We start from the raw sequence: 115,343 nt of genomic DNA, 5'->3' as shown, positions 1-115,343 counted from the left end.
AATATATTCTTCAAATTTAACTTGGACAACTTGTCCTAGATTTTTTTCTAAATGTGTTTTCAATGATTTTATAAAATCAACTGAAAACGAACCAAAAACATCAAATCTATTAACTCCGTAATTGATTTGCTCAGTTTTCGATTCGTTTGATTTTTGTGTAATTACTAAATTTGTAAGATTCACATTTTCTATTTTACTAAGAATTTCATAATTTTCAGTTTTTTTGCTCAAAGTAGGGTTCAAAAAACTAAAACCAAGTGGCAACGCAAAAAAACTAGTTGTTAAACTTGAAAGTTTTAAGAAAGTTTTAATATTTTTAATGTTTTTCATATCATACCTCCAGAATTTTTCTAAAAATATCATAAAAATTATAACATAAAAGAATTTTTAATCAAGGGAAATTGTTGTTTGTATTTTGGAAAAGTCACATGCGAGATATTAACAAAATAATTGTCTTTTAACTTCAACATAATTTCTATATAAATAATTTATGTGTAGAGGATTAAACACGGTAGTTTTTTTTGGTTTCGCTTACTTTTGCCCAATGTAATTCCCCTTTGGTTAAAACAAAAAAGTTGTAAAAAAAATTAATATATTCATGTCAAGTTTTTGTCCACCTATATAAAAACCCACTTCTGAAAAATTCAGAAGTGGCAATCATATTTATTTTAATTTGGATATTTTTCTGGGTGAAGTTGTTTCATTTTTTCAATAAATTCTTGCTTAGGTAAGTCTCCATATTTTTTCATTAAATCAACACATTCATTATATTCTTGAATTGCATATTCAAGACCTTCAAAACCAGAAACAAATGTAATACCTTCACGTTTTCAATTTTTATATGTGCTAAAGAATGTCTTAACACTATCTAAAAAAGGTAATGGAAGATCTTTTAAGTTTTGAATATGATCTAGGCGATAATCATCACTATGCACTGCGATTAATTTTGTATCAGTTTCACCATCATCGATCATTTTCATAGCTCCAATAATGCGGGCACTGAGCTTTGTCCCAGGATGAAAGGTTTCACTTGAATATAATAAAACATCAAGTTCATCACCATCTCAATCTAATGCATTTGGGATAAATCCATAATTACATGGATAGACAAAATCTCCTCTGAGAATTCTGTCTACTTCTATTTCGCCAGTTTTACGGTTATATTCATACTTAATTTTTGAATTTTTAGGTATTTCAATTTTAACGTCTATTTTATTCATGTATAAATTATAATAAAAAAATTAGAAAGAATACTTTTCTAATTTTAGATTTTTATTTTACTGTCCAATGACAACTATTTAGGTCCATATATAAATCCCACCGAAAGTGAACTAATTTAATTAAAATATGGTATAAATTATTTATGATATTTAAACATAACATAGATAAGTACAAAAACTTAACAAACTACGAACTAAAAAAGCAGCAATCTCTCATATTAATTGCTGCTAATATTGAAAAATCTTTATCTCAACTTAGTTTAATTACAAACCTTAGTGTATCAACTGTAAAAAGATATAAAAAAATAATAAAAAGTAATCAAGAAATTGACATCAGCCATAAAAATAAAAATCAACAAAGAAGTTGCAAAGTTACAGATTCAGAAATTGAATTAGTGTTTAAAGATTATTTAAAAATATGTGAAGTCATTTTAAATAGCGTTCTAACAAATAACCAACTTTCGTTTAAAAGTTATTATTATTCAGAATATGGTTCTTTTATAAGGCAAAAAATTTCTTACAAAACTCTGGTAAGAAGATTCAACCAATTAGGATTATTTAATATACATACAACCAAAAGAGGAAGAAAAATAGCAAAATTATCAAAGAAGAAAACTTCACAAGAGACAACATTGCTATTAAAAAAATATTATAAACAAATTAAACAAAATGAAAAACAAAGACAAGTTTTGGGTCTAAAGAAAAATTTAGAATTTGGTGAAATTGTTGAAATCGATGCTCAGCTTGAACCATATTTAAAAAATAATAAACCATTCTATCTTTATCATGCAATTGATGTTGCCACTGGAACATTATTAGCAGCATGATTTGAAGAACAAGAAACAACATTAGGATATCAAAGACTGTTAGAAATAGTATTTAAGAAATATGGATTTCCAAAGAAAATTTATACTGATAAAAGAAGAACTTTTTGGGGAAATGAAAACACACAAACAATTTTTGAAAAAGATTTAAATAAAAAAGGAATAGAAGTACTCAGTTCTTCTAATCCTAAACATAAACCACACGTTGAGAGATCTTTTAGAACATCATTAGACCAATACCCATTATTAATTCATGAAAACGGATATAAAGATATTAATGATTTAAAGCAAAATAACGAAGTATTTCAAAATTATTACAACACGAGGAATAAAAAAATAATTTCTAAACATAATGTTTTTCAAAAAGAAGGAAAGAAAAACGGCAATTGAGCCGTTGATTTAGAGATTAATAGAAAAGTTTTAAATGGTGTTGTTAGATACCAAGGTAAGAACCTTGCAGCTTTCGATATGCATGACAAAAGGATTATATTTCCTTATAATTCTGATGTTGTGTTAGTACATTCTTCTGATGATAATTTGTATTTTAAATATAATGGAAAAAAATACTTTGCCAAAGAACCTACTGGAAAATATCTAAGCTTTACAGAAATGTGAGCTCTTGAGAAAGGTTTAGATTATTCTATCCCTGCCGTTGGAAAACTAGCATTTATCCACAAGAAAACAAACTCATTTTTTAAAACTCTTGAATTATATATCTCAAAGTTTAATAGTGTCTCTGTGAATGCACAAGGAAATAACCTTGAAGCCAATAAGATTATGGCTGAGTATTTAGAGATACTTAGAGCATTACACAGAAGCATCAATGATGAAATAAAAATTGATGCATATTAATTTTAATATTTTTTAATAAAAAAGAAAATAATAAAATAGAAAAACATAGACAGGGAAGAAATATTCGGACAAAATCCGAATATTTTTAATATAAAGAAAAAGAGGTAGTTATGAGACATTTAAAGACTAAAGAATGAGTTAAAATTTTTGACTTATACGATAAATACTTGAACCTGGTAATAACCAAAGCAGAATTTGAAAATTTCTGTTTTGACATCAGAAAAGCATACTGAAATAAAGAATCAATGAAAAATATGTTAAAGAAAAGAAAACTGTATAATTTAAATATGAACATAGAATCACAAAGCGGTAAATCACCCAAGAAAGATAAAGGTGTTGGGAGAAAGAAAAAGAAAGTTCTCGATTATACATGAATTAATACTCTTAAAGATGATGAAAAAGATGCAGTTATAAAATACTACTATCGAATTTTTAATGAAAATAATATTGATGCAGATATTAAAAATATTAAAGAAATTGAAAATCTTTCATCAAAATACAAGGCAAAAATTTTTTTAATAGCAAGATCCACATATTATGAGAAATTGAAAGATAACAACAAAGCTAAAGAGATAAATGTCAAACACAAAGAAATAATTTTTAAAAGTTTTGTCGAAAATAAAGAAAGGTATGGACGAAGGAGGCTTGCTAAATATATTTTCCAAGAATATAATATTCAAATAAATCCTAGAACCCTTGGGAATTATATGAAAAAACTTAATTTAAAAACATTTGTTAGACAAAAACGTAAAAACAAAGAATCTAAAAATACTTGTGTTAAAGTGCCTGATTTAGTAAAACGAGATTATAATTCAATCAACAATAATATATATGCAACAGACGTGACCTACATACCAGCACCAAAAGACATTGAGCAAAATCATATTTATTTATCCGCAATTATCGACCATAAAACTAAGTTTGTGACCTATGAATTATCACTTAGAAATGATACCGAACTAATTTTGAATAATATCAGTAATACAAAATTCAAAAAAAATTTTATTTTACATTCTGACCATGGATCTGCTTATTCGTCGGTTGAATATACTAAAAAAATAGAATTGCTAAAAGGTAAAATATCAATGTCAAGAATTGGCAATAGTCTAGACAACCGTGAAATTGAATATTTCTTTTCAATTCTTAAAAGCGAGATTTTTCCAAATTTTGATCAAACCTGTAAAAGGCTTACTTTTATTGAATTATCACAAAAAATCAAAGAATTTATAAACTGATATAATTATAAAAGAATAAGATAAAAAAAACCTTCCCAAAGCATTCCGTTTGGCTTAGCCAAATGGTATGGTTGGGGAAGGTAAAACCGTCCGAAAAAAATTTCCCAGTTTAACACGGCCACGTGTTTTCTGGAAGTTTTGCTTACTTTTTCAAAAGTAAGGCTCCCTTGATTGCAATCAAGGGCGGGGGGTTTAAAAATCTTTTTGCTGCATTTTGAAATTTTGTAGTTAATGTAATGATATAAATAATTATGTTCTGGTTTTTTAAACAGTAAAAACATCAAAAAATATATAAATTTTCCAATTTAATTGCCAAAGAAGAAAAAATTTTTTTGGTTTGTTTTTTCATTATCTTTTTTTTGTAACAAAAACATCATAATATAAATTAAAAAATAAAAAAAGATTAACCCCCAACAGCCTGGGCAAAAAATTAAAAAAGTAGTGCAAAAAGGTAGTTATTCTACAAGAATGTGCATCAATCATTTGAATACAAAAAAAACACAAGTATGCCTACTTGTGTTTTAGAATTTAAATTATAGAAGATATCACAAAAAATATAATAAAAAGTATGAAAAACAACAAAATATTAAGATAATATGCAAGATTATTAATAGGCGGCTTAGAAGCTTTACCTTGATTTCGTGCAATTATTATTTGACGATATTTATTAGCTTCATTTGCATTCATATAACGCATTTTTCTTTCTTCTTTGTATGTTCCTACATTGGTTTTTGCTTGCTTAAATGGCCTGCTCATTGATTTTCAAAAATTCTTAGTAATAATTAAGATAACAAGTAATAAAGAACTAGATACAATTGCAGATACTGAAAGCAAGTTCAAGAAGGATTTAGCATCATAAGTTTTTTTGATGCTAAAATCAATTAAAAGTATTATTAAAAAAATTAAGAATGATAAACCAAATAAGATGTATAAATGTTTTTTGTGTAATTCTTCTTTAATTGAGTTTCAAAGGTTTTTAATCATTATTTGTTTCTTGATTAGTTCATTTTATAAATTGCTCTTTAGTAGCGTAAACAAAATGGTTTTGATCAGTAGTTAGAGCATAATTTATTGGAACATTTGGATATCTTTGAGCTTTTAGATATTCTAATTCAAATTTAACATCAGTAAATTTTTCATTAGCATTAGAAACCTTTGGAATAGCTTTAAATAAGTTAATTGTGTAAGGGTGTAGCGGGTTTTGATAAATTTCTTTTGTATCACCTGATTCAACAATTTTACCAAAGTGCATAATTTGAACACGATCGGCAATATATTCAATCATTGATAAATCGTGAGCTATAAAAACCATTCCAATATTTTTTTCTAAACATAAATCTTTAAGTAAATTAACAATTTGAGCTTGGATTGAGATATCTAATGAAGCAATTGGTTCATCAGCAACAATAACTTTTGGTTCAGAAATTAAGGCTCTTGCAATAACAATTCTTTGGCGCTGTCCTCCTGAAAATTCATGTGGGTAACGATATGCAAATTGCTTTAATAACCCAACATCTTCTAAACTTTTATAAATCGTTATCTTAGTAAATAAAGATTTTAGCTTTCATAAATTAAATGGTTTCAGTATATAAGCCAAGAATTTTTGTAACTTTTTATTTTGAGTTAAAAGTCATAAATCAAATTTAGAAACTCCCAGCAATACATAAGTATTATTTAAATCTTTTGTAAGGTATTTAAGTTCGATATCAAATGATTCAACACCTAATAATTTATCTCGCACATTTGTATCATAAACTTGTAAATCAATTTTAGCTTGTTTTAATTTACGTGTTAATTTTATGATGCTTTCTTGTTTGCTATTTTTTGCTTCTTTAAGTCTTTCTTGGAGTCTTAAAATACGATTAGTTTTATAAAACTCTTTAAATTTCTTATGAACTAACTTAAATAATTCATTATTTTTCTTAGAAACAACATTGAGCTCTTTCCAAGTATTTTCTTCACTGTTAATTTGATCTTTAAGTAAATTAATTCTAGTTTCAAAATCTAAAACATATTTTCTAACTTCTTCATTATGAATTTCTTTAGCTTCTTGATATTCTGTTTTAGCTTTGTCTAATTCTTTTGAATTATCAAGAGGTTTTTTGAAAAATTCTTTAAATTCTAACTTAATAGAATTTAAATATTTATTTAGCTCATTTTTAAAAGAAATTCTGTGTGCATTTTTCCGTTCAGTTGAAAGATTAGTATATTTTGTAAAATCAAATTTATATTCTTGATCAATTATTTTCACTAATTCTTGTTTATATGCTTTTAAAGAACTAAACGAATAAACATCTAAATTTAGTTTTTGTTCAAAGATTGGCAGCGAAATTCGATTAAAAGAACTAATTAACTCTTGGAGCTCATTAAAAGTTAAATATGTTAAAGATGTTTTATTTTTCTTAAATAAACTTTCGGCTTTTTTATTTAATAAATGTAGTTTTAATTTATAAGCGTGAAATTCAATATCATAAGCATTATATGATTCATTTCAATTAAGCCTTGATTCATTTTTTAATTCCGCGATAATATTCTTAACTGAATTACGTGAACTAGAATATTCTTCCCATCAATTTAGTGAATTAGCCTTAATGTTTTGGTATGCTTCTTTACGGCTTAATTTATATTGATAATATTTTTTGGTTTTTTTGCTTAATTTAAGTTGTTCATTATACTTTGCTAAAGCCTCCCAATAAGCAACTTCATCAATATCTATTTGATTTAAAGCAAGCTTGGTTTTTGATTCATTATATAATGAAATTAATGAATCGGTATTTGAATATAAATTATTAATAATTGTGGAATTGTTCTTATTTTTCTCTTCTAAAAATGAAAAATAAGAATTAAATTTATCATCGTATGAACCTTCATCATTTTCAAAATAATTTATATTACTCAAAATATCACTTCATTTATCATTGAAGGGCTTAGTTAATGAATTAGTAATTTTCAAATTTTCTAATCTTAATTTTAGAACAGCTTCTAAAAATGAATAATGGAAGTTTTCTTTAACCTTGCTTCAAGTTTTATCTAAATCTTTAATTTTATTTTTAATGATTTTATTAACCACCAATGGTTCTTTTAAAATTGTAAAAATTGTATGTTGACCATTAAGAGCAGCCATTGGATCTTGAAAGATCATTTGGATGTTTTTGCGCATGAATTTACGTGTTTGAGATGAGATTTTTTTACCTGAAATTAATTTTCCATCTAAACGCACAAACCCATTAAAATCATCATAAAGCCTTAAAAGTGAACGACCAATTGTTGTTTTCCCAGAACCTGATTCACCAATTAAACCAACTATTTCACCCTCTTTAACATCAAAAGAAACATCATCAACAGCTTTGTTAACATGTCCTTTATTAACAAAGAATTTTTTTAAATTAAAAATTTCTAAAATAGGTTTTTTATTATTCATGATCGTTAAATACCCTTCTAAAATTCTTAAGTCTGTTTTCTAATTCTGGAGATAATGTAACTTGTGGAGCTTCTGGATGTAATAACCATGTAGCTGCTGCATGAGTTGGTGATACTTCAAAAAGCGGAGGCTCTTTAACAAAATCAATTTCAAGGGCATAATCATTTCTTGGCGCAAAGGCATCGCCCAAGGGTAAATTATTCATATCCGGAGGGGTTCCTTTGATCGAATATAACCGATCTTCTTTGTTTTCTGGAATTGCAGAAATTAAAGCTCAAGTATAAGGGTGTCTTGGGTCAGTAAAAATATCTTTTTTTGTCCCACGTTCAACAATTTTGCCAGCATACATAACATAAATATAATCACAAAACTTAGCAACTACAGAAATATTATGACTAATTAGAATAATTGAAATATTCATTGTTTCACGAATTTGATCAAATAAAGCTAAAATTGAAGCTTGAACCGTTGGATCTAAAGCTGTTGTTGGTTCATCAGCAATTATTAAAGTAGGTTTCAAAGCAACAACCATAGTAATTACGATTCTTTGCTTCATACCCCCACTAAGGGTATGTGGATACATATCAAAAACTTGCTCTGGTCCTCTGATACCAAATTTATCTAATAAGTCTACTAGGTATTGGCGCTTTTCTTGGTAAGTTTTATTTTTTCAATCATCATTTTTATTTAAAGCATCTAAGAGTTGCTTGCCAACTTTACGAGTTGGATTTAAGGAAGTTAAAGGATCTTGAGGGATATATCCAATTTTATGTCCCCTAATTTTTTGCCAAAAACTATCTCGTTTTGATTTTAACAAATCAATGCCATCAATATTCATTAAATCAGCAGTAATTAATGAATTTTCATTAATATTTAAAAATGATTTTGAAGTAACTGATTTTCCTGACCCTGACTCACCAACAATTCCTACAATTTGACCTTTAGTAATTTCTAGATCAACACCACGGACAATATTTATATATTTATTACGTTTAACCTTAAAACTAACTTTAAGGTTCTTTACAGATAACAAAACATTTTGTGATTCTTGCATATAAATATCCTCCTATTTTGATTTAATAACTTTAGGGTCTAATGCATCATGGACACCTAAAGCAATGAAGTGTAGCGAAACTGAAATTGAAAGTAAGATTAATGATGGAAGTAATAAGGTCCAAATATTTGCGGCAGCTTCAGCAGGGGCTGAAGAAATAATTTTTCCTAAGTTTGCATTATCAGATTTAAAGAAACCTAAGAAGGCAAGTGATGAAATTGAAAGAATAATTGACGGAATTGATGCAACGTAGCTAGTTGCAACTTTACCAACAATTGAAGGTAATGCATGTTTATAAATTAAACGAACTTTTGAAGCACCAACTGATTGAGAGGCAGTAATAAATTCTGAATCCTTAACAGTAATAATAAATAATCTTGTTCTACCAACTGAACCAACTCAACCAACAAAGATTAAAGCAAAACCTAAAGTTAAGTCAGTTGTTCCAAATAAAGTAGCAAATAATAATAACCAAATTAAAGTTGGTGGAGCTGAAAAAATATCAATTAAACGCATGATAATTGTATCAGCGGGCTTTCCAACATGAAACCCTAAGTAGGATCCAATAGCAACTCCAATTAAGGTTTGTAAGGTAGCAACAACTAAAGCAAGTCTAATTGCTCTTCAAGTTCCAATTCAACTTTGAGTTCATATATCAATACCGGTACTTGTAGTTCCTAAATAAGTTCCTAATTTAATGTGTGGATTAGCGGCTAAAATTTCTTGGTAATATTTAGCAGTCTCTTGTGCAGAAATTGTTGGGCTAATGCCAGAATTAATTAAAACAATATGCACCGAGTCAATTTCATACCATTTGTAAAAATCAATATATCTAACTAAATTTCCACTTGCCAGATCTTGAGTAAAGTATTCTGGTTTGTTAAACTGATTTCATAAATACCCGCCATAATAGTCCGCTTTTTGTCAAGCTAAGGCATTTTCAGTAAAGTAATTATCACTAAAAACTAACTTAGAATTTATTTTACCAGCTCAAATTGCAGGTAAAGATTTTACAAATGATGAACCTGTATTAGTGGTTTGACCAGCTTTCTCACCAATTAAATTAAGTCTGGTAGTTTGATCTACCGAAATATCTGCACTATAGTTTGAATAAGTTGTTACGACTATCGAGGTTATAAAGACCACTAAAAAAACAATTAAGAATAAAACTGAAGGCCAACTTTTGAAGAATCTTTTGAAGATTTCCACCATTAATTTTTTTGGCTTACCGGCAACGTTACTAAAGTTATTAGTTTGAGGAGCAAAAGCAAATGGATTAGTAATATTATCCAATTTTAGTTTATATTTTTGGTTAAATTCTTTACTAGTCATTTATTCCTCCATGTAATTGCTTGTGTTTTACAAAATCTTTATTACGTTGCAAAGTGCGCATAAATATTTGCCAATAGCTAAACCCTGATTGAGATGAATATTTAATTCTGGGATCTAAAATAGTATATGAGATGTCAACAACAATCGTAGTCATAACACCTAAAAATGTGAAGAAGACCGTGTTGAACATAATAATGTTAATTTCCCCTTGTGGGAAAGATTGGGCAATAATTTCTGAAGTACCAGGTATATTCCAGTATCTTTCAATAACAATTCCTCCAGTTAATAAACCAATATATGAAGGAATTAAAATTGCTGCTAAAGGAATTGAAATATTTCTTAAGACATATTTGAAGAAAATTTCAGATTGTTTTAATCCTTTTGAACGTGCGATTAATACATAATTTGATGTTAAAACTGTAATGACTTGGTTTCGTGTATAAGTAATATACCCAGATAAAGAACCAAGCACTACAATTAAAATAGGTGGGATTCAAGACACAAAAATTTGGCCATTAGTATAAACTTGCGAGCTTTGTGCTGAATATGGGTTAATAAAGTTAGGCGTAATATTAGCCCTTAATAAAATTGAAATTAAAATTGGGGCAATAATAAATGATGGTAATGCAATAAAAACAAGTGAGAAAACATTAATTCCTGCATCAAATAATGTCCCACGTTTATATCCTGCTATTGTTCCAAGCACAATACCGGTAATTGCACTAATAAAGAAAGCCGGTACTGTAATAATTATTGATAATTTCAAATATTTAAAGAATAATTCTGAAATTGATGAAGTTTGGGTTTGTGGGAAAATATTTTCATTAAATGGCTCACCAAATGGGTTTTGTTTATTTGTGAAAATATCGCTAAGCCAGTATCCAAACCGAGTTAAAGGACTTAAGCGATAGCTCAGTCAAACTTTTTCAAATTCATCAAAACGGTTAGCTCAAGATGCTGGTAAAAAATGGTAGCGAACTGAATCATTAAAAAGTTTTTTTAATAATTCTTTGTTTGAATCACCAGTGGAACTAGATTGTGAAGTTGCTAATGCTTTTTCGACAAATGGGTTAACAGAAAACTGGGCTGTTAACACATAAACGACAAACACAATAATTAGCAAAGTCAAGATCGCAAAGCCAATCCGTTGTAAAATGTATTTTAACATTGATTTTCCTTTCTATCATAAAACACAAAGCAATAAACAAAATTGTTTATTGCTAATTATGTTAGTTATCTTGCGATGCTTGTTTTGGTTCTTCTTGTCTTACTAAATAAGTTGAGAAGTCAGTTTTATTAGGAGTATTTGGATAAATATAGTTAGGGTTAACTAAGACATCACTAACACCATCTGTTGTTGAGTTATAGAATGGGTTAGGTAATAAACCTGCAATATTTGTAAATTCACTAGTAAATTTAATAAGTTCGTCTTTTGAAAATGCGTGATTTAGATCAGTATTTAACCATAATAAGAAGTATGCTGAAAGTTCATGAGCACTAATATATTTGGTTGTATCGTCTTTAGCAATATCTTTTAAGACAACATTAGTCTCAGTTGTTTTTTCTTCGTCAACAAGCTTATGACCTAAAAAGTCACTTAAGAAGTATAAATCTTTGTTATTAAGTTTTGACCATTTTTCAACTGGAATTGAGATATTTAAGGTTTCTTTATTTAAATCTAGATAAGTTTTAAATTTATCAGCAGCTTTAACTAAAGTTGGGTATGCTTGAGCAACTTTTGCACGATATTCTTGATCATAAGCAATTGCAGCAAGAATTGGCATTCCATAAATTCATGATCTAAAGTCATTTGACCCATTAATTAATTCATAATCAGCAGTTCATAAAGCCGGACAGAAAAGTTAACATGTAAATGTTAGCTTTTCTGTTACCATTCGTTGGTACCAACGAAGAATTTTTTTGAAAGGATAAATTATGTCAAGACATTTAAAGAAAGAAGAATTTGCAAAAATATATGAAGAATATCAAAAATCAGGTTTCCCAGGTGCTTTCCAAGCTATTTACCAAATATCACCAGAAACAAAAAACTTACAAAGAAATAGTGTAAAAGTTAGAATTAATAAAATAATTAAGTATTATAATTTAGGTATGGAAGACTTATTACAGACAAAGAAAGGGGAAAGCCGCAAAAAAGGAAGCGGCAAACCTAAGACGAAAAGAGAACCAAATTGAGATATTTTTGATCGTGATGATTTGTTACAAATAGCTAAAAGATATTATGAAATTACCAACGAATTACCTAAAAGTAAGAAAGTTATTGAATCTAAAAGTTTTAGTATAAGTTATGTTAAGCTTGCAGAAGTTTTTGGCATTTCTAGACAAACAATTTCTAAAACTCAAAATATTAAAATTGCACAAAAACTCCCTAAATATAGTGATGTAATCGAAAAATCGTTCGCAGAAACAAAGTCAAGATATGGAAGGTTAAAACTAAGTGTTTACATATCTAAAAAATACAAAATAGATATAAACGAACGTTCATTAGGGAGATATATGAACCTTTTAGGCCTAAAATGTAAGCTTAGACAAAAATCAAAACGAAAAGAAATTAAAAATCTATCTACTCAGATTGATAACTTCGTAAATCGTGATTATAATGATCAAAACAATCGAAATATTTATGCAACTGATGTTTCATATATAAAAGCGCCAAAAGATGTGTTAGAATCACACGTTTATTTGTCTGCAATTTTGTCTCATAAAACTAAACAAATTGTTGGTTTTAAATTATCAAAAAGTAATAATCTAGAACTAGTTTTAGACAATTTAAATTCATTAAAGCAATACAAATACAAAAATTTTATCATTCACTCAGATCATGGCTTTCAATATACACATCATCAATATATTAAAGAAGTTAAAAATCTTGGTGGGATTATTTCGTTATCAAGAGTGGGAAATTCTCTTGATAATCGAGAAATTGAATATTGGTTTGGAATCATTAAAACTGAATTATTAAATGATTTAGATTATTCAAAAATAACATTTAATGAACTTAATGATATGATACAAGAATATGTAATTTGGTACAACAATGACCGAATTCAATCAAACTTAAACTGAAAAACTCCACAGCAATTTGCTATGGAATTATAAATAACTAAAATGTTAAATTTTGCTGTCCATGTTTATCATCCGATATTTTTAAGTGGAGAAGGGGTGTATAAAAAGTAACTATACAATGATTTTTCTATATTTTTGGGATCTAATTTTATAACTGAAACTTCCATTCTTTCAGGGTATAGTGAGTTAAGAACTTTTACTTGGTTAACAAGTGATTGTTCCGCTTTTGCATCATAGTTAGTATATCTATATGAGATAATAAATCTAATTTTGTTATTTCCGCTACCAGTATCACTATCATTTTTGTAGGTTGGATTTTCATTATAGAATTCATCAACTAAGGTTTTGAAACGATCTTTTAGTGTTTGATAAGCAGAAGATTGGTATTTTTGATCAGCTGCTTGACCAACTACATTGTTTTCACTAGGTCTTAATTCAGTTCCTAAGTTGCCTCCTAGATCAATTCTTTGGTTAGTGGTGCGATCAACAACAAAAAGTTCATTCATTTGATCAGCTAGTTTTCTAGGTGTATCTGAATCGTTATTTACAAATGGAGTATCTTGAGCAACACCAGTAAGTCATGCCATACCATCAAGAGGTTGAAGGGCTTCTTTACCAGCATGGTCTCAGTTAATTACAGTTGTAAGAATGTTTCTAAATTCTGCAGCACGTCCTGATGTGGTGTATGTTAAAGTATTTTTTGCTTCACCTCTGTTAATTTCTGCATATGTTGCACCTCAAAGTAATTTAGCAAATGCATCATTAAAGTATTTTTCATTATATTCTTTGAGGTTTTGCCCATAATTAGGAATTACTGCTCAGTAGTAGCTTCCTTTAGTTGATTTTGTGTTTGAACCTTGTGATTTGCTTAGTCCAAAGATTTCTTTATTTTTCTTAATTTTTTGTTGAGTGTTTGCGTCTAAATCAAGAAATGACATTTGTGATGTATTTCCTGAAATAAAAGCGTTATAGTTTTGTGTTTTAAATAAACTTGCATCTACAGGTGTATTTAGATATACATACTGTATTTTTCTCAATCTACCAGGTGTATTTAGATATGCTTGATCTTTATAATGAGTGTTTAATTCTCAGGTTTTAGTTAAGTCAGTAGCATCATATCCTTTGTAGAAGTATCTTCCTGCATATAATGTTACATCATTAGTAAGTCCATATCAATAGATTCCTGAATCTTTTGTTTTACCAGTAGCTTTTGCTAAGTCACTAGCAATTACAGCTTCTCTAGCTTTTTCTTTTTGAATTGGAACAAACTTTCTAAGCGCACCTAAATTTTGGTTCATTTCTTCAATGTATTGACTTGGTGCTGGTGCATAATCATAATTTCCAAATAAAATAGATTTGTAGAATTCCACAAATTGTGCTGTAGCATTTTGATCAGCTTTTTGGAATACTAAGTAATTTTTGTCGCCTTCATTTTTAATAAATGAAGTTTCATCAATAATTTTGTCAAAATCTATGTTATATAATCCATATAAATATTTATTAGTAAAAGTATATTTCTCATCAAATAAACCAGATCCATCTGGCATAATTCCTTTAGCTGTTTCATCTAATGCTTTTGTACCACCATTTGCAAGACGGTATTTAGTATCTGAATGTAAATAAGTTCTTAAAATTCCGTAATAGAAATCTTTGGCAACAATTTTGTATTTTGTTTTGTTACCGCTTGAATCAACTCAGTGTGAACTTTCATCAACCTCAATTTCAAATTTAGATGCTTTTGCTAAATCTTGGAAAAATTTAGGGTTGTTGATTGATTTAGGATCTTTGCTGGTTAATTCGATAAATGATGATGCATAATATTTTCCATCAATTGTTGGAGCTCCTAAAGGATCTGCTTTATCATTGTCATAAACAACTTCTTGACCATCAACATATAGTTTAATTGATTTTGCATATTCTAAGGTTCATTTTAAAGTTGAAGGCTTAGTTACATTAGTTTTTGTTACAGTTGAAAGACCATCAGCACTAAGTTTTTGTTCTTCAACAAATTCAGCTTTTCCTGATCCTTCATGTCTAAATAAAAACCCAGTTGAAGCCATATGAACACCATCACTTATTGAACCTGAATACATAGATTGATCAAACTCACCACGATTTTGCCCATATTTTGAGTTATATTGATTACGATAAATATTTTGTTTTGCGTAATTTCCAAATGTTGAGGTGACTAATACTTCTTCACCACAAGCTACGGTAGCTATTGGTAAGGCAAGTGCACTTACAGTACTTGCGAATAAAAATAATTTTCTTTTTTTCATAATAATTCCTTTTCTTTATTTAATAGTAATGTTTAAAATAATTTTTTACCAATTTTGATTCATTGGTTTACGAGGTCTTCTAAATAATCATATCCCTCGTCATAAAATTGGCTGTTTGTAAGGTCTACACCAACTTTTTTTAATATCTCTAACGGATAATCGTTACCACCAGCACTTAAAAAGTTTTGAATGTAATTTTCAAGAGCCTGAGTGCCATATTTTTTATATTGTTTAAAGAAATAAACTGCAACTAATTGTCCAATTGCATATTTATAGACATAGAAACCATAATAATAATGGGGTACATAAATCGATTGAATGGTTCCTTTAGGTGTATACTTTAAAGAATCATTTAAAGTATATTTTTTAGCATTTTCAAAGTATATTTTACTAATTGAATCATAACTTGAACTACCCCTTCCTTGCTCAATTGCTTTGTATAAATCATATTCGTAGTTAGCTCATAAAACTTGCTTATGCACAGTGCCGCTAAAACCACTAATAAGATTATTTAATAAATAGAAAGTTAATTTATCATTATTTGAGTTTGTAATTAAATAATCAAATAACATTAATTCATTAAAAATAGAAGCAATCTCAGCCAAGAAAATTGGATAACTTGCATTATTAATATCATTATGTTTATCAGAATAATACGAATGCATTGAGTGGCCTAATTCGTGGGCCAAGGTTTCAACACTACGCAACATCCCATCAAAATTCATTAAAATATATTTTTTATCTATACCATATGTAGCACCAATACTATAAGCACCAGAACGCTTAGTAGTTGTGCTCATATAGTCAACTCAATTTTCATTTAGGGCTTTCCATACTTGGTTGTAATATTCAGAGCCAAAAGGTTCAAGAGCTTTTAAAACTAAGTCATTAGCTTCTTTGACTGAATATGACGTTTTAACTTTAACTAGTTCACGGGATCAATCATAATCCTGAAATTCTTCACCAAAACGTTTTTTATAAAACATTTTTAAATTACGAACATACTTTTTCAAAATCTGTTTTTTCTGCGCAACTTTTTGAAATAGAGTTTGCAAAATTTCGTCACTTATTTTGTCTTCATAAGTCAACATATGGACTGTTGAATCATACTTACGTACTTTTGCTTCTGAAACTAGCATATTAAAATGTTGGTACAATATTTCTGAAAAAGAATCCTTATGCTTATAATAAGCATCTCAATATTTTTGATAAGCTTGCTTGCGAACTTCTTTATCGCTTGATTTCAATAATTTATTACGTTTAATTGGGTCAAGTTTAGTTTTTTGACCATTTGGCATCTTTACATAACCATAATCAAGCTCGCTATCACTTAAAATACTAAATATAGAATGTGGGTTAGGTGCACCTAGCGAACTTTGCACTAAGTATTCTTCTACTTTATCATCTAATTTATATTTTTGTGATGCTATTAAATCTTCAATAGCTCGTTTATAACTTTTTAACCTTGGATCATCTTTCCATACTTTCATTTTGTCAATATTTTTAAAGAAACGTGGTAACTCAGATCCAAATTCTTGATTTAGTAAATAAGCTTGATATTCAAAATCTTTTTCTCACTTAATATACTGAGCATTATTTAAATCAGTACTCAAATTATTAGAAATATAGTTATAAATCTTATTAGAAATAATAGTTTGCTCTTGTTCTAATTTAATATCATCTAAATAAGCATCAATTGAATCATATTTTGAATCTTTTATTGCGATCCGTTTTTTTGTTATATTTTGATATTGATTAATTCAATATTCTAAACTTTTACCCTGTAATAAATCTTCTAAATCTCAGCGATATTTTGCTTCAACATCCTTATGATTTTTATATTGTTTAATTTCCACAAAACCTCCATTTAAATCAAAAAATCTTGTAGAGTATAAATCTACAAGACTAATTTAATAATATAAATTAAATAAGGTTTTAAAAACCTAAATTATTATTAATAGAAATGTAAATCTATAGCTCCAAGAGTGATAAACACCCAAGAGTAGAAATCTTTTATGACTTTCTACCAGCATTTAAAATTGCCACCTTAAACGCTTCGGCTTTTATGTCCTTTCAATATTCTATGTATGCCTACTGAAATATTTACTAATCCTAAAAGCTCCTCTATAGTAATCTTCATAACAGATTTCTAAACTTATTAACCTGTTATGAATAACAACTCAACAGATTAATATTAAAACATACAAATGTTATGGAATAACATAGTATAAATAGAGTTAATATTAATCAGTGTAATGAGTCTTTCGTTTTTCATGAGCAAATTATATCATATAAATTTTAAAAACAAGAAAAATATTTTTTGTTTTTTAGAAAAAAAGTCACTTGCGAGATATTAACAAAATAATTGTCTAACAATATATTTTTCTAAATTTTTCATATAATTTTAAAGTCTCCTTTCATTTTTTAAAATTTATTAATACAACTATTTTATTGCAAGGCAGACAAAAACAATGTCACATGCAAAAAACTTGCATGTGACATTTCATTAATAGTTTATTAGTTACCTAAATAATTGAAATTATTCAAACCTTCAAATTTAAATTTTTAATATATAATATAAGTTATGAAAAAAATAAGCAATATTTTTGACCTTAAATCTACTGAAATGAGAATTGCTGAAAAATCATTAAAGAAAATTAATTCACTTGAAGCAATAGTCTCAAAATTTACTGATGAAGAATTAAAATCAAAAACATCCTTTTTTAAGGATTTACTTAAACAAGGTTATACACTAGAAGATATCCGCGAGGATGTTTTTGCAATTGCTCGCGAAGCAACTAAAAGAGTTTTAGGAAAAAGACCTTTTGATGTTCAAATATTAGGAGGATTGCTCCTAGACCTTGGTTCAGTTGCTGAAATGAAAACAGGTGAAGGCAAAACAATTACTTCAATTGCTCCAGTTTACTTAAATGCTTTACTTGGTAAAGGAGCAATTGTTTCAACTGTTAATGAATATTTAACAGAACGGGATGCAATTGAAATGGGTGAAGTATTTAACTTCCTTGGTTTAACGGTTGGAATTAATAAAGCCCAATTAGACCCAAGTTCAAAACGAGCCGCCTATGCTTGTGATATCACTTACTCAGTTCACTCTGAGCTAGGATTTGACTATTTAAGAGACAACATGGTTACTAATAAACACGAAAAAGTACAACGTGGTTTATATTTTTGTTTAATTGATGAAGTTGACTCGATTTTAATAGACGAAGCTAAAACACCATTAATTATTTCTGGAGGAGAAAAAGAAGACATTAGTACATATTTCGCTGCTGATCAATTTGTACGAACTTTATCACACCAAGATTATATTATCGATGAAGAATCTAAAGTTGTTGCCTTAACACACTCTGGAATTCAAAGGGCAAATGAATTTTTCAATACCCCAAATATTTATAATATGGAAAATAGTGAAAAAATTCATTTAATTCAAAATTCATTAAGAGCTCATAAAATTATGCGTATTGACGTTGAATATATTGTAAGAGACGGAAAAATAGAACTAGTTGATGCATTTACAGGAAGAATTATGGATGGTCGGAGCTATTCAGAAGGGTTACAGCAAGCTATCCAGGCTAAAGAACAAATTGAAATTGAACCAGAAACCAAAACTCAAGCCACAATTACCTACCAAAACTTCTTCAGAATGTTTAAAAAACTTTGTGGAATGACCGGTACTGGTAAAACCGAAGAGCAGGAATTCATTGATATTTATAATATACGTGTAAATGTTGTGCCGACAAATAAACCAATTGCTAGAATAGATGAGCCTGATTCTATTTTTTATGATTCAGAAGATAAATGGAATGCTGTGGTTGAAAAAGTTTGAGAATTATATGAGAAGGGTCAACCTGTTTTAGTTGGTACTTCGCAAATTGAAGACTCAGAAGTCTTGCATAAACTTCTTTTAAAACGTGGAATACCTCATACTGTTTTAAATGCTAAACAAAATGCTTCTGAAGCTGAAATTATTGCTAAAGCTGGGGAGGTTAAATCAGTTACAATTGCAACTAATATGGCAGGTAGGGGAACTGATATTAAACCTACTCCAGAAGCAATTGCTCTAGGTGGCTTATATGTTTTAGGTACCGATAAAGCAGAGGCAAGGCGTATTGATAACCAATTAAGAGGTCGTTCAGGACGTCAGGGCGATGTTGGAACGAGTAAATTCTTTGTTTCCTTAGAAGACCAACTTATCAAGCGTTTTGCTTCATATGAACAATTCCAAGAAGCTTATGCAGATAAAAAAGGCAATGAAATATCAAGTAAAACATTAAGATTGCAATTTAATTATGCACAAAAGAAAATTGAAGGTTTTAACTATGATTCTCGGAAATCAGTGCTTAATTACGATGATGTAATTCGCCAACAAAGGGACTTAATTTATGCCCAACGTGATTTAATTTTAACTAGTTCGAATGTTGATTTTATCATTAAAAGAATGTTTGCATCAGCTGCTAAATCAGTTGTTCAAAACGATGAATTTAATACACATCACAATTATGATTATGATGCATTAGTTAGATTTTTAAATGAAAATATTGGTCAACTAGTTTCATTTAACTTTGACATATCGGATATTGTCAAAGTTCATGAAAATGATTTACCAGATTATATTGCCAATATTATTCTTTCACTTTATGAAGCATGAATTAAAAATGCTACTGAAAATGCCGATCCAGAAGAAATTTCACAATTACAAAAACAAAGTATTTTATCTGTTTTAGATAGTAGGTGACAAAGACAAATTAACCGCATGGATAAATTACGTTCAAATGTGAATTTAGTACAATACTCACAAAAAAACCCATATCAAGTTTATACAGAAGAAGGAACAAAACTATTCGAAGCAATGCTTAATGATATTGCATATAAAGTTATGGTTAATATCTTAAAACACCGAATGGGTAAAAAATCATTAATTACTAAAGCAATGCGGCAAGATCCTTTATTCCAAACTATGATCCAGGTTTTTAACTTTAGCGGAGCACAAACCATCGAAGAATTTGAACAAAGCATGATTAATAAATACTATGAATTAAAACAACAAGAGATAAATTCAAAACAACCACAAAACTAAATGTTTAAGACTAAAAAACACCCTTGGGTGTTTTTCTTAATTAAATCACTATAGTATTTGTTTACACTCTTTATAGTATAATTGCATAATAACAAAGGCTGGTTTTGCATACTGTAATTAGTATTAGTAAAATTATAAAAATAATAAATTTTTACTGAAAATATTGAATACAAATAAAGGTTGAAGGGTGATAAGTTTTTATCTACAACTAGATCATAACTTAACTTTTAAAAATACTTGTAACCAAAAATGAGTCAAACTAAGATTAAAAGACAATAAAATACTTTTTATAGATTCAGATGGTATAAATTTATTAAAGTTAATTTAAATAAACAAAGCAAAAATTATGACCAAAGTATATTCAAAACCCAAGATGCATGAGAATATTTTTCTAAAATATTACCATGAGATCTAATAAGCATTAAAACAGAAAGAGGTAGATGAGCATGAAATTCAAAAAAACATTAATTTCTAACATGGATGTAATTCAAGTTGCGAATTTTACAAGTGTTTCTAGTGTCACACAAACCCAACAAACTGATAGCAAATCCGATATTTCTGAACAAGATCAAATTAATTTAACTAATAATATTGTTGCTGTAGTTTCAGATGCAGTAAAAAATACAAGTAATATTAACCAACTAACCCAAACTAAAAACACTAAGCAAAATAAAAAAGTAAAACAAGAATTTCTAACTAAAATCACAAATAAACTAGACATAAGAATAAAAAGTAACCCATTAAAAGAACAAGAAGTTAAATCTCGTTTAAATAGTTATGATTTTCTTAGAAATTATAATGTGCAATTGCGAAACGCTAAAAAAGAAATAGACAATCAAAAACACACTAAGGTGTTGGAAAAAGCACCTGATAGAATTTTAACTCCATATAATACTTATATTAATAATGATCCGGGGACATCAAAGGTGTTAAGTTTACTTTTAGAAAAATACCAGAAAATTTACAAAATTAAAGGCGAATTATATGACCAGTTAGCAAGGGAACAAAAATTTAATACTGAAATTCAAAATCTTATAGTAGTATTTACAGCTGCATCAGTTGTTACAGGATTCTTTGGGTTGTTTATTACTCCACTTGCATTTATTGCTGCAGGTGCTGGTTTAATTGCACTAGGTTTAAGTGTGTATAAAGAATTCCGTAAAACAAAAACAAATTATTAATTGGAAATGTCACATGCAAGTTTTTTTGCATGTGACATTGTTTTTGTCTGCCTTGTAATAAAATAGTTGTATTAATAATTTTTAAAAAATGAAAGGAGACTTTAAAATTATATGAAAAATTTAGAAAAATATATTTGTGTTTTTGACAAATATCGAAAAGAAAATAAATATCAACATTTTAAAATTGAAGAGAATTACAACACTATCTTGAAAATGCAAGGAGCACTTGAGTCGCAACGAAAATTACGATCAGATCAAATCGATCTAGAACAACTTTATAATATTTTACAAGAACTTTCTGAAGGCTTCTCAATCCAAGAAGTAGCTAAGATTTTTAACAGAGACATTCGAAGTATAAAAAGCAAAATTAAAATTATTACAAATCGCAGACCACTTAGTTTAGATAAACAAAATCGCTATGTTTGTCCTAAGTGTTCAAAAAGAGTAATGCGTGTTAAAACTCTTAATTTTACTAAACTATACGAACATTTATTAGGCTATTCATTTGCGAGGCTCTTTTTTGTAAGTGATACAATTAAAGATAAATGAAAGGCCTACAGAAAATATTGGTATAGTGAGCTTAATACATATACTAAAAATAGAAATAAAAAGAATTTGCAGCAAAAAGAAGTTAAGAAATCAGTTACCTATCTTGTAAATTCTTTTAAAAAATTATCCCCTGATGAATTTGCTCCCTCACCTAGTACAATTTATAAAATAATTAAAAAATACCCTTATTTTCTTGATTTTGACCACATTGTTAAAAAATCTGAAGGCAAATATGGCATAAGGAAGAAAAAACAAACCAAACCTAAAACATTAAAATATGCTACGGAAATTTCGAAACGTCCAGCTTATATTAATGATCGCTCTGAACACGGCCATTTTGAATTAGACACCGTTATTGGTAAAATCAATGATACATATTGTATTGTGACGATAATTGAACGGCAAACCAGAATGTCTTATGCTATGCTCTCAAAACGCAACTCCAAAGCTATAAAACAGACTCTTCTAAAACTAATCAAGAAACATAACTTAGACATTAAAACTTTAACAGTTGATAATGGTAGTGAAAATGTCTTATTGCACCAGGTAATTCCAACTGAAAGATTATTTAAATGCCAACCATATAGTTCATGACAAAAAGGTTCAATAGAAAATATGCACCGCTTAATTAGGTATTACATTCCCAAAGGAAAAAGCTTAGATAAATACTCTCAGCAAGAAATTGATTATATGATGAAAAAAATAAATAACTATCGGCAAGTTGTCCGGAAATATAAGATAACTTAAAATTTTTTTAATCCCCCGCCTTTGATTGCAATCAAAGGGGCCTTACTTTTGGCAAAAGTAAGCAAAACCGACGAGAAAACACTGCCGTGTTTTCTGTTTTCTCATACATTTTTTTATCTAAAAATTATGTTAAAATTAAAAGACAATTATTTTGTTAATATCTCGCAAGTGACTTTTCCAAAAAACAAACAAAAACAAATGCAATAAAAAGACAATTAGAATTATTAGATCAAATTGAGGAAATTGATTTAACTAAATTTATTAAAGACGGTGTTAAATGGGGTGTTGATTTTGCTGCTAATCTTTCAGATCTTGCAATACAATCATTAGCAACTGATATATCCATAAAAAATGCTTCTAAATACATTTCAAAAGTGTGGGGAATTTTTAGCGTTGCATATGATGTACATAGTTTTCTAAAAAGTTCTGACGAACTAGATGAAGAAATAAATAAATTGAAAGTTATCAATACTGAAATAGAAAAAATTAGAGAAATAAAGCTACAATATGCTCGGCAATGAGATAATTTTAAAAAACTTAATAAAATAGTAGTTATCTCTGAAACACCACAAACTTTTGCATATAAAAGTGGTGGTACTGGGGGAACAAATATGTTTTTTAAACGTCTTATAGATGGCAAAATATTCAGTCGAAAAGAAATGCTTGCAATGAGCAAATATGAATTAGATAGTTATAATTTAATCAAGGTTAAAAGAACTGTAACTAAAAATAATCAAACATACACGTATGAATATATTCGAAGTAAAAATAGTAATAAATTATTAGAAGATAATTTGGGTTAACATGATCTTTGAAGCAATTATAATAACTTGGTCAATTATCTTTATAATTTGGTTTCTTTTCACCGCCTACAATATCATTTATATTAAAAAAATAAAGACACAACTGCACTTCTTACCTACTTTGTTTTTTATAGCAAAAAAACAAACCCAAGAATATTTCCTAAATAATGGAATAAAATTGGAAGATTTTTATTTTCATGATTTGATTAAAATTTTTAATACACAAAAATTAAAATATAGGAAGCAGCAACTAGTAGCAAGTTATTTTATTATTTGAAATATTAGTATCGGAATTTTAGTTGGGATTTTTTCTGTTATAGTTCCTGTAGCTTATGGTGAATTTAAATTAGACAAACTTGGTCCAGAAATTCACCTAACGCTTTGAGTTATTTGAATGATCTTATTTAGTATTTCAAATTGATTTTTAGTTCTCGTAATAAACAGGGGTTATCTTTTGAGTGTTGCTTTACAGTTTCAATATATATATCAAATATCGTTAGATAATATACAAGAATGAAGTGATAAAAATCAAAAAATAAAAAAAGATGGGACCTATATTTCCTTAAAAGAATTTTCTGATATTTATAAACAAATAAAGAAGCCTAAAAAAATATTAATCAATCGAGGCAATCGAGTTTGATATACATTTAAATTTAATATTGAATATAACAAAAATATTCAAGAATTTTTTGATACACCAGAAAGATACCTTTATTTTATCTCTGTATTACCTTATGATGATATAAAAATAAATTACAAAAAAGTAGAAGATTATTTTACAAGTTGGTTTGACATTAATGAATAAGACACAATTACTTACTTAATAACTCGTGTGTGACTTTTCCAAAAAACACAAATATCAACATTATCTTTTCCCCAATTATACATATAACTTATAGTATAATTAATAATTATAAAAAAGGAGGTATTTTGTATTTAGGAGTATCTAGACTGGGGAGTATATTAAATTTTGCACCCAAAAATACATGAACAAAATGAACAGATAATTTCTTCGTTTTATTAAAGTATGATTATTCAACAGCATTTTTAGTTATCTCAGCAATTATTTTGACTATATTAATATTTATTCCAATTATCAAGAAATACTTAGAAATGAAAAAAGTTAAACTCCCCTTTTTTCATATTTATAATGTTTTAAATGGGAATACAAGTAGTTTTTTCATTAAAAATAGAATTAAAATAAACGATGAATATTTTGAAAAATTAAAATTAATACTTGAAAAGTATGACAGCTTTATATATAAAAAGTATTGGGCTGATACTAAAAAAAAATTTCCTTTTAGCCTTACTATTGTTTTGTTGTCAGCACTTCTTAATGTATTAATTGTTACTTTTGGTTTATTACAAATTAATTCTGATTATTTTATACCACACCTAACTGTGTCAATTTATATTGTATTGTTACAAATACTTGCTTCATATCTTAATAAAAAGCTAGATGTTAATAAATACTTTATTGAAAATATTAACTACAAGCAAATGTTGGATCATTGAAAAGATTTTAATACTCAATTAAGTGATGTAAGTATTTTTACAAATTTTTATAAAGCAGAAATATCAAAAAATTATAATAATAAAATTAAACTATTTTTCATTGAAACTGATAACAAATTTATTAAAGTTAATTTAAATAAACAAAGCAAAAATTATGACCAAAATATATTCAAAAACCAAGATGATTGAGAATATTTTTTTAAAATATTACCATGAGATCTAATAAGAATTAAAAATAGAAAGAGGTAGATAAGCATGAAATTCAAAAAAATATTAATTTCTAACATGGACGTAATTCAAGTTGCTAATTTTACAAGTGTTTCTAGTGTCACACAAACCCCACAAACTGATAGTAAATCTGATATTTCTGAACAAGATCAAATTAATTTAACTAATAATATTGTTGCTGTAGTTTCAGATGCAGTAAAAAATACAAGTAATATTAACCAACTAACCCAAACTAAAAACACTAAACAAAATAAAAAAGTAAAACAAGAATTTCTAACTAAAATCACAAATAAACTAGACATAAGGATAAAAAGTAACCCTTTAAAAGAACAAGAAGTTAAATCTCGTTTAAATAGTTATGATTTTCTTGGAAATTATAATGTGCAATTGCGAAACGTTAAAAAAGAAATAGACAACCAAAAACAAACTAAGGTGTTGGAAAAAGCACCTGATAGAATTTTAACTCCCTATAATACTTATATTAATAATGATCCGGGAACATCAAAGGTGTTAAGTTTACTTTTAGAAAAATACCAGAAAATTTACAAAATTAAAGGCGAATTGTATGATCAATTAGCAAAGGAACAAAAATTTAATACTGAAATTCAAAATCTTATAGTAGCATTTACAGCTGCATCAGTTGTTACAGGATTCTTTGGGTTGTTTATTACTCCACTTGCATTTATTGCTGCGGGCGCTGGTTTAATTGCACTAGGTTTAAGTGTGTATAAAGAATTCCGTAAAACGAAAACAAATGCAATAAAAAGACAATTAGAATTATTAGATCAAATTGAGGAAATTGATTTAACTAAATTTATTAAAGACGGTGTTAAATGATCAACTGATGCTTTTATTCTCGTAAGTGATTTAATGACTAAAAGAAATGTATCAGATATAGCCATAAAAAATGCTTCTAAATACATTTCAAAAGTGTGGGGAATTTTTAGCGTTGCATATGATGTACATAGTTTTCTAAAAAGTTCTGACGAACTAGATGAAGAAATAAATAAATTAAAAGTTATCAATACTGAAATAGAAAAAATTAGAGAAATGAAGCTACAATATGCTCAGCAATGAGATAATTTTAAAAAACTTAATAAAATAGTAGTTATCTCTGAAACGGTGCAAACTTTTGCATATAAAAGTGGTGGCGCTGGAGGGACAAATATGTTTTTTAAACGTCTTATAGATGGCAAAATATTCAGTCGAAAAGAAATGCTTGCAATGAGCAAATATGAATTAGATAGTTATAATTTAATCAAGGTTAAAAGAACTGTAACTAAAAATAATCAAACATACACGTATGAATATATTCGAAGTAAAAATAGTAATAAATTATTAGAAGATAATTTAGGTTAACATGATCTTTGAAGCAATTATAATAACCTGGTCAATTATCTTTATGCTTTGAACAATTTTTTCAATACAAAATATAATTAATATTAAAAAAATCCAAAAAGAACTTTTATTTTTACCAAATTTATACTTTATAGCCGAGAAACAGACTCAAGAGTATTTTTTAAATAATTCAATAAAGTTAGATGACATTTATTTTGATGATTTGATCAAAATCATAAGTAAGCAAAGATTTATATACAAAAAAGCTGAAACCGCATTAGATAATTATCATCAAACTAATTTTAATATTTCAATATGAATTGCTGCTTTTGCTTTATTAGTTCCAATTGCTTATGGCGAATTTAAATTCAATAAATTAGCAGATAATAGCGAATATATTACTTATCTTATTTGATTCCTTTTTTTCATATTGTCAAATTGAGTTTTAGTATTTGCAATAAGCCTGGGGTATCTTTTAAGCATTTTTTACCAACTTAAACCCATAACTTCTAAAATAACTTTAGAAAATATACAAGAATGAAAAGATAAAAATCAAAAACTAAATAATGAAAGCACTTTTGTTTCTTTAAATGAATTTTCAGATATTTATAAGGAAATTAACCAACCAAAAAAAATACTAATTAATAGAGGAAATCGAGTTTGATATACATTTAAATTTAATATTGAATATAGCAAAAGAATTCAAGAATTCTTTGAAAATCCAGAAAGATATCTTTATTTTATATCTGTGTTACCTTATGATAATATCAAAATAAATTACAAAAGGGTTGAAGGTTATTTTACAAGTTGATTATAGTCCAAACACATATGTAAGAAAATTTAAGCATGAGATTTGCAAATATACTATTATTATTCTTAAAGAGTATGGTATAATTAAGAAACAATATAGAAGGAGTTAATATGAGACAAAATAAAACAGATACAAGAAAGTTAAGACATCTAGATTCAAATATTAAGTCCCAAGAACACGGCATAAGATTTAAAAGATTTTTAGGAGATGAAACTATTATGGAACATGTATATCGCCCAATTGGTGGAAAAGCCTGCAGTGGAACTTGCAGAGGAAATAAAAATGCAAATGTGCTATTAGCACAAAGATTTGCCAACCAAAAATTATTTAATTTTGAAAATTTAGCAAAAGAATTTTTAGGTTTCTTTAACGAAATCGTAAATAAATAAAAATACATAAAGAACCATTTTGTTAATATGGTTCTTTATTTTTGAACAAAGGAGGGAAAATGTTAGAAGTCCAAAATTTAAGCAAAATATTTAGCGATAAAAAACTCTTTGAAGGGGTTAATTTAAAATTTACTGAATCTAATACTTACGGAATCATTGGGGCTAACGGGGCTGGTAAAAGTACTTTTTTAAAAATTATTGCTGGGCAAGTGGAACCAACTAGTGGCCAAATCATTAAAGAAAAAAATAAACGTATTTCAGTTTTAAGCCAGGACCACAATGCATATGACGCATATAATGTTACTGATGTAGTTATTATGGGTAATACCGATTTATATGCTATTATGCAAGAAAAAGATGCAATTTATGCAAACCCAGATGCAACAATGGAAGATTACACCAGAGCTGGTGAATTAGAAGAGAAATTTGGTGACTTAGGTGGTTGAACAGCTGAAAACGATGCCCAAGAACTACTAAGTAATTTAGCAATTCCTAAAGATAAATGAATGTCACAAATGAGCGAATTAACAGCGAACCAAAAAATTAAGGTTTTATTAGCAAAAGCCTTATTCGGTAATCCAGATATTTTAATCATGGATGAGCCAACCAACCACTTAGACCTTCGCTCAATTAAATGATTAGAAAACTTTTTAATTGATTATCCAAACGTTGTAATTGTCGTGAGTCATGATAGTGATTTTTTAGATTCAATTTGTACCCATATTGTTGATATTGATTATAATGAAGCTAAAATTTATACAGGTAATTATTCATTTTGAAAACAATCTTCAGAATTAGCTCGTGAAATGATGAAACAAAACAATGTTAAAAAAGAGGCACAAATTGAAAAACTAAAAGAATTTATTGCTCGCTTTAGTGCTAATGCATCTAAATCTCGACAAGCTACTAGTCGTAAAAAAGCTTTAGAAAAGATTACTCTTGATGAAATTAAACCATCCAACCGTAAATATCCATATGTTCGTTGGGAAATGAACCGTGATCATGGTAAACAAATTTTAAATGTTGATAATTTAACATACCATAATGAAAATGGAGAATTATTATTTGAAAACGTCTCGTTTTCATTAAAACCTGGAGAAAAAATGGTTATTGTTGGTGATGACGATATTGCTAAAACACGTTTATTAGAATGTTTAATTGGTCTTAAAAAACCCACGGGCGGAGCTATTGAGTGAGGTCAGACAATTACGCCAAGTTATTACCCAAATGATAATAATTCATATTTTGAAACTGATGAAAATATCTTAGAATGAATTTCGAAATGGCCTTTAGAAAATAAAGAAAAAATAAACCAAGAAAATGATGATGCTCGTATGCGGGGATTCCTAGGTCGCATGCTTTTTAGCAATGACACAGTCTTTAAAAAAGTCAAAGTAACTAGCGGAGGGGAAAAAGCTCGTTTAATGTTTTCAAGAATGATGCTTTTAGAATCTAACTTCTTAATCTTGGATCAACCTCTTGATCACTTAGACACCGAAAGCATTGACTCAGTTATTGAGGGTATTAATAATTATAAGGGCGGAGCAATTTTTACAACATATAACCGTGCTTTTGTTAACCAGTGTGCTAATGTAATCTTAGAATTACAAAACCCTAAAAATAGTTTTTTATTTAGAGGAACCTTAGAAGAATACGAAGAATTGCAACAGGACTAAAATGCACCGCTTTTTTGTATTTGAAAAAGAAGATGATTATTTTATTTTACCCAAAGAAACACTAAAACATTTAAATGTTATCCGTATTAACCAAAATCCATTTATTTGCGTTTATCAATCTAAATTTTACAAGTGTGTTTTGGAGGTTGATAAGGCTAAAATAATAAATGAATTACATCAAAATCATGAATTAGATTTTGATGTAACAGTTGCCTTATCCCTAATTAAATACGAACGTTTTGAATGAGCTTTACAAAAACTTGTTGAATTAGGAGCAACTAAAATTATTCCACTAATTACTTCATATACTAATGGAGAATTATATAAATATGATAAATTTACAAAGCGCAAAAAACGCTTTGAATCAATTATCCAAGGAGCAGCTGAACAAAGCTTCCGTAATATTTTACCTGTGCTCGGGGATCCAATGGACTTTAAGAATTTAATTCACCATGAAGCAAGTTTAAAAATAATTGCGTACGAAAAACAAGATTATTCAAGATCAATACTAAATGATATAAACCAAGATACCTTATTTGTAATTGGGCCAGAAGGCGGCTTTAGTGAACATGAAATCGAATTAGCCTTAAAACATGACTTTAAATGTGTTAGTCTTGGAAAACGTATTTTAAGAGCAGAAACAGCTGCAATTTATTTAATGAGTAAAATAAAAATCTAAAATTAGAAAAGTATTCTTTCTATGTAGAATAACTACTTTTTTGCACTACTTTTTCAATTTTTTGCCCAGACTGTTGGGGTTAATCATTTTTTTATTTTTTGATTTATATTATGGATTCCTTTGTTGCAAAAAAAAGATAACGAAAAAACAAACCAAAAAAATTTTTTTCTTCTTTGGCAACTAAATTGGAAAATTTATATATTTTTTGATGTTTTTACTGTCTAAAAAATTAAGATATAATTATGTATATTATTAAATTAACTATAAAATTTCAAAATGAAGCAAAAAGATTTTTAACCCCCCCCGCCCTTGATTGCGATCAAGGGGGGCCTTACTTTTGAAAAAGTAAGCAAAACTTCCAGAAAACACGTGCCCGTGTTTTCTATTTTTATTATTCTCTTTTTTAATAAAAAATATTAAAATTAATATGCATCAATTTTTATTTCATCATTGATGCTTCTGTGTAATGTTCGAAGTATCTCTAAATACTCAGCCATAATCTTATTGGCTTCAAGGTTATTTCCTCGTGCATTCGCAGAGACACTATTAAACTTTGAGATGTATAATTCAAGAGTTTTAAAAAATGAGTTTGTTTTCTTATGGATAAATGCTAGTTTTCCAACGGCAGGGATAGAATAATCTAAACCTTTCTCAAGAGCTCACATTTCTGTAAAGCTTAGATATTTTCCATTAGGTTCTTTGGCAAAGTATTTTTTTCCATTATATTTAAAATACAAATTATCATCAGAAGAATGTACTAACACAACATCAGAATTATAAGGAAATATAATCCTTTTGTCATGAATATCGAAAGCTGCAAGGTTTTGACCTTGGTACCTAACAACGCCATTTAAAACTTTTCTATTAATCTCTAAATCAACGGCTCAATTAAACATGGACAGCAAAATTTAACATTTTAGTTATTTATAATTCCATAGCAAATTGCTGTGGAGTTTTTCAGTTTAAGTTTGATTGAATTCGGTCATTGTTGTACCAAATTACATATTCTTGTATCATATCATTAAGTTCATTAAATGTTATTTTTGAATAATCTAAATCATTTAATAATTCAGTTTTAATGATTCCAAACCAATATTCAATTTCTCGATTATCAAGAGAATTTCCCACTCTTGATAACGAAATAATACCACCAAGATTTTTAACTTCTTTAATATATTGATGATGTGTATATTGAAAGCCATGATCTGAGTGAATGATAAAATTTTTGGATTTGTATTGCTTTAATGAATTTAAATTGTCTAAAACTAGTTCTAGATTATTACTTTTTGATAATTTAAAACCAATAATTTGTTTAGTTTTATGAGACAAAATTGCAGACAAATAAACGTGTGATTCTAACACATCTTTTGGCGCTTTTATATATGAAACATCAGTTGCATAAATATTTCGATTGTTTTGATCATTATAATCACGATTTACGAAGTTATCAATCTGAGTAGATAGATTTTTAATTTCTTTTCGTTTTGATTTTTGTCTAAGCTTACATTTTAGGCCTAAAAGGTTCATATATCTCCCTAAAGAACGTTCGTTTATATCTATTTTGTATTTTTTAGATATGTAAACACTTAGTTTTAACCTTCCATATCTTGACTTTGTTTCTGCGAACGATTTTTCGATTACATCACTATATTTAGGGAGTTTTTGTGCAATTTTAATATTTTGAGTTTTAGAAATTGTTTGTCTAGAAATGCCAAAAACTTCTGCAAGCTTAACATAACTTATACTAAAACTTTTAGATTCAATAACTTTCTTACTTTTAGGTAATTCGTTGGTAATTTCATAATATCTTTTAGCTATTTGTAACAAATCATCACGATCAAAAATATCTCAATTTGGTTCTCTTTTCGTCTTAGGTTTGCCGCTTCCTTTTTTACGGTTTTCACCTTTCTTTGTCTGCAATAAGTCTTCCATACCTAAATTATAATACTTAATTATTTTATTAATTCTAACTTTTACACTATTTCTTTGTAAGTTTTTTGTTTCTGGTGATATTTGGTAAATAGCCCGAAAAGCACCTGGGAAACCTGACTTTTGATATTCTTCATATATTTTTGCAAATTCTTCTTTCTTTAAATGTCTTGACATAATTTATCCTTTCAAAAAAATTCTTCGTTGGTACCAACGAATGGTAACAGAAAAGCTAACATTTACATGTTAACTTTTCTGTCCGGCTTTAAGAAATTATTTTTTTATTCCTCGTGTTGTAATAATTTTGAAATACTTCGTTATTTTGCTTTAAATCATTAATATCTTTATATCCGTTTTCATGAATTAATAATGGGTATTGGTCTAATGATGTTCTAAAAGATCTCTCAACGTGTGGTTTATGTTTAGGATTAGAAGAACTGAGTACTTCTATTCCTTTTTTATTTAAATCTTTTTCAAAAATTGTTTGTGTGTTTTCATTTCCCCAAAAAGTTCTTCTTTTATCAGTATAAATTTTCTTTGGAAATCCATATTTCTTAAATACTATTTCTAACAACCTTTGATATCCTAATGTTGTTTCTTGTTCCTCAAATCATGCTGCTAATAATGTTCCAGTGGCAACATCAATTGCATGATAAAGATAGAATGGTTTATTATTTTTTAAATATGGTTCAAGCTGAGCATCGATTTCAACAATTTCACCAAATTCTAAATTTTTCTTTAGACCCAAAACTTGTCTTTGTTTTTCATTTTGTTTAATTTGTTTATAATATTTTTTTAATAGCAATGTTGTCTCTTGTGAAGTTTTCTTCTTTGATAATTTTGCTATTTTTCTTCCTCTTTTGGTTGTATGTATATTAAATAATCCTAATTGGTTGAATCTTCTTACCAGAGTTTTGTAAGAAATTTTTTGCCTTATAAAAGAACCATATTCTGAATAATAATAACTTTTAAACGAAAGTTGGTTATTTGTTAGAACGCTATTTAAAATGACTTCACATATTTTTAAATAATCTTTAAACACTAATTCAATTTCTGAATCTGTAACTTTGCAACTTCTTTGTTGATTTTTATTTTTATGGCTGATGTCAATTTCTTGATTACTTTTTATTATTTTTTTATATCTTTTTACAGTTGATACACTAAGGTTTGTAATTAAACTAAGTTGAGATAAAGATTTTTCAATATTAGCAGCAATTAATATGAGAGATTGCTGCTTTTTTAGTTCGTAGTTTGTTAAGTTTTTGTACTTATCTATGTTATGTTTAAATATCATAAATAATTTATACCATATTTTAATTAAATTAGTTCACTTTGGGTGGGATTTATATATGGGCCTAAATAGTTGTCATTGGACATGTGTTTTTTTTGTATTCAAATGATTGATGCACATTCTAAATTTTATGTTATAATATTAGCGAGCCGACATTGAGGTATCTCATGTCAAATTACCTTCAAACTCTTTGAAGGTTTTTCATTAACTTAATTTATTTCGGTTATATCGTGTTATAATATAACATATTAAATAACTATTATTTAATCCGTTATTTTATTCCATTCATTACATAATATAAATTTAAAAGAAAAGGAGAGATTAAGATGAATAAGAAAAAGAATCTCCCTACAAGAATTATTCCACTTGGGGGAGTTGAGGAAATTGGTAAATCAACTTTACTAATTGAACATGATAACCATATTTTTATTATTGATTCTGGTATTAAATTTGCAGATACTTTTAATACAGGAATCAAAGGAATTATTCCAAATTTCGAATATTTAAACAGGCCTGAAAAAACTATTGAAGGGTTATTTATTACCCATGGTCATGAAGACCATATTGGAGGTGTTGTTTATTTAGCAAAACAAACAAAACTAAATAAAATTTTCGCTCCACGTATTGCTATTCAATATTTAAAACTTAAATTTGATGAACATAATATAAAATCTAAAATTGAATTTATTGAAATTCAAAAGGATGATGTGTATAATTTCCCGAATGGTTGCAAAGTAGATTTTTGAACTTCGCAACACTCAATTCCTGATTCATTTGGAATAAGAATTATAACACCAAATGGAAGCATAATGTGCACTGGTGATTTTAGATTTGACTATACACCAATTGGGAATTACACTGATTTTGCAAGGCTAGATGAAATGGGTAAACAAGGACTCACCGCTTTATTATCTGATTCAACTAATGCAATGAGGCCAGAGCATTCGCCATCAGAAAGCGATATTTTAACTGATATTGAAAGGCATATGACTGATGCAAAAAAGAAAATTATCATTACTGCTTTTGCATCAAATTTAACTCGTATTAAGGTAATTATTGAACTAGCACAAAAACTGGGTAAAAAAGTTATTACTTTTGGCCGTTCAATGATTCAAGGTGTTAAAATAGCTCGAAAGCTAGGTTATATAAATGTTGATGATAAAGTGTTAATAGACAAAAAAACTGCCCAAAATACTAAGGATTCTGAGCTTGTAATTTTGACAACTGGTTCGCAAGGAGAACAACTTGCTGCATTATCAAGAATGAGCTATGGTAAACATGCAACAGTGAAAATTACCAAAGGAGATATGATTATTTTTTCATCAAGTCCAATCCCTGGCAACCGCATGGTAATTGAATTATTAATCAACCGACTTTGTAAATTAGGTGCGATTATTAAAGAAAATGGCGTAGATGGTTATTTACATACTTCAGGGCATGCTTATAAAAGTGAACACGATAAAATTTTCCAATTAACTAAACCCAAATACTTTTTACCATACCATGGAGAATTCAGGATGAGTGTTGCACATGGGCAAAGCGCTATTGAAAATGGGGTGAGTCGTAAAAACGTAATTATTATACAAAAAGGTGTTGTTTATGAAATGTTGAATCAAAATATTAAACGCACAAACGAAATAATTGATTTTGGTCCAATTTTTATTGATGGGAATACAGTTTTAAATTTCTCGGGTAAAATTATGAAAGAAAGGGCACAACTTAAAGATTCTGGTTTTGTAAGCATGGTGATTTTAATTAATAAAACTACCAACCAAATTATTGGTCGCCCTCAAGTTTTAACAAAGGGGACTTTCTTTGTTAAAAATTCGAAATCTTTAATTGAAGAATGTAAAAGAGTGTGTCACGGGGCAATTTTATTCCATATTAAGAATAACCCTAATTGAACAGTTATTGAACTTGAAAAACTAATTATTGAACGTCTTAATGCTCTAATGCATAAAGAAAAGCGTCGTAACCCTGTTGTAGTTCCGACAATATTATTTACTGATGACCATAGTGATGCTGATTTATTGTCTAAACCAATTAAATTTGGTAATTCTAAAGGTGAACAAAAAGATACGGTTGAAAATGTTAAAAAAACAAAGTCCAAATTAGTTGAACAAAAACTAAAAGAAATTGAGGAATTATCATTAAGCATGATAGATTCTGATTATGAAATTGATGATGAAGACGAGGTATAAAATGAAACAAAATAAACCAAAACTTGATTTTATTAAATTGCGGCAAGAAGAAATTGAATATGCAAGAAAAAAAGCAGAATATGAACAAGCAAACCTTGAACATAAAGAAGTTCAAGAAAAACTGCCGTTATCTAAAAAAGAATTATTTAGAAATCTTATGTTAACCATTTTAATAATAATTGTTGTGATTGTTTTATTAGTTGGTGCTTATTTTATCGGTAAGACTGATTAGGAATAAACCATGGAACAAACTACCTTTATTATTTTAATTACCCTGTTAGTTTTTAATGTTATTATTTTATTTTTTGTTTTACAACCGATTATTAATTTATCAATTAAAAACAGAACTAGAAAAAATTCATATAAGAAAATAGGTCAAAGTTCACAAATACGTTTAATTAACCAATTGCGTGAAACTATTGAATATTTATCAAAATACAAAATAGGCGCAATTATTACGGTTGAAAATAATGATTTACTTGATAATTATCGCACTGATGGAATTATTTTAGATGCAAATATTTCGAGTGGTTTATTAATTTCAATTTTTAATAAAAATTCACCATTGCATGATGGAGCTGTAATAATTAGAAAAAACAAAATTTATTATGCTTCTACTTTTTATAAAATTACTAATAAATCAGTTCCTTCTTCATATGGTTCAAGACACCGAGCTGCAATTGGTATTTCAGATCAGACTGATGCTATAACTATTTTAGTTTCTGAACAAACTGGTGTAATTCGTTTATTTCAAAAAAACGTTATTTTATCAGTTAGAATTGATGAATTTCAACAAGAATTTATTAAGATGTTGAAAGGATAGTAATGGATAAGATATTGAACCAAATCAAACATGAATTATCTGTGGAAGAAATTAAAAAATTAATTGAAACTAAAAAAGTTCGCGAAATTCGCGAATTGCAAGAAGAAACTACGTATCCGAATTTTGCTCTAATTATGGGTGATGAATTACTAAGTGATGAAGATCGTTTATATTTATTAAGAGTGCTGCGCACAACTGAATCGGCTGAGATTTTTAGTTACCTTGAAGATGAAATTAAAACAAGACTAGTTACCCTATTTAGTGATGAGTTAGGAAAAAAAGTTTTACAAGAATTGGAAACTGCTGAACTAGTAGATATTTTAGAAGAATTACCAGTTAATATTATGCGCAAGATCCTATCACATACACCAAAAGAAAAACGTGATATTATCAACCAAATTTTTCTTTATAAAGACCACCAAGTTGGCAGCATCATGCAAGTTGATATTTCAATTTTGAAAAGCTCATGAACTTTAAAGGATGCTTTAGCAAAAATTCGCAAAGACTATCATAATAATATGACTATGGGCCATAATTTTTACATTGTTGATAATGATGGAAAATTACTCGGTGATATTACCTTAGAAGAAATTATCTTTAATAATGAAACAAGTCAACTTGAAGCATGAGTTAACCCCGTTGCTGCTGTATATCCAACTGATGATAAAGAGCAAGCCGCTAAAGTTTTTTCGGACAATGATCGATCATCTTTGCCTGTGGTTTCGATTGAAAATCGCCTTATTGGAATGATTACATCTGATGATATTATTGATGTTATCAATGAGGAAGCCACTGAAGATATGTATAAGATGGCCGGAATTAGTCCTGAAATTTCAGAAGAAAATTATTTAAAAACGACAATTAAAACAATTGTACGCTCAAGAGTTGTGTGGTTAATTATTTTGATGCTTTCTGCAACCTTATCGCAATATATTATTCAAAAATTTACAAACATTAGTGAAGAAAGCATCAATCAATTTGGTATTACTATTTCTACTGCTGTTATTGTCTCTTTAATACCAATTATTAGTGGTTCGGCTGGAAATGCGGGTTCTCAGTCGACTACAACTGTAACAAGAGCTTCAGCACTGGGTGAATTTGATTCAAGTCAATATAAAAAAGTTATTTATAAAGAATTATTAGTTGGAACAATTATTGGTGGAATTATGTTTTTAATAAATTTAATTCGCTTATATATTTATTATGCAATTCCAAGTTTTGCAAATGATGCTTTTGAAAATGGTCAAACTGACTGGGTTTCGCTTTCGTTTATTATTTTAGCTAGTTCATTATCTTTATGATTTGTAGTTATTTTTGCAAAGTTTTTAGGAACTATTATTCCACTTGTTGCTATTAAATTTAAAAAAGATCCAGCTGTTATGTCTGCACCTATTTTAACAACTTTAAGCGATGCTTTATCAACATTAATTTTCTTTGGTCTCAATATTTTAGTTTTATATCTTGCTTGAAAGGCAGGTTTATTTGAAAAATCCGCAACTAATTCAACATTAAATCAATTAAATTTACAAACATTTAGCGTATTAAATACATATAACATTAGTTTAATTTAAAGGAGGTTTGTGTCTAAAGTAGCTGATATTGAAAAACTAAAATTATTAGCCGAAGATTATTTGCGTTTAACCAAAGAAGCAAAAGAACTTAAAAAGCTTATGCAAGAGTTAGTAAAAGATACAGATATTGAAATTCATGAGCGTTTATCAGAAGGTGGACTAGTAACTTACCAAAAACCTGATTCGAAAACTGTGATTGATCGAAAATTAGTTAACGAATTATTATTTAGTATCTTAATTAACTATAATCAAGAAGGTTCAGATCAAATCATTCCGAGTATCCCTGAGATGGAGCAGCAAATCAAAGAACAATGCCAAGTTGTTAAAGAATATAAATGGAAACTAAGTATTAAAGCTAAATAAAAATTTCTTATGGCTATATTCAAGTCTTAAAAAATTTTTAATATTTACTTTAAAAGATTTTAAAAACTTATTAATTTAATATAATATATATAACTTTATTTTCATAAAGTAAAGTTATTCTTTAAATTTAATAAATATAATACCTATTAATTAGGAGTTAGAATGGAAAATAACAATTCAAAACCAAATAACACTAGTAGTGTTTTTGGAACTGATTCATCAATAATTATTTGAGTTATTTTAGGTATCTTACTGCTCTTATTGCTCTCTTATATTATTTATTCTTATATTAAAGAAAAAATAAACCGTAAGAAAACCAAAGAAGCAGCATTGCAGCTTGAAAAAAATTCTGTAATATATTGAAATGAAATAACTATAAAAATTAATGAATTAATTATATTAAACCGGAAAGAGCATGAAAATTTTGTTGTCAGTGTTGGCAAATACAAAATGTCGCATTTAAACTATGCTGCTGCTCAAACAATCAATGATTTACAAAATGAATATGAATTTAAAAACTATTTAAAAACTTCAGAACGTTATAAAGTTTTTGTGACTAACTTAAATGTACTTAAAGATTTAAATTCAAATTTATGAGATAAAAAACTTTCGCAATCTTCTTTACAATTTTTTATTGATCAACTTCCTCTAGCATTAGAAGCAGCTAAAGAAGCAATTTCAAGTGAAATAAATGATTTAAAAGACCCAGAAATATTAAAAAAGGAAATTAAAACACAATATCTAAATAATTTAAATAAAGATTTTGACAGGAGTCTCGCTAATGAAGAAAATTAATTTCAAAACTTTTAAATTAAAGTTTTCAAAACTAAAACATAAGATTACTCATGGATTTAAGAATTTTAGAGGTTTTGCAAAACTGAAAAATATAAAAATAGAAAAAATACCAAATTTACTTACTATTTTACGTATGATCTTGATCTTACCTTTAGTAATTTTATTCCCATTTATGTGGGTTTATAAAGGTGTACATTCTTATGATATTGGTATTGTTGCATTTAGTTTAGTGATTTTTATTATTGCAATGATTACTGATTATATTGATGGTTTTTTGGCCCGTAAATATAATGCAATAACGTCTTTTGGAAAATTATGGGATCCACTAGCAGATAAAGTTATTACAACAACTGTTTTAATCTTTTTATCATTTTACAACATCATTCCATTTTGAATTATAATCATTTTTATAGTTAGAGATTTAGTCGTAGATGGAACTAGAGTTGTTTTATATAAACATAATATTAACATTGCAGCCAAATTTTATGGAAAATTAAAAACAATCGTCCTTAGTTTAGCAGTTATTTTTGTTTCAATAAGTTACTTAGCCGCACCTTGAATCTTTAACGAAGTTTACTGAGCCGTTATATTATTTAATATTCCAACTTTAATAGCCCTTGGGTTAAGTTTATACTCAGCTTTTGATTATATTTATCCACACCGTCACTTAATCTTCAAATAAAACCGCCGTTGCGGTTTTTTTTATTGTATTATGCATTGTGCATCTATTTATATTTTGATTATAAAAAATGTGTGTGATCAACATTAATCTTTGTATTAATTCCACAAATAAATAATTTTCGTTTTTATTGAAATATGGTAAAATAAAAACGTGTTTTTATAACACTTAAATTTTAAAATTATATTAACGGCAATATGGATTCACTTGGGTGTGCTAAAAATAATATTATAGTGCTAGGTGCTCGAAATATTGCTTAGAAAATAACAAACTAAAGAAAAGGATTTTTTACTTATGAAAACAAACGAAACCCACAAACTAGAAAAAGAATCAAGACAAAAACAAGAAAGAAAGCCAATTATTTCAAGAGAAAAACTTCTTGAATCAGGTTCTTACTTTGGACATAAAACTTTTGCTTGAAATCCAAAAATGAAGGAATACTTAGTTCCTAACCGTAAACTAAAAGGTGTACATATTATTGATGTTTACAAAACACAAAATCACCTAGAATATGCATATAAACTTGTTAACAACTTAGCTGCAAAAGGTACAGAATTTATTTTCGTTGGTACTAAAAAACAAGCTAGAGATGCAGTTAAAAAAGCTGCGGAAAGAACTAATTCATTATTCGTAACTGAAAGATGATTAGGTGGAACGTTAACAAACAATGCTACTATTATGCGTAGTGTTAATACTATGGAGCAATTAGAAGCAAAGGCTGCAAATAACTTTAAGGGTTACACCAAAAAAGAGGCTTTAGAAAAAACTAAACAATTAGAAAAATTACACAAAAACTTAAATGGTATACGTGCTATGAGTAAAATGAGACGTTTACCACATGTAATGATAGTAGCTGATCCTAACGAAGATGAAATTGCTATTAAAGAAGCAAAGAAAAAAGGATTAAAAGTTATTGCTATTTTAGACTCTAATTCCAATCCTGATACAGTTGACTTAGGAGTTCCAGGAAATGATGATTCAGCAAAATTCATCCAAGTATTCATGACGATTATTGCTGACGCTATTGTTAAAGCAAGAGGTGGACACCACTGATTCGCATACCAAGATGATACTAAAATAGTTTTTCCTGAAACACCAGGAACTAAACAAAATGGTGAAGAATTCACTAAAGAAGCAGAAGCTAATTTAGAATAGTATTAATAAAAAGGAGTTAAAAATGAGTGCAAACAAAATGGAATTAATTAAAGAATTAAGAGCTAGAACTAATTCTTCATTAATTGATTGTAAAAAAGCTTTAGAAGCTTCTAACGATGATATTGAAGCGGCTATTAACTGATTAAGAGAAAATGGTATTGTTAAAGCCGCTAAAAAAGCAGGTAGAGTAGCAGCCGAAGGGGCAGTAGTTGCTTTAGGAAATGATAAAAGGGCAGTTTTAGTTGAAATTAATTCTGAAACTGACTTTGCTGCTAAAAACCAAAAATTTGTTGAATTATTAAACAAAGTTGCTCAAAGAGTTTTAGATAGTAATGTTACTTCTTTAGAAGATGCATACCAATTAGAATTAGAAACAGGCGTAACAATTGAAAATTCATTAATTGAAGCAACATCTGTAATTGGAGAAAAAATTTCATTGCGTCGCGTTTTTGTTCTTGAAGCAAACGAAGCTGAAGTTTTAGGTGTTTATGTACATGCTAATTCTCAAGTTGCCGCTGTTGTTAAAGCAAAAGGGAAAGCTGTTGATGCCGCTAAAAATGTTGCAATGCATGTTTCAGCAATGAACCCTGAATTTACCTTAGTAAGCCAAATTCCAACTGATCGTTTTGAAGCTTTAAAATCTAGTTTTGAAAAACCAGCCGGATTTGAAAATAAACCAGCACAGATTCAAGAAAAGATCCAGGAAGGTTGGTTAACTAAACAACTATCAGAATTTGTTTTAGAAAAACAAGCCTTTGTTATGGAAGATTCTTTAACTGTTGAAAAATATTTAGCGAATCATAATGCTACATTAGTAGAAGTTGCAAGATTTGAAGTTGGTGAAGGAATTGAAAAAGTTCAGTCTAACTTTGCAGCTGATGTTGCAAGTATGGTTAAATAATAATAAAATAAAAACATTCAGAAATATAAACAGGGAAAAAATATTCGGACAAAATCCGAATATTTTTAATATGAAGAAAAAAGGTAGTTATGAGACATTTAAAGACTAAAGAATGAATCAAAATTTTTGACTTATACGATAAATATTTGAACCTGGGAATAACCAAGGCAGAATTTGATAATTTATGTTTTGATATCAGAGAAGTATATTGAAATAAAGAATCAATGAGAAATATGTTAAAGAAAAGAAAACTGTATAATTTAAATATGAACATAGAATCACAAAGCGGTAAATCACCTAAGAAAGATAAAGGTGTTGGGAGAAAGAAAAAGAAAGTTCTCGATTATACATGAATTGATACTCTTAAAGATGATGAAAAAGATGCAGTTATAAAATACTACTATCGAATTTTTAATGAAAATAATATTGATGCAGATATCTCAAAGATAAAGAAAATCAAGAATCTTTCACATACTAAAAAATCTAAAATGATATGTGTTTCAAGATCTACATATTACGAGAAATTGAAAGATAACAACAAGACTAAAGAACTAAAGGTTAAACACAAAGAAATAATTTTTCAAAGTTTTGTCGAAAATAAAGAAAGGTATGGACGAAGGAGACTTGCTAAATATATTTTCCAAGAATATAATATTCAAATAAATCCTAGAACCCTAGGAAATTATATGAAAAAACTGAATTTGAAAACATTTGTTAGACAAAAACATAAAACTAAAGAATCTAAAAATACTAGTGTTAAAGTACCTGATTTAGTAAAAAGAGATTATAATTCAAGCAACAATAATATATATGCAACAGACGTGACCTATATACCAGCACCAAAAGATATTGAACAGAATCATATTTATTTATCTGCAATTATTGATCATAAAACTAAGTTTGTGACCTATGAATTATCACTTAGAAATGATACTGAACTAATTTTGAATAATATCACCAATACAAAATTCAAAAATAATTTTATTTTACATTCTGACCATGGAACTGCTTATTCTTCGCTTGAATATACTAAAAAAATAAAATCACTAAAAGGTAAAATATCAATGTCAAGAATTGGTAATAGTCTTGACAATCGTGAAATTGAGTATTTCTTTTCAATTCTTAAGAGTGAAATTTTCCCAAATTTTGATCAAACCTGTAAAAGACTTACTTTTATTGAATTATCACAAAAAATCAAAGAATTTATAAACTGATATAATTATAAAAGAATAAGATAAAAAACCTTCCCCAACCATTCCATTTGGCTTAGCCAAATGGAATGGTTGGGGAAGGTAAAACCGTCCGAAAAAAATTTCCCAGTTTAATATTGTGAATGTTTTTATTTTAATTAATTATTTTTAATATTATATTTAGAAAGAGATTATGCAACTTAAAAACCTTTAATGATTTTACCAGTTACTTCCACCGTGTTTTAATGGCTCTCGCTCAACAAAATTCTAAAGAAAATATTGATTGAAATAAAATGTATGTTTCTTCTGTTAGTAAGCAAAATATTTATTTAAAAGATGTAAAAACTGAAGATATCTTTTACAAAGTTAACAGTAGGCAGCACTAGTACAAAAACTAAAGATAAATTCTATTAATTTTGATACAAATATTTCGCTTATTTCGCTTGTATCAATTGATAAAAACATTAAATGGAAATGTTTATATTTAATTATAATTTATGGAATAACTTTAATAAATAATATTAAAAAGTTGTAAAGGAGACAAATGAAATTAAGAAAGCAAAAATTATTTATAATATCAACTTTAACTACCGTGCCATTATTTAGTGTAATTTCCTGTGTACAAAAGAGGGTGCCTGATTTAATAAACTACAATAATGACGTTGAAATTACTCAAAATATTTATAGATTACAAAATGAATTATGAAATCCTACAGATTTTACAAATGCAAGCCGTGAAAAACCTTTTTTAGTTAAAAATTCTGAGGATTTTAAAAATGATATTATTCAAAGAACTACTAACGAAAGGCTAGCAAATCAAATTAAGGATAATTGACAACTTTTTTCAAATCAGGTTCAAAGAGTTTTTGATAAAGATATTCAAGATAAATACCATGTTATTTACTATGCTAACTACTCCGTTAATGAACCAATGGATTCAGTTGAAATAGATGATAATTCTGTAAAAATTCACTATATTTCATATGGGAATAATACAAAACAAATCCTTTCAGGTCAATATATTATTTTTATTGATAAAAATAATATATCAAATATTAACTCAATTATAGTTCATGATGTGCAAACTAGAAGCGATTTGACAGAATACAATAAAAGATTAGGGTTAAAAAGAAACAAATTGTGGTTTAGTAAGTAAAAATTAAAAACATTCAGAAAGTTTTCTGAATGTTTTTAAATTGTTTGTGCCTTAAACATGGACAGCAAAATTTAACATTTTAGTAACTTATAATGCCATTGCAAATTGCTTTGGTGTTTTTCAGTTTAAGTTTGATTGAATTCGATCGTTATTATACCAAACTACATATTCTTGTATCATATCATTAAGTTCATTGAATGTTATTTTGGAATAATCTAAATCATTTAATAATTCGGTTTTAATGATCCCAAACCAATATTCAATTTCTCGATTATCAAGTGAGTTTCCCACTCTTGATAACGAAATAACGCCACTAATATTTTGAACTTCTTTAATATATTGATGATGTGTATATTGAAAGCCATGGTCTGAGTGAATGATAAAATTTTTTGGTTTGTATTGTTTTAATGAATTTAAAGTGTCTAAAACTAGTTCTAGATTATTACTTCTTGATAATTTAAAACCAACAATTTGTTTAGTTTTATGAGACAAAATTGCAGACAAATAAACGTGTGATTCTAACACGTCTTTTGGTGCTTTTATATATGAAACATCAGTTGCATAAATATTTCGATTGTTTTGATCGTTATAATCACGATTTACGAAGTTATCAATTTGTGAAGATACATTTTTAATTTCTTTTCGTTTTGATTTTTGTCTAAGCTTACATTTTAGGCCTAAAAGGTTCATATATCTCCCTAAAGAACGTTCGTTTATATCTATTTTGTATTTTTGAGATATGTAAACACTTAGCTTTAGCCTTCCATATCTTGACTTTGTTTCTATGAACGATTTTTCAATTATATCACTATGTTTAGGGAGTTTTTGTGAAATTTTAATCTTATGAGTTTTAGAAATTGTTTGCCTAGAAATGCCAAAAACTTCTGAAAGCTTCACATAACTTATGCTAAAACTTTTTAACTCAATAACTTTCTTACTTTTGGGTAATTCATTGGTAATTTCATAATATCTTTTAGCTATTTGTAACAAATCATCACGATCAAAAATATCTCAATTTGGTTCTCTTTTCTTCTTAGGACTGCCACTTCCTTTTTTGCGGTTTTCGCCTTTCTTTGTCTGCAATAAGTCTTCCATACCTAAATTATAATACTTAATTATTTTATTAATTCTAACTTTTACACTATTTCTTTGTAAGTTTTTTGTTCCTGGTGATATTTGGTAAATAGCCCGAAAAGCACCTGGGAAACCTGACTTTTGATATTCTTCATATATTTTTGCAAATTCTTCTTTCTTTAAATGTCTTGTATTAATTGGAAATGTCACATGCAAGTTTTTTTGCATGTGACATTGTTTTTGTCTGCCTTGTAATAAAATAGTTGTATTAATAATTTTTAAAAAATGAAAGGAGACTTTAAAATTATATGAAAAATTTAGAAAAATATATTTGTGTTTTTGACAAATATCGAAAAGAAAATAAATATCAACATTTTAAAATTGAAGAGAATTACAACACTATCTTGAAAATGCAAGGAGCACTTGAGTCGCAACGAAAATTACGATCAGATCAAATCGATCTAGAACAACTTTATAATATTTTACAAGAACTTTCTGAAGGCTTCTCAATCCAAGAAGTAGCTAAGATTTTTAACAGAGACATTCGAAGTATAAAAAGCAAAATTAAAATTATTACAAATCGCAGACCACTTAGTTTAGATAAACAAAATCGCTATGTTTGTCCTAAGTGTTCAAAAAGAGTAATGCGTGTTAAAACTCTTAATTTTACTAAACTATACGAACATTTATTAGGCTATTCATTTGCGAGGCTCTTTTTTGTAAGTGATACAATTAAAGATAAATGAAAGGCCTACAGAAAATATTGGTATAGTGAGCTTAATACATATACTAAAAATAGAAATAAAAAGAATTTGCAGCAAAAAGAAGTTAAGAAATCAGTTACCTATCTTGTAAATTCTTTTAAAAAATTATCCCCTGATGAATTTGCTCCCTCACCTAGTACAATTTATAAAATAATTAAAAAATACCCTTATTTTCTTGATTTTGACCACATTGTTAAAAAATCTGAAGGCAAATATGGCATAAGGAAGAAAAAACAAACCAAACCTAAAACATTAAAATATGCTACGGAAATTTCGAAACGTCCAGCTTATATTAATGATCGCTCTGAACACGGCCATTTTGAATTAGACACCGTTATTGGTAAAATCAATGATACATATTGTATTGTGACGATAATTGAACGGCAAACCAGAATGTCTTATGCTATGCTCTCAAAACGCAACTCCAAAGCTATAAAACAGACTCTTCTAAAACTAATCAAGAAACATAACTTAGACATTAAAACTTTAACAGTTGATAATGGTAGTGAAAATGTCTTATTGCACCAGGTAATTCCAACTGAAAGATTATTTAAATGCCAACCATATAGTTCATGACAAAAAGGTTCAATAGAAAATATGCACCGCTTAATTAGATATTACATTCCCAAAGGAAAAAGCTTAGATAAATACTCTCAGCAAGAAATTGATTATATGATGAAAAAAATAAATAACTATCGGCAAGTTGTCCGGAAATATAAGATAACTTAAAATTTTTTTAATCCCCCGCCTTTGATTGCAATCAAAGGGGCCTTACTTTTGGCAAAAGTAAGCAAAACCGACGAGAAAACACTGCCGTGTTTTCTGTTTTCTCATACATTTTTTTATCTAAAAATTATGTTAAAATTAAAAGACAATTATTTTGTTAATATCTCGCAAGTGACTTTTCCAAAAAACATTTAAATGTCTTGACATAATTTTCCTTTCAAAAAATTTTTTCGTTGGTACCAACGAATGGTAACAGAAAAGCTAACATTTACATGTTAACTTTTCTGTCCGGCTTTACCTTGTTTAATTTATTTCTAAATATGATTTTTTGATTGGTGCTTCTTTTAAAAATTCTAAAATATCTTGCTTTAATTCGTTAAGTTTATTTTTTGCATCATTGCTATTTGAAGCATAAAATTCATAATTAGATAAAACATTATGAATGATGGTTGCTAATTCATCTCAATGTTTAAAGTCCCTACTTGTCATCGCAGCAGTGCCAATTCTAATTCCACTTCCTAAACGTGGATTTAATTTATCAAAAGGTATAGAGTTTTTGTTTAAGGTAATATTTAATTTATGCAATAATGTCTCGGCTTGCAAACCATTAATTCCATAGGTATCAAAAACATTTATCATAAATAAATGATTATCGGTTCCACCACTGATAACTTTTGCACCAAGTTCTTGAAATTTTTGGGCCATTTGACGGGTGTTTTTAATAATATTTTGAGCATAGGTTTTAAATTGAGGTTGTAATGCTTCATAAAATGCAACTGCTTTGCCAGCAATAGCATGAAATAAAGGGCCGCCTTGATAACCTGGAAAAACTCAACGATTAACTTTTTTGGCAATTTCCGGATCATTAGTCATAATGATTCCGCCACGACCGCCACGTAATGTTTTATGAGTTGTAGATGTAATAATATCAGCATATCCCACCGGAGAAGGGTGCTCTCCTGCCACAATTAAGCCTGCAATATGTGCTATATCAGCCATCAATTTAGCCCCTACTTTATCAGCAATTGCCCTAAATCTTGCAAAGTCGATGGTACGTGAATAAGCTGAGTAGCCACAAATAATTAAATCCGGTTTTTCTTGGATTGCTAATTGTTCAATTGCATCATAATCTAAATATCCTTCTTGATTTAAATCATATGAAACTGATTGGTAAAAAATGCCACTAAAACTAATTTTATAACCATGTGTTAAATGACCTCCGCAATTTAAAGATAAGCCCATGATTTTTCCACCACTAGGTGCTACAGAAGCAATAGCAGCTGCATTAGCTGTTGAGCCTGAATATGGTTGTACGTTTGCATACTCAACACCAAAAAGTTGTTTTAAACGTTCAATTGCAGTTGATTCAATAATATCAACATTTTCGCAACCACCATAATATCTTGCATTTGGATATCCTTCACCATATTTATTTGTTAAAATGCTCCCTTGCGCTTTTAATACATCTTCAGAAATAAAGTTTTCAGAAGCAATTAATTCCACATGGTCTTCTTGACGCTTTAATTCATTATTAATCGCATCTTGAATTACTTGGTCGGATAATTTAATTTTTTGATACATAATTATGATTCTCCTTTATTAAATACTTGGTTTATTTCTTTAATTACTGATTCATAGTCAGTAATTCTAATTGTTATATTATGCGATGTTTCTTTTTGATAATCATCAATTATTTTAATTTCATATGGATTATGGTTTAGAATAATTGGTTTTAAGTATTCATCAATACTTTGCTTATTTAAAAGTTCAAAGGTTAAATCAATACTTTTCATTGGTTCATAATTAATTGGTTTAAATTTATGGAAAGTATTTGGTAAGTCTGGGATAATAAATTCAGCATAAAAAGCATTAGTATCATCATACATTGGATGAATCTTTCCGATTCATCCAATTAGTTTATCATTATGAAAGATTTTTGCCGATACGTTTTGGTGTACGAATTCATAATTATCAAATTTTTCAAAAGTTAATTCTAAGTTTAAAAAGTTAATTATATCTTGTTTTAATTCTTGAAAACTTTTAGTTGTTGATGCCAAACCATATACAAACTCTTCCGAAACAACCATGCCGTGTTCAAAGATATTAATTTGTTCTAATTTACGCTTTTGATTATAAATTATTACTTGTTGCAATGAAGTTATGATTGATTTACGAACTGATTCGCGTTCTTTTGAAACAAAGGTTAATAAATCAATATTTTCTTTTCAGCAGAGCGGATTTAAAAAGTTTTTGTTTTTTGAAACTAAACAAAATGTTCTTGCTTCATTATAACCATTATGCAATCAATAACCTTTGTTATTGTCTCGCTTTTGTGTTTTTAAAGGAGTGATATTAACAGCTTTTGGTTGAAAATTTTGATATGAATAAAAACGGAAAATTTCTTCAATAATATCTTCAAAATAATTAATATCATATCGATAGTCTGGAACTAAAACTAAGTTTTCTTTAAACTCAAAACCTAAAGATTCTAGTTGTTTTAGTGCATCTTGAAATATATTCAAATCTTTAGAACCCGAATACATTTCTAATTTTTGGTTATCAAATAAAATTTCCTTTTTATTTGATAAACATATTGGGTTAATAACGTTCGATATTTTTAAATTGCTTGTTTTGGCTTGAATGTATTCTAAGGCTATTTTTGCACTATATCTTGTGATAGTTCGCGAACCTTGATTTGCAGCACTAGTTAATAATTTAATTTCTTTTGCCCCGTGGCGTACTAATTTTGGATCAAAAACACCAATTTCAAATAAATAATTAGTAGTATCTAGGTCAGCTTTTGACTTTTCTAATCCCATTACAGAAGCTAGGGATATAGGCCCTTGATCATCAAATATGGTTAGAACATTAGTAACCTCAATTTGTTTTTGACCTAAAATTTCTACCTTTCCGCTAAATAAATCACAATTAATATTTTTAGAAATTTTCTGAACATCATAAACATGAACCGGAACACCAATTTCTAAAAGTGTTAAATTAGTTAAATTAACACTTCAATCAAACGAACTTGAAATTCCGTGTTTGGCTAAAAACATTTTTTCATATAAACTAGTTTGATTTTTACCATGAACTTCTAAAAATGAAAGTTCATTAGCTTTATTTTTTACAACTTTAAAGTCAGAGGTAAAACTTGGAGATGTATTATTTATGAATATTGGTTTAAACTCAGTTTTAAAATACGCTGCTAATTCTTTAGTTAAAAAATAATATGAATTTGCATCATTTCGATTTGCCGTAACTGAAATTTCTATAATATAATCATTAATTCCTAATAATTCCATTGGATCATCTTCTAAGCTTGCAAAATCATTAGGTAAAACCAATAATTGATCTTTATTTGTTAATAATTCATATTGATACCCAATTTCTGATCATGAAGCCATCATCCCTTGTGATGGAACACCTTTTAACATAACTTCTTTAAAGGTAACTCCATCTTTGGTTGAACCAACTGGAAAACAAATTACTAGGTCGCCTTCTTTTAAGATTCGATTTGTTGTTTGGATTGTAATATTACCATTTTTAGTTGCTAAATTTACTACATCTAAGCGATCTGAATTAGGATTTAATTCAACTTTTAAAACTTTAGCAAAAATTACACCTGTCACATTAGCAAAGGGTTTGATACTTTCAACTTCAAAACCAAGTTCATTTAAAGCAATTTCAACTTGGCTTGGTGTTAAAGTAAGAGATGGTAAATATTTCTTTAAATGTTTAAGAGATAAAATCATGTCACTCCTTATAAATTTCAATCAATGGGTTCTTTATTTAATGTTTCTAAACGAGCATTAATAGTTTTAAAGATTTGCGAATTTTTAAAACTATGACGGTATCCTAGCGGCGAAGGATGCGATAGTTTAAATAAATTATTTGTATCATAGTTTAATAAATATAACGAATTATCAACAATTTTATGTGCATAATTACCTAAAGCCAAGATTAAAACATCTTTATTTACCCTGACAATTTCTTGGATAATTGCACTTATGAAAAAACTTCAACCAATATTTTGGTGTGAATTAGGTTTATTTTCCTCGACTGTTAAACTTGAATTTAATAATAAGATTTTTTGTTTGGCTCATGGCACCAGTGAATTAGAATTTAAAGTTATATTTGGATAATCATTTTTAAGCTCTTTAAAGATATTTTTAAGTGTGGCAGGGGTTTTTAAATTATGTGTAGAAAAAGCAAGACCATCAGCAACACCATATTCACTATAAGGATCTTGACCTAGAATAATTAGCTTAGTTTCGTGAGTTTGAAAAAATTCAAAGGCACGAAACATTTCAGTTTGGTGTGGTCAGATTGTTTTATTTTGTTTCGCTGAAAGGGATAAATTATCTAAGATTTTAGTAAAGTAAGGCTTTTTTCCTTCAGATTGTAAAATTTTTAAAAAACTATCTTTCATAATTAAATTGCTCCATGATTCTTAAATCATTTTTATATAAATCTCTAATGTCATTAAAACCAAATTTAATCATTGTAATACGTTCAATTCCTAATCCTGCAGCAAATCCATTCATACCATTAGTATAACCGGCTAATTCTAAAACTTTTGGGTGCAACATTCCAGCGCCGAGAATTTCAATTCAACGGTTATTATAAAAAATGTCAACTTCAACACTTGGTTCAGTAAATGGAAAATAACTTGGTCTTAATCTTAATTGTATCTCTGTTTCTAAAACATATGATAATAAAGATTTTAATGTTCAAATTAAGTTTGGAAAACTTAATTTACCAACAGCTACAAAATCGAGTTGAGTAAATTGGTGAGAGTGTGTTGCATCATCTTCATCATTACGGTATACTTTACCAATTGAAAAAGTACCTAATTCCATATTTTTATTTTCTTCAAGAACTTTTGCACTAATTCCAGTATTATGAGTTCGCAATAATGTTGTTGCATTTATATACAACGAATCATGCATTCCGCGTGCTGGGTGATCTTGTGGAATGTTTAATTTTTCAAAGTTGTATAAGTCAGAAACAACTTCAGAATCAAATTGTTGGTAATAGCCATGTTGTATAAATCAATCTTTTAATCTTTCTTCGATGATTGTAATAGGATTTAAAGATCCTGGTTTTAAAGTCGGTAAATTAATATCCACAAATTCAGAGTTAATTTTTTGGTCAATATTTAATTTAGTAATTTTTTGCTCAGCAAGAGCAAAAAATTCTTCATATTCTTTTTTTAGTTTGTTGATTGTTTGACCAATTTCTTTTTTTTGTTCACTAGGGGCTGTTTTTAATGTTTGTTGTAATTGAAATATTTGTCCTTGGTTTCCGTAAAGTTTGGCTTTAAGTTGTTTTAAATCTTCAATATTATTAATTAAGTCTAAATTTAACATTTTACTCCTTATTCTTTTTTCAATTTTCTTTTAAAGTTTCTCAATATTTTTTGACATCTTGTTCATATTTATTTTTACCAGGAGTGTAAAATTGTTCATTACGTAATTCTCTGGGTAAGTATGTTTGTGCAACTCAATTATTGGGATAATCATGAGGGTATTTATAACCAATTGCATCACCTAATTTTTGTGCTGATTGATAGTGTCCATCTCTTAGGTGTGAAGGAATGCGGTACACTTTACCTTGATTTAAAATTATGTCTTTAACTTTTTCTTTGGCTAAGTAAGTTGAATTGCTTTTTGGACTTAAAGCTAAATCACAAATTGCTAGGGCAACTGGTAATTCCCCTTCAGGAAGACCTAGACGTTCAAAAGTCTCAATTGCCGCTAAGACTCTTGGCCCAATTTGCAAATTTGCTAAACCTACGTCTTCATATGCTAATGCGAGCATGCGGCGAAACAAACCATCATAATCGCCACTTGTTAAAATCAAAAAACCATAATATAAAGCCGCATTAACATCGCTGCCTCGCACCGATTTATGAAATGCCGATAAATTATTATAATGTTCGCTTGAATTTTTATCACTATAAAAGTTTATATTTGGAATAATGGTTTTTAAATCTCGCTCGGTAATTTCATTTAAATCTGTTTTAATAATTCCTAATGTTTGCAAATTATTAATACTTGCTCTATAATCTCCCGCCGAGTAGTTTGCTAGCAAAGCTAGTTTTTCATCAGAAATATTTAGATGTTTAAAGTGTTCATTAACAATTTTTCTAAGCCCGAAAGTAATATCTTCAAGTGAAAGTTTATAAAATTGTAAAATTTGCAAACGACTTCTAATTGCCGGGACTACCTTAAAATATGGATTTTCCGTTGTGGTTGCATAAATAATAATTTTGTCAAATTCTAAATATGATAGCAAAATTTCTTGTTTATCTTTATTTAATCGATGAATTTCATCGATAATTAAAATTTGGTTTTTAGATAATAATTCAGTTAACTCAGTTTTTGAACCAACTGATGCATTAAAATAACCATATGGTAAATTCATTTCATTTGCTAATGCAAAAGCTGTTGAAGTTTTCCCAATTCCGCTTTCGCCAAAAAACAAAAAACTAGACCTAATTTTTTTAAGGACTATTTTATTTAATAATTCTTTTAAATGGTTTTGACCAATAATATCATCTAATTTTTGTGGTCTTAAGTAGTTAGCAAGGTTTTTATCAATCATTTTTATAAATTATATTATATAAGAAGTTTTTATATTATTAAATATAGAATTTTTAACTAAATTTTATTATTATTTAAAAAAGTTATATAATATTACTATACAGTAATATATAAACATTTCAAAAAATTGAAAAGAGGAAAAAATGAAAAAACTTTACAAGAAATTCTTAATGCCAGTAGCTTTTTCTATTACACCGTTATTTGCTATTGTATCACGATCACGTGCAAAACAAGAGCAAGATTCTGATCCATTTTCAAATATAAAAATTGATTTTAGAAATTCTATTGGCACAAATCCTACTCCAGCACCTTCGCCTAAACCAATAATTGAACCTAAAATTGACCCAAATAACGAAACTAAAAAAGAGACTCCAAAGGATAATAATCTTGGGGGTGAGAGACTCCAAGATCAAGATAAAGAAAACAAGCCAACTAAACCAGGAGATTCACAAGAGAAAACTCCGCAAACAAAGCACCCAAATGAAACAAATGGAGAGAAAAATATTAAAGACACAGAACCAGAGCAACCAAAACAACAAACTTCGAATAACTCTTATTTTCAAATTAATTCAATTAATTTTGATTTTAATGAAAATGACCATACTAGTTTAGGTGTAATTGTAACTTTAAATAAAATACCAACAGAAGCTGAAAAAATGGAATTTAAATTACATATTAATTATCCAGACGGTTTAGATGAAGAATATGATGGTATATTTAAACCTAACATATGACATACTCAAAATAAAGATAATAAATTATTTTTTCAATTATATGACTTAGCAGTAAACTTTGATTATCAAATTTTAAAAATTGCATATAAAGATGAGGTTATTAAACTGCCTAAAGAATCAATAACATTTAAAATAGTAACAAAATTTGAATATGTTCAAGGAACTGGTTCTGTTGAAAATTCAAACCCTTCAGTTAAAGAAATTGAAAATAACCATGATCAGGATCATGGTAATAATGGATCAAAAGACGAAAACATTCAACCAAGACAAAGTAATCTAAATTTAGAGAAAGTTCAATTTGTAGCTGATGATTCCGATGAAACAAATGTTAGTGGTACTTTGACATTAACCCTTGACCAAACTATTACAAATTTTAATTCTTCTAAATTAAAAATATTATTTAATTTGGAAAGTCTTCAATATAGTAAGTTAACTTTTAGTCTTAAAAATAATGTTTTAAATGCATATATTTACGATTTACCAAAAGACCAAACTATTACTATTACGTCATTAAAATATAATAATGAGTCTATTTCATTAACAGAATCAAATAAAACTTTTACAACAAAAGCACCATAGACTAATACAACCTCTGAAGATTTATAAAAAACCTTTCTGGTTTAGTTATTTAAATATAGTGTATAATATTTAAGATAAATTATTTTTTAACTTAACTTTTAAAAAATAGGTTATAATACTTAAACAAATAAATAAATCATTTAGGAGACAAAATGACAAAAAAAGAATTTGTAACTCAAGTATCTGAAAGAGTTGAGGATACCTTAAATTTAACACCTAAACAAGTTGATCAAATTTTAGAAGAAATGTTATTTGTTCTAAAAGAACAATTATTAGCTGAAGATTCAGTACGTTTAGCTGATTTTGGTATCTTCTCAACCGTTGTTAAACCGCAACGTACAATTACTAACAGATTTACAAAAGAACAACAAGTTGTTCCGCGTAAGAGAGTTGTTAAATACAAACCATCTAAATACTTACGTGATTTAATTGATTTTAAATAGTTTATAAAATATTTAAAATACCTGGAAACTCTAAAGTTAAAACTTTAGAGTTTTTAATTAATTCTTCAATTCGGATACTTTTTTGCTTTTGGTTTAATAATGCTAAAATATATTCAATTTCCACTTTAAAAAATAAGTCTTTATTGCTAAAAAATAAAATGATAAAAGCAAGGCCGCCATTTCACTTTATTAATTTTAAGTAATTAATTTGATGAGTTTTTAAGTTGCTTAAATCAAAGCGATCTTCGTTGCAACTTTTAGCTTCAAAACAGACGAATTGTCCTTGATACATCCCAATATAGTCTACCGTTGATTTTTTACTTATATATCCTTTATTTACTATTATTTTTTGATCATTATTTTTATTTATTTTCTTAAGGGAAATATCCAGGTTTTTCTTATGAATAAAAGCATAATTAGTTTCCCAGTAATAATTAATTGTTTGATTAATAATTTTTTCTAAAAACATGCCACGGTTCTTTGTCATATTAATTTTAATATTATTTTTATTTAAAAAATACAAAAAATAAACATTTTTGATAAAATTTAAATAAATTATTAGTTATTTAGAAAGGGAATTAGATGAACAAATTACTTATTATTGGTAACTGAAAAATGAATAAAACATATTCAGAAACCTTAGATTTTATAAATAAATTCCAAGATTTATATAACAAAAAAAACCAAATTATTGCTAAGGATACTGCTTTTGCTGTTGCTGTTCCATATGTTAATTTAAGTGCTTTTAAGACAAATCAAGTGCAAGGTTTAAAACTAGCTGCACAAGATATGTCAAAACATGTTAAAGGAGCATATACTGGAGAAGTATCAGCAGATATGCTTCTTGATTTAGATGTTAAATATGTTATTTTAGGACATTCAGAAAGAAGAACGTATCACAATGAATGTAATAAAACAGTATATTCTAAAGCTAAATTAGCTTTAGAAAAAGGGCTAACTCCAGTTATTTGTGTTGGTGAAACTTTAGAAGAATATGAACAAGGTTTAACTAAAGAAGTAGTTAAAAAACAAATTGAAGGATCAGTTAATGATTTGGATTTATCTAAAATCGTTGTGGCATATGAGCCTGTTTGAGCAATTGGGACTGGTAAAGTAGCAACAGCTGAAATTGCACAAGATGTTTGTGCATACATTCATGAACTTACTTCAAATGATTTAGTTGTCCAATATGGAGGAAGTGTATCTCCTAAAAATATTGTTGAATTAGCGACCCAACCTGATATTAACGGATTTTTAGTTGGTGGAGCTTCATTAGAACCAGAAAGCTTCATGCAACTTTTAACCTTAGGTAAATAATCTTAGAATTAATTTATTATAAAATATGCGTTTAAATAACGCATATTTTTTAAAACAATTTTTAACAATTATTTAGATTACAAAAATAAAATATAAAAATTTACCTTAGTTAATTTATAATAAATTAACTAAGGTAAATTTTGGGGCGGTTGACGGGATTCGAACCCGCGAATGACGGGACCACAACCCGCTGTGTTAACCACTTCACCACAACCGCCATATTTGCCATATAATTATACACTAATTTTTAAAATTCCAAATACTAAATTATTTTTTATTGTGGCTGTTTTTTTGGTATTAGTTATTGCAAATATCAAAGATTATAATCAATTAGTTTTAAAACGCTATGAAGACATAGTTATTTTGTATAAATCAGTGATATGCTTATTTAAAATAGTTTTGCAACTAATATAAATATTGCTAAGGCTTAATTTGTGAGTTGATGTAAATAATTAATATTATACTTTATTATGAATATAAATATTTTTGATCTGGTAAATTATTTTTGCATATTTTTTAAAAAATATTTGGAAACTACATTTTTATGTGTTATAATTTTAATCTAAAGTTTAAAACTTAGTATTTGCCCGAGTGGTGGAATTGGCAGACACGCTAGACTAAGGATCTAGTGGAGCAATCCGTGCAGGTTCAAGTCCTGTCTTGGGCACCATTATTATATGTATTTTATCATATATGGAGGTTGAGGAAGCATTTCTCAACTGACCGGAAAATTATCTCGCCCGTAATTATTAAAATTTATTTTAATGATTACGGGGGGGGTAATATTTTTAATATTCTTATATTTATAAAATATAATTAACACATATACTATAAGCAAAAAAATTAAGGAGAAAATATGGAAATATTAAAAGATCGAATTTTAAGGTTTAAAAATGAGAAGGATATTTTTTGAGGCGAAATATCGCAAAAGTTAGGTCTTAGTATTGATAATGTATATACATTATTTAAAAGCGAATGAATACCAAATATATCAGTTTGTTTCAAACTAGCTGATATATTTAAAGTTAATATAATTACATTATTAACCGGAGAACCATATGATGAAAAAAGCTATTCTTCAAATAATGATGATAAATGACTTGGAGATATTAATGATCAAACAAGCCCTTTACACTTAATTTCTAAAGATGATGCAACTTTATTTAAACAATATGGATATACAAATTTATTTAATATTTTTCATAAATTTGAATCTGGTCAAAAAGGAACAAAAGAATATTATCAATTAACTAGAAAGGTAATTGATGCACTTTACGAACATAAAGCAATTAATATTTTTAAAGAATGTCTTTTAGATAATATTGTTGATCTCACTGATGATTGATATGAAACTAATTCTCATTCATCAAACAAATGACCATGAGTAATTTATGGAAATTCTTGAAGTTATAGTAATTCTGAATCTTTGGACATGAAACGTTTAAATAAATACATTAGTTTATGTATTGATAGTAATTATGCTGCTGGATTAAAGGCAATAGATTACAAACATAATTATAGATACTCAGATCTAACCGCAACATTTAAAAGCCTCTTTACAAAAAATGTTAAAGATGTCTTGGAATATATGTCTAAACTTGAATTTAAAAATACTGGATATAATTCAACAAATGAGGTAATGCTTGAACTTTATAAAAATAAGCATTTTGAACTTTTAGACAGAATGATAGTTGACAAAGAAAAAAGATTAGAATATGCTAGTCAATCATATTATAAGTATAAAGATAGACGTCATGTTAATGATAAAGAATATTCTTATGAACATTTTAACCCAATTAAAGATGCTTTCAATTTAGCAAAAGAACAAAAAGATATAGTATGGCTCAAAAAGTTTAATGATTTTAATTTAAAGTTAAAGCAAAAAGTGAATCAACTTGAAGTAACTACTGTATCAAATAAAGATATGCAAATTTTTGAATTAGAATGATTAGATTCTAAACCTTTAGAAGATATTTTAGTTGCAAAGCATACTAAACATGGTGTTTTAGACTTAAAATCTTTATTAAATGATGATTGTGGGCTAAGTAAAGAAGAGTATGGGCAAAAACTTACAAATTTAGTTGCTAAAATCAGAGGGCTTAAGCCATTTATTATTGATAAATATATTAGTTATAATGAATTAATTAAAACAAGTGTTAAAAATAATATGTGGAGGGATGTATTTCAATTCGCTATTGATTTGGGTTATAGCTTTTTAGCAGATGCAGTTATTGCAAAAAACGTTGATTTAATTTATGAACTTGCTGATGAATTATTTATGCCTAATGATTATATACGTAAAGGAATCATATCACACACTGATTATTTAAGAACTAAAACAGCAATAGAACATAAATATACTCAAGAACAAATAAAAGAAGGTGAACTAAAAATACTTGAAAATTGATCAAAGAGTATTTTTAATAAGATGAACAAGTTTGAAAATAGCTATAACTCATTTGAAGATCGCTATGACTCACCACCAGCAACTTTAGATATAGATACAAAACTCTATAAAGAACTATTAACTATTGAATCTCAAAATTTTCCTTTATTAGATGAGTATAATGAATTTACTGTTAAAAGCAATCTTAAAAAAGTTAAAGAAAACTTTTGAAAACAATATAAGCAAAAACTTGAGGATGTTATTGAATCAATTACTAATGAAAAAGCTATGAAGAACCATTTTGAAAAAATTAATAATGAATTTAGTTCAAAAAACCTACTTAAACTTTTAAATTCTGGAAATATAGAAATGTGCATTATCCAAATTTATAGACGTTTGGAAGCTATCTTTGCATATAAATACAAATATAAAGATAAATATGGCGACAACATCCATGAATGGATAAACAAATATTTTGAGCATGAAAAAGCTAAAGTTGAGAGGGATTCTGATTATTACAATGATAGTAAAATCAAGGAATTAGAGGAAAAACAAAAACTATTGCAAAAACTTAGAAAAAAACGCAATGATATAACACACGGTAGTTTTTCAAACATCGATAAACAAGACAAACAATTGACAAATGATGAATTAAAAACTTGCATAAATTTATTAGATACAATAAATGAAGGGGCAAAGGATGAATAAATATATAAAATACTTATTAAATAAAGAAGTTGTTTCATTTGTATCTTCAAAAGGTCCAGAATCTTCTTATTTGTATGAGGATAATTCAAATATTATTCTGCAATTAGTCCAAAACGAAAATTATCATATTGAAGGTTACAAAATCATTTTTTCAAGCCCTGCAATAGACTATATTAATTATCAAAACAAAAAATATACTCATATAAATGATGTGATAAGCATTGATTATAAGTTTAAATCTGATAACCAAAAATTATTGATATCTTTTAAAGACAATCTTGCTGATAATTATGCATTGCCAATTAAAGTGGTTTTAGCAGATAAAGAAAAATGAGATAAGAATAATAAAAACAAAGAAACAAATGCAAAATATAAAAATGGTGCTTTAGTTGTTAATCCTGGAATTGATTTTCTCAATATTTTTTGAAAAAATGTAGAACGTACGGGCCGGAGAGAAATTAAAGTTTATTATCAGGATACCAACAAAGAAGATGGATCAATTATTGAATACAAAATTTATGATGGTAGTGGACAAAAATCAAATTTGAACTTTGACAATACTTTAGAATTCTTTGAACTCTTAAACTTAGCACCAGGAAAATATAAAATAATATTAATACAATACAAATATGATAGTTATAGGTATACTAAAGATATTTTATCTCAAACTGAAACAATTGCTGAAATTAAATTTCTTGTTAATGAGGCCGGAAAAGTAAAAGATGCACTCGAATCAATTGAAGGTTTGATAGGAAGATAATAAAAATTTTAAACAAAACTATGCCAAAATTATATTTTTGGAATAGTTATGGAGGAAGAAATGGAAATAAATCATAAAAATGCAATGGCTCTTTGGAGTTCAAGATATGGCAGACAATGTCAAAAGACTAAGGATTTTTCAGGTAGAAAAATTCAAAAAAGTGATTTTAATAATCTCAAAAGCCAATATTGTTGAAATATTGATCATATCCTCCCGCTGAGCCAAAATGGTGGGAGCAATAAGGAAAATTTACAAATAACTCATTGTAAAACTAACCAAGAAAAAGGTGATAATTTTCCAACATTTAAAGCCAACAATAAGAATTTTCAGATAGTAAAACATAATGGATCTTATAAAGTTGAAGAAGTAAAAAGTATCAAAAGTAAATTCTTGGATGCTAATATTGGCTTAAACTATTTGAAAAAGCTAGAAAATAAAGATAGTAAAACAAGGTGAATTGGATCAATTTTAATAAAACTAGAAAACGTATCAAATCCTGCAGTTATAGAATTTATAGAAAAAATATTAGGTGAGGATAGCATCCCTTATTCAATTAATAAAGGTTTTAGTAGCAATATTTACATTGCTAAAAACTATAATTGTCCACTTAAAAACGATGTATCTGAACTGCTTGATATATGCATTTTGCTAAACACATATTTAGGATATTACTTTTTAAACAAAAAGTATATGACTAAATATCAAATTTATTATCAACTAAATAATTATAATAATGCAAAAGATATGTATTATCAAGCAAAACTTTGTGAGTTTAATATAAGTTATAATCATAACGATAATTCTTTATATATAAATAATTTAGTATATGAAAATACTAGGGCTAAAGAAAATGAACCTAATCTTAATTTCACATATGGATATGGAAAATATAACTACTCTTATATAGACTTAAGAGAAAAATTATCAAATAAGTAAATTAATCATAGAAAGAAGGTAATTATGAAAATCAATAAAGAAAAAGCACTCGAATTATGGGATAAACTTTTTGGTGGTAAAGAAGATGCTAAAGATTTTGCTGGAAGATCTATCAAAAGATCTGCTTATGGAAATGAAGCAAGTCAATATTGTTGAAATGTTGATCATACACGTCCAGAAGCAGAAGGCGGAACTGATGCACAAGACAATTTACAAATAACTCATTGTAAAACTAACCAAGAAAAAGGTGATTCATTCCCTCGCTTCGTAGCTAATGGAAGTACTTTTACTTGCAAAAAAGTAAAAGGTAAATCAAAAGTTTATACAGTTGTTAAAGTAAAATAAATACACAGCTAAACTACAGTATAGAGGCACCCGCAAGTTGGACTAAATTAATTGGTCTAACTTGCGGGTGTTCACTATATTTTTTAGTTATCGCTATTTGCTTCTCTAAAGTTTAATAATCTATCCCTATAATATTCATATTGTTTTTGTCTAAGATTTATTTCGGATGGTAAGCCTTTAGTTAAATCATTTGTTAAGTCAGAGAAATTATCTAGGATTTTAACAATTTCATCTTGGATCGCGCGGGGCGGGATTGGGATATCTAAATTGTGCACTGTATCTGACTTTAAGGCGGGTATTGTACCGAATACTGATTCAATAAGTTCTTGTTCTTTATTCTTTATAACATAATATAAATACCTTGCATTAACTGAATCTTTTAAATCTGTTATAACTCAACAAGCATCAATTGCCCAAAACTTTTGAGTTTCTCACCTTACATATCCTGCAGTACCATATCTGGCAATTGAAGTTGTATTTTCATTATAGTTATAGTCTTTTCAATAGCCTATAGGATTAATTCCTCCGCTCATTACTGGGTAGCCTTTATCTAGTAATTGGCTTTTAGTAAGCCTTTTTCCGCTTTTACATTTTGCAACTTCGCTAAGTTTTACTATTTTTACTCCATTGGGGCATAATTCTTTTAGTGTTTTATACCCAACCTTAACTTTTGAATCATCAAAAGTTAATAATTTATCTCTGTAATACTCATATTGCTGCTTACGGTATTTAAGTTCTGTGGTAAGTTCTGTAAAATTATCCAGAATTTTAACAATTTCATCTTGGATCGCGCGGGGCGGGAGGGGAATATATATTTCTTCGACAACGCTTCGCTCAATTGTTGGAACTCCTCCCACTCTTCTTTTGCTTTTGAAATAGTCTTCATATCGCACTAAGATATAATAAAGAAATTTATTATTTATTTGCTCATCATGTCCAAGCCAAAAACTCCCATCAGAACACCAAAAAGGTTCGTCTATATATTTAACTCCGCCAATGCTACCGGTATTAACAACTATAACTGTCCCTGCAGGAACATTGAACATATTATATTTACCAAGGATTAAATCTTTACTACCATGATATACTTCGTATTGAAAAGTATCATTTAAACTACTTTTAGTAACTCTTTTTCCCCTGTTGATTTTTACTACATCACTTAGTTTTTTATATTTAATCCCATTAGGGCATAGTTCATTAATAAGTTTTTCGATTTTATTCATAATGATTCCTTAATGTTTAATTAAAATAAATTTTATCATATTATATTTATTATATGTAATTGCAAATGACATCTTGCCTAAAAATTCATATTTAAAATATAATATAAGATAATTAAGTATTATTATTGATTTACAACTTTATTTCTAATAATATTTCACAAAATAAAGTATCAAAAACAACCCAACAAAAAAATAAAAAAATATTTTGGTTTTTTATTTTTTTGTACTATAATTATCTTGCGCTTTTTTGAAAAAGCAGCATGAAGTTCTTTGAAAACTAGATATACACACAAAACATGACAGTCAATTTTTTCGAGAGTTTGATCCTGGCTCAGGATGAACGCTGGCTGTGTGCCTAATACATGCATGTTGAGCGGAGTTCTTTTAGAACTTAGCGGCGAATGGGTGAGTAACACGTACTTAACATACCTCTTAGATTGGGATAACGGTGAGAAATTATCGCTAATACCGGATACTTATATAGTTCGCATGAACTATATATAAAAGGAGCCTTAAAGCTTCACTAAGAGATTGGGGTGCGGAACATTAGCTAGTTGGTAAGGTAATGGCTTACCAAGGCGATGATGTTTAGCGGGGTTGAGAGACTGATCCGCCACACTGGGACTGAGATACGGCCCAGACTCCTACGGGAGGCAGCAGTAGGGAATTTTCCACAATGGACGAAAGTCTGATGGAGCGACACAGCGTGCAGGATGACGGCCTTCGGGTTGTAAACTGCTGTTATAAGGGAAGAAAAAGCATTAGAGGAAATGCTAGTGCCTTGACGGTACCTTGTCAGAAAGCAACGGCTAACTATGTGCCAGCAGCCGCGGTAATACATAGGTTGCAAGCGTTATCCGGAATTATTGGGTGTAAAGCGTCTGTAGGTTGTATGTTAAGTCTGGCGTGAAAACTTGGGGCTCAACCCCAAATTGCGTTGGATACTGGCATGCTAGAATTGTGTAGAGGTTAGCGGAATTCCTAGTGAAGCGGTGAAATGCGTAGATATTAGGAAGAACACCAATTTGGCGAAGGCAGCTAACTGGGCACATATTGACACTGAGAGACGAAAGCGTGGGGAGCAAACAGGATTAGATACCCTGGTAGTCCACGCTGTAAACGATGATGATTAGCTGATAGAAAATCTATTGGCGCAGCTAACGCATTAAATCATCCGCCTGAGTAGTATGCTCGCAAGAGTGAAACTTAAAGGAATTGACGGGGATCCGCACAAGCGGTGGAGCATGTGGTTTAATTTGAAGATACGCGTAGAACCTTACCCACTCTTGACATCTTCTGCAAAGCTATAGAGATATAGTGGAGGCTAACAGAATGACAGATGGTGCATGGTTGTCGTCAGCTCGTGTCGTGAGATGTTCGGTTAAGTCCTGCAACGAGCGCAACCCTTGTCCTTAGTTAATTTTCTAGGGAGACTGCCCGAGTAATTGGGAGGAAGGTGGGGACGACGTCAAATCATCATGCCTCTTACGAGTGGGGCAACACACGTGCTACAATGGATAGTACAAAGAGACGCAAAATGGTGACATCAAGCAAATCTCAAAAAACTATTCTCAGTTCGGATTGTAGTCTGCAACTCGACTACATGAAGTCGGAATCGCTAGTAATCGTAGATCAGCTACGCTACGGTGAATACGTTCTCGGGTCTTGTACACACCGCCCGTCACACCATGGGAGCTGGTAATGCCCGAAGTCGGTTTTGTTAACTACGGAGACAACTGCCTAAGGCAGGGCCGGTGACTGGGGTGAAGTCGTAACAAGGTATCCCTACGAGAACGTGGGGATGGATTACCTCCTTTCTACGGAGTACATTAAGTTACAATTCATTTTAGTAACAATTACCAATTTATAATATGGTTATCATTTCTTATTTAATGTCATGGTTGAGATAACCCAACATGTATATCTAGTTTTGAGAGAACTTCTCTCTTTTTGTTCTTTGAAAACTGAATAGTAAAGATAAATTAATATAACAACGACATCAAAAAATAAATTAGTCAATTTGTTTTGGATAACCGAGTAATTATTTTATAAATAATTTATTAAAATGTCTTTGAATACATCAACAACAATAGGTAAATATTGAACTTTTAAATAAGTAAGAGTGAGTGGTGGATGCCTTGGGTCTGGAAGTCGATGAAGGACGTGATTACCTGCGATAAGCCTCGTGGAGCTGGATATGAGCTACGATACGGGGATTTCCGAATGGGGAAACCTAGTTAGAGTAATGTCTAACTGCTTCAAGATGAATAAAATAGTCTTGATTGCGAGACACGTTGTGAACTGAAACATCTTAGTAGCAACAGGAAAAGAAAATAAAATATGATTCCATTAGTAGCGGCGAGCGAAAGTGGAAGAGCCCAAACCATCTTAGGGTGGGGTTGTAGGACTATCTACATAAAGTTACAAATTTTTGTTATAGCAGAAAAAGTTGGGAAACTTTAGCATAGAGGGTGATACTCCCGTATGTGAAATAGCAAAAACTTTTGATAGTATCCTGAGTAGGGCGGGGCACGTGAAACCCTGTCTGAATCTGCCGGGACCATCCGGTAAGGCTAAATACTAACCAGACACCGATAGTGAACTAGTACCGTGAGGGAAAGGTGAAAAGAACCCCGGGAGGGGAGTGAAATAGATTCTGAAACCACTTACTTACAATTAGTCAGAGGCCGTTAATGGCTGATGGCGTACATCTTGCAGTATGGACCGGCGAGTTATGTTAACATGCGAGGTTAAGCAGAAAAAAGCGGAGCCGCAGAGAAATCGAGTCTTAATAGGGCGTTTAGTATGTTGACATATACCCGAAACCAGGTGATCTATTCATGAGCAGGCTGAAGCTTGGGTAATACCAAGTGGAGGGCCGAACCGTAGTACGCTGAAAAGTGCCCGGATGACTTGTGAATAGCGGAGAAATTCCAATCGAACTTGGAGATAGCTGGTTCTCCTCGAAATAGCTTTAGGGCTAGCGTGTGATGTTAAACTTTGGTGGTAGAGCACTGAATATGGAATGGCCGCGCCTAGCGGTACTGACTATAATCAAACTCCGAATACCATTGTGTATTGTCATGCAGTCGGAACCGGGGTGCTAACGTCCCGGCTCGCGAGGGCAACAACCCAGATCGTCGGCTAAGGTCCCAAAATTATGTTAAGTCAGAAAGGTTGTGAGATTTCATAAACAACTAGGAGGTTGGCTTAGAAGCAGCCACCCTTTAAAGAGTGCGTAATAGCTCACTAGTCAAGAGATCTTGCGCCAATAATGTAACGGGAGTAAAACATAATACCGAAGCCACGGGTACGAAAGTACGTTAGAGGAGCGTTCTTAATGCAATGAAGTCAGACCGTGAGGACTGGTGGAGCTTTAAGAAGTGAGAATGCCGGTATGAGTAACGATTCGTAGTGAGAATCTACGACGCCTATTGGGAAAGGTTTCCTGGGGAAGGTTCGTCCACCCAGGGTTAGTCAGGACCTAAGGAGAGGCTGAAAAGCGTATCTGATGGATAACAGGTTAATATTCCTGTACTGCCTTGTTATAGTGATGGAGTGACGGAGAAGGATAACACTACCTATTAATGGATTTAGGGGTAAGTAGTAACTGGTGAATATAGTTAAATGCGTATTCTACAACCGGGAGCTACGATGCATAAGGCTTTGGCCTGAATTGTGTGATTTCATACTTCCAAGAAAAGCTTCTAAACGTTTAAATAACAGGGTACCTGTACCGAGAACGGACACACGTTCCCAAGATGAGTATTCTAAGGCGAGCGAGAAAACCAATGTTAAGGAACTCTGCAAATTAACCCCGTAAGTTCGCGATAAGGGGTGCCAACATTAAACCGTTGGCCACAGTAAATTGTGAGGGGCAACTGTTTATCAAAAACACAGCTCTCTGCTAAACCGCAAGGTGATGTATAGGGGGTGAAGCCTGCCCAGTGCCCGAAGGTTAAGTGGATGCGTTAGCTTAATGCGAAGCGTTGAAATGAAGCCCGGGTGAACGGCGGCCGTAACTATAACGGTCCTAAGGTAGCGAAATTCCTTGTCGGCTAAATACTGACCTGCACGAAAGGCGCAATGATCTCTCAACTGTCTCAACATTGGACTCGGTGAAATTATGGTCCCAGTGAAAACGCTGGGTACCCGCATCAAGACGAAAAGACCCCATGGAGCTTTACTACAACTTCGTATTGAAACTTGGCCTAACATGTGTAGGATAGGTGGGAGACAGTGAGATCAAGGCGCTAGCCTTGAAGGAGTCAACCTTGAAATACCACCCTTGGTATGTTGAGTTTCTAACCTGCCGCCGTTATCCGGCGGGGAGACAGTGCGTGGTGGGTAGTTTGACTGGGGCGGTCGCCTCCTAAAAGGTAACGGAGGCGTTCAAAGGTACACTCAATACGGTCAGAAACCGTATGTAGAGCGCAAAGGTAGAAGTGTGCTTGACTGCGAGACCTACAAGTCGAGCAGGTGCGAAAGCAGGACTTAGTGATCCGGCTGTACGTCATGGAACGGCAGTCGCTCAACGGATAAAAGTTACCCTGGGGATAACAGGCTTATCTTGCCCAAGAGATCACATCGACGGCAAGGTTTGGCACCTCGATGTCGGCTCATCGCATCCTGGAGCTGGAGTCGGTTCCAAGGGTTTGGCTGTTCGCCAATTAAAGCGGTACGCGAGCTGGGTTCAGAACGTCGTGAGACAGTTCGGTCCCTATCTGATGTGGGCGTTGGAATATTGATGAGAGCTGCTCTTAGTACGAGAGGACCGGAGTGGACGTACCGCTGGTGTTCCAGTTGTTCCGCCAGGAGCATAGCTGGGTAGCTAAGTACGGAAGGGATAACCGCTGAAAGCATCTAAGTGGGAAGCCTCCTCAAAGATAAGTATTCCCTTGAAATTCCTTGTAGACTACGAGGTTGATAGGATGGAAGTGTAAGTGTAGTAATACATTCAGCTGACCATTACTAATAAATTGATAGGTTTAAAAGTTAAATGTATTCATGACATTTTAATAAATTACTTTACTGTTCAGTTTTCAGAGAATAAGTAAAAACTCCCCCGAGGGGAGTTTTTGTTGTTAAACTAAAATATTTTATTAAATGGACTAACACATTTAGGATATATGATCAATCCTTAAATTAATTTTAGTGCAATTTTATGGGTCGGTATAAAACTGCCGCTTTTTCTGTTTACGCATACATTTGTTATGTAAAAATTAAAAGATAATTGTTTTCTTAATATCTCGCATGTGACTTTTCAAAAATTCATCTGCAAATTCTTTTTATTTCTATTTTTATTGTATGTATTAAGTTCACTATACCAATACTTTCTGTACGCTTTTCATTTCTCTTTAATTGCATCACTTAGAAAAAAGAGCCTCGAAAATGAATAGCCTAATAAATGTTCGTATAGTTTGGTAAAATTAAGGGTTTTAATACGCATTACTCTTTTTAAGCACTTAGGACAAACATAGCGATTGTGTTTATCTAAACTCAATAGTCTGCGATTTGTAATAATTTCGATTTTACTTTTTATACTTCGAACATCTCTGTTAAAAATTTTGGCTACTTCTTGGATTGAGAAGCCTTCAGAAAGTTCTTGTAAAATATTATAAAGTTGTTCTAGATCGATTTGCTTTGCTCGTAATTTTCGTTGTGTCTCAAGTGCTCCTTGCATTTTCAAAATAGTGTTGTGATTCTCTTCGATTTTAAAATGTTGATATTTATTTTCTTTTCGATATTTGTCAAAAGCACAAATATATTTTTCTAAATTTTTCATATAATTTTAAAGTCTCCTTTCATTTTTTAAAATTTATTAATACAACTATTTTATTACAAGGCAGACAAAAACAATGTCACATGCAAAAAACTTGCATGTGACATTTCTAATTAATAGATAAAATGAATATAACACGTAAAAATGCAATGGCTTTTTGAGCCCAAAAATATGGAAGACAATGTAATAAAACAAAAGACTTTGCAGGTAGGCAAATTGAAAAAGGAGCTTACAACACACCAGAAAGTAGGTTTTGTTGAAGCATTGATCATATCAAACCACAAAGCTTAGACGGTGGAAGCGCCAAAGAAAACTTACAAATTACGCATTGTAAAACTAACCAAGAAAAAGGTGATAACTTTCCAACCTTTAAAGCCAATAATATAAATTTTCAAATCGTAAAAAAATCAAATGGAATATATCAAGTTGAAGTACTTAAAAGTCTTAAAGATAAATTTTTAGATGCAAATGTTGGCCTTGATTATCTTAAAAAACTTGAAAGTAAAGAAAGTAAAACAAGGTGAATAGGATCAGTTTTAGTACATTTACAAAATGTATCGAAACCTGAAGTTATTGAATTTATTGTAAAAATACTTGGGGAAGATAGTATTCCTTATTCATTAAATAAAGGAAATAATGATATTTATATTGCTAAAAACTATAATTGTAGTTTAAAAGATGATGTTTCAAATTTACTTGATAAATGCATTCTTTTAAACACATATTTAGGATATTACTTTTTAAATAAAAAATATATTGGCAAATAAACATGGACAGCAAAATTTAACATTTTAGTTATTTATAATTCCATAGCAAATTGCTGTGGAGTTTTTCAGTTTAAGTTTGATTGAATTCGGTCATTGTTGTACCAAATTACATATTCATGTATCATATCATTAAGTTCATTAAATGTTATTTTTGAATAATCTAAATCATTTAATAATTCAGTTTTAATGATTCCAAACCAATATTCAATTTCTCGATTATCAAGAGAATTTCCCACTCTTGATAACGAAATAATCCCACCAAGATTTTTAATTTCTTTAATATATTGATGATGTGTATATTGAAAGCCATGATCTGAGTGAATGATAAAATTTTTGGATTTGTATTGCTTTAATGAATTTAAATTGTCTAAAACTAGTTCTAGATTATTACTTTTTGATAATTTAAAACCAATAATTTGTTTAGTTTTATGAGACAAAATTGCAGACAAATAAACGTGTGATTCTAACACATCTTTTGGCGCTTTTATATATGAAACATCAGTTGCATAAATATTTCGATTGTTTTGATCATTATAATCACGATTTACGAAGTTATCAATCTGAGTAGATAGATTTTTAATTTCTTTTCGTTTTGATTTTTGTCTAAGCTTACATTTTAGGCCTAAAAGGTTCATATATCTCCCTAATGAACGTTCGTTTATATCTATTTTGTATTTTTTAGATATGTAAACACTTAGTTTTAACCTTCCATATCTTGACTTTGTTTCTGCGAACGATTTTTCGATTACATCACTATATTTAGGGAGTTTTTGTGCAATTTTAATATTTTGAGTTTTAGAAATTGTTTGTCTAGAAATGCCAAAAACTTCTGCAAGCTTAACATAACTTATACTAAAACTTTTAGATTCAATAACTTTCTTACTTTTAGGTAATTCGTTGGTAATTTCATAATATCTTTTAGCTATTTGTAACAAATCATCACGATCAAAAATATCTCAATTTGGTTCTCTTTTCGTCTTAGGTTTGCCGCTTCCTTTTTTGCGGCTTTCACCTTTCTTTGTCTGCAATAAGTCTTCCATACCTAAATTATAATACTTAATTATTTTATTAATTCTAACTTTTACACTATTTCTTTGTAAGTTTTTTGTTTCTGGTGATATTTGGTAAATAGCTTGGAAAGCACCTGGTAAACCTGATTTTTGATATTCTTCATATATTTTTGCAAATTCTTCTTTCTTTAAATGTCTTGACATAATTTATCCTTTCAAAAAAATTCTTCGTTGGTACCAACGAATGGTAACAGAAAAGCTAACATTTACATGTTAACTTTTCTGTCCGGCTTTAAAAATATCAAATTTTTTACAAATTAAATAATTATACTAATTCAAAAGATATGTATTCGGGTGCAAAGTTTTGTGAATTTAACTTAGGTAATTCATATAATGATAATTCATTATATATAAATAACTTAGTCTATGTAAATACAAGGGCTGAAAAAAATGAACCAAACTTAAATTTTAATAACAATAAATATTGTAAATATAACTACTCTTATATAGACTTACGAGAAAAATTATCAAATAAAATAATTAATACAAAATAAATTTAATGAAAGAGGTAATTATGAAAACAAATAAAGAAAAAGCATTAGAACTATGAGATGAAACTTATAAAAATAAAGAAGAAGCTAAAGATTTTGCTGGTCGTGTAATTAAAAGATCTGCTTATGGAAACAAAGATAGCCAGTATCGCTGAAATATCGGTCACATTTTCCCTGAATCTAGAGGCGGATCTGATGAAGATGAAAACTTACAAATTACACATTATTTGACCAACGATGAAAAAGGCGATTCATTCCCTGGTTTTGTAGCTAATGGCAAACCATTTACTTGTAAAAGAGTAAAAGGAAAATCACGCGTTTATAAAGTTCATCCAGTAGTAAAGAAATAAATTAATAACACACTAGTGGCAGATATTTGCCACCTAGTGTGTTTTTTATAACTATTTTGAGAAAATTTATTAATTGGAAATGTCACATGCAAGTTTTTTGCATGTGACATTGTTTTTGTCTGCCTTGTAATAAAATAGTTGTATTAATAAATTTTAAAAAATGAAAGGAGACTTTAAAATTATATGAAAAATTTAGAAAAATATATTTGTGTTTTTGACAAATATCGAAAAGAAAATAAATATCAACATTTTAAAATCGAAGAGAATCATAATACTATTTTGAAAATGCAAGGAGCTCTTGAGTCGCATCGAAAATTACGATTAGACCAAATCGATCTAGAGCAACTTTATAATATTTTACAAGAACTTTCTGAAGGCTTCTCAATCCAAGAAGTAGCTAAGATTTTTAACAGAGACATTCGAAGTATAAAAAGCAAAATTAAAATTATTACAAATCGCAGACCACTTAGTTTAGATAAACAAAATCGCTATGTTTGTCCTAAGTGTTCAAGAAGAGTAATGCGTGTTAAAACCCTTAATTTTAGCAAACTATATGAACATTTATCAGGCTATTCGTTTTCGCGACTCTTTTTTGTAAGTGATACAATTAAAGAGAAATGAAAGGCCTACAGAAAATATTGGTATAGTGAGCTTAATACATACAATAAAAATAGAAATAAAAAGAATTTGCAGCAAAAAGAAGTTAAGAAATCAGTTACCTATCTTGTGAATTCTTTTAAAAAATTATCCCCTGATGAATTTGCTCCTTCGCCTAGTACAATTTATAAAATAATCAAAAAATACCCTTATTTCCTTGATTTTGACCACATTGTTAGAAAATCTGAAGGCAAATATGGCATAAGGAAGAAAAAACAAACCAAACCTAAAACATTAAAATATGCTACGGAAATTTCGAAACGTCCAGCTTATATTAATGATCGCTCTGAACACGGCCATTTTGAATTAGACACCGTTATTGGTAAAATCAATGATACATATTGTATTGTGACCATAATTGAACGGCAAACCAGAATGTCTTATGCTATGCTTTCAAAACGCAACTCCAAAGCTATCAAACAAACTCTTATCAAACTAATCAAGAAACACAACTTAGAGATTAAAACTTTAACAGTTGATAATGGTAGTGAAAATGTCTTATTGCACCAGGTTATTCCAACTGAAAGACTATTTAAATGCCAACCATATAGTTCATGACAAAAAGGTTCAATAGAAAATATGCACCGCTTAATTAGGTATTACATTCCCAAAGGAAAAAGTCTAGATAAATACTCTCAGCAAGAAATTGATTATATGATGGATAAAATAAATAACTATCGGCAAGTTGTCCGGAAATATAAGATAACCTAAAATTTTTTTTAATCCCCCGCCTTTGATTGCAATCAAAGGGGCCTTACTTTTGGCAAAAGTAAGCAAAACCGACGAGAAAACACTGCCGTGTTTTCTGTTTTCTCATACATTTTTTTATCTAAAAATTATGTTAAAATTAAAAGACAATTATTTTGTTAACATCTCGCAAGTGACTTTTCCAAAAAACATTTTGAGAAAATTGTGATATTATTTATAAGTAAAACACATGAAATACTTTATTTTTTAATATTACGGGTGATTACCCAAGTTCGGCTGAAGGGACTAGTCTCGAAAACTAGCAGGGGCCTATACCACCCGCGAGGGTTCAAATCCCTCATCACCCGCCATAAAAGAACGAACTTTTGTCTACCTGATGAAAGTATAGTGAACCCCAAAAGTTGGACCAAACAAATTGGAAAAACTTGAGGGGTTTTTATTATGAAATTAAGATTAAATGATAAACTGAAATTATAGAACTATATCATTCTGGCGAAACTCACAGTAAAATGGCTGAGATATTCCGCGATACTAAAACAACAATTAAGACCATAATTCGTTACTACCGCAAGTATGGATTAGAATCATTAAAAGAACGAAAAAAATGTACAAAATATAGTGCAGACTTTAAGTTAGATATTGTAAACCAAATTTTAAAAGGGAGATCTTATCTAAAAATTGGATCTGAGCTACTAATTAATATTGGATTAATTCATTCATGAGTTAAAAAATATCGATTATTCGGGTATAATGGTCTTATAAATGAAACGAAAGGTAGACAACCCATGACCATGCTAAAGAATAAGAAACCAAAACTAGATAAAACACAAGCCAAACTTAAAGCACTTGAAGCAGAACTTGAACAATTAAGGATGGAGGTAGATCTCCTAAAAAAATTGAGAGCTTTGGTTCAACAAAGAACAGAGCCACAAAACAAGAAACTCGCGGTGCCAACTACATACGAAGACTTATTGCAGCTGACTGTACCAGATAACCTTCTTGGGTTAGCGAAAGACGAATACTTGATGGTGCAGTTAACTAAAGAAAATTCCGAAATTGTAGAAGCATGTATCGTGGTAGATCCCGCATACCAGTCAAAAGGAAAAGCCATAATGGAGAGTTATTTTAACGCAGGCGATTATTCTGCGAAAGCGTATTACGATATCATCAATCGCATTGCAATAGAAAACTCTACCCGCACATCCATGGAAACAATGGAGTTAATGGCGGCATATTGCAACGACCCGCACAACAATTTTCTCGATCGCATTAAAGAAGGCGACAAGTATTTGGTAGATGCAATACTCCACCACCTCGTGCAAAATGGCAGCAGGAAGGATAAGAGTTTGGCAAGCAAGCTGTGCCGGTATCTCAACGAATGGCTTTATGACGGCTGTGCGTACACCATCAACGATTCGGTAGTACGGGCGATTCTGCCATACTACCTAGCATATTATAAAATAGACAAGGGGATGTGGCAGGGCAAGAATTTTGAGAAGTTAAGCTACATTGAGTTTTACACGATATTCAGCGCAGTACGCGACAAGGTAGCGGTACTCAATAATCACCAGCTCGACCATCTCATTTGGTACGCATACAAAAACGACAGCATAAGAAGCGAAGTGGCAAAGGCTCTGTCGCAGGTATTGTAATTGATAAAATCTACACACCTTTTCACTGTTCTTTCGCACTATATTTTAACGTTGTTGGTATGTTTTTTGTAAATTTACTATATATAATATAAATATAATAAATATAATATATATGGTTTCGGTTATGTTATAGGCAGTAAATTTATATTAATTTAAAAGTTTTACCCAACTTCAGAAAAAATATTAATTAGAAATGTCACATGCAAGTTTTTTGCATGTGACATTGTTTTTGTCTGCCTTGTAATAAAATAATTGTATTAATAAATTTTTAAAAAAATAAAGGAGACTTTAAAATTATATGAAAAATTTAGAAAAATATATTTGTGTTTTTGACAAATATCGAAAAGAAAATAAATATCAACATTTTAAAATTGAAGAGAATCACAATACTATCTTGAAGATGCAAGGAGCACTTGAGACACAACGAAAATTACGAGCAAGCCAAATCGATCTAGAACAACTTTATAATATTTTACAAGAACTTTCTGAAGGTTTCTCAATCCAAGAAGTAGCCAAGATTTTTGATAGAGACATTCGAAGTATAAAAAGTAAAATCGAAATTATTACAAATCGCAGACCACTTAGTTTAGATAAACACAATCACTATGTTTGTCCTAGGTGCTTAAAAAGAGTAATGCGTGTTAAAACTCTTAATTTTACAAAACTATATGAACATTTATTAGGGTATTCATTTTCGAGGCTCTTTTTTGTAAGTGATGCAATTAAAGAGAAATGAAAGGCCTACAGAAAGTATTGGTATAGTGAACTTAATACATACAATAAAAATAGAAATAAAAAGAATTTGCAGCAAAAAGAAATTAAGAAATCAGTTACCTACCTTGTCAATTCTTTTAAAAAAATATCACCTGATTAATTTGCTCCTTCACCTAGTACAATTTATAAAATAATTAAAAAATACCCTTATTTTAGACAGGGAAAAAATATTCGGACAAAATCCGAATATTTTTAATATAAAGAAAAAGAGGTAGTTATGAGACATTTAAAGACTAAGGAATGGGTCAAAATTTTTGACTTATACGATAAATATTTGAACCTGGGAATAACCAAGGCAGAATTTGATAATTTCTGTTTTGATATCAGAAAAGTATACTGAAATAAAGAATCAATGAGAAATATGTTAAAGAAAAGAAAACTGTATAATTTAAATATGGACATAGAATCACAAAGTGGTAAATCACCTAAGAAAGATAAAGGTGTTGGGAGAAAGAAAAAGAAAGTTCTCGATTATACATGAATTGATACTCTTAAAGATGATGAAAAAGATGCAGTTATAAAATACTACTATCGAATTTTTAATGAAAATAATATTGATGCAGATATCTCAAAGATAAAGAAAATCAAGAATCTTTCACATACTAAAAAATCTAAAATGATATGTGTTTCAAGATCTACATATTATGAGAAATTGAAAGATAACAACAAACCTAAAGAGATAAATGTCAAACACAAAGAAATAATTTTTAAAAGTTTTGTCGAAAATAAAGAAAGGTATGGACGAAGAAGACTTGCTAAATATATTTTCCAAGAATATAATATTCAAATAAATCCTAGAACCCTTGGGAATTATATGAAAAAACTTAATTTAAAAACATTTGTTAGACAAAAACGTAAAAACAAAGAATCTAAAAATACTTGTGTTAAAGTGCCTGATTTAGTAAAACGAGATTATAATTCAATCAACAATAATATATATGCAACAGACGTGACCTATATACCAGCACCAAAAGATATTGAACAGAATCATATTTATTTATCTGCAATTATTGATCATAAAACTAAGTTTGTGACCTATGAATTATCACTTAGAAATGATACTGAACTAATTTTGAATAATATCACCAATACAAAATTCAAAAATAATTTTATTTTACATTCTGACCATGGATCTGCTTATTCTTCGCTTGAATATACTAAAAAAATAAAATCACTAAAAGGTAAAATATCAATGTCAAGAATTGGTAATAGTCTTGACAATCGTGAAATTGAGTATTTCTTTTCAATTCTTAAAAGTGAAATTTTCCCAAATTTTGATCAAACCTGTAAAAGACTTACTTTTATTGAATTATCACAAAAAATCAAAGAATTTATAAACTGATATAATTATAAAAGAATAAGATAAAAAAACCTTCACAAAGCATTCCGTTTGGCTTAGCCAAACGGTATGGTTGGGGAAGGTAAAACCGTCCGAAAAAAATTTCCCAGTTTACACCGTTATTGGAAAAATCAATGATACATATTGTATTGTGACCATAATTGAACGGCAAACTCGAATATCTTATGCTATGCTTTCAAAACGTAACTCCAAAGCTATAAAACAAACTCTTATCAAACTAATCAAGAAACATAGTTTAGAGATTAAAACTTTAACTGTTGATAATGGTAGTGAAAATGTCTTATTGCACCATGTCATTCCAACTGAAAGATTATTTAAATGCCAACCATATAGTTCATGACAAAAAGGTTCAATAGAAAATATGCACCGCTTAATTAGGTATTACATTCCCAAAGGAAAAAGCTTAGATAAATACTCTCAGCATGAAATTGATTATATGATGGAAAAAATAAATAACTACCGACAAGTTGTACGGCAATATAAAATAACCTAAAAATTTTTTAAATCCCCCGCCTTTGATTGCAATCAAAGGGGCCTTACTTTTGGCAAAAGTAAGCAAAACCGACGAGAAAACACTAGCGTGTTTTCTGTTTTAGCATACATTTTTTATGTAAAATTTATGTTAAAATTAAAAGACAATTATTTTGTTAATATCTCGCATGTGACTTTTCCAAAAAACACTTCAGAAAAAAATAAAAAAATATTTTGGTTTTTATTTTTTTGTATTATAATTATCTTGTGCTTTTTTGAAAAAGCAGCATGAAGTTCTTTGAAAACTAGATATACACACAAAACATGACAGTCAATTTTTTCGAGAGTTTGATCCTGGCTCAGGATGAACGCTGGCTGTGTGCCTAATACATGCATGTTGAGCGGAGTTCTTTTAGAACTTAGCGGCGAATGGGTGAGTAACACGTACTTAACATACCTCTTAGATTGGGATAACGGTGAGAAATTATCGCTAATACCGGATACTTATATAGTTCGCATGAACTATATATAAAAGGAGCCTTAAAGCTTCACTAAGAGATTGGGGTGCGGAACATTAGCTAGTTGGTAAGGTAATGGCTTACCAAGGCGATGATGTTTAGCGGGGTTGAGAGACTGATCCGCCACACTGGGACTGAGATACGGCCCAGACTCCTACGGGAGGCAGCAGTAGGGAATTTTCCACAATGGACGAAAGTCTGATGGAGCGACACAGCGTGCAGGATGACGGCCTTCGGGTTGTAAACTGCTGTTATAAGGGAAGAAAAAGCATTAGAGGAAATGCTAGTGCCTTGACGGTACCTTGTCAGAAAGCAACGGCTAACTATGTGCCAGCAGCCGCGGTAATACATAGGTTGCAAGCGTTATCCGGAATTATTGGGTGTAAAGCGTCTGTAGGTTGTATGTTAAGTCTGGCGTGAAAACTTGGGGCTCAACCCCAAATTGCGTTGGATACTGGCATGCTAGAATTGTGTAGAGGTTAGCGGAATTCCTAGTGAAGCGGTGAAATGCGTAGATATTAGGAAGAACACCAATTTGGCGAAGGCAGCTAACTGGGCACATATTGACACTGAGAGACGAAAGCGTGGGGAGCAAACAGGATTAGATACCCTGGTAGTCCACGCTGTAAACGATGATGATTAGCTGATAGAAAATCTATTGGCGCAGCTAACGCATTAAATCATCCGCCTGAGTAGTATGCTCGCAAGAGTGAAACTTAAAGGAATTGACGGGGATCCGCACAAGCGGTGGAGCATGTGGTTTAATTTGAAGATACGCGTAGAACCTTACCCACTCTTGACATCTTCTGCAAAGCTATAGAGATATAGTGGAGGCTAACAGAATGACAGATGGTGCATGGTTGTCGTCAGCTCGTGTCGTGAGATGTTCGGTTAAGTCCTGCAACGAGCGCAACCCTTGTCCTTAGTTAATTTTCTAGGGAGACTGCCCGAGTAATTGGGAGGAAGGTGGGGACGACGTCAAATCATCATGCCTCTTACGAGTGGGGCAACACACGTGCTACAATGGATAGTACAAAGAGACGCAAAATGGTGACATCAAGCAAATCTCAAAAAACTATTCTCAGTTCGGATTGTAGTCTGCAACTCGACTACATGAAGTCGGAATCGCTAGTAATCGTAGATCAGCTACGCTACGGTGAATACGTTCTCGGGTCTTGTACACACCGCCCGTCACACCATGGGAGCTGGTAATGCCCGAAGTCGGTTTTGTTAACTACGGAGACAACTGCCTAAGGCAGGGCCGGTGACTGGGGTGAAGTCGTAACAAGGTATCCCTACGAGAACGTGGGGATGGATTACCTCCTTTCTACGGAGTACATTAAGTTACAATTCATTTTAGTAACAATTACCAATTTATAATATGGTTATCATTTCTTATTTAATGTCATGGTTGAGATAACCCAACATGTATATCTAGTTTTGAGAGAACTTCTCTCTTTTTGTTCTTTGAAAACTGAATAGTAAAGATAAATTAATATAACAACGACATCAAAAAATAAATTAGTCAATTTGTTTTGGATAACCGAGTAATTATTTTATAAATAATTTATTAAAATGTCTTTGAATACATCAACAACAATAGGTAAATATTGAACTTTTAAATAAGTAAGAGTGAGTGGTGGATGCCTTGGGTCTGGAAGTCGATGAAGGACGTGATTACCTGCGATAAGCCTCGTGGAGCTGGATATGAGCTACGATACGGGGATTTCCGAATGGGGAAACCTAGTTAGAGTAATGTCTAACTGCTTCAAGATGAATAAAATAGTCTTGATTGCGAGACACGTTGTGAACTGAAACATCTTAGTAGCAACAGGAAAAGAAAATAAAATATGATTCCATTAGTAGCGGCGAGCGAAAGTGGAAGAGCCCAAACCATCTTAGGGTGGGGTTGTAGGACTATCTACATAAAGTTACAAATTTTTGTTATAGCAGAAAAAGTTGGGAAACTTTAGCATAGAGGGTGATACTCCCGTATGTGAAATAGCAAAAACTTTTGATAGTATCCTGAGTAGGGCGGGGCACGTGAAACCCTGTCTGAATCTGCCGGGACCATCCGGTAAGGCTAAATACTAACCAGACACCGATAGTGAACTAGTACCGTGAGGGAAAGGTGAAAAGAACCCCGGGAGGGGAGTGAAATAGATTCTGAAACCACTTACTTACAATTAGTCAGAGGCCGTTAATGGCTGATGGCGTACATCTTGCAGTATGGACCGGCGAGTTATGTTAACATGCGAGGTTAAGCAGAAAAAAGCGGAGCCGCAGAGAAATCGAGTCTTAATAGGGCGTTTAGTATGTTGACATATACCCGAAACCAGGTGATCTATTCATGAGCAGGCTGAAGCTTGGGTAATACCAAGTGGAGGGCCGAACCGTAGTACGCTGAAAAGTGCCCGGATGACTTGTGAATAGCGGAGAAATTCCAATCGAACTTGGAGATAGCTGGTTCTCCTCGAAATAGCTTTAGGGCTAGCGTGTGATGTTAAACTTTGGTGGTAGAGCACTGAATATGGAATGGCCGCGCCTAGCGGTACTGACTATAATCAAACTCCGAATACCATTGTGTATTGTCATGCAGTCGGAACCGGGGTGCTAACGTCCCGGCTCGCGAGGGCAACAACCCAGATCGTCGGCTAAGGTCCCAAAATTATGTTAAGTCAGAAAGGTTGTGAGATTTCATAAACAACTAGGAGGTTGGCTTAGAAGCAGCCACCCTTTAAAGAGTGCGTAATAGCTCACTAGTCAAGAGATCTTGCGCCAATAATGTAACGGGAGTAAAACATAATACCGAAGCCACGGGTACGAAAGTACGTTAGAGGAGCGTTCTTAATGCAATGAAGTCAGACCGTGAGGACTGGTGGAGCTTTAAGAAGTGAGAATGCCGGTATGAGTAACGATTCGTAGTGAGAATCTACGACGCCTATTGGGAAAGGTTTCCTGGGGAAGGTTCGTCCACCCAGGGTTAGTCAGGACCTAAGGAGAGGCTGAAAAGCGTATCTGATGGATAACAGGTTAATATTCCTGTACTGCCTTGTTATAGTGATGGAGTGACGGAGAAGGATAACACTACCTATTAATGGATTTAGGGGTAAGTAGTAACTGGTGAATATAGTTAAATGCGTATTCTACAACCGGGAGCTACGATGCATAAGGCTTTGGCCTGAATTGTGTGATTTCATACTTCCAAGAAAAGCTTCTAAACGTTTAAATAACAGGGTACCTGTACCGAGAACGGACACACGTTCCCAAGATGAGTATTCTAAGGCGAGCGAGAAAACCAATGTTAAGGAACTCTGCAAATTAACCCCGTAAGTTCGCGATAAGGGGTGCCAACATTAAACCGTTGGCCACAGTAAATTGTGAGGGGCAACTGTTTATCAAAAACACAGCTCTCTGCTAAACCGCAAGGTGATGTATAGGGGGTGAAGCCTGCCCAGTGCCCGAAGGTTAAGTGGATGCGTTAGCTTAATGCGAAGCGTTGAAATGAAGCCCGGGTGAACGGCGGCCGTAACTATAACGGTCCTAAGGTAGCGAAATTCCTTGTCGGCTAAATACTGACCTGCACGAAAGGCGCAATGATCTCTCAACTGTCTCAACATTGGACTCGGTGAAATTATGGTCCCAGTGAAAACGCTGGGTACCCGCATCAAGACGAAAAGACCCCATGGAGCTTTACTACAACTTCGTATTGAAACTTGGCCTAACATGTGTAGGATAGGTGGGAGACAGTGAGATCAAGGCGCTAGCCTTGAAGGAGTCAACCTTGAAATACCACCCTTGGTATGTTGAGTTTCTAACCTGCCGCCGTTATCCGGCGGGGAGACAGTGCGTGGTGGGTAGTTTGACTGGGGCGGTCGCCTCCTAAAAGGTAACGGAGGCGTTCAAAGGTACACTCAATACGGTCAGAAACCGTATGTAGAGCGCAAAGGTAGAAGTGTGCTTGACTGCGAGACCTACAAGTCGAGCAGGTGCGAAAGCAGGACTTAGTGATCCGGCTGTACGTCATGGAACGGCAGTCGCTCAACGGATAAAAGTTACCCTGGGGATAACAGGCTTATCTTGCCCAAGAGATCACATCGACGGCAAGGTTTGGCACCTCGATGTCGGCTCATCGCATCCTGGAGCTGGAGTCGGTTCCAAGGGTTTGGCTGTTCGCCAATTAAAGCGGTACGCGAGCTGGGTTCAGAACGTCGTGAGACAGTTCGGTCCCTATCTGATGTGGGCGTTGGAATATTGATGAGAGCTGCTCTTAGTACGAGAGGACCGGAGTGGACGTACCGCTGGTGTTCCAGTTGTTCCGCCAGGAGCATAGCTGGGTAGCTAAGTACGGAAGGGATAACCGCTGAAAGCATCTAAGTGGGAAGCCTCCTCAAAGATAAGTATTCCCTTGAAATTCCTTGTAGACTACGAGGTTGATAGGATGGAAGTGTAAGTGTAGTAATACATTCAGCTGACCATTACTAATAAATTGATAGGTTTAAAAGTTAAATGTATTCATGACATTTTAATAAATTACTTTACTGTTCAGTTTTCAGAGAATAAGTAAAAACTCCCCCGAGGGGAGTTTTTGTTGTTAAACTAAAATATTTTATTAAATGGACTAACACATTTAGGATATATGATCAATCCTTAAATTAATTTTAGTGCAATTTTATGGGTCGGTATAAAACTGCCGCTTTTTCTGTTTACGCATACATTTGTTATGTAAAAATTAAAAGATAATTGTTTTCTTAATATCTCGCATGTGACTTTTCAAAAATTCATCTGCAAATTCTTTTTAAACTGGGAAATTTTTTTCGGACGGTTTTACCTTCCCCAACCATACCATTTGGCTAAGCCAAACGGAATGCTTTGGGAAGGTTTTTTTTATCTTATTCTTTTATAATTATATCAGTTTATAAATTCTTTGATTTTTTGTGATAATTCAATAAAAGTAAGCCTTTTACAGGTTTGATCAAAATTTGGAAAAATCTCGCTTTTAAGAATTGAAAAGAAATATTCAATTTCACGGTTGTCTAGACTATTGCCAATTCTTGACATTGATATTTTACCTTTTAGCAATTCTATTTTTTTAGTATATTCAACCGACGAATAAGCAGATCCATGGTCAGAATGTAAAATAAAATTTTTTTTGAATTTTGTATTACTGATATTATTCAAAATTAGTTCGGTATCATTTCTAAGTGATAATTCATAGGTCACAAACTTAGTTTTATGGTCGATAATTGCGGATAAATAAATATGATTTTGCTCAATGTCTTTTGGTGCTGGTATGTAGGTCACGTCTGTTGCATATATATTATTGTTGATTGAATTATAATCTCGTTTTACTAAATCAGGCACTTTAACACAAGTATTTTTAGATTCTTTGTTTTTACGTTTTTGTCTAACAAATGTTTTTAAATTAAGTTTTTTCATATAATTCCCAAGGGTTCTAGGATTTATTTGAATATTATATTCTTGGAAAATATATTTAGCAAGCCTCCTTCGTCCATACCTTTCTTTATTTTCGACAAAACTTTTAAAAATTATTTCTTTGTGTTTGACATTTATCTCTTTAGCTTTGTTGTTATCTTTCAATTTCTCATAATATGTGGATCTTGCTATTAAAAAAATTTTTGCCTTGTATTTTGATGAAAGATTTTCAATTTCTTTAATATTTTTAATATCTGCATCAATATTATTTTCATTAAAAATTCGATAGTAGTATTTTATAACTGCATCTTTTTCATCATCTTTAAGAGTATTAATTCATGTATAATCGAGAACTTTCTTTTTCTTTCTCCCAACACCTTTATCTTTCTTGGGTGATTTACCGCTTTGTGATTCTATGTTCATATTTAAATTATACAGTTTTCTTTTCTTTAACATATTTTTCATTGATTCTTTATTTCAGTATGCTTTTCTGATGTCAAAACAGAAATTTTCAAATTCTGCTTTGGTTATTACCAGGTTCAAGTATTTATCGTATAAGTCAAAAATTTTAACTCATTCTTTAGTCTTTAAATGTCTCATAACTACCTCTTTTTCTTTATATTAAAAATATTCGGATTTTGTCCGAATATTTCTTCCCTGTCTATTTTATTTCTATTTTTATTGTATGTATTAAGTTCACTATACCAATACTTTCTGTACGCTTTTCATTTCTCTTTAATTGCATCACTTAGAAAAAAGAGCCTCGAAAATGAATAGCCTAATAAATGTTCGTATAGTTTGGTAAAATTAAGGGTTTTAATACGCATTACTCTTTTTAAGCACTTAGGACAAACATAGCGATTGTGTTTATCTAAACTCAATAGTCTGCGATTTGTAATAATTTCGATTTTACTTTTTATACTTCGAACATCTCTGTTAAAAATTTTGGCTACTTCTTGGATTGAGAAGCCTTCAGAAAGTTCTTGTAAAATATTATAAAGTTGTTCTAGATCGATTTGCTTTGCTCGTAATTTTCGTTGTGTCTCAAGTGCTCCTTGCATTTTCAAAATAGTGTTGTGATTCTCTTCGATTTTAAAATGTTGATATTTATTTTCTTTTCGATATTTGTCAAAAGCACAAATATATTTTTCTAAATTTTTCATATAATTTTAAAGTCTCCTTTCATTTTTTAAAATTTATTAATACAACTATTTTATTACAAGGCAGACAAAAACAATGTCACATGCAAAAAACTTGCATGTGACATTTCTAATTAATAGATAAAATGAATATAACACGTAAAAATGCAATGGCTTTTTGAGCCCAAAAATATGGAAGACAATGTAATAAAACAAAAGACTTTGCAGGTAGGCAAATTGAAAAAGGAGCTTACAACACACCAGAAAGTAGGTTTTGTTGAAGCATTGATCATATCAAACCACAAAGCTTAGACGGTGGAAGCGCCAAAGAAAACTTACAAATTACGCATTGTAAAACTAACCAAGAAAAAGGTGATAACTTTCCAACCTTTAAAGCCAATAATATAAATTTTCAAATCGTAAAAAAATCAAATGGAATATATCAAGTTGAAGTACTTAAAAGTCTTAAAGATAAATTTTTAGATGCAAATGTTGGCCTTGATTATCTTAAAAAACTTGAAAGTAAAGAAAGTAAAACAAGGTGAATAGGATCAGTTTTAGTACATTTACAAAATGTATCGAAACCTGAAGTTATTGAATTTATTGTAAAAATACTTGGGGAAGATAGTATTCCTTATTCATTAAATAAAGGAAATAATGATATTTATATTGCTAAAAACTATAATTGTAGTTTAAAAGATGATGTTTCAAATTTACTTGATAAATGCATTCTTTTAAACACATATTTAGGATAGACAGGGAAGAAATATTCGGACAAAATCCGAATATTTTTAATATAAAGAAAAAGAGGTAGTTATGAGACATTTAAAGACTAAAGAATGAGTTAAAATTTTTGACTTATACGATAAATACTTGAACCTGGTAATAACCAAAGCAGAATTTGAAAATTTCTGTTTTGACATCAGAAAAGCATACTGAAATAAAGAATCAATGAAAAATATGTTAAAGAAAAGAAAACTGTATAATTTAAATATGAACATAGAATCACAAAGCGGTAAATCACCCAAGAAAGATAAAGGTGTTGGGAGAAAGAAAAAGAAAGTTCTCGATTATACATGAATTAATACTCTTAAAGATGATGAAAAAGATGCAGTTATAAAATACTACTATCGAATTTTTAATGAAAATAATATTGATGCAGATATTAAAAATATTAAAGAAATTGAAAATCTTTCATCAAAATACAAGGCAAAAATTTTTTTAATAGCAAGATCCACATATTATGAGAAATTGAAAGATAACAACAAAGCTAAAGAGATAAATGTCAAACACAAAGAAATAATTTTTAAAAGTTTTGTCGAAAATAAAGAAAGGTATGGACGAAGGAGGCTTGCTAAATATATTTTCCAAGAATATAATATTCAAATAAATCCTAGAACCCTTGGGAATTATATGAAAAAACTTAATTTAAAAACATTTGTTAGACAAAAACGTAAAAACAAAGAATCTAAAAATACTTGTGTTAAAGTGCCTGATTTAGTAAAACGAGATTATAATTCAATCAACAATAATATATATGCAACAGACGTGACCTACATACCAGCACCAAAAGACATTGAGCAAAATCATATTTATTTATCCGCAATTATCGACCATAAAACTAAGTTTGTGACCTATGAATTATCACTTAGAAATGATACCGAACTAATTTTGAATAATATCAGTAATACAAAATTCAAAAAAAATTTTATTTTACATTCTGACCATGGATCTGTAGACAGGGAAGAAATATTCGGACAAAATCCGAATATTTTTAATATAAAGAAAAAGAGGTAGTTATGAGACATTTAAAGACTAAAGAATGAATTAAAATTTTTGACTTATACGATAAATACTTGAACCTGGGAATAACCAAAGCAGAATTTGAAAATTTCTGTTTTGACATCAGAAAAGCATACTGAAACAAAGAATCAATGAAAAATATGTTAAAGAAAAGAAAACTGTATAATTTAAATATGAACATAGAATCACAAAGCGGTAAATCACCCAAGAAAGATAAAGGTGTTGGGAGAAAGAAAAAGAAAGTTCTCGATTATACATGAATTAATACTCTTAAAGATGATGAAAAAGATGCAGTTATAAAATACTACTATCGAATTTTTAATGAAAATAATATTGATGCAGATATTAAAAATATTAAAGAAATTGAAAATCTTTCATCAAAATACAAGGCAAAAATTTTTTTAATAGCAAGATCCACATATTATGAGAAATTGAAAGATAACAACAAAGCTAAAGAGATAAATGTCAAACACAAAGAAATAATTTTTAAAAGTTTTGTCGAAAATAAAGAAAGGTATGGACGAAGGAGGCTTGCTAAATATATTTTCCAAGAATATAATATTCAAATAAATCCTAGAACCCTTGGGAATTATATGAAAAAACTTAATTTAAAAACATTTGTTAGACAAAAACGTAAAAACAAAGAATCTAAAAATACTTGTGTTAAAGTGCCTGATTTAGTAAAACGAGATTATAATTCAATCAACAATAATATATATGCAACAGACGTGACCTACATACCAGCACCAAAAGACATTGAGCAAAATCATATTTATTTATCCGCAATTATCGACCATAAAACTAAGTTTGTGACCTATGAATTATCACTTAGAAATGATACCGAACTAATTTTGAATAATATCAGTAATACAAAATTCAAAAAAAATTTTATTTTACATTCTGACCACGGATCTGCTTATTCGTCGGTTGAATATACTAAAAAAATAGAATTGCTAAAAGGTAAAATATCAATGTCAAGAATTGGCAATAGTTTAGACAACCGTGAAATTGAATATTTCTTTTCAATTCTTAAAAGCGAGATTTTTCCAAATTTTGATCAAACCTGTAAAAAGCTTACTTTTATTGAATTATCACAAAAAATCAAAGAATTTATAAACTGATATAATTATAAAAGAATAAGATAAAAAAACCTTCCCAAAGCATTCCGTTTGGCTTAGCCAAATGGTATGGTTGGGGAAGGTAAAACCGTCCGAAAAAAATTTCCCAGTTTATGATTTTTATTTATTTATTTTGTTTCTGTATTACACTTAGTGGGTTATTATTTTACTTTAAAACTATTTGATATTTTACTAAGCTTGAAAAACTTAGCCTTAAAAAGGTGCAAGAGTGGCAAAACTTAAACACTCTATATAATGATAATAAAAAAATACGTTTTGATAGTTTTGGAAATATAACTAAATTTAAAAAGCCAATACGATTCTTTATCTCATCAGTAGCAGAATCTTCGCTTATATTTTTACAAAAATTCGATCCTATGAACTATGATAAAGAAATTTTTGATAACCAAGAGCAATATATTTATTTTCTGAATATTCTACCTTATGATGATATTAAACTTAATTTTAAAAAAATAGAAAATAATTTAATAGCTGAACTTTTAATGTAATATCATAGATATAAAAGAAAAATAATAGAAAATAAAAGCTCCAAAAAGTCAACATGACAATGTTGACTTTTTTACCTCTTTTTTAGTATCAACAATACTTTTAAATATTGATATTTAATTCAGAATAATTTGCAAGCTGAACCTAGTATATGTGAGGACAAAACCTAGCATTTATATAATTAAATGGACATTAGCAAGATACATAACATTTTTATCTTAAAATGTAACGTTCACAAAATAAAACAAGGAGTCATTTAGAAAGAAAATCTTAAAAATAAAAAATTTATACATAGTGGCAATGCTTTAATATGACCAAAGTATTGTAATATTCATCACGGCTTTAAATACTATATTTTGAAATATCTTTTGCACAAAAACAACACTAAAAAACATATTAGAAATATTTAGATAAACTATAAATTATGTTATAATAGCAAAGCATTATAACAGCAGTTTATTATAGCTTAAGGGTAAACCTAATTTTAACGTTTTTATTTTGTTAGTAAAGAAGCTGAATTTAATTGAACACATTAAGTTAAAATTAATTTAAGATAGAAATAAGCCCTCTTAAAATAGTGCACAATAAGAAAAGAGGAATAAATATGTCAAGATATACAGGACCTGTATTTAAAAAATCTCGTCGTTTAGGTTTTTCTATCCTTGAAAGTGGCAAAGAATTTGCTAAAGGAAAGAAGAGAACATATGCTCCTGGACAACACGGGAATAAAAGAGTTAAATTATCAGATTACGGATTACACTTATATGAAAAACAAAAAGTTAAACATTTATTTGGTGTAAGCGAAAAACAATTGCGTAAAACCTTCCAAAAAGCTATTAAATTAAAAGGTGTTACAGGTACTAACTTACTTCAACTTTTAGAAGTTCGTTTAGATAACTTAGTTTACAGAGCAGGATTTGCTTCAACTAGAAGACAAGCTCGTCAATTAGTTAACCATGGACACTTTACTTTAAACGGAAAAAAAGCTAACATTCCATCAATTTTAGTTTCACTTGGTGATTCAATTGAGTTAAAAGAAAAATCACGTAACAACAAGCAAATTACAGAATCATTGGCAACTAATCAAGCAGCTGCTTGATTAACAAGAAAAGACTTTGTGTTTAAATTAGATAGATTACCAGAAAGAACTGAAATTCATCAAGAAATTAAAGATGCCTTGATTGTTGAGTTCTATTCTAAATAATAACTAAGTAAGGAATCCAATGAAAAAAAATCTTCACCCAGAATATCACGAAGTTCAAATTGCTTGTTCAACATGTGCTACTAAATTTACTTTTAAATCAGTTAGAAAAAACTTTTCAGTTGATGTTTGTTCAGGATGTCATGCAGTGTTTACTGGAAATAGAACCCAAGTAAAAGCTACCGGAAGAATTGATAAATTTAACAGACGTTTACAAAAAATGTCTAAATAATATAAACTAGCATAAGCTAGTTTTTTATTTTAACGTTTGTAATTAAAATACAAATAGTTTTATTTACAATATCAAGCAAATATATTAAAATACTAAATTTTCTCATAAATCTAATATAATTTAATTGTATGTATTCCAATTTCAATTAATCATAGTTAACATACATACACCTATTTTAAATATTTTAAATTATATGGAGATATATGCAACAAAAATATGACATAGTTATTATTGGTGGAGGAATTATAGGATCAGTGATCGCTTATGAACTATCACAATATAAACTAGAAACCATTTTACTAGAAAGAAATCCGCTTTTTGCGGATGAAACATCAAAAGGTAATTCCGGAGCAATTCATGGTGGCTTTGACCCTGAACCACACAAACTTGAAGCTCGTTTAAATGTTTTAGGAAACCAGCTCTGACGTGAAAAAATCTTTAAAGACTTAGAATTTCCAAGAGTACAAGCTGATTCATTAATTTTAGCCTTTAATGAAGAAGAAATGCAACACGTACATATGCTGTATGAAAGAGGTTTAACTAATAAAGTTCCACAAGAATACTTAAAAATAATTGATAGAGATGAAGTATTAAGACGTGAACCAAATGTTAATTCTAAAGTAATTGGAGCCTTACTTTGTACTAGTTCTTGGGCAATTGATCCAGTTAGAGCTAGTTACGCTTTTTTAGGAGCTAGTGAGCAAAATGGAACAACTTTAAGTAAAAATTCTGAAGTAGTTAATATTCAATATCAAAACGATGAATTTACTATAACATTAAAAAATGGAATAATTTTAAGATCTGATGTTGTGATTAATGCAGCAGGACATTATGCTGATGTATTGGCTGAAAAAGCAGGATATGGAGATTTTAAACAAAAAACACGCCGCGGAGAATATCGAATTTTAAGCCGAAGTGAAGCAGGTATTGTTAAATCAATTTGCTTTAAAGTGCCAACTATCCATGGAAAGGGAGTAATCGTTGCTCCTATGTTAGATGGCAGAATCTTAGTAGGGCCTACAGCACAAGAAAATGTACCAAAAGATGAAACGAGACTTGTAACAAAAGAAAAATTTGATTATATTGGTCAAATTGGTACTGAAATAATTCCAAGTTTACGAATTGACAAAACTGAGCTTACTTTAGCTGGTTCAAGGCCAATTGACATTGAAACTAATGATTTTGTAATTAGGGCAGCAAAAGATAACAAAAAGTTTATCAATGCTGCTGGAATGCAATCGCCAGCTATTGCCTCTGCTCCTGCCATTGCACTCGAAATAGTGAAATTAGTTCAAGAAGCAGGAATTATCTTAGAAAAAAACCCAAACTATAATCCAAAATTTAAAATTCAATTTTAAGGAGTTTAAATGAACAATAAATACGTTATTACACTTGATTCAGGAACGACATCATGTCGTACACTTGTAATTAATCACGAAGGCCAAATTTTGGCAAGTAGCCAAGTTGAATTTGATCAACATTTTCCAAAATCTGGGTGAGTAGAACATGACCCACTTCAAATTTGGAATGTGCAACTTTCAACTATGCAATCTGCAAAGCATAAAGCAAAAATTAAATCTCATGACATCGCTGCCCTTGGCATCACCAACCAACGTGAAACTGTAGTTTTATGAGATAAAGAAACCGGTTTACCAGTATACAATGCAATTGTATGGCAAGACCGTCGCACTAGTGATTATTGTGAGACATTATTAGACACTGAGTGAGCTCAAAAAATCACAGATAAAACAGGACTAATTATTAACCCTTACTTTAGTGGTACAAAAATTAGATGAATTTTACAAAATGTGCCTGAAGCTAAGGAAAAATTAGCTGAAGGAAAACTATTAGCAGGTACCATAGATACTTGATTAATTTGAAAATTAACTGATGGAAAAGTACATGCCACAGATGTTTCAAATGCCTCAAGAACTATGTTATACAATATTCATACTCTAGATTGAGATCAAGAAATTTTAGATCTTTTTGAAATTCCTAAATCAATCTTACCAGAAGTAAAATCTTCATCAGAACACTATGGAATTGTAACCCCAACTTTATGATCAAATAAAGCGCTTGGTCAAGTGCCAATTACCGGTGTAGCTGGTGATCAACAATCAGCTTTATTTGGTCAAATGTGCACGGAAGTAGGAATGGTAAAAAATACTTATGGAACAGGATGTTTTACATTAGTAAATACCGGCACTACTGCTATTAAATCACAAAATAAATTATTAACAACTATTGCTTGAAAACTTGGTAATCAGCCAACAGTTTATGCATTAGAAGGTTCAGTTTTTATTGCTGGAGCAGCAATTCAATGATTAAGAGATTCAATTAGAATAATTTATAATTCAGCTGAATCAGATTTCTTTGCCTCATTAGTAAATGATGATCAAAGAGTTTATGTAGTGCCTTCATTTACAGGGCTTGGTGCACCATATTGAGATTCAAATTCACGTGGAGCTATTTTTGGTTTAGAACGTGGAACTAAACGTGAACATTTAGTTAAAGCAACTCTTGATTCAATTGCTTACCAATCAAATGATTTAATTCAAGCAATGCAAAAAGATTTAGGTAAACCAATCATTCAATTAAAAGTAGATGGTGGAGCATCAAAATCAAATTACTTAATGCAATTCCAAGCATCTATTTCGAATTTAAAAGTAGAAAGACCTTCAAATACTGAAACTACTGGCTTAGGTGCTTCATACCTTGCTGGTTTAGCCGTGGGGTATTGAAAGAGTATTGAAGAAGTAAAAAAACTTAACCAACCAGATAGGGTTTTTGAACCTAATTTAACTAAACAAGAAACAGATAAGTTACTTAAAGGATGAGAATTATCTGTTAAGAAAACTTTAAATTGAACTAAAGATTTAGAATAGGAAAATGTATGTTATATTTATCAGAATTTATTGGAACAATGCTACTTATTATTCTTGGTAATGGTGTAGTGTACAGCGTTTCAGGAAAACGTATGTTTGCTAATCAACCGGGAAAATGAATCGTTATTGCACTTGCATGAGGTTTAGCAGTGCTTGTTGCGGCTACCGTTGGTGTTGCAATGGGAGGACCTGCTCATTTAAACACAGCAGTTACGATCTTTTCGCTAGTTTCAAATAGTTTTAAAAATGCTAAAGAACTAGCTTATATTCCATTGCAAATTTTAGGTGCAATGGTTGGACAAATCATTCTTAACTTTATTAATTGAAAACATATTCAAGAAACTGACCTTGGTTCAGTACGGGGAGCTCACTGCACTGGTCCAGCTTATGACAACTTCAAAGAAAAAGCGGTTATCTTTAACTTTGCATATGAATTAGTAGGAACACTTTTATTAGTTGGTGTTATTTTAGCTTTAGGAAGCAAGAACCTTATTACTTTTGGATGAGCTCAAGGTCCATTACCTGTTGCATTATTAGTTATGGTAATTGGAATGTCACTTGGATCATCAACAGGTTATGCAATTAACCCAGCCAGGGACTTAGGACCTAGAATTGTTTATTTATTAATGGAAAAAACAGTCTTAGCACCACGTAAAAAAGAACATGTTGGAGCTAACTGATCATACTCATGAGTACCAGTTGCAGCGCCAATGCTTGGTGGAATATTAATTGGTGCAATTGCGCTTGCAGTTTAACAAAAATAAGATAAAATTAAATTTGTGCATTTTACCCTGCACAAATTTATTCATGTTTATAGGAAAAATTAGTGTCTTTTAGTTATAAAAATCTAAATTTTAAGGCATTAAAACTATACGTGAAGGATATTATTTATATGATAGAACAGAGGTTAAATTTTGAAGATAAATTTATCTAAAGCAAAAATGATTATTAAGTCAATTCATCAGGAGTTGACTGATCAATTAGATTATATTACACAATTAGATCTAGTAACAGGTGATGGGGACCATGGATCTAATATTTTAAGAGGTTTTGATGCTTGCATCAAACTTGATGCAAGCATTCAAACTTTAGAAAGTTATTTTGCCAGCCTTGGTAAAATGTTAATGACAAAGGTGGGCGGTGCAAGTGGTCCTTTATATGGAATGTCATTTTTAAATGCTTCGAAAGCTTTTGCCAACTTAGAAGTTATTTCATGAGATGCATTTAAGAACTTTACAAAAAGCTTTGCAAATACTTTAGAAACTTTAGGAAAAGTAAAATTAAATGATAAAACAATGTATGATATTTGAAGACCTTTTAGCATAAAAGTATTTGAGTATAATTATTTTGATTCAAAGCTAAAAACTGACTTATTAGCATACTTAGAAAACCTTGTTGAAGCAACTAAAGATATGGTTGCTTCGCGGGGCAGAGCTGCTTATTTAAAAGCTCATTCAACAGGATCTATTGATCCTGGTGCATACACCACTGCAATTATTTTAAAAAACTTTGTAAGGGAACTTTAAAGTATGGTTAAAGCTAAATTATTTATTTTAGTTAGTCATTATCAAAAATTGGCATTAACACTAGCTGAATATTTAACTAAGATGTTGCCTCTTAACAATGAGTTTGTTAAAATTGAAGCATTAGGCGGTGTAAATAATGGCCAAGAATTAGGTACAGAACCAATGCAAATTTATGAATTAATTCAAGTTAATCCAGAATTTGAGGAAATTTTTATTTTTTCTGACCTTGGTTCAGCTACTTTGGGAGCTGAGTCAATAGCAATGCTTTTACCAGATAAAAAGATTCATGTTGCTAAAGGAGCATTTGTGGAAAATACCTTTGGAGCATATGTTTTAGCTAATTCTGGTGCGGGTTTTGATGAAATAGTTCAAGCTTCACATGAACCATTAGCTAAATAATATAAAAAATAAACATCACAACTAAATTTGATGTTTATTTTTCTATTTTTTGTTTTTTGCCTTTATTTTTTTTTTTTTTTGTTTTAAAAAAATTTAATATAATTTATATGTTAGTTTGAAAAATCTTAATAAATTTAAATAATTTAAAAGTAAACAGGAGTACAAATGACAAAAAAACAATGAATATTATTAGGTGGTGGGCTTGCCTTAGGTGCAGCAGTAGTAACTACTGCAACTATTATTGCGGTTACTAGCACAAATAAAACTAATACCCAAACAAACCCACAACCTGAACAACAATTTACAGTAAATAACAATTTAATTTTAAGTAAAACTGTAAGTTCTTTAACAACAAATGATGAATCAGCTCTTAATGCAGCCTTATCAGCATTTGCATCTTTATCACCAGAGAACCAAGCAAACTTGGTTAGTGAAAAAGTTAAGTTAGATCAATTAAAATACCAAATGGCTGATTTAAAGAAACTTGAATCATTTAGAGCAACTCATAAAACAATTTTAGCTAAAACTAAATCTAATGTTACTGTTGCTGATCGTAGCCTTGTTGAAGCAGGATATACAGCTTATTATTCTATCTTAGGCGAAGTGTCTGATGCTACAACTAAATTAGCTGCTGAAAAAACTAAGTTAGATGATTTATCAGCAAAAATTAGAGAATTAGAAACCGAACAAAATAAGAGCCAAGCATATACTAATGAAGCTGATGAATTCAAAAGAGTTAATGCTAAAATACTCGCTAAAACAAAAGCAAACGTTGCAATTAGCGATAAAAACGAAGTGGATTTTGCACTTAATTGATATGACGGTTTAGCTGCTTCAGTTAAAAGCATGTTAACAAATGAACATACCAGATTGCAAGAATTAAAAACCCAAATCCTAACTTTAGAGGCAGAAGTTAAATATCGCGAAGATCACAGTGTTATTTTAAAAGAAACTGAAGAAGGTTTAATTTTAAAACTCAAAGACCTAGTATCTTCCGCCCTTACTGATTATGAATCATTAAATGCTGATAATAAAACTAAACTTACTAGTGAAAAACTATTATTAGAAAAATTAAGTGCCCAAGTTACTAAACTTGAAACTTTAAAAGCAGAAGTAACTAGTGCTTACCAAACTAGAATTTTAATCCAAGAGAAAAAACAAGAGTTTGAAACAAATGTTAATGACGATAAAACCTTGGCTCAATATAATGAGCTTAAAGAATCAATTGAACCTTACTTAACATCAATTTATGAAACTACCAAACAAAAAATAACTAGTGAGCTAGGAGATACACCCGAAGCTAAAGAATTATTAACTAAAGCTGAAGAAATTAATAAAAAACCATCTTGAAATGATCAGGAAATGAAAGATCTTGAAAAAGAGGTGGAGAAAGCTAAGGAAAAACAAAATAGTCAAGAGAAGAAACTAATTAATGATGTTATGCTTAAAAAACCAACAATTGATCAAGCTAAAAATGAAATTCTATTTTATTTAAATTACGGAACTGATGGATCAAAGATCCAAGAATTTGCACATAAATTTGTTAAAGTAAAAGTGGTTATAAATCAAAATAATGAAGAATTCGTTCAGGAGACTACACAGTCAATTAAAAATCCACAGTGAGAAAGCGGTGATTTAGTAGAAAGACTTAAGATTAGATCTGGAACTAAAGTAGACCTTGGTAAATGAAAAGAGGATAAAAATCAAAAAACTTCAGAAACTAATAGTAAACCTTTAGAAAGTAAAAATGGTACAGAAAGAAATGGATCTACTAATGCTACTAATGCTACTAATGCTCAGTTCACTGCAACTATTTACTTTAAAGACGAAGATGACAAAGAGTATCTATACGAAGTTATAACTCATAATCCAGAAACTAAATCAGACCAACCAGAAGCTGCTGCTGCTGCTGCAGCATAAGATATGCTAATAAATTTTCTAAAATAACGGATTTGGTCCGTTATTTTTAAACATATTTTTATTTTTTTAGTATAATGTAAATTATTTAAAATTTATATTATCAAGGAGAAATTTGAAAAAAATTGTTTTAATTGTTATTGATGGTTTAGGCCTTAGAAAACAAACCCAAGGCAATGGTTTTGCCCTAGCAAATACACCAACATTTGACCATCTCTTTACAACTTACCCTAATTCTATTATTCAAGCTTCAGGAGAGGCTGTCGGCCTACCTGAAGGTCAAATGGGTAATTCAGAAGTAGGTCATTTAAATATTGGTGCCGGAACAATTGTTTATACCGGATTATCATTAATTAAAAAAGCTTTAGCTGATGGAACTTACAAAGATACTAAAACTTTTTTTGATGTTTTTCAAGATGTTTTGAAAAATAATACCACATTACACTTAATGGGATTATTATCACCTGGCGGTGTTCACTCATTAGAAGATCATTTATTTGAGCTATTACATGCTGCATATAATTATGGACTTAAAAAAGTCGCAGTCCATGTCTTTGGTGATGGCAGGGATGTAGCGCCTCAATCAATTAAAGAATCATTAAATAAATTACAATTAATTTGTGATAAATATGGTTATAAAATAGCATCAATTTCTGGTAGATTTTACGCGATGGATCGCGATAAAATGTTTGATAGAGTATTTCAAGCTTATGATGCTATTTTGGGAAATGCAAAAGTAAGTTATATTGATCCTGTAACATATGTTCAGGATCAATATAAACAAGAGATCTCTGATGAATTCTTCATTCCAGCTATTAACCAAACTTTAAACCAAGATTATTTTGTTAAAGATCATGACTCAATTATTTTCTTTAACTTTAGACCAGATAGAGCTCGTCAACTAACCCATCTATTTATTAATTCAAACTTATATGATGTTAAAGCACCAAAGCAAGTAAAAATTAATAAATTTGCTTCAATGATGAAATATGAAGGGTTAGATACTTTAATTGCTTTTAGTGAAATGGATATTCCAATGCCAATTGGAAAAGTTTTAGAACTAGAAAATAAAAGTCAGCTAAGAATTGCAGAAACCCAAAAATATGCACACGTAACTTTCTTTATGGATGGGGGAAAAGATATTGAGTTTAAAAACTCAAAGCGTATTATGGTTGATTCTTTAAAAGTTGAATCTTATGCAAAAGCTCCCCATATGTCAGCAGAAGGAATTACTGATCAACTGCTAGAAAATGCTTTAAATTATGATTTAACGATTATGAACTATGCAAACCCTGATATGGTTGGTCATACTGGCGATCTACAGGCTACTATTAAAGCTATTGAATTTTTAGATACTCAATTTGCTCGTATCATAGAATGAGCAAATAAAAACAATGTAACTGTTTTTATTACAGCTGATCATGGTAATGCTGAAATTACAGAAGATGAACAGGGCAATCCAGCTACTAAACATACCAGCAGCCCCGTTATGTTAATTTGCAGTGATAAAAGTATTAAACTTAGAGATGGTATTTTAGCTAATATTGCACCAACAGTTCTAGATTATATGGGTATTAGAAAACCAAATGAAATGGACCAGGATTCATTATTAATTAAGTAGTAAAAAGATAGATTTTAAAAATCTATCTTTTTTAATATTTAACAAATAAATTAATTTAGTTCATAGTTGAACATAATATTCTATATATAAAAAGTCCGACATCTAAATGTCGGCTTTTGTTCAATTTAATCTATGATTTTTGTCCATGATCTCAAATAACTTTTTCCCCTGTGTCAATGTTAAGCAATGATATGGTTCAGCTTTTTGGATCTAGAGTTGTCTTTGTGTTTGTGAAAGTTGTTTTAACTTTTAAGACGTAGTCGCTTCCTTCAGTCTTAATTCCTAAAGTACTATCACTATAGTTGAAGATTTGTTTAGTCTCAGTTAAAATACTTTCATCTGCTGCAGTGATTTGAATTTCAAAATGTGTATATTTTTTTTGTAGTTCCTGGATTTTGTTATTATCAGTAACTAACTTAAATTTCCATTCTTGTGAACTTGATTCAAATTCAGGTTTAGCTATTAATACAGACTCAATAAAGTCTCTTTTAGCTTTTAATTCCCCAGCATTTTCCTTAGCTTTCTCCACCTCTTTTTCAAGATCTTTCATTTCCTGATCATTTCAAGATGGTTTTTTATTAATTTCTTCAGCTTTAGTTAATAATTCTTTAGCTTCGGGTGTATCTCCTAGCTCACTAGTTATTTTTTGTTTGGTAGTTTCATAAATTGATGTTAAGTAAGGTTCAATTGATTCTTTAAGCTCATTATATTGAGCCAAGGTTTTATCGTCATTAACATTTGTTTCAAACTCTTGTTTTTTCTCTTGGATTAAAATTCTAGTTTGGTAAGCACTAGTTACTTCTGCTTTTAAAGTTTCAAGTTTAGTAACTTGGGCACTTAATTTTTCTAATAATAGTTTTTCACTAGTAAGTTTAGTTTTATTATCAGCATTTAATGATTCATAATCAGTAAGGGCGGAAGATACTAGGTCTTTGAGTTAATAATATAAAAAAAGATAGATCTAAATCTATCTTTTTAAAATTAAGAATAAAAAACTTATTGTATTATATGGCGGGGGTTAAAGGAATCGAACCCTTACTTGCAGTTTTGGAGACTGTAGCACTGCCATTATACTAAACCCCCGTTTAGTAATATAATTATATACTATTATTATAAATTTAATAATAGTATTTTATTTACTGCTGTTTTTTGGAAAAGTCACTTGCGAGATGTTAACAAAATAATTGTCTTTTAATTTTAACATAATTTTTAGATAAAAAAATGTATGCGAAAACAGAAAACACGGCAGTGTTTTCTCGTTGGTTTTGCTTACTTTTGCCAAAAGTAAGGCCCCTTTGATTGCAATCAAAGGCGGGGGGGGGATTAAAAAAATTTTAGGTTATAAACATGGACAGCAAAATTTAACATTTTAGTTATTTATAATTCCATAGCAAATTGCTGTGGAGTTTTTCAGTTTAAGTTTGATTGAATTCGGTCATTGTTGTACCAAATTACATATTCTTGTATCATATCATTAAGTTCATTAAATGTTATTTTTGAATAATCTAAATCATTTAATAATTCAGTTTTAATGATTCCAAACCAATATTCAATTTCTCGATTATCAAGAGAATTTCCCACTCTTGATAACGAAATAATCCCACCAAGATTTTTAACTTCTTTAATATATTGATGATGTGTATATTGAAAGCCATGATCTGAGTGAATGATAAAATTTTTGTATTTGTATTGCTTTAATGAATTTAAATTGTCTAAAACTAGTTCTAGATTATTACTTTTTGATAATTTAAAACCAACAATTTGTTTAGTTTTATGAGACAAAATTGCAGACAAATAAACGTGTGATTCTAACACATCTTTTGGCGCTTTTATATATGAAACATCAGTTGCATAAATATTTCGATTGTTTTGATCATTATAATCACGATTTACGAAGTTATCAATCTGAGTAGATAGATTTTTAATTTCTTTTCGTTTTGATTTTTGTCTAAGCTTACATTTTAGGCCTAAAAGGTTCATATATCTCCCTAATGAACGTTCGTTTATATCTATTTTGTATTTTTTAGATATGTAAACACTTAGTTTTAACCTTCCATATCTTGACTTTGTTTCTGCGAACGATTTTTCGATTACATCACTATATTTAGGGAGTTTTTGTGCAATTTTAATATTTTGAGTTTTAGAAATTGTTTGTCTAGAAATGCCAAAAACTTCTGCAAGCTTAACATAACTTATACTAAAACTTTTAGATTCAATAACTTTCTTACTTTTAGGTAATTCGTTGGTAATTTCATAATATCTTTTAGCTATTTGTAACAAATCATCACGATCAAAAATATCTCAATTTGGTTCTCTTTTCGTCTTAGGTTTGCCGCTTCCTTTTTTGCGGCTTTCCCCTTTCTTTGTCTGTAATAAGTCTTCCATACCTAAATTATAATACTTAATTATTTTATTAATTCTAACTTTTACACTATTTCTTTGTAAGTTTTTTGTTTCTGGTGATATTTGGTAAATAGCTTGGAAAGCACCTGGGAAACCTGATTTTTGATATTCTTCATATATTTTTGCAAATTCTTCTTTCTTTAAATGTCTTGACATAATTTATCCTTTCAAAAAAATTCTTCGTTGGTACCAACGAATGGTAACAGAAAAGCTAACATTTACATGTTAACTTTTCTGTCCGGCTTTATTATCTTATATTTCCGGACAACTTGCCGATAGTTATTTATTTTTTCCATCATATAATCAATTTCTTGCTGAGAGTATTTATCTAAGCTTTTTCCTTTGGGAATGTAATACCTAATTAAGCGGTGCATATTTTCTATTGAACCTTTTTGTCATGAACTATATGGTTGGCATTTAAATAATCTTTCAGTTGGAATAACCTGGTGCAATAAGACGTTTTCACTACCATTATCAACTGTTAAAGTTTTAATGTCTAAGTTATGTTTCTTGATTAGTTTTAAAAGAGTTTGTTTGATAGCTTTGGAGTTGCGTTTTGAAAGCATAGCATAAGAGATTCTGGTTTGCCGTTCAATTATCGTCACAATACAATAGGTATCATTGATTTTACCAATAACGGTGTCTAATTCAAAATGACCATGTCCAGAGCGATCATTAATATAAGCTGGACGTTTTGAAATTTCTGTAGCATATTTTAATGTTTTAGGTTTGGTTTGTTTCTTCTTCCTTATGCCATATTTGCCTTCAGATTTTTTAACAATGTGGTCAAATTCAAGGAAATAAGGGTATTTTTTAATTATTTTATAAATTGTACTAGGCGAAGGAGCAAATTCATCAGGGGATAATTTTTTAAAAGAATTCACAAGATAGGTAACTGATTTCTTAACTTCTTTTTGCTGCAAATTCTTTTTGTTTCTATTTTTATTGTATGTATTAAGCTCACTATACCAATACTTTCTGTAGGTCTTTCATTTCTCTTTAATTGCATCACTTACAAAAAAGAGTCGCGAAAATGAATAGCCTAATAAATGTTCGTATAGCTTTGCAAAATTAAGAGTTTTAACACGCATTACTCTTTTTGAACACTTAGGACAAACATAGCGATTGTGTTTATCTAAACTAAGTGGTCTGCGATTTGTAATAATTTAGATTTTGCTTTTTATACTTCGAATGTCTCTATCAAATATCTTGGCTACTTCTTGGATTGAGAAGCCTTCAGAAAGTTCTTGTAAAATATTATAAAGTTGTTCTAGATCGATTTGATCTGATCGTAATTTTCGATGCGACTCAAGAGCTCCTTGCATTTTCAAGATAGTGTTGTAATTCTCTTCAATTTTAAAATGTTGATATTTATTTTCTTTTCGATATTTGTCAAAAACACAAATATATTTTTCTAAATTTTTCATATAATTTTAAAGTCTCCTTTCATTTTTTTAAAATTTATTAATACAACTATTTTATTACAAGGCAGACAAAAACAATGTCGCATGCAAAAAATCTTGCATGTGACATTTCCAATTAATATTTTATTTACTGCTTGATATTATATATATTTATCAGAATGTGTTTTAATAATATTGTAGAATAACTACTTTTTTGAACTACATTTTTAATTTTCTGCCCAGACTGTTGGGGTTAATCTTTTTTTATTTTTTGATTTATATTATGATGCTTTTGTTGCAAAAAAAAGATAATGAAAAAACAAACCAAAAAAATTTTTTTCTTCTTTGGCAACTAAATTGGAAAATTTATATATTTTTTGATGTTTTTACTGTCTAAAAAATCAGAACATAATTATTTATATCATTACATTAACTACAAAATTTCAAAATGAAACAAAAAGATTTTTAACCCCCCGCCCTTGATTGCAATCAAGGGGGCCTTACTTTTGAAAAAGTAAGCAATACTTCCAGAAAACACGGGCCCGTGTTTTCTATTTTTATTATTCTCTTTTTTATTAAAAAGTATTAAAATTAATATGCATCAATTTTTATTTCATCATTGATGCTTCTGTGTAATGTTCGAAGTATCTCTAAATACTCAGCCATAATCTTATTGGCTTCAAGGTTATTTCCTTGTGCATTCACAGAGACACTATTAAACTTTGAGATGTATAATTCAAGAGTTTTAAAAAATGAGCTTGTTTTCTTATGGATAAATGCTAGTTTTCCAACGGCAGGGATAGAATAATCTAAACCTTTCTCAAGAGCTCACATTTCTGTAAAGCTTAGATATTTTCCATTAGGTTCTTTGGCAAAGTATTTTTTTCCATTATATTTAAAATACAAATTATCATCAGAAGAATGTACTAACACAACATCAGAATTATAAGGAAATATAATCCTTTTGTCATGAATATCGAAAGCTGCAAGGTTTTGACCTTGGTACCTAACAACGCCATTTAAAACTTTTCTATTAATCTCTAAATCAACGGCTCAATTGCCGTTTTTCTTTCCTTCTTTTTGAAAAACATTATGTTTATAGACAGGGAAGAAATATTCGGACAAAATCCGAATATTTTTAATATAAAGAAAAAGAGGTAGTTATGAGACATTTAAAGACTAAAGAATGAGTTAAAATTTTTGACTTATACGATAAATACTTGAACCTGGTAATAACCAAAGCAGAATTTGAAAATTTCTGTTTTGACATCAGAAAAGCATACTGAAATAAAGAATCAATGAAAAATATGTTAAAGAAAAGAAAACTGTATAATTTAAATATGAACATAGAATCACAAAGCGGTAAATCACCCAAGAAAGATAAAGGTGTTGGGAGAAAGAAAAAGAAAGTTCTCGATTATACATGAATTAATACTCTTAAAGATGATGAAAAAGATGCAGTTATAAAATACTACTATCGAATTTTTAATGAAAATAATATTGATGCAGATATTAAAAATATTAAAGAAATTGAAAATCTTTCATCAAAATACAAGGCAAAAATTTTTTTAATAGCAAGATCCACATATTATGAGAAATTGAAAGATAACAACAAAGCTAAAGAGATAAATGTCAAACACAAAGAAATAATTTTTAAAAGTTTTGTCGAAAATAAAGAAAGGTATGGACGAAGGAGGCTTGCTAAATATATTTTCCAAGAATATAATATTCAAATAAATCCTAGAACCCTTGGGAATTATATGAAAAAACTTAATTTAAAAACATTTGTTAGACAAAAACGTAAAAACAAAGAATCTAAAAATACTTGTGTTAAAGTGCCTGATTTAGTAAAACGAGATTATAATTCAATCAACAATAATATATATGCAACAGACGTGACCTACATACCAGCACCAAAAGACATTGAGCAAAATCATATTTATTTATCCGCAATTATCGACCATAAAACTAAGTTTGTGACCTATGAATTATCACTTAGAAATGATACCGAACTAATTTTGAATAATATCAGTAATACAAAATTCAAAAAAAATTTTATTTTACATTCTGACCATGGATCTGCTTATTCGTCGGTTGAATATACTAAAAAAATAGAATTGCTAAAAGGTAAAATATCAATGTCAAGAATTGGCAATAGTCTAGACAACCGTGAAATTGAATATTTCTTTTCAATTCTTAAAAGCGAGATTTTTCCAAATTTTGATCAAACCTGTAAAAGGCTTACTTTTATTGAATTATCACAAAAAATCAAAGAATTTATAAACTGATATAATTATAAAAGAATAAGATAAAAAAAACCTTCCCAAAGCATTCCGTTTGGCTTAGCCAAATGGTATGGTTGGGGAAGGTAAAACCGTCCGAAAAAAATTTCCCAGTTTATTAGAAATTATTTTTTTATTCCTCGTGTTGTAATAATTTTGAAATACTTCGTTATTTTGCTTTAAATCATTAATATCTTTATATCCGTTTTCATGAATTAATAATGGGTATTGGTCTAATGATGTTCTAAAAGATCTCTCAACGTGTGGTTTATGTTTAGGATTAGAAGAACTGAGTACTTCTATTCCTTTTTTATTTAAATCTTTTTCAAAAATTGTTTGTGTGTTTTCATTTCCCCAAAAAGTTCTTCTTTTATCAGTATAAATTTTCTTTGGAAATCCATATTTCTTAAATACTATTTCCAACAGTCTTTGATATCCTAATGTTGTTTCTTGTTCTTCAAATCATGCTGCTAATAATGTTCCAGTGGCAACATCAATTGCATGATAAAGATAGAATGGTTTATTATTTTTTAAATATGGTTCAAGCTGAGCATCGATTTCAACAATTTCACCAAATTCTAAATTTTTCTTTAGACCCAAAACTTGTCTTTGTTTTTCATTTTGTTTAATTTGTTTATAATATTTTTTTAATAGCAATGTTGTCTCTTGTGAAGTTTTCTTCTTTGATAATTTTGCTATTTTTCTTCCTCTTTTGGTTGTATGTATATTAAATAATCCTAATTGGTTGAATCTTCTTACCAGAGTTTTGTAAGAAATTTTTTGCCTTATAAAAGAACCATATTCTGAATAATAATAACTTTTAAACGAAAGTTGGTTATTTGTTAGAACACTATTTAAAATAATTTCACATGTTTTTAAATAATCTTTAAACACTAATTCAATTTCTGAATCGGTAACTTTACAACTTCTTTGTTGATTTTTATTTTTATGACTGATGTTAATTTCTTGATTACTTTTTATTATTTTTTTATATCTTTTTACAGTTGATACACTGAGCTTTGTAATTAAACTAAGTTGAGATAAAGATTTTTCAATATTAGCAGCAATTAATATGAGAGATTGCTGTTTTTTTAGTTCGTAGTTTGTTAAGTTTTTGTACTTATCTATGTTATGTTTGAATCTCATAAATAATTTATACCATATTTTAATTAAATTAGTTCATTTTCGGAGGGATTTATATATGGGCCTAAATAGTTGTCATTGGACACTAATTTAATTTAGCAATTAATACTAACATAAATTTTTACAACAAAATGGTATAATATGAGCATGAAAAAAGTGTCTAATAAAATCTTGAAATTTAATTTAAATGACATATCATTTTTTCCAAGGTGAACCTTAAAAAAAATGGCCTTTGTTTCAATTTTAATTGCAATATCGGTAAGTTTTTCGATTGTGGTTGTACAAATTATGCCATTTGTCATTATTCCTTCTTTTAAGATTGGTTTTATTAGTTTACCAATAAAAATAACCGGATTTATTTTTGGACCTTGGACAGGATTATTCGTTGGGTTAATTAGTGATTTTTTATCGATCTTATTTGTCCCCCCCGTGGGTTATAATTTACTCTATACAGTAGCTGCTGGCGTTAATGGATTTATTCCGGGAGTTTTTAGTGTTTACTTCTTATACTTTTTAAAAGAGGCTTTTGAATCTAATTATGCTAAAGATAAATTAAATAAAAAAATTAACTTGCTTGGAGTAAAATACCAAAAAGCAGTTTTGGATAATGACAAAGATAAAATTAATAAATATGCTTTATTAATTTTAAAATATGACCAAAAGATTCAGAATATTATTAATAATAAAAGTCAAAAAACTTTAATGAATGTGAATTTATTTGTTTCGCTTGCTTTTTTAATTTTATCTTTAGGAATTGTCTTATCAATCGTATTTTATTCCCCGCAACGTGTTATTGATCGTTCATTTATTAAGGATAAAAATATTTTACTTGCCTTAATGTCGTTTGGTTCGTTAACAATGGTAGTTTTTGTAATCTTTGGTAGATTTAAATTTAAACCAAAGTTTTACAATGTTTTATTACCAATCATTTCTTTTAGTGCTATTTTGGAATTAGCAAATTTACCAATTTTATCATATGCTGACTTATATTCATTTGGTGGATCTAACAAAGAAGATGTGTTTGTTTGATTAACTCAACATGTTCTACTCAGCCCAATTAAAATTTATTTCAATATTTTTGTAATTTATTTTGCATATTTAATTATTAGTGGATTAATTAACAAAAATTCTGAATTATCATATAAATAAACAATGCAAGATAAAAATTTATTAATTATTTCAAATATCTTTGCTAAACCCAAAAAAAGTAAATTTTGAATTTCTAAATTTCAAGATAAAAATTTAGAACATGATATTTATATTCCTGAAATTTATTTAGATAAAAAAGCTACAGGGTTTTTAATTCCCTCCCAAAATAAAAATTTGACTTTTGATAAATTAAAAAAGCTTTTAACCAAAGATCAAAAATCAAATATTTTTTTATATTCATATGAGCATAACTTACAAACTTACCAAAGCCATAAAGATCATTATAAACACCTTGCCTACTTAGATTTAAATAATTTATCTTTACAACAAACAACTAAAAACTCGTTTTATTTATTTTGAAAACAATGTATTAAAATCACAAAGCAAGAACTTGCTAACAAAAACAAAAATATTTTTGACACAAAATATTCCTTAAATACTAAAAATTACTTATTTCCTAAAATATACTTTTTTGCTAATCAATTGCAAGCTACAGGGAAAGAATTTAAACGCTTACTAGATTTATTTATTCAAAAACATAATTATAAAAATAGAGCATCATTAAATATTGATTTAATGCTTAATGATGCTTTTACTTGAATTAAAAATTATGAAGAAGAACTAACAAATTTATTTATTGAATTTTTTAGAGAGTTAAATCTTAGTTCACAAAAATTGCTTCATGATCTAGAAAATAATGAATTATTTTTCAAAGAACTAAAAATATTGAAAGATACCAAAGACATTTTTTACATTAGAAAAATTCATAATAAAACCTTGCTCCATGTGTATAATGATTTTAAAATAAAAGCTCTTGATCAAGAACTTAAAGCTATTAAAAAATACCAATTAGCTCTTAAAATTAAGAACCAAAAGTTTATTATTACTATTATTAAAAAGCAAAAAGAAAAATTAAGAATTATTAGAAATTATCTTAAAAACACAAATGATAATAATTTTGAAGCAAAATTTGATTTATATAAAAATAAATATTTTACAAATAATATTATAAAGTTTTGAACTAAAAATAAATCATATTTTGAATATTTAGAAGAGGATTTAATTTTTGATTTAGATAATCTAGTTAATGAAGAACTTAATTTATTCTTCGAAAAAATTCCATTTATTCCTAGTTCAAACAAATTTCATTTTTATAAACAAATTAAATTATTAAAAAAGAGTATTAGGTATGAACTTAATATTAACTTTACCAATTTTTATAATATCTCTTTAAATAATAAAAATAAGATTAATAATATTATTCAAAAATTAGAAAAATATAAAAAACAAGCTCGAAACTCATTTTTAGTAAAACAAAAAAAATTTAAAGATAAAGATAATAATCATATTTTACATTTAGCTGAACAAACAAAAACTAATAATGCTCAATTAGTATGGCAACAGCGTAAAGCATTAGAATTATTCAAAAAAAAATTAGAAGCACGTGAACTAAAATTAGTACGTATTTTAAAAAATTTAAAAAGTTTTCAAAATCTCACTAATAGATTTTACAAATATGTATCTAAACTTGCTTTTGCTTCAAAACTTGATCAAAAACAAAGTAACTTGTTAGATGAAATTAAATCTAAGAGATATTTAAATCACATTGTTAACTTTAGTTTTTACTTTTTTGATAAAATAGCTAATTTTATACTTTCTAAATATAAAGCTAATTATACATTTAAAGAATTATATTTTTCAATTTTAAAATTTATTGAAGTTTATAGGTCACTTGGATTAAATTTATCTGATTATTTTATTGATTGTAATTTATTACCAACCTTAAATTTATTTAAATTAAATTTAGGGTTTCAATCATTAAAAAAACCTAGATTCATATTTATTAATGATCTTGAGATAAGCGGAAATAATGATTATATGGATCAAATCCAAAACATCTTAATAAACCTTGCAAAAGCTTATAATTTTAATTATGTTTTTATATCTCATGATTTTAAATATTTAACTAAATATTACTCAGAAATTTATGTTTTTAATGACTTTACCCTGTTAGAACTTGGATCGACCCAAAACATTCTTGCTAATCCAATTAACCCAACTGTGAAAAGCTTAATCATTAGTAATCATATAGATTATTCGCAAGATAATTATTCCAAAGCTAATTTTATTAATTTTAGTTTTTTTAGAATAACTAATAATGAATATCATTATATTTTTATTAATTGATCTAACTTTATATTGTGAACATTAAAAACAGTTAATATGCAAGAAGGATCTGAAGATGATGTTAAAGATTCTGAATTATATAATGCTGTTATAGAACTAGATTTTTCAATTGATGAAATAGAAAATATGCCAAGTTTATATTACTTAGAAAACAACCGACACTTATTGAAAGATTATTGGGCATGGTTAATTAAAGATAGAAATGAGAATTTTAACATTTTTATTAATGACTTAAATTATTAAAAAATTCGGCTTTAAAACCGAATTTTATAATTTTGTTATTTCGATAACAGGGGTTTTTTGCTTGCTTTGACTTTCTATTACCTTAAAAGCTATCGTTTCATCTAAGACAAAACGAGAATTTTTATATAGTTTTGGTTTATTAACTTTATTAGTCAATCACTGGTATAAATACATGTCTAATTCATTTTCGTTAAGTAAGTTTTCATCAATTTCTAATTGTTTAAAAACTTCGCTCATTTTAACGTCTTCTTTAATACGTGCTCGTTCTAATGATATTTCATAGATTTTATGATCATCATCATATTCATCATATATTTCGCCTACTATTTCTTCAATAATATCTTCAATGGTAATAATACCAATAATATTTGATGAAGAATTATTTTCAACTACAAATGCCATTTGGGCACGTTCGGCACGCATTTTTTCTAGTGCGCTTGATAAAATTGAATTAGCTGACACATTTGGTACTCTTTTAATATAATTCATAATTTTCCCTCGTTGTAAGTGAAAAATATCTTTTAATAATAAAATACCTATTAATTGACCACCATGCATAACAGGCAAACGTGAATAATTTGTTTCTTTGAAAATTTCAAGTGCTTCTTTTACAGATGATCTAAAACTAATAGATGTAACATCTTTTAGTTTTATATAGTGAGAAGACACTTTAGTTGAATCTAGGTCTAAGGCTTTTTGTGCTAACATGCTTTCGCCTGCTTGCAGCACTCCTTCTTCTTGGGCTAAGTTAATAATACTTTTTAAATCTTCTTCAGAATTAGTTACATAAACCCTTGTTGTTAGTTTTGAAAAAGGCCAAGTAAGAATTCAAAAAATTCAAAAGTTAACATCAATATACCAACTAAAGAATTGTAAGTATTTTTTGGGATTTTTCTTTGCAATTAATTTGGGTGTGATTTCGCCAAATAAAACCAACAAAGGAGTTACTAAACAAATTGAGATAATTAACCGGCTTGTTTCATTAGTAAGTAATAATCCTAGCATATAAGATGTTAAAGTGGCAGAAGCTACATTAACTAAATTATTGGCTATTAAGATAGTTGTTAAGATGCGGTTAAATCTTTTGTGGTGTTTTTCAATGAGTTTAGATGATTTTTCATTATTTTCTTTCATTTCGTGAATTTTAACCGCAGATAATGATGAATACGCTGTTTCACAACCACTATAAATTGCACTTAATAAAAATAAGAGTAATAGCCCAACGATAATACCTACAAAAAGTGGAATATTTAAGGTAACTTGGTTAGTTAAGGCTGATGTTGCTTGTTGAGTTGAGGCATACCTCGAGTATATGTCCATGATTCTCCTAATATTTTCGTTCGTAGAAGGTTACTTTGGCACCTTCATAAAGTAATTCACCTTCTCCAATTGGGCCACTACGGTTTTTAGCAATGGATAAATCAGTTAGAATATGTGAATTAAAACTATTGAATTGGTCTTGATTATTATCTGGTTTTAATTTTGTTTGATTACGACTTAAAAAGATTACAATATCAGCATCTTGCTCTATGGCTCCTGATTCTCTTAGATCACTTAATTGCGGCTTTTTATTTTCGCGACTTTCAACAGTTCTTGATAATTGTGATAAAGCTAAAATTGGAATTTTTAAATCAATTGCTAAAACTTTTAAAGCTCTTGAAATTTGCGCTACTTCATTTTGACGATTACCACTAAATTCACTACCTGAGATTAATTGTAAGTAATCAACAATCAACAAACTCAATCCATTTTTGTTTGTGGTTTGTATTTCTTTGTGCAATTGTTTAATTTTTCAAACTAAATCTGAAATTTTGCTTGAAGTATTATCATCAAAATGTAAATTAGTAATATTTTTATTGCGTGAAATAACTGATCTTAATATGACTAAGTCATTTTGTTCTAATAATTTGGGTTTTTGTAATTTACCAAGGTTAATTGAAGCTAAAGATGAATAAAACCGGGTGGTTAATTCAGTATAAGGCATTTCTAATGAAATAAATGCACAACTATATGGCCTAATAATTTGTCCTTGTGTATCAACTTGTTCTTCTTGGGTAATATTTTTAGCTATATTTAATGCAAGGGCAGTTTTACCTACCCCGGGTCTTGCTGCTAAAATAATTAATTGTCCAGGTTTAAAGCCTTGGATTAAATTATCAATTAAATCATAACCAGTTTTTAATCCTTCATTAGTATCATTCACTAATCCTTGTGATATTAATTCTTCAAATTCTTGGGTTGCTTCATTAAATGGAATAAAAGAACTATTTTGTAAAGATGAAGAATAGTTTTCTTCTAAGAAGGTGGTAAAATCTTGAACTGAATCTTGAAAGTTTAAATTTTTTTTAGTGTTTAAGGCTTTAAGCGAGGCTTGGTAAAAAGCTTCTAAATTACGCATTTTGAGCAATTCAATTAATTGCTCAATTTTATCTAAAAAATTATCAGCATTAGCAAATAATGAATTAATTTCATTAATTAAAGCACTAGTTACTTTTGGGTATTTGTGTTTTAAGTCTTCAGCTTCAACAAATTCCTGAATTTCGTAATAATCGTTAAAAACCCCAACTCCATGGATGTTTTTATTACGTTTTTCATTAATAAATTCAAAAAGTTGCTTATTATCATCATGATAAAAGTGTTCACCAGTTAAATATTGGCAAGCAGTTTGTTGTCTATTTGCATCATCCATCATTAAGTTTAAAACACTTTTTTCGGTTAAATCATCATTGAATAAGGTTTGTTGGTTATTTAAAAATTCAAAGCTTTCAAAATTATGGTATTTTCTAATATGTTTTTTTCTATTTTTTTTCATTAGTAATGTTTAAGAATATGTGTAAAGTTGCTTCAATTTCTTTGTAGATATAAACTTTAATTTCATGATTTCCATGTGAAACTAGGTGGATTTTTTGTAATGCATGTTTAGGTAATGAAAAGCCTAGTTCTTTAAGTTTTTTATCAATATCTTTAGCAGAAATTGAACCGTGCACATTTAAATTCCCGTTTTTGTCAATCGTTGATGATAATTGGAATTTTAATGTTAAATCTTCTATTTTAGATTTTAATTCATATGCGTGAGAACGTTTTTCGTGCTCATCAGCAACTAAATTATCTAAAACTTTATTTAATTTAGCTAAATTTGTTTCATTATAAGCAACTGCAAAACCTTTTTTTATTAAAAAGTTGGTACCGTATCCAGCTGATACTTTAATTATGGTATTCGCTTTACCATCTTTACAATCTTTAGTTAATATTACTTTCATTTTTAATTAATCTCCCTGTGGTTGTTATAGCATGTTTGACATTATCAACAAATGTTTCCAAATCTTCTTGACTAGTCGCGGCTGCTGCATTAAAATGACCACCACCTCCAACAGCCTCGCAGATAATTTGAACATTTGTATTAATGCCTCTTGCACTTAGTTTATAGATATTTTTTTTATTTTCTAACTTAGCAATAACAAAAGAAGCAATTCTTCCTTTGATACGTAAGATTTCATTTGCTGCTATTGAAATTTCATCATTCGAGGCTTCAATATTAGAATATGCTAAGAAATGTCCTTTTTTAATTTCGTAAATATTTTCAATCAATGATTGAATTTTATCATTAGTGCTGTGGTCTATTTTTAATACTTCAACACTTCGAGATGAACTAGCATTTTGACTTTGCAATCATGATGCAGCTGCAAAGGTACTTGAAGTTACTGATTTTGAAAATTGGCTTGTATCAAGCATAATTCCATTGAGCAACATTTGAGCGGCTAATTTAGATAAAACAAACTTATTTTCTAAAAAGGTAAGAATTTCTGTCACGATTTGGCAAGTACTTGAAGAACTTGTTTCAACATAACAATTAGTTTTTAGTGCAAAATCAGTTTGTTTTAATAAACGATGGTGGTCGAGTATAAAAATATTTTCACGTTTCACATTTATAATTGCCTTTGGATTATCAGTTCGCTCAGGATCAGCCACATCAACAAAGATAATTAGTGAATTAATATTGGTATTTTTTAAAGCAAAACTAGAATTATAAACAATGTTATTTTTGGGAATTTTATAATCTTTAATCATTTGAGTAGTAGTTGAATCAAAAGCATCTGAAATAATATAAGGTTTCTTTTTAAAATGTTTAACTAGTTCATAAACAGCATAAGCGGCACCCCAAGCATCTAAATCTGCTAATTGGTGACCATAAATAAAAACTTGATCAATACTTTCATCTAAAAGTTTTTGTTCTAATTGCTCTGCCAGATACCTAATACGTGTTTTTGAATTATCTTTTAAAACTTCAGTATTTGAACCTAAGAAAAAAGTTGGTACAAAGTTTGTTTGAATAGCTATTTGATCTCCACCACGGGACTGAGCTTGAGTCAAAGCATTTTTGGCTTTTTCGATTTTTGTTTTTAGTGATATTCATCCGTAAGAAAATCCTCCGCTAATAGTTAGTTTTTTAACTAATTTATCACTAAGAGCATTTTTTATATTAAAAAATAAATTAAAGTTTTCGTTAATTAATTTATGAATACTTTCTTCATTTGTAAAAATCAAGAATTTACCATTTGTATATTGCCGATAAATAAAATTATACTTTTGACTATATTCACTTAGCACAGTTACTAAAATACTATTAATTTTAAATAATTGTTCTTCAGATAAAATTGACTGATATAGCAAATAGTTATCAATTTCAATTTCACCAATAACTGGCATTTGTTCTTGTGCTTGAGTTTTATAAATATTTTCACTCGTTACATCACGAAAAATTAATAAATGCTCTGCTGGAAAAATTTGCAATTGGAAATATTGATCCTTAAAATTAATTAATAAGTATTTATCAAAAGGTAATTTATTATTTACTAAATTTGGATCAAGAGTTTTAATCATATTGGCTAAATTCACTCCAATAAAATCTTGACCAAATGTTGTTTTAATATAGTTTGTAGTTCAAATTATTTCATGGTTAGTATTATAAATGCACATGCCAAGATTATTTTGGTCTAAAATATCATATAAAATTTTATTAAATGAAGTATCAATTATTTTCTTGTTTTTGGCAAAATTTCTTGCTCCCCAATAAACAATCAAAATTGTTATTGTTAATAACGAAATAATTGCAACCGAAATAATAGCAGAAACAATTGCCTTATTATAGTCATTTAGTGATGTTAAAATTATTATAATACTTAGCAATAGTGAAAGTATCCCAGGAATCAGTCAAATTAATGATTTTTTACTAAATTTCATTTTTACTTCCTTTACTTTATATATATAAATACTTAATAATTTATATTATAACATTTTTAAACTTTTATGGCTTTCTTTTGTGTAAAAAAAGATCTTAATGATCTTTTATTTGTGTTCGTGAAAAGAAAGGATTAAGGTAGCAATAATCACTCCTAAAAATAAAATTGCCAATGTAATTAATCATTTATGTTTACTAAAATGTTGGTGGTAAAATTCGGGAAAAAATTCCACTAATGATGTGAAAATAAATATTCCGCCAACTCCTGCATATAACATTGCTTTACCAGAGTAATCAATTGAGCCACCTGCAAACATGCCTATTACCATAAAAGGTAAAAATAAAAACAAACCTAAGAATGATAATAATAGTGCTTTAATAGGTGTATAGCCAGATTCTTTTAACCTTATATAAAAAACAATTTCTTCAGGTATTAAATGAATAATTAATGAAAAAAAGTAAGCAAATGTAATTGAATAGTTAACTTCACCAATTTCATTTGGGGTAAATAAACTGAGGTTGTAACCTAATAACAAACCTTCGGGGATTCGGTGAGTTAAAAGTAATAATAAAGCGATAATTTTTAGTTTTGCCTCTGTTTTTTTAAATATTGTCGAATTGGCAATGTCTATTTTATCTTGAGAATTGAAAATATAATCTTCATGAATGTGCTGATGATGTTCATGATCATCACTATGATCATGAACAAAAACACTAAGCGATTTATGTGTCAAAAGTTTTTTGTTAAATTGATATGATAAAACAAATTTAATAAAAAAAGCAAATGCAAGGCCAATTATTAAACCGACAACCACAAACAAAATATTATATCCATATAATGTGCTTTTACTATAGTCACGTCCAAATGTTTTAGATACAAATAAATATGAATTTTCAAGGGCTTCACGTAAAAACCCAAAGGTTGCTAGGACAATAAAAAAACCTGTCGAAAAAGCATATACATAAATACTAAATGATTTTTTCGATAAATATTTATTTAAAAAAGGTAAGAATAATGAAATTAAAATTGGTATTAGAAGCATTGCTGCTAAAAATATTAAAATTAACAGGAGTTTTGCTATTATTTCATTATTTAAGTTATTTGATAAAGAGTTATATAAAGTTTCGATTCAACGCATTATAAGTTATGTTTAATTTCAATATTATGATACACTTCTTGAACATCGTCATCATCTTTAAGTTTATCAACAAATTCAAGCAATTTTTTCTCTTTTTCTGAATCGTATTCAACATACATATTTGGAATATATGTTACTTCACATTGGGTGAAGTTTTCAACACTTAAAGCTGCTTCAACGGCATTTTTTAAATTACTGAAGTTTTCGGGTGAGCAAGTTAAGATAAATGAAGCATCAGTCTCTTGTACATCTTGTGCATTATTTTCTAAGGCAACAAAAGTTACTTCATCATTTGAATAATCTTGTTTTTCAAATTCAATAACGCCTCTTTTATCAAAAGCAAATGGCAATTGCCCAGTCTTTCCTAAAGTTGCATTTTGTTTGTTGAAATATGCCTGAATATTTGATTTAACACGATTTACATTATCACTTAAAGCAACAACGATAAAAGTTGCTCCACCACTTACTGTAGCATTGAATAATAATTCAGTATACGTTTCTGAATTTTTAGAACCTTTAGCCTTCGCAATAGCCCTTTCAATATTATCTTTTGGCATATTTTTTGCTTTAGCTTTAGTAATTGCTAATTTTAAAGCTGGGTTCATATCTGGGTCTGGCCCAAGAGATGCTGCTACAAAAATTTCTTTTGAAAGTTTTTGGAATATTTTTCCTCTTGCTGCATCTTGTGCTCCCTTACGGTGTGCAATATTTGCTGAATGTGAATGTCCTGCCATAATTTTCTCCTATTTTATATTTCTAACTGTATATATTTTATCACGTTTATGTTGTGTTATTTTATGTT

Annotated in this window: 96 protein-coding genes, 4 tRNA genes, 4 rRNA genes and 1 riboswitch (2 of these 105 running past the window's edge); of the genes, 64 read left to right on the top strand and 40 right to left on the bottom strand. The window is 29.3% G+C overall.

Annotated elements, in window-relative coordinates; translation table 4 throughout:
- Positions 1-330, bottom strand: partial view of a S8 family serine peptidase gene (locus AC0B4S_RS03455; protein ID WP_465101707.1) — the 5' portion only. 1,470 nt of this gene lie to the left of the window's left edge; only the first 330 of its 1,800 coding nucleotides appear in the window; it begins with the start codon at positions 328-330; the stop codon falls past the left edge of the window.
- A 338-nt stretch (positions 331-668) separates the two neighbouring features.
- Positions 669-1,220: an inorganic diphosphatase gene (locus tag AC0B4S_RS03450; protein ID WP_465101706.1), complete on the bottom strand. Its 552-nt coding sequence runs from the start codon at positions 1,218-1,220 to the stop codon at positions 669-671.
- Between the two features lie 143 nt (positions 1,221-1,363).
- On the opposite strand from AC0B4S_RS03450, the gene AC0B4S_RS03445 reads away from it, so the two are divergent.
- Together AC0B4S_RS03445 and AC0B4S_RS03440 are read left to right on the top strand one after the other, a co-directional pair.
- Complete coding sequence (locus AC0B4S_RS03445; protein ID WP_465101705.1) at positions 1,364-2,896, top strand: transposase family protein; 1,533 nt, start codon at positions 1,364-1,366, stop codon at positions 2,894-2,896.
- 110 nt (positions 2,897-3,006) lie between these two features.
- Positions 3,007-4,155, top strand: coding sequence for an IS3 family transposase (locus AC0B4S_RS03440; protein ID WP_465101219.1), 1,149 nt, complete (start codon positions 3,007-3,009; stop codon positions 4,153-4,155).
- 504 nt (positions 4,156-4,659) lie between these two features.
- Here AC0B4S_RS03440 and AC0B4S_RS03435 read toward each other — a convergent pair.
- The 6 genes from AC0B4S_RS03435 to AC0B4S_RS03410 all read right to left on the bottom strand — a co-directional run bounded on the left by AC0B4S_RS03435 (position 4,660) and on the right by AC0B4S_RS03410 (position 11,722).
- Positions 4,660-5,115, bottom strand: coding sequence for a hypothetical protein (locus tag AC0B4S_RS03435; protein ID WP_465101704.1), 456 nt, complete (start codon positions 5,113-5,115; stop codon positions 4,660-4,662).
- Entirely contained in the window at positions 5,108-7,552 is a 2,445-nt protein-coding gene (locus tag AC0B4S_RS03430; protein ID WP_465101703.1) for an ATP-binding cassette domain-containing protein, read from the bottom strand. Before AC0B4S_RS03430 ends, AC0B4S_RS03435 begins: the two co-directional genes overlap by 8 nt.
- Positions 7,545-8,606, bottom strand: coding sequence for an ABC transporter ATP-binding protein (locus AC0B4S_RS03425; RefSeq protein WP_465101702.1), 1,062 nt, complete (start codon positions 8,604-8,606; stop codon positions 7,545-7,547). The genes AC0B4S_RS03430 and AC0B4S_RS03425 overlap by 8 nt, the downstream gene beginning before the upstream one ends.
- 12 nt (positions 8,607-8,618) lie before the next feature.
- Positions 8,619-9,938, bottom strand: coding sequence for an ABC transporter permease subunit (locus AC0B4S_RS03420; RefSeq protein WP_465101701.1), 1,320 nt, complete (start codon positions 9,936-9,938; stop codon positions 8,619-8,621).
- Positions 9,931-11,106, bottom strand: coding sequence for an ABC transporter permease (locus tag AC0B4S_RS03415; protein WP_465101700.1), 1,176 nt, complete (start codon positions 11,104-11,106; stop codon positions 9,931-9,933). The genes AC0B4S_RS03420 and AC0B4S_RS03415 overlap by 8 nt, the downstream gene beginning before the upstream one ends.
- Before the next feature lie 61 nt (positions 11,107-11,167).
- The gene (locus AC0B4S_RS03410; RefSeq protein ID WP_465101699.1) at positions 11,168-11,722 is read right to left on the bottom strand and encodes a hypothetical protein; all 555 of its coding nucleotides are present in this window, start codon (positions 11,720-11,722) and stop codon (positions 11,168-11,170) included.
- Positions 11,723-11,873: 151 nt separating this feature from the next.
- Between AC0B4S_RS03410 and AC0B4S_RS03405 the strand changes: the two genes are divergently transcribed.
- On the top strand, positions 11,874-13,055 hold the full coding sequence (locus AC0B4S_RS03405) for an IS3 family transposase (protein ID WP_465101581.1): 1,182 nt from the start codon (positions 11,874-11,876) through the stop codon (positions 13,053-13,055).
- A 32-nt stretch (positions 13,056-13,087) separates the two neighbouring features.
- Here AC0B4S_RS03405 and AC0B4S_RS03400 read toward each other — a convergent pair whose 3' ends face one another.
- The gene (locus AC0B4S_RS03400) at positions 13,088-15,301 is read right to left on the bottom strand and encodes an OppA family ABC transporter substrate-binding lipoprotein (protein ID WP_465101698.1); all 2,214 of its coding nucleotides are present in this window, start codon (positions 15,299-15,301) and stop codon (positions 13,088-13,090) included.
- 32 nt (positions 15,302-15,333) lie between these two features.
- Positions 15,334-17,157 carry an oligoendopeptidase F gene (gene pepF, locus AC0B4S_RS03395; protein ID WP_465101697.1) on the bottom strand — a complete coding sequence of 608 codons (1,824 nt, stop codon included), beginning with the start codon at positions 17,155-17,157 and terminating at the stop codon, positions 15,334-15,336.
- A 110-nt stretch (positions 17,158-17,267) separates the two neighbouring features.
- Positions 17,268-17,436, bottom strand: a riboswitch (Lysine riboswitch).
- Between the two features lie 449 nt (positions 17,437-17,885).
- Here pepF and secA point away from each other — a divergent pair.
- From secA to AC0B4S_RS03340, 11 genes are all read left to right on the top strand, one after another.
- Positions 17,886-20,399, top strand: coding sequence for a preprotein translocase subunit SecA (gene secA, locus AC0B4S_RS03390; RefSeq protein ID WP_465101696.1), 2,514 nt, complete (start codon positions 17,886-17,888; stop codon positions 20,397-20,399).
- A 446-nt stretch (positions 20,400-20,845) separates the two neighbouring features.
- Entirely contained in the window at positions 20,846-21,580 is a 735-nt protein-coding gene (locus tag AC0B4S_RS03385) for a hypothetical protein (RefSeq protein ID WP_465101695.1), read from the top strand.
- Between the two features lie 111 nt (positions 21,581-21,691).
- Complete coding sequence (locus tag AC0B4S_RS03380) at positions 21,692-22,876, top strand: IS30 family transposase (RefSeq protein ID WP_465101464.1); 1,185 nt, start codon at positions 21,692-21,694, stop codon at positions 22,874-22,876.
- A gap of 374 nt (positions 22,877-23,250) precedes the next feature.
- Positions 23,251-23,679 carry a hypothetical protein gene (locus AC0B4S_RS03375; RefSeq protein WP_465101694.1) on the top strand — a complete coding sequence of 143 codons (429 nt, stop codon included), beginning with the start codon at positions 23,251-23,253 and terminating at the stop codon, positions 23,677-23,679.
- Between the two features lie 121 nt (positions 23,680-23,800).
- The gene (locus tag AC0B4S_RS03370; protein ID WP_465101693.1) at positions 23,801-24,484 is read left to right on the top strand and encodes a hypothetical protein; all 684 of its coding nucleotides are present in this window, start codon (positions 23,801-23,803) and stop codon (positions 24,482-24,484) included.
- A 125-nt stretch (positions 24,485-24,609) separates the two neighbouring features.
- Positions 24,610-25,443, top strand: coding sequence for a hypothetical protein (locus AC0B4S_RS03365; RefSeq protein WP_465101692.1), 834 nt, complete (start codon positions 24,610-24,612; stop codon positions 25,441-25,443).
- A 6-nt stretch (positions 25,444-25,449) separates the two neighbouring features.
- Positions 25,450-26,781: a hypothetical protein gene (locus tag AC0B4S_RS03360; protein WP_465101691.1), complete on the top strand. Its 1,332-nt coding sequence runs from the start codon at positions 25,450-25,452 to the stop codon at positions 26,779-26,781.
- Between the two features lie 43 nt (positions 26,782-26,824).
- Positions 26,825-27,577 carry a hypothetical protein gene (locus tag AC0B4S_RS03355; RefSeq protein ID WP_465101690.1) on the top strand — a complete coding sequence of 251 codons (753 nt, stop codon included), beginning with the start codon at positions 26,825-26,827 and terminating at the stop codon, positions 27,575-27,577.
- A 104-nt stretch (positions 27,578-27,681) separates the two neighbouring features.
- A complete protein-coding gene (locus AC0B4S_RS03350) occupies positions 27,682-27,960 on the top strand; it encodes a hypothetical protein (RefSeq protein ID WP_465101689.1) in 279 nt (92 codons plus the stop codon).
- 59 nt (positions 27,961-28,019) lie between these two features.
- Positions 28,020-29,636 carry an ABC-F family ATP-binding cassette domain-containing protein gene (locus tag AC0B4S_RS03345; protein WP_465101688.1) on the top strand — a complete coding sequence of 539 codons (1,617 nt, stop codon included), beginning with the start codon at positions 28,020-28,022 and terminating at the stop codon, positions 29,634-29,636.
- 1 nt (position 29,637) lies between these two features.
- On the top strand, positions 29,638-30,315 hold the full coding sequence (locus tag AC0B4S_RS03340; protein WP_465101687.1) for a 16S rRNA (uracil(1498)-N(3))-methyltransferase: 678 nt from the start codon (positions 29,638-29,640) through the stop codon (positions 30,313-30,315).
- 422 nt (positions 30,316-30,737) lie between these two features.
- Here the strand turns inward: AC0B4S_RS03340 and AC0B4S_RS03335 are convergent, their stop codons facing one another.
- The 3 genes from AC0B4S_RS03335 to AC0B4S_RS03325 form a co-directional block, all read right to left on the bottom strand.
- A complete protein-coding gene (locus AC0B4S_RS03335; RefSeq protein ID WP_465101686.1) occupies positions 30,738-31,211 on the bottom strand; it encodes a hypothetical protein in 474 nt (157 codons plus the stop codon).
- Positions 31,212-31,239: 28 nt separating this feature from the next.
- Positions 31,240-32,421: an IS3 family transposase gene (locus AC0B4S_RS03330; RefSeq protein WP_465101127.1), complete on the bottom strand. Its 1,182-nt coding sequence runs from the start codon at positions 32,419-32,421 to the stop codon at positions 31,240-31,242.
- 88 nt (positions 32,422-32,509) lie between these two features.
- Positions 32,510-33,538: a transposase family protein gene (locus AC0B4S_RS03325; RefSeq protein ID WP_465101685.1), complete on the bottom strand. Its 1,029-nt coding sequence runs from the start codon at positions 33,536-33,538 to the stop codon at positions 32,510-32,512.
- A gap of 323 nt (positions 33,539-33,861) precedes the next feature.
- Here AC0B4S_RS03325 and AC0B4S_RS03320 point away from each other — a divergent pair, with 323 nt between their 5' ends.
- The 12 genes from AC0B4S_RS03320 to AC0B4S_RS03265 all read left to right on the top strand — a co-directional run bounded on the left by AC0B4S_RS03320 (position 33,862) and on the right by AC0B4S_RS03265 (position 44,369).
- Positions 33,862-35,736: a ribonuclease J gene (locus AC0B4S_RS03320; RefSeq protein WP_465101684.1), complete on the top strand. Its 1,875-nt coding sequence runs from the start codon at positions 33,862-33,864 to the stop codon at positions 35,734-35,736.
- Position 35,737: 1 nt separating this feature from the next.
- Complete coding sequence (locus tag AC0B4S_RS03315; protein ID WP_465101683.1) at positions 35,738-35,968, top strand: hypothetical protein; 231 nt, start codon at positions 35,738-35,740, stop codon at positions 35,966-35,968.
- Positions 35,969-35,977: 9 nt separating this feature from the next.
- Positions 35,978-36,559, top strand: a complete 582-nt coding sequence (locus AC0B4S_RS03310; protein WP_465101682.1) for a diadenylate cyclase — start codon at positions 35,978-35,980, stop codon at positions 36,557-36,559.
- A 2-nt stretch (positions 36,560-36,561) separates the two neighbouring features.
- Positions 36,562-38,130 carry a magnesium transporter gene (gene mgtE / locus AC0B4S_RS03305; protein ID WP_465101681.1) on the top strand — a complete coding sequence of 523 codons (1,569 nt, stop codon included), beginning with the start codon at positions 36,562-36,564 and terminating at the stop codon, positions 38,128-38,130.
- Between the two features lie 9 nt (positions 38,131-38,139).
- A complete protein-coding gene (locus AC0B4S_RS03300) occupies positions 38,140-38,493 on the top strand; it encodes a hypothetical protein (RefSeq protein ID WP_465101680.1) in 354 nt (117 codons plus the stop codon).
- Positions 38,494-38,655: 162 nt separating this feature from the next.
- A complete protein-coding gene (locus AC0B4S_RS03295; protein WP_465101679.1) occupies positions 38,656-39,288 on the top strand; it encodes an MHJ_0274 family protein in 633 nt (210 codons plus the stop codon).
- Entirely contained in the window at positions 39,275-39,970 is a 696-nt protein-coding gene (gene pgsA / locus AC0B4S_RS03290) for a CDP-diacylglycerol--glycerol-3-phosphate 3-phosphatidyltransferase (RefSeq protein WP_465101678.1), read from the top strand. Before AC0B4S_RS03295 ends, pgsA begins: the two co-directional genes overlap by 14 nt.
- Before the next feature lie 291 nt (positions 39,971-40,261).
- Entirely contained in the window at positions 40,262-41,122 is an 861-nt protein-coding gene (gene rpsB / locus AC0B4S_RS03285; RefSeq protein WP_465101677.1) for a 30S ribosomal protein S2, read from the top strand.
- A 22-nt stretch (positions 41,123-41,144) separates the two neighbouring features.
- A complete protein-coding gene (gene tsf, locus AC0B4S_RS03280) occupies positions 41,145-42,023 on the top strand; it encodes a translation elongation factor Ts (RefSeq protein ID WP_465101676.1) in 879 nt (292 codons plus the stop codon).
- A gap of 89 nt (positions 42,024-42,112) precedes the next feature.
- Positions 42,113-43,261, top strand: a complete 1,149-nt coding sequence (locus AC0B4S_RS03275) for an IS3 family transposase (RefSeq protein ID WP_465101675.1) — start codon at positions 42,113-42,115, stop codon at positions 43,259-43,261.
- A gap of 197 nt (positions 43,262-43,458) precedes the next feature.
- Positions 43,459-43,599 (top strand): hypothetical protein, encoded by a 141-nt coding sequence (locus AC0B4S_RS03270; RefSeq protein ID WP_465101674.1) that lies wholly within the window; start codon positions 43,459-43,461, stop codon positions 43,597-43,599.
- A 158-nt stretch (positions 43,600-43,757) separates the two neighbouring features.
- Positions 43,758-44,369: a hypothetical protein gene (locus AC0B4S_RS03265; protein ID WP_465101673.1), complete on the top strand. Its 612-nt coding sequence runs from the start codon at positions 43,758-43,760 to the stop codon at positions 44,367-44,369.
- Positions 44,370-44,456: 87 nt separating this feature from the next.
- Here the strand turns inward: AC0B4S_RS03265 and AC0B4S_RS03260 are convergent, their stop codons facing one another.
- A complete protein-coding gene (locus AC0B4S_RS03260) occupies positions 44,457-45,671 on the bottom strand; it encodes an IS3 family transposase (protein ID WP_465101672.1) in 1,215 nt (404 codons plus the stop codon).
- 80 nt (positions 45,672-45,751) lie between these two features.
- Here AC0B4S_RS03260 and AC0B4S_RS03255 point away from each other — a divergent pair, with 80 nt between their 5' ends.
- The gene (locus tag AC0B4S_RS03255) at positions 45,752-46,936 is read left to right on the top strand and encodes an IS30 family transposase (RefSeq protein ID WP_465101464.1); all 1,185 of its coding nucleotides are present in this window, start codon (positions 45,752-45,754) and stop codon (positions 46,934-46,936) included.
- Positions 46,937-47,236: 300 nt separating this feature from the next.
- Here AC0B4S_RS03255 and glyA read toward each other — a convergent pair whose 3' ends face one another.
- The 5 genes from glyA to AC0B4S_RS03230 are packed head-to-tail and all read right to left on the bottom strand — an operon-like array spanning position 47,237 to position 53,539.
- Positions 47,237-48,514 carry a serine hydroxymethyltransferase gene (gene glyA, locus AC0B4S_RS03250; protein ID WP_465101671.1) on the bottom strand — a complete coding sequence of 426 codons (1,278 nt, stop codon included), beginning with the start codon at positions 48,512-48,514 and terminating at the stop codon, positions 47,237-47,239.
- Between the two features lie 2 nt (positions 48,515-48,516).
- Positions 48,517-50,685 (bottom strand): phenylalanine--tRNA ligase subunit beta, encoded by a 2,169-nt coding sequence (locus tag AC0B4S_RS03245; protein ID WP_465101670.1) that lies wholly within the window; start codon positions 50,683-50,685, stop codon positions 48,517-48,519.
- 8 nt (positions 50,686-50,693) lie between these two features.
- Entirely contained in the window at positions 50,694-51,362 is a 669-nt protein-coding gene (locus AC0B4S_RS03240) for a uracil-DNA glycosylase (protein WP_465101669.1), read from the bottom strand.
- A complete protein-coding gene (gene pheS, locus AC0B4S_RS03235) occupies positions 51,352-52,302 on the bottom strand; it encodes a phenylalanine--tRNA ligase subunit alpha (protein ID WP_465101668.1) in 951 nt (316 codons plus the stop codon). The genes AC0B4S_RS03240 and pheS overlap by 11 nt, the downstream gene beginning before the upstream one ends.
- 1 nt (position 52,303) lies before the next feature.
- Positions 52,304-53,539, bottom strand: a complete 1,236-nt coding sequence (locus AC0B4S_RS03230) for a replication-associated recombination protein A (RefSeq protein ID WP_465101667.1) — start codon at positions 53,537-53,539, stop codon at positions 52,304-52,306.
- Positions 53,540-53,681: 142 nt separating this feature from the next.
- Here AC0B4S_RS03230 and AC0B4S_RS03225 point away from each other — a divergent pair, with 142 nt between their 5' ends.
- Together AC0B4S_RS03225 and AC0B4S_RS03220 are read left to right on the top strand one after the other, a co-directional pair.
- The gene (locus tag AC0B4S_RS03225; RefSeq protein ID WP_465101666.1) at positions 53,682-54,851 is read left to right on the top strand and encodes a hypothetical protein; all 1,170 of its coding nucleotides are present in this window, start codon (positions 53,682-53,684) and stop codon (positions 54,849-54,851) included.
- A 152-nt stretch (positions 54,852-55,003) separates the two neighbouring features.
- Entirely contained in the window at positions 55,004-55,294 is a 291-nt protein-coding gene (locus AC0B4S_RS03220) for an HU family DNA-binding protein (protein ID WP_465101665.1), read from the top strand.
- Between the two features lies 1 nt (position 55,295).
- On the opposite strand, the gene recU is transcribed toward AC0B4S_RS03220, so the two are convergent.
- Positions 55,296-55,781 (bottom strand): Holliday junction resolvase RecU, encoded by a 486-nt coding sequence (gene recU, locus AC0B4S_RS03215; RefSeq protein ID WP_465101664.1) that lies wholly within the window; start codon positions 55,779-55,781, stop codon positions 55,296-55,298.
- Positions 55,782-55,876: 95 nt separating this feature from the next.
- Here recU and tpiA point away from each other — a divergent pair, with 95 nt between their 5' ends.
- Positions 55,877-56,611: a triose-phosphate isomerase gene (gene tpiA, locus AC0B4S_RS03210; protein ID WP_465101663.1), complete on the top strand. Its 735-nt coding sequence runs from the start codon at positions 55,877-55,879 to the stop codon at positions 56,609-56,611.
- Between the two features lie 141 nt (positions 56,612-56,752).
- Here the strand turns inward: tpiA and AC0B4S_RS03205 are convergent.
- Positions 56,753-56,828, bottom strand: a tRNA-His gene (locus AC0B4S_RS03205).
- A 368-nt stretch (positions 56,829-57,196) separates the two neighbouring features.
- On the opposite strand from AC0B4S_RS03205, the gene AC0B4S_RS03200 reads away from it, so the two are divergent.
- From AC0B4S_RS03200 to AC0B4S_RS03180, 5 genes are all read left to right on the top strand, one after another.
- Positions 57,197-57,281 (top strand) — tRNA-Leu (locus AC0B4S_RS03200).
- Between the two features lie 186 nt (positions 57,282-57,467).
- On the top strand, positions 57,468-59,705 hold the full coding sequence (locus tag AC0B4S_RS03195) for a hypothetical protein (RefSeq protein ID WP_465101662.1): 2,238 nt from the start codon (positions 57,468-57,470) through the stop codon (positions 59,703-59,705).
- Complete coding sequence (locus tag AC0B4S_RS03190; RefSeq protein WP_465101661.1) at positions 59,698-60,465, top strand: hypothetical protein; 768 nt, start codon at positions 59,698-59,700, stop codon at positions 60,463-60,465. The genes AC0B4S_RS03195 and AC0B4S_RS03190 overlap by 8 nt, the downstream gene beginning before the upstream one ends.
- A 60-nt stretch (positions 60,466-60,525) precedes the next feature.
- The gene (locus AC0B4S_RS03185) at positions 60,526-61,401 is read left to right on the top strand and encodes an HNH endonuclease domain-containing protein (RefSeq protein WP_465101660.1); all 876 of its coding nucleotides are present in this window, start codon (positions 60,526-60,528) and stop codon (positions 61,399-61,401) included.
- Between the two features lie 24 nt (positions 61,402-61,425).
- Positions 61,426-61,746: an HNH endonuclease signature motif containing protein gene (locus tag AC0B4S_RS03180; protein ID WP_465101659.1), complete on the top strand. Its 321-nt coding sequence runs from the start codon at positions 61,426-61,428 to the stop codon at positions 61,744-61,746.
- 83 nt (positions 61,747-61,829) lie between these two features.
- Here AC0B4S_RS03180 and AC0B4S_RS03175 read toward each other — a convergent pair whose 3' ends face one another.
- Positions 61,830-62,969 carry a restriction endonuclease subunit S gene (locus tag AC0B4S_RS03175; RefSeq protein WP_465101658.1) on the bottom strand — a complete coding sequence of 380 codons (1,140 nt, stop codon included), beginning with the start codon at positions 62,967-62,969 and terminating at the stop codon, positions 61,830-61,832.
- A 308-nt stretch (positions 62,970-63,277) separates the two neighbouring features.
- Between AC0B4S_RS03175 and AC0B4S_RS03170 the strand changes: the two genes are divergently transcribed.
- Positions 63,278-64,786: ribosomal RNA gene (locus AC0B4S_RS03170) — 16S ribosomal RNA — on the top strand.
- A gap of 289 nt (positions 64,787-65,075) precedes the next feature.
- A 23S ribosomal RNA gene (locus AC0B4S_RS03165) occupies positions 65,076-67,965 on the top strand.
- The 16S and 23S rRNA genes sit together here, the layout of an rRNA operon.
- 144 nt (positions 67,966-68,109) lie before the next feature.
- On the opposite strand, the gene AC0B4S_RS03160 is transcribed toward AC0B4S_RS03165, so the two are convergent.
- Complete coding sequence (locus AC0B4S_RS03160) at positions 68,110-68,754, bottom strand: hypothetical protein (RefSeq protein ID WP_465101657.1); 645 nt, start codon at positions 68,752-68,754, stop codon at positions 68,110-68,112.
- A gap of 122 nt (positions 68,755-68,876) precedes the next feature.
- Here AC0B4S_RS03160 and AC0B4S_RS03155 point away from each other — a divergent pair, with 122 nt between their 5' ends.
- The gene (locus tag AC0B4S_RS03155) at positions 68,877-69,518 is read left to right on the top strand and encodes a hypothetical protein (RefSeq protein ID WP_465101656.1); all 642 of its coding nucleotides are present in this window, start codon (positions 68,877-68,879) and stop codon (positions 69,516-69,518) included.
- A gap of 32 nt (positions 69,519-69,550) precedes the next feature.
- Here the strand turns inward: AC0B4S_RS03155 and AC0B4S_RS03150 are convergent, their stop codons facing one another.
- Positions 69,551-70,732 carry an IS3 family transposase gene (locus AC0B4S_RS03150; protein ID WP_465101655.1) on the bottom strand — a complete coding sequence of 394 codons (1,182 nt, stop codon included), beginning with the start codon at positions 70,730-70,732 and terminating at the stop codon, positions 69,551-69,553.
- A 140-nt stretch (positions 70,733-70,872) separates the two neighbouring features.
- Here AC0B4S_RS03150 and AC0B4S_RS03145 point away from each other — a divergent pair, with 140 nt between their 5' ends.
- The 10 genes from AC0B4S_RS03145 to AC0B4S_RS03100 all read left to right on the top strand — a co-directional run bounded on the left by AC0B4S_RS03145 (position 70,873) and on the right by AC0B4S_RS03100 (position 82,075).
- Complete coding sequence (locus AC0B4S_RS03145) at positions 70,873-71,082, top strand: hypothetical protein (protein ID WP_465101654.1); 210 nt, start codon at positions 70,873-70,875, stop codon at positions 71,080-71,082.
- 20 nt (positions 71,083-71,102) lie between these two features.
- Positions 71,103-71,429: an HNH endonuclease gene (locus tag AC0B4S_RS03140; protein WP_465101653.1), complete on the top strand. Its 327-nt coding sequence runs from the start codon at positions 71,103-71,105 to the stop codon at positions 71,427-71,429.
- A gap of 183 nt (positions 71,430-71,612) precedes the next feature.
- Positions 71,613-72,797 (top strand): IS30 family transposase, encoded by a 1,185-nt coding sequence (locus AC0B4S_RS03135; RefSeq protein WP_465101340.1) that lies wholly within the window; start codon positions 71,613-71,615, stop codon positions 72,795-72,797.
- Positions 72,798-73,050: 253 nt separating this feature from the next.
- Positions 73,051-73,144 (top strand) — tRNA-Ser (locus tag AC0B4S_RS03130).
- A 159-nt stretch (positions 73,145-73,303) separates the two neighbouring features.
- Positions 73,304-74,446 carry a transposase gene (locus AC0B4S_RS03125; protein ID WP_465101652.1) on the top strand — a complete coding sequence of 381 codons (1,143 nt, stop codon included), beginning with the start codon at positions 73,304-73,306 and terminating at the stop codon, positions 74,444-74,446.
- 298 nt (positions 74,447-74,744) lie between these two features.
- A complete protein-coding gene (locus AC0B4S_RS03120; protein ID WP_465101651.1) occupies positions 74,745-75,320 on the top strand; it encodes a hypothetical protein in 576 nt (191 codons plus the stop codon).
- Positions 75,321-75,437: 117 nt separating this feature from the next.
- A complete protein-coding gene (locus AC0B4S_RS03115; protein WP_465101485.1) occupies positions 75,438-76,586 on the top strand; it encodes an IS3 family transposase in 1,149 nt (382 codons plus the stop codon).
- A 46-nt stretch (positions 76,587-76,632) separates the two neighbouring features.
- Positions 76,633-77,073, top strand: coding sequence for an IS30 family transposase (locus tag AC0B4S_RS03110; RefSeq protein ID WP_465101650.1), 441 nt, complete (start codon positions 76,633-76,635; stop codon positions 77,071-77,073).
- Between the two features lie 314 nt (positions 77,074-77,387).
- Positions 77,388-78,896: ribosomal RNA gene (locus AC0B4S_RS03105) — 16S ribosomal RNA — on the top strand.
- A 289-nt stretch (positions 78,897-79,185) separates the two neighbouring features.
- Positions 79,186-82,075, top strand: a 23S ribosomal RNA gene (locus AC0B4S_RS03100).
- 381 nt (positions 82,076-82,456) lie between these two features.
- Here the strand turns inward: AC0B4S_RS03100 and AC0B4S_RS03095 are convergent.
- Complete coding sequence (locus tag AC0B4S_RS03095) at positions 82,457-83,605, bottom strand: IS3 family transposase (RefSeq protein WP_465101219.1); 1,149 nt, start codon at positions 83,603-83,605, stop codon at positions 82,457-82,459.
- A gap of 2 nt (positions 83,606-83,607) precedes the next feature.
- Positions 83,608-84,168, bottom strand: a complete 561-nt coding sequence (locus AC0B4S_RS03090; RefSeq protein WP_465101649.1) for a hypothetical protein — start codon at positions 84,166-84,168, stop codon at positions 83,608-83,610.
- Positions 84,169-84,290: 122 nt separating this feature from the next.
- Between AC0B4S_RS03090 and AC0B4S_RS03085 the strand changes: the two genes are divergently transcribed.
- From AC0B4S_RS03085 to gpmI, 13 genes are all read left to right on the top strand, one after another.
- Positions 84,291-84,899, top strand: a complete 609-nt coding sequence (locus tag AC0B4S_RS03085) for a hypothetical protein (RefSeq protein WP_465101648.1) — start codon at positions 84,291-84,293, stop codon at positions 84,897-84,899.
- Positions 84,900-84,960: 61 nt separating this feature from the next.
- Positions 84,961-85,941, top strand: a complete 981-nt coding sequence (locus tag AC0B4S_RS03080) for an IS3 family transposase (protein WP_465101647.1) — start codon at positions 84,961-84,963, stop codon at positions 85,939-85,941.
- 2 nt (positions 85,942-85,943) lie between these two features.
- Positions 85,944-87,092, top strand: coding sequence for an IS3 family transposase (locus tag AC0B4S_RS03075; protein WP_465101350.1), 1,149 nt, complete (start codon positions 85,944-85,946; stop codon positions 87,090-87,092).
- A gap of 86 nt (positions 87,093-87,178) precedes the next feature.
- The gene (locus tag AC0B4S_RS03070) at positions 87,179-87,574 is read left to right on the top strand and encodes a hypothetical protein (RefSeq protein ID WP_465101646.1); all 396 of its coding nucleotides are present in this window, start codon (positions 87,179-87,181) and stop codon (positions 87,572-87,574) included.
- 602 nt (positions 87,575-88,176) lie between these two features.
- Positions 88,177-88,776, top strand: coding sequence for a 30S ribosomal protein S4 (gene rpsD, locus AC0B4S_RS03065; protein WP_465101645.1), 600 nt, complete (start codon positions 88,177-88,179; stop codon positions 88,774-88,776).
- A gap of 19 nt (positions 88,777-88,795) precedes the next feature.
- Positions 88,796-89,005 (top strand): 50S ribosomal protein L31, encoded by a 210-nt coding sequence (gene rpmE / locus AC0B4S_RS03060; RefSeq protein ID WP_465101644.1) that lies wholly within the window; start codon positions 88,796-88,798, stop codon positions 89,003-89,005.
- Between the two features lie 203 nt (positions 89,006-89,208).
- The gene (gene glpO, locus AC0B4S_RS03055; protein ID WP_465101643.1) at positions 89,209-90,363 is read left to right on the top strand and encodes a type 2 glycerol-3-phosphate oxidase; all 1,155 of its coding nucleotides are present in this window, start codon (positions 89,209-89,211) and stop codon (positions 90,361-90,363) included.
- 9 nt (positions 90,364-90,372) lie between these two features.
- A complete protein-coding gene (glpK, locus tag AC0B4S_RS03050) occupies positions 90,373-91,890 on the top strand; it encodes a glycerol kinase GlpK (RefSeq protein WP_465101642.1) in 1,518 nt (505 codons plus the stop codon).
- Between the two features lie 8 nt (positions 91,891-91,898).
- A complete protein-coding gene (locus AC0B4S_RS03045; protein ID WP_465101641.1) occupies positions 91,899-92,645 on the top strand; it encodes an MIP/aquaporin family protein in 747 nt (248 codons plus the stop codon).
- Positions 92,646-92,804: 159 nt separating this feature from the next.
- Positions 92,805-93,416, top strand: coding sequence for a dihydroxyacetone kinase subunit DhaL (dhaL, locus tag AC0B4S_RS03040; protein ID WP_465101640.1), 612 nt, complete (start codon positions 92,805-92,807; stop codon positions 93,414-93,416).
- A 3-nt stretch (positions 93,417-93,419) separates the two neighbouring features.
- The gene (locus tag AC0B4S_RS03035; protein ID WP_465101639.1) at positions 93,420-93,815 is read left to right on the top strand and encodes a PTS sugar transporter subunit IIA domain-containing protein; all 396 of its coding nucleotides are present in this window, start codon (positions 93,420-93,422) and stop codon (positions 93,813-93,815) included.
- A 165-nt stretch (positions 93,816-93,980) separates the two neighbouring features.
- Entirely contained in the window at positions 93,981-95,735 is a 1,755-nt protein-coding gene (locus tag AC0B4S_RS03030) for a hypothetical protein (RefSeq protein WP_465101638.1), read from the top strand.
- A gap of 112 nt (positions 95,736-95,847) precedes the next feature.
- On the top strand, positions 95,848-97,353 hold the full coding sequence (gpmI, locus tag AC0B4S_RS03025; protein ID WP_465101637.1) for a 2,3-bisphosphoglycerate-independent phosphoglycerate mutase: 1,506 nt from the start codon (positions 95,848-95,850) through the stop codon (positions 97,351-97,353).
- 130 nt (positions 97,354-97,483) lie between these two features.
- Here gpmI and AC0B4S_RS03020 read toward each other — a convergent pair whose 3' ends face one another.
- From AC0B4S_RS03020 to AC0B4S_RS02995, 6 genes are all read right to left on the bottom strand, one after another.
- The gene (locus AC0B4S_RS03020) at positions 97,484-98,071 is read right to left on the bottom strand and encodes a hypothetical protein (protein WP_465101636.1); all 588 of its coding nucleotides are present in this window, start codon (positions 98,069-98,071) and stop codon (positions 97,484-97,486) included.
- Between the two features lie 291 nt (positions 98,072-98,362).
- Positions 98,363-98,436 (bottom strand) — tRNA-Trp (locus AC0B4S_RS03015).
- A gap of 294 nt (positions 98,437-98,730) precedes the next feature.
- Positions 98,731-99,912 (bottom strand): IS3 family transposase, encoded by a 1,182-nt coding sequence (locus tag AC0B4S_RS03010; RefSeq protein ID WP_465101581.1) that lies wholly within the window; start codon positions 99,910-99,912, stop codon positions 98,731-98,733.
- A gap of 62 nt (positions 99,913-99,974) precedes the next feature.
- Entirely contained in the window at positions 99,975-100,847 is an 873-nt protein-coding gene (locus AC0B4S_RS03005; RefSeq protein WP_465101635.1) for an IS30 family transposase, read from the bottom strand.
- Positions 100,848-100,922: 75 nt separating this feature from the next.
- The gene (locus tag AC0B4S_RS03000) at positions 100,923-101,183 is read right to left on the bottom strand and encodes a hypothetical protein (RefSeq protein WP_465101634.1); all 261 of its coding nucleotides are present in this window, start codon (positions 101,181-101,183) and stop codon (positions 100,923-100,925) included.
- Between the two features lie 567 nt (positions 101,184-101,750).
- Entirely contained in the window at positions 101,751-102,284 is a 534-nt protein-coding gene (locus AC0B4S_RS02995) for a hypothetical protein (RefSeq protein ID WP_465101633.1), read from the bottom strand.
- Positions 102,285-102,322: 38 nt separating this feature from the next.
- Between AC0B4S_RS02995 and AC0B4S_RS02990 the strand changes: the two genes are divergently transcribed.
- The gene (locus AC0B4S_RS02990) at positions 102,323-103,471 is read left to right on the top strand and encodes an IS3 family transposase (RefSeq protein ID WP_465101219.1); all 1,149 of its coding nucleotides are present in this window, start codon (positions 102,323-102,325) and stop codon (positions 103,469-103,471) included.
- Positions 103,472-103,501: 30 nt separating this feature from the next.
- Here the strand turns inward: AC0B4S_RS02990 and AC0B4S_RS02985 are convergent, their stop codons facing one another.
- A complete protein-coding gene (locus AC0B4S_RS02985) occupies positions 103,502-104,587 on the bottom strand; it encodes a transposase family protein (RefSeq protein ID WP_465101632.1) in 1,086 nt (361 codons plus the stop codon).
- Between the two features lie 144 nt (positions 104,588-104,731).
- Between AC0B4S_RS02985 and AC0B4S_RS02980 the strand changes: the two genes are divergently transcribed.
- Entirely contained in the window at positions 104,732-105,733 is a 1,002-nt protein-coding gene (locus AC0B4S_RS02980; protein WP_465101631.1) for an ECF transporter S component, read from the top strand.
- Between the two features lie 3 nt (positions 105,734-105,736).
- Entirely contained in the window at positions 105,737-108,163 is a 2,427-nt protein-coding gene (locus AC0B4S_RS02975; protein WP_465101630.1) for an MAG1360 family OppF-related protein, read from the top strand.
- A 24-nt stretch (positions 108,164-108,187) separates the two neighbouring features.
- Here AC0B4S_RS02975 and AC0B4S_RS02970 read toward each other — a convergent pair whose 3' ends face one another.
- The 7 genes from AC0B4S_RS02970 to nadE form a co-directional block, all read right to left on the bottom strand.
- On the bottom strand, positions 108,188-109,483 hold the full coding sequence (locus AC0B4S_RS02970; protein WP_465101629.1) for a CNNM domain-containing protein: 1,296 nt from the start codon (positions 109,481-109,483) through the stop codon (positions 108,188-108,190).
- Between the two features lie 7 nt (positions 109,484-109,490).
- The gene (locus tag AC0B4S_RS02965; RefSeq protein WP_465101628.1) at positions 109,491-110,975 is read right to left on the bottom strand and encodes a replicative DNA helicase; all 1,485 of its coding nucleotides are present in this window, start codon (positions 110,973-110,975) and stop codon (positions 109,491-109,493) included.
- Positions 110,962-111,423 (bottom strand): 50S ribosomal protein L9, encoded by a 462-nt coding sequence (rplI, locus tag AC0B4S_RS02960; RefSeq protein WP_465101627.1) that lies wholly within the window; start codon positions 111,421-111,423, stop codon positions 110,962-110,964. Before rplI ends, AC0B4S_RS02965 begins: the two co-directional genes overlap by 14 nt.
- Complete coding sequence (locus tag AC0B4S_RS02955; protein WP_465101626.1) at positions 111,404-113,404, bottom strand: GGDEF domain-containing protein; 2,001 nt, start codon at positions 113,402-113,404, stop codon at positions 111,404-111,406. Before AC0B4S_RS02955 ends, rplI begins: the two co-directional genes overlap by 20 nt.
- A 105-nt stretch (positions 113,405-113,509) precedes the next feature.
- Positions 113,510-114,541: a ZIP family metal transporter gene (locus AC0B4S_RS02950; protein WP_465101625.1), complete on the bottom strand. Its 1,032-nt coding sequence runs from the start codon at positions 114,539-114,541 to the stop codon at positions 113,510-113,512.
- Positions 114,541-115,275, bottom strand: coding sequence for a YebC/PmpR family DNA-binding transcriptional regulator (locus AC0B4S_RS02945; protein WP_465101624.1), 735 nt, complete (start codon positions 115,273-115,275; stop codon positions 114,541-114,543). The genes AC0B4S_RS02950 and AC0B4S_RS02945 overlap by 1 nt, the downstream gene beginning before the upstream one ends.
- Positions 115,276-115,284: 9 nt before the next feature.
- Positions 115,285-115,343 carry the end of an NAD(+) synthase gene (gene nadE / locus AC0B4S_RS02940; RefSeq protein ID WP_465101623.1) on the bottom strand. Its footprint extends 733 nt past the window's final position, so only the last 59 of its 792 coding nucleotides appear in the window; its start codon lies off the right edge, out of view — the gene reads right to left on this strand; the stop codon is at positions 115,285-115,287.

It is taken from the genome of Mycoplasma sp. 6934 (assembly GCF_055523595.1).
Note: the sequence above shows the minus strand (reverse complement) of the source record. Positions and strands in the feature narration are given on the sequence as shown.